Origin of the sequence: Acidovorax sp. SUPP3334 (assembly GCF_030159055.1) — a bacterium.
Taxonomy (GTDB): Bacteria; Pseudomonadota; Gammaproteobacteria; order Burkholderiales; family Burkholderiaceae_C; genus Paracidovorax.
On the sequence record NZ_BQXQ01000011.1, the window covers coordinates 1 to 111,226 of the forward strand.

The following is a 111,226-nucleotide window of genomic DNA, read 5'->3' on the forward strand; positions in this document are numbered from 1 at the left end:
GCAAGGAACGCACAGCATGGTTGCCTGCGTTCCTGAGCTACTACAACGCCAGGAGGCCCCACTCGGCCTTGGGCTACAGACCTCCAGCTTCCCGACTTGCCGGGTATAACCTATTGCAACTCGACAGCTAGCCCCGAACACCGCACTACCGTGGAAAGCCGCTCCTTCCCCGGCATCGCACGCATTGGTATCGTGAGAACCCGTGAGATCGATGCTGATGCGCCGGCCACTTCCGACCGCCAAGTCCGCCCCCGCCGGGACGGTGCCATGCACGCGGCGGAGCCCCTGGTCGCGCGCAATGCGTTGCCGGGCAGCGCCGCCGAAGCCGGGGCCCACTTGCGAGCGCCGCGGGCCCGTCTGCCACGGCATCTGCCGGACCTGAACGACACGCCGCCCCAATCGCCGGACCTGCCGGACCTGAACGACACGCCGGACTACTCCCCATCGTCAGCTGGGTCGTCCCAGACCTCGGATTCCGATGAAGAAGACTGGTTCAGCGATGGCGACGCGGCGCCCGACCCGCTCACGCTCCCCTTCGTGAACCATGCGGAACTCGGCATTCATGGCACGCCCCAGACCGCCCATGTCTTCGCATTGCTGGACATGCTGGACGCCCACCCGGAGCGGGAGCAGCAGGTGCTGCGCGCATCGGCCGACCTGCTCATGGAACTGGGGGCCCTGCCCGAATTGCGCGACGGGCTGGAGGACCGGGCCAGGGATGGGGCCTTGCATCCAGTCACGGCGGAGGCCATCTGGCAGTTGCAGGCTCTCCTGGTGCGCCTCGAAGACGACGACGATGTCGAGTCGGAAGACGAATCGGAAGACAACGAGCACGAAGAGCTCGCCCTGGACCTGCTGCGCCAGACCCGACCGCTGGGCTGGGAAATCGCCCGGTGGCTCGGCCAGGACCATTCGGATGCCGCAGCGTTGAGCACCTTCGATGACGAACCCCGGGCCCCCGCTTTCGCCCGCCTGCTGTCACGGCTGCGCGATGCCAGCCAAGATGGCCATGAAGACAGCGCATCCACGGCGCAGCGGGCGGAGCAGGTCGCCGCCGTCATCCATGCCGTGGCGGGCGATTCCGATCTGCGAGCGCAGGTCTACCTGATTGCGCAGACGGCCCTGGGCAGCTGCCGGGACAACGTCCTCGAAGGCTTTTCCAAGGTGCTGCTGGCCGTGAGCAACCACCAGATGGTGGCGGACATCCGCAGCGGTCGCGTGGATGCCGTGCAGTTCGACCGCTGGGCGGGGCAGCAATTTCGGCTGGCCTTGCTGGAGAGCGAAGTCACCCGGTTCATCCACCGCGAACTGCAGCGTCAGGACCTGGGGCCCTGGCCGAGACGCCAGTTGACGCGGGAGCCACTGGAGACCGTGATGCACGCCAAGCAGGCGCTGCGGGATCGGCTCGACCTGCCGCAAGGCACCGTGGCGAGCGTGCAGGCCGTGCAACTGAGCGTGCTGCGTGGAAATGACGTGAACGATCTGGAACACGCCGTGATGCAGCAGGCCCGCGACCCCGCCGCGTACGGTGACTTCCGCATGGGCCACACGACCTGGCGCGAAGGCATGAAGGCGCTGCACCCGCGCGCATTCGCGCAGCTCCAGCAGGCGCGCGACGACGATCCGTTTTTCGATGAAGACCTTCCCGCGCCCGCGGACTTGGAAGGGCAGGTCGAATACGCCATCCGCGCCCGGGCGGTCGAAGCGCGGTGGCGGTACGAGGAAGACCGCCTGCTGCGGCACCTGGCGGGCCTCGAAGCGCCAGTCCTCCCCGTGGAACCCGAGCCGGGCACGGCCTGAGCCGCTGCAGGCGGCCCATCCCGCTTCAGCCGGCGCCGCTGGGGTCCACCCGCCCCGGCACCGCCCACACCCGCCCGCCGCCGACGGCGAAGAACCGGCGCTCCGGTCCGGAGGTCATCGTCTGCCCTCCGGTGAACTCGCCGAACGCCGGCAGCACGGTGAGCTGCGGCCCCACCGCGAAGCAGGGCAGGCGCAGGGCGTCGCGCCCCCGCCCCCGCAGCACCACGGCGGGATGGACGTGGCCGGCGAGGACATGCAGCGCGCCATGCGCCTGCGGGTGGTGGCAGCAGGCGAACGGCCCGATGGGCCAGGGCTCGTTCACGATGGCGATGCCCAGACCCGCAGGCGGGTCGCCGGCATGGCTGTCGTGGTTGCCGCGCACCAAAACCACCTCCAGCGCGGCATGCATGGCGCGCCATGCCGCCAGGGCCGCCAACACGGCAGGCGACTGCGACTCGGCCGCGTGCAGAAAATCACCCAGCACCACGAGCTGCCGGGCATGGAGCAGCGCGATCTGCGCGGAAAGCCGGTCCAGGTTCTCGCGGGTGGTGCCCGATGGCACCGGCAGCCCCCGGGCACGGAAGGTGTCGGACTTGCCCAGGTGCAGGTCGGCGATGAACAACGTGCGCCCTGCCGGCCACCACAGGGCGCGGTCGGGCAGCAGATGCACCTCGGTGCCGGCCAGGTGGCAGACGGTGGCGCCCGCCGACAGGCGGGGCGGCTCCAGGGTGCGGCTCATGCGCCTGCCCCCGGGCGCGCCGTGGCGGGCGTTGTCTGGCACGGCCAGCGCATCGGAGTGGCAAGGCACGTGCGCAGGGTGATCGCGGCGGGAGGGCAGTAAAAACGGTGGACGTACGGCACGGGTCGGGATTGTCCCCGCTCACAGCCGGGGCAGCGGCCGGGAGGGCTTTCGCTCGCGCCGCCGCTTGGGAGCGCCCCCCGGCGCGGACTCGTCCGCCGAGGTGAGCGAAAAGTCGAGCGTGCGGCGCACCTCGGCCGCCGCGGCCTGCAGCGGATCGGCGGGCGTAGCGGGGGTGGCAGGGGTGGCAGGGGCGGCAGGCTCGGCCGGGGCTGCGGCCGCACCGGCCTTGGCGCGCTTGCGGGCGCGCAGCGGCGGATCGGGCGGCACCACGTCCTGCACGCGGGGCACGGCGGCGGCGGCCGCGCCGCGCGCATCGGCCGCGCTGTCCAGTTGCGCGAGCATGCGGGCGATGCGGTCGGCCAGATGCTCGTTGGTGAGCTTTTCGCGAAAGCGCTCCACCATGAGCGGAAAGGCGAAAGGGCTCGGCCGCAACAGCGGCCGCACCACCAGCTGCTGGCCCTGCATGCGGCGCAAGGCGGCCAGCAGCTGGGCAACGTCCAGCTCCTGGCTCAGCACCTCTTCGTCCGCCTGGCGCAGCAGCATGTTGGTGGTGTCGTATTTGCGAAAGACCTCGAAGAACAGTTGCGACGAGGCCTGCAGCTGGCGTGCGCTGCGGCGCTCGCCGGGGTGGCTCTGGAAGATCAGGCCCGACACGCGCGCGATCTCGCGAAAGCGCCGCCGCGCCATTTCGGTGGCGTTCAGGCTGGCGAGCACTTCGTGCAGCAGGGCATGGCGCTCGGGGTCGCCGTGGGGTGCCTCGGGCAGGGGGTGGCCTGCGGCATCGTCGGCCTCGGCCCGCGCGGCATTGGCGGTGTTGCGGATGACCAGGGCTTCGCTGGCGGGCACGCGCAGGCCGGAAGCGATCGCGCCGGGGGGCGGGTCCGTGGACGCTTCGGGGGCACCGGGCGCGGTGCGGGCTTGCGTGCTCAGCAGTTCGGGCAGCAGGGCCGCCCAGTCGCGTTCGGTGGCGCTGAGCAACTCCAGCCCGTAGTCGTTCACGGCGATGGAAAAGGTGCCTGCCTCGCCCTGCGCCGCGCGCCAGGCGAACAGGCTGGCCAGCCCGGTGTGGGCATGCCGCCCGGCAAAGGGGTACAGGAACAGATGCCAGCCTTCGCGGGTGTGCAGCGTTTCGGCCAGCAGCGTGCCGGGCGTGGGCAGGGCCGACCAGCGCTGCTGCACGTCGAGCAAGGGCCGCACGCTTTTCAGTTCGGGCGAGGCGTAGTCGCCTTGCGCCGCCAGCGCGAGCTGCCGCACCACGAAGTCGGCCAGCACGGTGGACAGCGGCATGCGCGAGCCCGCCCAGCGCGGCACGGTGGGGCGGCCGCGCGCGGCGCGGCGCACGTAGGCGGTCATGTCCTCGATCTTCACCATCTCCAGCACCTGGCCCGCGAAAACGAAGCAGTCGCCGGCCGACAGGCGCGAGAGAAAGCTCTCTTCCATGGTGCCCAGGCGCGCGCCGTGCAGCACCTGCACGGCCATGCTGGCATCGCTCACGATGGTGCCGATGTTGGAGCGGTGGCGGCGGGCCAGCCGCGCATCGGGCATGCGCCAGATGCCGTCCTCGTCCGGCACCACGCGCCGGTAGTCGGGGTACACGGCGAGCGAGGGGCCGCCCCGGTGCACGAAATCCAGGCACCACTGCCACACCTCGCGCGGCAGGTCGGCATAGGCGGCGGTGCGGCGCACCTCCGCGTAGAGCGCCTCGGGCTCGAAACCGCCGCCCAGCGCCACGGTGACGAGGTGCTGCACCAGCACGTCCACCGGGCGGCGCGGGCTGGCGCGCATCTCCACCTGCCCGGCGCGCACCGCGGCGCGTGCGGCGGCGGCCTCGACCAGCTCCAGGCTGTGCGTGGGCACGAGCGTGATGCGCGACGGCCGGCCCGGCGCATGCCCCGAGCGCCCGGCGCGCTGCAGCAGCCGCGCGATGCCCTTGGCCGAGCCGATCTGCAGAACGCGCTCCACGGGCAGAAAGTCCACGCCCAGGTCCAGGCTGGAGGTGCACACCACGGCGCGCAGGCGCCCTTCCTTGAGCCCGGCCTCGACCCATTCGCGCACGCCCCGGTCCAGCGATCCGTGGTGGATGGCCAGCTCGCCCGCCCAGTCGGGCCGTGCATCGAGGATGGCCTTGTACCAGACCTCGGCCTGCGAACGCACGTTGACGAAGACCAGCGTGGTGCGCGTGCCGGCCAGCTCGCGCACCACGGCGGGCAACATCGACAGCCCCAGGTGGCCGGCCCACGAAAAGCGTTCGGGGTGGTCCGGCAGCAGCGTGTCCACCACCAGGCGCTTGTCCACCCGGCCCTGCACCAGCACGCCCTCGCCAGCGCCGCCGTGCTCCGGTCCGGGCGGCTGTCCGAGCAAGGTCTGCATGGCCTCCGGCAGGTTGCCGAGCGTGGCCGACATGCCCCACACGCGCAGCGCGGGGTTCCAGCCCTGCAGACGGGCGATGGCCAGTTGCACCTGCACGCCGCGCTTGTTGCCCAGCAACTCGTGCCATTCGTCGGCCACCACCAGTTGCACGGACGACAGCACCTCGCGGGCATCGCCCCGCGCCAGCAGCAGCGACAGGCTCTCCGGCGTGGTCACCAGCACGGTGGGCAGCCGCCGCGACTGCGCGCTGCGCTCGCCACTGGCGGTGTCGCCGGTGCGGGCGCCCGCCGTCCAGCGCGCCACGCCGCCATGCACCGGCGCCAGCGCGTCGAGCGGGGCCTGCAGCGCCTTGAGCGTATCGGCCGCCAGCGCCCGCATCGGCGTGAGCCACAGCACCGTGAGCGGCGCGCTTGTGCCAGCGCGACCGCGCGAGGCGTTAGCTATATTTTTAATAGCAACACCCCCTAGTATTGATTGTGCTGGAGCATGATTTGGTTCAAAGCCTTTTGCCGACTCCGCCAAGGCCTGCAAGGCGCCCAGCCACACGGCATAGGTCTTGCCGGCGCCGGTGGTGGCGTGCAGCATCCCCGAGCGCCCTTCGGCCATGGCCTTCCACACCTGCTTCTGGAACGGGAACGGCTTCCATTCCCGCTGCGCGAACCAGTCGGCCACGGCGCGCTGTACGGTGGGGGGCTTCAGCGCCATCGCCCGCCTCCCCGCAGCAGCGGCCCCCACGAGGGCGTGGTGGCGGCAGCCATCGCACGGCCCGGGCGGGCGCGGCGCAGCTTCGGCGACAGGCGGGCCGCCCATGCGCTGCGCCCCCCGCGCACCGAGGCGCGCAGCGGCCTGCGGGGCCGGGGTGGCGCGCGCCGGAACGGGAGCGATGCCCAGCCCGTTCGCACCGCTTCCACCCAGCGCAGGCCGCGCAGATGGCCCGCCACGCAGCGCAAGGTCGCGGACAGCACGGAGGCTTTGTTCCGCAGCGCGCCGCTTCGGCGTGGCCGGGAAACCGCTGCGGGCCGCCGGGCCAGCATGCGGCCCCAGCCACGGCCCAGGAAAGCGGTCACGGCGCGGTGCTTTCCGGCCACGAACGGCATGGCGCGGCTCCGCCTCACGGGTCCGATCGCGGCAACAGCGCCGCGAGGGTGTCCACCGAATCGGCCTCTTCCACGGGTTTGTCCTCCCGCCAGCGCAGCATGCGCGGAAACCGCACCGCGATCCCGCTCTTGTGGCGCGAACTGCGCGCGATGCCTTCGAAACCCAGCTCGAACACCAGCGTCGGTCGCACGCTGCGCACGGGGCCGAAGGTTTCCACCGTGGTCTTGCGGATCACCGCATCGACCCGCGCCATCTCCGCATCGGTCAGGCCCGAATACGCCTTGGCGAACGGCACGAGCGAACGCCCTTGCGTGCCGGGCGGGCCGTCCCACACGGCGAAGGTGTAGTCGCTGTACAGGCTCGCGCGGCGTCCGTGGCCACGCTGTGCGTAGATCAGCACCGCGTCGATGCTCAAAGGGTCGATCTTCCACTTCCACCACGTGCCCACGTCCTTGGTGCGGCCCACGCCGTACTCGGCGTCGCGGGCCTTGAGCATCATGCCCTCCACCCCCAGCGAACGGGCCTGCTCGCGCTGCGTGGCGAGGTCTTCCCAGCGGTCGCCCTGCAGCACCGGGCTGCTCACCAGCGCCGGGTGCGACACGCGTGCGAGCAGTGCATCCAGCCGCTCCCGCCGCTCCCATTGGGGCCGGCGGCGCAGGTCTTCACCCCCTTCCTCCAGCAGATCGTAGGCCAGCAGCACGACCGGCAATTCGCGCAGCAGCTTCGGGCTCAGCGTCTTTCGGCCGATGCGCTTTTGCAGATCGGCGAACGGCCGCACATGGGCCACCGCATCGCCCTCGGCCGCGCGCCACACGACGATCTCGCCGTCCAGCACCGTTCCGTCGGGCAGCGCGTCGCCCAGGGCCTGCAATTCGGGAAAGCGGTCGCTCACCAATTCTTCGCCGCGCGACCAGATCCAGGTGGTGGCGCCATCGTTGCCCGCCCGCCGCACGATCTGCGCGCGGATGCCGTCCCACTTCCATTCCACGACCCATTGCCATGGCGGGCCGAGCACCTTGTCGAACTGCGATACCGGCAGCTGCAGCGGGTGCGCGAGAAAAAACGGATACGGGTGGCCCCGCACTTCGCCCCCGGCCGCGTCATCGCCCTCCTCGCCTTCTGCGGCGACCAGGCGCAGGTAATCGGCCTCGCCAGGGCGTGCGCCGATGTGCGTGTAGCCCATGAGCCGCTGGGCGATGCGCTTGGCGTCCACACCGCTGACCGCCGCCAGCGCCTGGGTGACCTGCAGCCGCGACACGCCCACGCGAAAGGCCCCGGTGATGAGCTTGAAATACACCAGCCGCTCCTGCACCGCCAGGCGTGCCCATTGCACGCGCAGGGTGCGGGCCAGATCCTCGGGCGGCATGCCGCGCAGGGGCAGCAGGTGCTGCTCCATCCAGTCGGCCAGGCCCAGGGCCTGCACCTCGGCCGGCGTGGGGAGCAGCAGCGAAATGGTTTCCGCCAAGTCGCCCACGGCCTCATAACTCTCATCGAACAGCCATTCGGGCAGGCCCGCCGCATCGCGCGCCAGGGCACGCAGCAGTTTGGTCGGCACCAGTTGGCGTGGCTTGCCGCCCGCCAGGAAATACACCGCCCAGGCGGCATCGGCCGGCTGCGCGGTCCGCAGATAGGCCTGCAGCGCCGCTTGCTTGGCGAGGTTGGAGGTGCTGGCGTCGAGCGCGCGGTACAGCGCGGCGAAGTCATTCATGGCAGGGCGGTGGGCGGAATGCGGGGCTGTGCGAAAGAGAGCGATTCGGAAGAAGGCGGGCCGGCATCAGCGGTGATGGCCTGAGCCGCAGCGGCGACCTCTCCAGGCCCTTCTCCGGCCAATTCGGGGGTTGCGTCGATCACCGGCGAGGCGTCTCCGCCCGGCGCTGCGATGGCGGCGGCGGCGGTGACGTTGCCGCCCTCCGATCCATCGGCCCCGCTGGCCTGGCCTGGCCCGGCCGCCGGGGCGGCAGTCTCCTGATCGTCCTCGTCACCGTATTCCGTGTGGAACGACTGCGCCTCCAGCCCTTGCTCGCACAGCCAGCGCACCAGCACGGCCACGCTCCCGTGCGTGACGAAGACGCGCTCCGCGCCCGTCGCGCCGATCGCGCGCTGCAGTCCCGGCCAATCCGCGTGGTCCGACATGACGAATCCGCGGTCCACGCCACGGCGCCTGCGCGTGCCGCGCAACTGCATCCAGCCGCTGGCGAAGGCATCCGCGTGGCGAGCGAAGCGGCGCATCCACGGCGTGCCCTGGGCCGACGGCGGCGCGATGACCAGCGCGGTCTTGAGCATCTGGGCGTCCACGCCCGGATCGGTCACGCGGAAGGTCGGCGGCAGGTCCACGCCCGCCGCGCGGTACACGGCATTGAGCGGCTCCACCGCACCATGCACCACGATCGGCCCGATGCTGCGGTCCACGCCATGCAGGATGCGCTGCGCCTTGCCGAAGGCATAGCACAGCAGCACGGAAGGCCGTCCCTGCTCCGCGTTGGCACGCCACCAGGCGTTGATGTCCGCGAACAGCACAGGCTGCGTGGGCCAGCGGTAGATGGGCAGGCCGAAGGTCGATTCGGTGATGAACGTGTCGCAACGCACCGGCTCGAACGGCGTGCAGGTGCCGTCGGCCTCGGTCTTGTAGTCGCCCGAGGCCACCCAGACCCGGCCGCCGTGCTCCAGCCGCACCTGGGCGGAGCCGAGCACATGGCCCGCCGGGTGCAGCGACAGGCGCACGCCGTGGTGTTCGATGGTTTCGCCGTAGGCCAGCGTCTGCAGCGCGATGTCGGCGCCGAGCCGGGCGCGCAGCACGCCTTCGCTGTCGGTGTGTGCCAGGTAGTGCCCATGCCCCACACGGGCGTGGTCCGAGTGGCCGTGGGTGATGAACGCGCGGTGGACCGGCCGCCACGGGTCGATGTAGAAGTCGCCCGCCGTGCAGTAAAGGCCTTCGGGGCGCGCGACGATCAGGTCCACGTCACCACGCGCCATGGCCGCAGTCGTTTGCAAAAGGGGAGAAGCGCCGACGAGCGACCTGTCTGACCCCGCCGCCCAATGCGCCGTACGTAGAAGGAGGTGCTGTGTGCGCTTGCATGCCGAATGCTAGCGCCCGGCCTTTCCCGTCCCAGGTGAGCAACGCCGCATGCCCCTGTCAGCCGACGCCTACCCAGAACGCCGGATGCCCGTGCATCGCCCTTTTCCGCCGTCCGCGCCTGAAGGGACAGCGGCACGAAAACCGATCGCCCATGAAAAAGCCGCCCGAAGGCGGCTCTGGCAGAAACGGAACGAGGGGCCAGCCCGTCGATCAGCGCTTCTGGCGGAACCTGCGCAGCGCAGCGATCTGCGCGGCCATCACGGCCAGTTCCGATTGCGCCTTGGCCAGGTCCAGATCGCTCTTGGCGTTCTTGACGGCCTCTTCGGCCGCGGCCTTGGCCTGGTTGGCCTTCTCGTCGTCCAGATCCTTGCCGCGCACGGCGGTATCGGACAGCACGGTCACGCGGTCGGGCTGCACTTCCAGGATGCCACCGGCCACGAAGACGAACTCTTCGCTGCCGTCGGCCATCTCGATGCGCACCGAACCGGGCTTGATCCGGGTGATCAGCGGGGTATGGCGGGCATAGATGCCCAGCTCACCGGCTTCTCCGGGCAGAGCGACGAACCGTGCCTCGCCGGAGAAGATGGACTCTTCGGCGCTGACGACATCGACGTGAATGGTGTTCATGGGGGTTCCTTCCAAAAGTCGGGAAAGCTGGGGGACCGGCAGCGGCACCGCCGGCTGGCGTGGGCGGATGCCGGTCAAGGCACCTTCCCACAACGCCAGGGCGCAGCGCAGCCGAGCCGCGCGCCGCCTTACGCGACCTTCTTGGCCTTTTCGAAGGCTTCGTCGATCGTGCCGACCATGTAGAACGCCTGCTCTGGCAGGTGATCGCACTCGCCGTTCACGATCATCTTGAAACCACGGATGGTTTCAGCCAGCGGGACGTACTTGCCAGGCGAACCCGTGAACACTTCGGCCACGTGGAAAGGCTGGGACAGGAACCGCTGAATCTTCCGGGCGCGGGCCACGGCCAGCTTGTCATCGGGAGCCAGTTCGTCCATGCCCAGAATGGCGATGATGTCGCGCAGTTCCTTGTAGCGCTGCAGCGTGCCTTGCACGGCGCGGGCCACGTTGTAGTGCTCTTCTCCCACCACGGCCGGCGACAGCTGGCGCGAGGTCGAATCCAGCGGGTCCACGGCGGGGTAGATGCCCAGCGACGCGATTTCACGCGACAGCGCCACGGTGGAGTCCAAGTGGGCGAAGGTGGTGGCTGGCGATGGATCGGTGTAATCGTCGGCAGGCACGTAAACGGCCTGGATCGAGGTGATCGAGCCGACCTTGGTGGACGTGATCCGCTCCTGCAGGCGGCCCATTTCCTCGGCCAGCGTCGGCTGGTAGCCCACGGCGGAAGGCATACGGCCCAGCAGTGCGGACACTTCGGTACCGGCCAGCGTGTAGCGGTAGATGTTGTCCACGAAGAACAGCACGTCGCGGCCTTCGTCGCGGAACGATTCGGCGATCGTCAGGCCGGTCAGGGCCACGCGCAGACGGTTGCCCGGGGGCTCGTTCATCTGGCCGTACACCATGGCGACCTTCGAGTCCTCGAGCTTCTCGAGGTTCACCACGCCGGAGTCGGCCATTTCGTGATAGAAGTCGTTCCCTTCGCGGGTCCGCTCGCCCACACCAGCGAACACCGACACGCCCGAGTGGGCCTTGGCGATGTTGTTGATGAGTTCCATCATGTTCACGGTCTTGCCCACGCCGGCACCACCGAACAGGCCCACCTTGCCGCCCTTGGCGAACGGGCACACCAGATCGATCACCTTGATGCCGGTTTCCAGCAGCTCCTGCGATGGCGACAGTTCGTCGTATGCAGGGGCCTTGCGGTGGATGGAGGCCGTCAACTCCTGGCTGACCGGGCCGCGTTCGTCGATGGGCGCACCCAGCACGTCCATGATTCGGCCCAGCGTCGCCTTGCCCACGGGCACGGTGATCGGGTTACCGGTGTTGCTCACCATGATGCCGCGGCGCAGGCCGTCCGACGAACCCAGCGCGATGGTGCGAACAATGCCGTCACCCAGCTGCTGCTGGACTTCCAGCGTCAGCGTGGAACCGTCGAGCTTCAGGGCGTCGTAAACCTTCGGCATCTGGTCGCGCGGGAACTCCACGTCCACCACGGCGCCGATACACTGAACAATCTTGCCTTGCACTTGAGCCATTTTTTGCTCCAAATAAATGTGGGTTGAGCTGTCTGTTTACACAGCAGCAGCGCCGGACACGATTTCCGAAAGTTCTTTCGTGATCGCTGCCTGACGCGTTTTGTTGTAGACCAGCTTCAACTCGCCGATGACGTTGCCTGCGTTGTCGGTGGCGGCCTTCATGGCCACCATGCGCGCGGACTGCTCGGAGGCCATGTTTTCAGCCACGGCCTGGTAGATCAGGGACTCGACGTAGCGCAAAAGCAGCTCGTCGATGACGCTCTGGGCATCGGGCTCGTAGATGTAGTCCCAACCGTGCTCGGTCTTCTCGGCCTCCATCTGCGCGGAAGACAGGGGGAGCAGACGCTCCACCACGGATTCCTGCCGCATGGTGTTGATGAACTTGGTGTACCCCAGGTACACCGCGTTGATCTTGCCTTCGGCATATGCGTCCAGCAGCACCTTCACGGGGCCGATCAGCTTGTCCAGATGCGGCGTGTCGCCCAGACCGGTGACGTGCGAAACCACCTTGGCACCGACGCGGTTCAGGAAACCCAGGCCTTTGTTGCCAATGGCCACGGCTTCCGTGGAAACGCCAGCGGATTGCAACTCGCGCAGCTTGGTGGTCACGGCACGCAACACGTTGGTGTTCATGCCGCCACACAGGCCCTTGTCGGTCGTCACCACGATGACACCGGCCGCCTTCGTATCGTTTTCCTTCATGAAAGGATGGACGTACTCGGGATTTGCCTTGCCCAGGTTGGCGGCGATGTTGCGGATCTTCTCGCTGTAAGGACGGGCTGCGCGCATCCGGTCCTGCGCCTTGCGCATCTTGGACGCGGCCACCATTTCCATGGCCTTGGTGATCTTCTTGGTGTTTTCCACCGATTTGATCTTGCCGCGTATTTCCTTGCCTGCTGCCATGATGATTCCTCGTTCGGTTTAGGCGAACGACTTCTTGAACGCGCCGATGGCAGCGGTCAATTCGGCCTCAGCATCCTTGTCCATGGCCTTGGCCTGCTCCAGCTTGGACAGCAGGGCGCCGTGGCTGGTCTTCAGGAACTGGTGCAGGCCGTGTTCGAAGTCGAGCACTTTCTTCACTTCGATGTCGTCCATGAAGCCCTTGTTCACCGCGAACAGCGTGGCACCCATCAGCGAGATGGGCAGCGGGCTGTACTGGGCTTGCTTGAGCAGTTCGGTCACGCGGGCACCGCGGTCCAGCTGCTTGCGGGTGGCTTCGTCCAGGTCGGAAGCGAACTGCGCGAACGCAGCCAATTCCCGGTACTGGGCCAGATCGGTACGGATACCGCCGGACAGGCTCTTGATGATCTTGGTCTGGGCTGCACCACCGACGCGCGACACCGAAATACCGGCGTTGATGGCGGGGCGGATACCTGCGTTGAACAGGTTGGTTTCCAGGAAGATCTGGCCGTCCGTGATCGAAATCACGTTGGTCGGAACGAAGGCGGACACGTCGCCGGCTTGCGTTTCGATGATGGGCAGCGCCGTCAGCGAACCGGTCTTGCCCTTGACTTCACCCTTGGTGAAGGCTTCGACGTAGTCGGCGTTCACGCGGGCTGCGCGTTCCAGCAGGCGGCTGTGGAGATAGAACACGTCGCCGGGATAGGCTTCGCGGCCTGGTGGGCGGCGCAGCAGCAGCGAAACCTGGCGGTAGGCCACAGCCTGCTTGGACAGGTCGTCATAGACGATCAGCGCGTCTTCGCCGCGGTCGCGGAAATATTCGCCCATCGTGCAACCGGAGTAGGCCGACACGTATTGCATGGCGGCGGATTCGGAAGCCGAAGCGGCCACGACGATCGTGTACTCCATCGCGCCGGCTTGCTCGAGAGCACGCACGACGTTCTTGATGGACGAAGCCTTCTGGCCGATCGCGACGTAGATACACGTCACGCCCTGGCCCTTCTGGGCAATGATGGCGTCGATCGCGACAGCGGTCTTGCCGGTCTGGCGGTCGCCGATGATCAGTTCGCGCTGGCCACGGCCCACGGGCACCATGGAGTCGATCGACTTCAGGCCGGTTTGAAGAGGCTGGTCCACCGATTTACGGGCGATCACGCCCGGAGCGACCTTTTCGATCACATCGGTGAGCTTGGCGTTGATCGGGCCCTTGCCGTCGATCGGCTGGCCCAGCGCGTTCACCACGCGGCCCACGAGTTCGGGGCCGACGGGCACTTCCAGAATGCGGCCCGTGCACTTCACGGTGTCGCCTTCGGAGATGTGCTCGTATTCACCCAGAATCACCGCGCCGACGGAGTCGCGCTCAAGGTTCAGCGCCAGGCCATAGGAAGGCGCACCCTCCTTGGTGGCGGGGAACTCCAGCATTTCGCCCTGCATCACGTCGGACAGGCCGTGCACGCGCACGATACCGTCGGACACGGACACCACGGTGCCCTGATTGCGGATGTCGCTGCTGGCTGCCAGCCCTTCGATGCGGCTCTTGATCAGTTCAGAAATTTCTGCGGGATTGAGTTGCATGACTCTTTCCTTCTTTCTTTGGTTAGCCGAGACCTCAATCCGCTTACGCAGTGAGGGCCGCTTTCATTTGTTCCAGACGGGCTTTGACGGAGGTGTCGAGCACCTCGTCTCCCACGACTACGCGAACGCCGCCGATCAGGGATTCGTCCACCTGTACCGAGACATTCAACTTGCGGCCGAAGCGCTTTTCGAGCACTGCGTCCAGACCGGACAACGCGGCGGCATCCAGCGGAAATGCACTGAAAACCACGGCATCGGAAGAACCGTTGCGCCGATTCACCAGCGTACGGAACTGGGCAGCCACCTCGGGAAGGGCATCCACTCGGCCGTTCTCGATGATGACGCGCAGAAAGTTGCGCGCTGCCTCGGGCAACGCGCTGCGAACCACGCCCGTGATGACGTCGAACACCTGTTCGGACGTCACCTTGGGGTTGTCCGCCAGTTGGCGCACTTGCGGATTGGCGGCAATCGCCGCCACTTCTTCCACCCAGGCCACGGTGCCGTTCAGGTCGGCACCCGGCTGGGACGCACTGGCCTTGAACAGGGCTTCCGCGTAAGGGCGGGCAATGGTGGCGAGTTCTGCCATGTTGCTTCGGCTCCTTACAGCTCGGTCTTCAGGCGGTTCAGCAGGTCGGCATGGACGCCAGCATCGACTTCCTTGCGGAGAATCTGCTCAGCACCCTTGACGGCCAGCGCAGCCACTTGCTCGCGCAGGGCTTCACGGGCCTGGATCGACTGCTGCTCGGCATCTGCACGGGCAGCGGCGACGATCTTGTTGCCTTCCTCGGTCGCACGGGCCTTGGCCTCGTCGATGATGGCCTGGGCGCGTCGCTCGGCATCCGCAATGCGCGATGCCGTTTCGTTGCGCGTCTGGGCCAGTTCCTTTTCGACGCGCTGGTTGACAGCGGTCAATTCGGTCTTGGCACGGTCGGCGGCAGCGAGGCCATCGGCGATTTTCTGGGCTCGTTCGTCCAGTGCCTTCGCGATCGGGGGCCACACGAACTTCATCGTGAACAGCACCAGAATCAGAAAGACGATGGCCTGAACGAACAGGGTCGCGTTGATACTCACGGCAACACCTTTCTAGTTGGGCGTTGAACGGAGCTTAGGCCAGGACGAAGGGGTTGGCGAAAGCGAACAGCAGCGCGATGGCCACGCCGATCAGGAATGCGGCGTCGATCAGACCGGCCAAGATGAACATCTTGGTTTGCAGTTCGTTGATCAGCTCAGGCTGGCGAGCAGACGCTTCGAGGTACTTGCCACCCATCAGTGCGATGCCGATCGAAGCGCCGATAGCGCCGAGACCCACGATCAGACCACAAGCCAGAGCGACGAGACCGAGAACGTTTTCCATGATGACTCCTAGGATGAAAAGAAAGGAAGGTTGATAAAGAAAGGGAAAGGATCAGTGAGCTTCATGCGCCTGGCCGAGATAGATCAGCGCAAGCATCATGAAAATGAAGGCCTGCAGGGTGATCACCAGGATGTGGAAGATCGCCCAGATCGAGCCTGCAATGATGTGCCCCAGGGGGAGCAACACACCGGAAAGCGACATGGCAGCAGCACCGCCCATCAGGGCAATCAGCATGAACACCAACTCACCAGCGTACATGTTGCCGAACAGCCGCATGCCATGCGACACGGTCTTGGCAATGTATTCAATGATCTGCATGAGCAGATTGACCACGCCCAGGATCAGGGCGAAGACGGGATTTTTGCTCGTGCCGAAAGGCGCGGTGACCAACTCGTGCGCCCAGCCGCCCAGGCCCTTGATCTTCACGCTGTAGTAAAGGCACAGCACCAGCACGGAGAACGACAGGCCGAGGGTCGTGGACAAATCGGCCGTGGGAACCACCCGCAGGTATGCATGTTGCGGGTCGTGGCCGGCGGCACCGTAGATCTGGGCCCAGATGGCGGGCAGCAGATCGACCGGCAGCATGTCCATGGCGTTCATCAGGAAGATCCAGACGAAGACGGTCAATGCCAGGGGGGCGATGAACTTGCGGCTTTCGGCGTTGTGGATGTTCGCCTTGGCCTGGTTGTCCACCATCTCGACCAGGATTTCCACCGCTGCCTGGAAACGACCCGGCACGCCGGAGGTCGCGGTGCGCGCAGCGCGCCAAAAAACAAAAAGTGCGATGAAACCGAGAACCAAACCCACGATCACGGAATCGAAGTTCACCACGGAGAAATCGACGATGGACTTCTGCTTGATGTTCTGGAGATGCTGCAAGTGGTGAACGATGTATTCACTGGCAGTCGGTGCATGCGCTTCTGCGGCCATCGGACAACTCTTCTATCAATATCAATCGGTTTTTCGGACACCGGGCCGCACCATGAGGGCGATCCAGTACGTTTTCATCGTCACTACCATGCCAGCCAGCAATGCCAGCCAACTCAGCCCCGGAACCAACCGGGGTACCGCCGCCAACATGGCCACGGTCATTGCAATCTTGACCAACTCCCACCCGAAAAGGCTCGCCATCGCACTCCCTGCGGAAGTTTGATGCCGGGCCACGCCACGGGCGAACAAGGCTGCAGGCAGCACAACCGCCAGCGCACCGTATCCGGTAGACCAGGCCACGTTCGGCTTGCCGGAGACCAGCCATGCCACCAGGGCCGCCAGCACTCCAACCAATGCCTGACCCCAGACGATCCGCCATACGGAGATACGCGGATGACGCTGGCGCCACTGCGCAGCCTCTTCGGCAGACAGGGGCTTGAAGTCAGAATCTTCAACCTCAGTTTCAGTGCCGGGAGCGTTTGTTTTCATTGAGGAATGACGCTCTCTTTACAGACCGAAACTTTCACAAAGCCCCTGATTATAAGTAAAAACCACTTTCATCCAGCAATGACCTCTTAGGTCGGTATGAAAGCGGGCGGGAGCCTGCTCCGTTGTGGTGACCCGCCGACGTGAGCTGCCCTATGGCGATGCACTTTTTCTGGTTGCCCACCGAGCGGCCAGACGCTATCAAAATAGCGTTCAATCCGCCACTTCCCTCGACCCTTGCCATGACACAGCCTCCTACTGAACTTCCTCCTGGCAGCGAAACGCCAGCCGATCCGCGCAGGGATTCCCTGATCGAGTACCCCTCTTCGTTTCCCATCAAAGTCATGGGCCAGAAAGCGGATGGGTTCGTTCATGCGGTGACGGAACTGGCACGCCAGTTCGACCCGACGTTCGACGCGTCCACCATCGAACTGCGCGACAGCCGTGCCGGCAATTACCTGGGCGTGACCATCACCATCACGGCCACCAGCCGCGAACAGCTCGACGATTTGTACCGCGCCCTGTCTTCGCATTCGATGGTCAAGGTAGTGCTTTAGGCCTGCCATGGAGATTCGCCACCTGGGCCTTGCGGATTACCTCGAGACGCTGCATGCCATGCAGGCGTTCACCGAACAGCGCACCCTGGAGACGCCCGACGCCCTGTGGATCTGCCAGCACGCCCCTCTCTACACACAGGGGCTGGCCGGCAAAGCCGATCACGTGCTTGCCCCCGGCGACACTCCCATCGTAGCCACCAACCGTGGCGGTCAGGTGACATTCCATGGCCCTGGCCAAGTCGTGGCGTACCCGCTGCTGGATTTGCAGCGTGCTGGCTATTTCGTCAAGGAATACGTTTACCGCATTGAAGAGGCCGTGATCCTGACACTGTTGCACTTCGGCGTCACAGGCCACCGGGTGGCCGGGGCGCCCGGCATCTACGTGCGCCTGGACGACCCGGGTAGCCACGCCCAATTGGCGCAGAGACCGCGCAAGACCGAAGGATCCCGAGTCGCGCACGCCGTGCCCGATTTTTCCGGGCTTGGAAAGATTGCGGCTCTGGGGATCAAGGTGTCTCGCCATCGGACCTACCACGGGCTGGCGCTCAACGTGGATATGGACTTGGAACCCTTCTCCCGCATCAACCCTTGCGGCTACCCAGGGTTGCAAACGGTGGACCTTTCTACAATCGGGGTCCACACCACCTGGGAAGAAGCCGCCGGAGTGCTGAGCAAGCAACTCGCCATCCGCCTGCCCCCCTGACCACTATCTGCCATGAGCACTCCTGAAGTCGTGCGCGAAGCGCAAACCACCGCTGCCTACAACCCGCTGGCCAAGCAGAAGGCTGCCGCCAAGCTGTCGCGCATCCCGATCAAGGTCGAGCAGGGCGAGGTGCTCAAGAAACCCGAATGGATCCGGGTGAAGGCGGGCAGCCCCACCACGCGCTTCTACGAGATCAAAGACATCCTGCGCGAGAACAAGCTGCATACGGTGTGCGAAGAGGCGAGCTGCCCCAACATCGGCGAGTGCTTCGGCAAGGGAACGGCCACATTCATGATCATGGGCGACAAGTGCACCCGCCGCTGTCCGTTCTGCGACGTGGGCCATGGACGCCCGGACCCGCTGGACCAGGACGAGCCGCTGAACCTGGCCAAGACCATTGCCCAGCTGCGCCTGAAGTACGTGGTAATCACCAGCGTGGACCGCGACGATCTGCGTGACGGTGGCAGCGGCCATTTCGTCGAGTGCATTCAGCACATCCGCGCGCTTTCGCCCACCACCCAGATCGAGATCCTGGTGCCCGATTTCCGCGGCCGCGACGATCGGGCGCTCGAGATTCTCAAGGCTGCGCCACCCGACGTGATGAATCACAACCTGGAGACCGCGCCCAGGCTTTACAAGGAAGCACGCCCCGGCAGCGATTACCAGTTCAGCCTGAACCTGCTCAAGAAATTCAAGGCATTGCACCCTGGCGTTCCGACCAAGAGCGGCATCATGGTCGGACTTGGCGAGACGGACGAAGAAATCCTCCAGGTGATGCGCGACATGCGCGAACACGACATCGACATGCTGACCATCGGCCAGTATCTGTCGCCCTCCAACAGCCATTTGCCGGTACGCCGCTACATGCACCCGGACACTTTCAAGATGTTCGAAGAAAAAGCCTACGAGATGGGCTTCAGCCACGCGGCCGTGGGCGCGATGGTGCGCTCCAGCTATCACGCGGACCAGCAAGCGCACGCCGCCGGCGTATAGGCAAACAACGCTTGAGGGCGTTTGCCCACGGCCCCCCCTTGCGCCCTGATTGCACCTGGTGGCGTAGCGCCTAATCCCTCAACGCACCCACGGTGAAGCCGATGCGTGTCACCTGCTCGTTGCTGAGGGCGAAAGTGCGCCCGCCATGCATTCGTGCGATGGCGTCCACGATGGCGAGGCCAAGTCCATGGTGCTGGTCGGATCCGTCCCGCGCTGAAGTGCCTCGATAAAAGCGCTCGAACAGCCTGTCCAGCGCCTGCGGCGCGATGGGCGGTCCTTCGTTTTCCACCGCGATTTCCGCGCTTTCGTCCCCGGAGCGAATGGCGATGACAATGACAATGGTGGAGTCTTTGGCGGCATAGCGGATGGCATTGCCCACCAGATTGGAAAGGGCCCGGCGCACCAATGGCACATCCAGCGCCACCGTCGCCTCACCAACGACGATGGCCCGCAGCCCCGCGTCTTCCAAAAGTGCTTCGTGGAACTCCAGCACGGCGCATGCCTGGTCCGACAGGCGGGCCTGCTGACGCGAGCGCAGAAACTCCCCCCGATCGGCTCGCGAAAGAAACAGCATGTCGGCAACGATGCCCGACATCCGGCGGATCTCCTCCAGGTTCGAAACCAGCAGCAGATGCATGTCTTCACAGGAACGGGGGCGCGCCAGCTCGACTTCCGTTGACGCGATGAGGTTCGCAAGCGGCGTCCGCAGCTCGTGGGCCACGTCTGCATTGAACGCCTTGGATTGCGAATACGCCTGCTCCAGCCGCGCCACGAGGGCATTGAATTGCGAGATCCAAGGACGAAGTTCTCGGTCGAATTCCAGCGCTTCGATCGGCACGCTGGGAACGTTCGGCGTGATGCGGGCCGTGCGCTCTGCCAATTGCTGCAAGGGCCGCAGACCCTGCCGCACGAGAAGCATCCCGGTCAAAGACACGAGCAGGGTGCCCAACACGACGGCCAGTGACAGTGTCCAACCCAACCGGCGCAGCAAACGCGCGTCCTGGGTCGTATCGAGTCCAATGCGCACGTCGACACGTCCACCTCCGCCTTTCAGTGCCTCTTGGTACTCATTCCACACCCAGCGTCCACCCTCGGCTGGTGCGGCATGGAAGACCATTCGCCCGTCTTGCTGGATGGACAGGCTCACATTGCTGTGCGACGACAGATAGTCTTCCAGCTTATGCCGCAGAGACAGGGTATCGCTGCCCGGACTGCGTTCGTTCAGCAGATGAAATGCCAACCGTGCCTGCTGCTCCAGCTCTTCCTGGGCCTTTTGTTGAAAGTTCCAGGCCGTCACGCCGTAAACAGCCGCGCAAAGGAGGCTCAGACCGATCAGTGTCTGCAACGCGAACCATAGCGACAGCCGGTGCTGCATCGATTGTGAAACCCGCTTCACGATGGTCCCCGGTCTTCCAGCACATAGCCCATGCCGCGCACGGTGTGCAGAAGCTTCCTCGCAAAAGGATCGTCCATCTTGCCTCGCAGGCGACGCACCGCCACTTCCACCACATTGGTTTCACTGTCGAAGTGCATGTCCCAGACTTGTTCCGCCAGGGTCGTCCGTGACAGCACGCGCCCCTGGCGCCGCATCAGCAGGGCGAGCAAGGCGAACTCTTTGGCAGTGAGGTCCAAACGTGCCCCCGCGCGCTGGCATTTGCGGGCCACCAGGTCGAGTTCCAGATCGGCCATTTTCAGCACGGTGTGTTCTTGCAATTGGCCTCTGCGCAGCAGCGCCTGTACCCGTGCCAGAAGTTCGGAAAAGGCAAACGGCTTGACCAGATAGTCATCGGCACCCTGCTGCAGGCCGCTCACTCGGTCCTCGACCTGATCACGGGCAGTGACCATCAAGACCGGAACGCCTTTGGACTGGCGGATGGCAGCCAGCACGCCGAAGCCATCCACCCCGGGGAGCATCACGTCAAGCAGGATCAGTGAGTAATCCCCTTGGGTTGCGAGGTATCGGCCCTGAATGCCGTCCCTTGCGATGTCCACGACATAGCCATTTTCTTCCAAGCCTTTTTTGACGTAGTCACCCAGCTTGGGTTCGTCTTCAATGACCAGTATGCGCATCGGCCCATCGTATCGCCGGGCCACACGGCGGGAGATTACGAATTTGTCATCTGGCCGTTTGGCAACTGGACGAATGATTTTCTACAGTGACTCCACGCCGACACAACGTCGGCTGCATCCCGACCCGGCGGTTCGGGGCGGATGCCAACCCACCCAGGAGATTGATCATGACCCGTTCCCCCGCTGTTTTTCTGCTTGCCGCGATGTCTGCCGCTCTGCTGCCTTTGGGCGCGTCGGCATCCAACACCATCCACAGCGCCCCGACCGAAAGCGGCTATACCGTCCATCCGCAGCACGCCGCTGAAGCGACGCCCCGAGCCCAGGTGCTTTCGGAACTGAACACCGCACGCAAGGACGGCACCCTGGTGGCCATGCAATGGGGCTTGGTGGCCCCCGCTCAGGAAGCCGCCAAAAGCACCATCACCCGCGAACAGGTGCGAGAGGAAGCAGCACGTGCCGCCAAAGGCAACCTGTTGCGCTACGGCGACCATTGAGCGCATCACAGCCTGATCCACTCCGAGCCTGCAGTCCTCGATTTCAGGACAGCAGGCAATGCCCGGCCCTGTGCCGGGCCCTTCCGGTTGATCGATATACTCACGCCCGATGCGCCGCTGGCTGATGCTCCTTTTGCTGTTTGCGATGCCTTTCCAGCTGAGCTGGGCGGCCGCGGCTGGCTATTGCCAGCACGAGAGCATGGCAGGCACTTCGCACTTCGGCCACCATGAGCACCAGCATGCAGCGGGGGCCGGCGCCTTGGTACAGGATACCGACGCCCCCTCGGACCCCCTGCCGGGCAGCCTGGACAACGATTGCCTGGCATGCCATGCCTGCTCCGCACAGCCCCTGGCCGATACAGCCAGCCTGTTCCCCACAGCTGGCCCGGCCGAAAGGCCGCACCTCCTCTCAGAGCCCTACCGGTCACATGTGGCCGGCGTGCCCACCCGCCCTGCCTGGCCCGCCTCCGCCTGATTCGGCGAGAGACCCCAGGCATGGCCTTCCTTTCTTGATCACAGCCCTTCGCTGAGAACTCTCGCCGAATTCGTCCGCCCGTTTTTTTGCACCCCAGGAGAATTCGATGCACAGGCATTTCGTGTCGCTGGCCGTCATGGCTTTAGCGGCATTCCCGGTCTTTTCACACAGCCAGACCGCCCCCTTTCCTTTCACCTCCACGGCGTCTGCACGCGCCGTCGAGGCCGCCGAGCCTTTGACCCTTGCCAGTGCCATTTCGCTGGCTTGGCAGAACAATCCCGACCTGTCCGCAGCGGCACGTGCCCGCGACGCGGCGGACGGAGCGATCCGGCAAGCGGGCGTGCGGCCCAATCCCGTGCTGGAAACCACGGTGGAAGACCTGCGGCAAGAGCGCCGCACGACCACTGTGCAGATCAGCCAGCCCATCGAACTGGGCGGCAAGCGCACGGCCCGGATCGCAGCGGCCGAGCGAGCGCGCGATCAGGCCGCAGCCGCCGTGCTGGCACGCCGTGCGGACATCCGCGCGGCGGTGATCACCGCCTTCTTCGAAGTGCTGGCCGCGCAGGAGCGTGTTCGCCTGGCCCAGGACTCTGTAGGCCTGGCGCAACGCGCGCTCCATGCAGCAGGCAATCGGGTCATCGCAGGCAAGGTTTCCCCCCTGGAAGAAACGAAGGCCAAGGTGGCTGAATCCAGCGCCCAGGTAGAGCGCCTGCAAGCCGAGGGCGCCTTGCGCATGGCAAAGCAACAGTTGGCTGCCCTGTGGGGCAATTCGAAACCCGTGTTCACACAGGTCGAGGGGCAGATCGACATGCTGCCCACTCCGCCCTCCCCATTGCAGATCGAACAACGGCTGTTCAACGCGCCGGCGTTGGTCCAGGCACGGCTGGAAATCGACCGGCGCAGCGCACTGACGGCGCTCGAGCAAGCCAAGCGGGTGCCCGATATCGCCGTCACGCTGGGCAGCAAGCGCAGCCCCGACGTGGGCGGCAATCAGTGGATCGTGGGCGTGTCTATTCCGCTGCCCATCTTCGACAACAACCAGGGCAACCTGTCCGAGGCCCTGAGCAAGGAAGACCAGGCACGCGACGAACTGCTATCTGCCGAACTGCGGACGGCATCCGAAGTGAACGGAGCGCTGGAAACCATGCACTCATCACGCCTGGAAGCTGAAACGCTGCAACGCGATGCCCTGCCCGGTGCCGAAAGTGCCTACCAAGCCGCTACCAAGGGGTTCGAGCTGGGTAAGTTCAGCTTTCTGGAAGCCCTGGACGCCCAACGCACACTGCTGCAGGTGCGCACCCAGACACTGCGCGCGCTGGCCGCCACGCATCGCGCCGCCAGCGAACTCGACCGCCTGCTGGGCCACGCTGGCGACGACGTGCCCCCTACCGTTTCCTCTGCCCGCTGAAAGCCCGCCATGAGCAATGCACCGAAAAAATCGTCCCCTTCCATGGGAAAGAAACAATGGTTTGTGGTGGGCGCCATCGTGGTCATCACGCTGATCGCCAGCGCATTGATCCTGCGAGGCAGCCCGGGAAAGGCCGGCGCCGCAACGGCCGAGGCCGGCGCCCATGCGTCTCACGGAGAACAAGAGGCGCAAGAATCCAATGACTCGCACGGATCTCACAGCGAGAAAAATACAGGAGAGGACGCCCATGCCGAAGAAGTGTCTGCAAAAGGCCCGCATGGCGGCCAGCTGTTCACCGAGGACGGGCTTGGCCTGGAAGCCAAGGTGTCGGAAGACGGAGGGAAGGCACACCTTGCGGTATGGCTCTCCGAGCAGGGCAAGCCTGCCAAGGCAGACCCTTCCAAAATTTCCGCCACCCTGACGCGACCGGGAGGCGAGCGAGAAACCCTGTCGTTTGTTGCCGATGGCGCGGGACTGAGAAGCGAGCAGGCCATCGAAGAGCCCCACGTCTTCGAGATCGCCTTATCGGTGCAAAAAGACTCCCGCACGCATGCCTTCACACTCCACCAGGAAGAAGGAAAAATTCCGTTGAACGAGGCGCAAGCGAGTGCCGCCGGCATTGCGATCGACACGGCAGCCCCCGCACGCATCCGCGCAGCGCTGCAATTGCCAGGTGAGATCAAGTTCAACGAAGACCGCACCGCGCACGTGGTGCCACGGCTGGCGGGCGTGGTGGAAAGCGTCTCGGCCCAATTGGGTCAGCAAGTTCGCAAAGGCCAGGTACTGGCGGTGCTGTCCAGCCCCGCACTGTCCGAGCAGCGCAGCGAACTGCAGACCGCGCAACGCCGGGCGGAACTGGCCAAGACCACCTACGAGCGCGAAAAGAAGCTGTGGGAAGAAAAGATATCTCCCGAGCAGGACTATCTGCAGGCGCAGCAGGCTCTGCGCGAAGCCCAGATCGCTGTCGCCAACGCGCAGCAAAAGCTCTCTGCCATCGGCGCCACCGCTTCATCGACAGCGTTGGGACGCTATGAACTGCGCGCACCGTTCGATGCCATGGTGGTCGAAAAGCACCTGTCGCTGGGCGAGTCGGTGAAGGAAGACGCCAACGTGTTCACTCTCTCCGATCTGTCGACCGTCTGGGTGGAAATCAGCGTGGCCGCACAGCATTTGCCGCTGGTGCGCATGGGTGAACGCGTCACGGTTCGTTCCACGGCCTTCGATGAGAAAGCGCAAGGAGAGGTCTCGTATGTCGGCGCGCTGATCGGTACGCAGACGCGCATGGCCACGGCGCGTGTGGCGGTGCCCAATCCCCAGAAGGTATGGCGTCCCGGGCTGTTCGTAGAGGTGGAACTCGTGTCTTCGGAGACTTCCGCGCCGGTCACTGTGCTCGCCGACGCGGTGCAGACCGTCGATGAGAAGACCGTGGTCTTCGTCAAGATAGACGGGGGCTTCATTCCCCAGGTGGTTCAACTGGGCCGCATGGACGGCCAGCGGGTCGAGGTCGTCAAAGGCCTGGCCGCAGGAACGGCCTACGCCGCTACCGGCAGCTTCGTCGTGAAATCGCAGCAGGGCAAGAGCTCCGCTACCCACACCCATTGATGGTGCCGCATGTTTGAACGCCTCATTCAATTCTCGATCGCGCAGCGCTGGCTCGTGATGCTGGCCGTGCTGGGCATGGCAGCCTTGGGCCTGTACAGCTACCAGAAGCTGCCCATCGATGCGGTCCCCGACATCACCAACGTGCAGGTGCAGATCAACACCTCAGCACCTGGCTACTCACCCCTGGAGGTAGAACAACGCGTGAGCTTCCCCGTGGAGACCGTCATGGCCGGCCTGCCGGGGCTGCAGCAGACCCGTTCGCTGTCGCGCTACGGCCTGTCGCAGGTGACGGTGATCTTCAAGGACGGCACCGATATCTACTTCGCGCGCCAACTGGTGAATGAACGCATCCAGTCGGCCCGCGGGCAGATGCCGGAGGGTGTCCATCCGGTCATCGGGCCCATATCGACAGGCCTGGGTGAAATCTACCTGTGGACCGTCGAGGCCAAGGAAGGCGCAAAGAAACCGGACGGCCAGCCTTACACCGCCACCGACCTTCGCGAGATTCAGGACTGGATCATCAAGCCGCAACTGCGCAACGTGTCCGGAGTGACCGAGATCAACTCGATCGGCGGATACGCCAAGGAGTACCAGATTGCGCCCAGCCCGGAAAAGCTGCTGGCGCATGGCCTCACGATGGGGGACCTAGTCACCGCGCTGGAACGCAACAACGCGAACGTGGGGGCGGGCTATATCGAACGCCGGGGAGAGCAGTACCTGATCCGCGCGCCTGGCCAAGTGCAATCGATGGAAGACCTGCGGAACGTCATTCTCGGCAATGCCGGCGGTGTGCCGCTGCGCGTTCGGGATGTGGCCGACGTCGGGATCGGCAAGGAGCTGCGCACGGGTGCCGCCACGGACAACGGGCGCGAGGTCGTACTGGGCACGGTCTTCATGCTGATCGGCGAGAACAGCCGCACGGTTTCACAGGCAGTGGACCTCAAGATGAAGGAAATCAACCGGACGCTGCCCGCTGGCGTTCATGCGGTGACGGTGTATGACCGAACGGTGCTGGTGGACAAGGCCATCGCGACGGTGAAGAAGAACCTCTTCGAAGGCGCCGTGCTAGTGATTGCGATCCTGTTCCTTTTTCTGGGAAACCTGCGCGCCGCGCTGATCACGGCAATGGTCATTCCTCTGTCGATGCTGTTCACCTTCACCGGCATGGTGAACCAGAAGGTCAGTGCCAACCTGATGAGCCTGGGGGCACTGGACTTCGGCATCATCATCGACGGCGCCGTGGTGATCGTGGAGAACTGCGTGCGCCGGCTGGCGCATGCCCAGCAGCACAAGGGGCGGCCGTTGACGCGGGCAGAGCGTTTTCAGGAGGTCTTCGCCGCATCGCAGGAGGCACGCCGGCCGCTCCTGTTCGGTCAGCTCATCATCATGATCGTGTACCTGCCGATCTTTGCGCTCACCGGCGTGGAGGGCAAGCTGTTCCATCCGATGGCGTTCACCGTCGTGATTGCGCTGGTCGGCGCCATGGTGCTCTCGGTCACGTTCATTCCCGCTGCGGTGGCGCTCTTCATCGGCAAGACGGTGAACGAGAAGGAAAACCGGCTCATGGGATGGGCACGCCGGGCCTATGCGCCGCTGCTGGACCGAGCCATGGGCGCCAAGCCCGTGGTCATCGCGCTGGCGGCAGCGGCCGTGCTGCTGTCCGGCCTGCTGGCGTCGCGCATGGGCACCGAGTTTGCGCCCAGCCTGGGCGAGGGCGACTTCGCCATGCAGGCGCTGCGCATTCCCGGCACCAGCCTGTCCCAATCGGTGGCGATGCAACAGCAGCTGGAGCGCGCATTGAAAGCGAAATTTCCCGAGATCGAGCGTGTCTTCGCCCGCACCGGCACGGCCGAGATCGCGTCGGACCCCATGCCGCCCAACATCTCGGACGCCTACATCATGCTCAAGCCGCAGGATGCCTGGCCTGCGCCAGCCAGATCGCGAGAGCAACTGCTGGCAGCGATTCAGGCAGAGGTCGAACAACTGCCGGGCAACAACTATGAGTTCTCCCAACCCATCCAGTTGCGGTTCAACGAACTCATCTCCGGTGTGCGCAGCGACGTCGCGGTGAAAATCTTCGGCGACGACATGGCCGTGCTCGACAAGACCGCGCAGGAAGTGGCCGAGGTGCTCAACCGGATCGACGGCGCTACCGAGGTCAAGGTGGAGCAGACGAGCGGCCTGCCGGTGCTGACGGTGAACATCGATCGCGCCAAGACCGCTCGCTACGGACTGAACGTGGGCGACGTGCAGGAAGCCATTTCCATCGCCGTTGGCGGGCGCGAGGCCGGCACCCTGTTCGAAGGCGATCGGCGTTTCGGCATTCTGGTGCGCCTGCCGGAGCACATCCGGACCGACCTGGAGGCCATTCAGCGCTTGCCCGTGGCCCTGCCGCGCAGCGAAGGGGCCGACGCCCGCCCCCGCTTCATTCCACTGAGCGAAGTGGCCACGCTGCAACTGGCGCCGGGCCCCAACCAGGTCAGCAGGGAGGACGGAAAACGCCGCATCGTCGTGAGCGCCAACGTGCGGGGCCGGGACCTGGGCTCGTTCGTGGCAGAAGCCGGGCAGGCCATGCAGGCCGTGCAGATTCCCGCAGGCTACTGGACCGCCTGGGGTGGGCAATACGAAAACCTGCAGTCGGCCACCCAACGCCTGCAAGTGGTCGTGCCCGTCGCGCTGCTGCTAGTGTTCACTCTGCTTTTCGCCATGTTCGGCAACGTGAAGGACGGGCTCATCGTCTTCACGGGCATTCCGTTCGCTCTCACGGGCGGCATCGTGGCGCTGTGGCTGCGCGATATTCCGATCTCGATCTCTGCGGCGGTCGGGTTCATCGCGCTTTCCGGCGTTGCCGTGCTGAACGGGTTGGTGATGATTTCGTTCATTCGTGGGCTGCGCGATGGCGGCATGCCACTGGACGCAGCCATTCGCGAAGGGGCCCTCACGCGGCTGCGCCCGGTGCTGATGACGGCGCTGGTGGCATCGCTGGGCTTCGTGCCGATGGCCATCGCCACCGGTACCGGCGCGGAGGTGCAGCGCCCGCTGGCGACCGTCGTGATCGGCGGCATCCTTTCGTCGACGGCGCTCACATTGCTGGTGCTGCCGCTGCTGTACCGCATCGCCCATCGCCGCAGGGCCGAAGAAACCGAAGAGTCCGGGCAGGACGGGCAGGACGGACACGCAGTCGCTCCGTCCCCATCCACTGTCTAGCCCCGGCGGCGCGCTGGTCTTCGAAAGAAGACGGGCGTGCGAAGCAGCCTTCCAGCGAGGAGGCTGCTGCTCGCCTCAGTTCACGGTGAGCTTTCCCGGGCCGGCGCTGGACGTCACTTTGGCCTTGACCGCCGAAGCGGCATCCAGCGCATAGCCGCCAGCGTAGGGAATGGCCCAGACCGCCGTCGCAAACCCGCACTGGCCGGCGAGGTCGAGCGGCGCGCCGTTGAGCAGCGAGCCGCTGTCGTGGATGGCACCGGTCTTGGAGGACGAGCCGGGGTTCTTCACTACGTCCGCACAGGTCTTTGTGCCGGACACGTCGAACACGTTGTTCTCGGAAAGAATCTGCGCCTTGTAACCCACGCCCACGCTGTAGTTGTGCTTGTAGGGCGCGTCCGTCTTGCTGCCCGCGTAGTAGTTGTTGTACACATGCACCTTGCCGTAGCGCACGCGGGGCGCGCGTTCCATGACTTGGCGGTACAGGTTGTGGTGGAAGGTCACGGTGAGATGGCCTTCCTCGTCCGTGCTGCTGTCCGAAGCTCCGACCAGATGGGTCTTGTCGTGCTGGTCGAAAATGTTGTTGGACACCGTGACGTAATCGCTGGCATGGATCACGTCCAGCGCGCCGTCATGGCATTGCTTGGGCTGCCCCTTCTCGACGGGGGCCTGATCATCGGTGATGGGAGCATCGGTGAATGTATTGTGATCCACCCAGATGCGCTGAGAGCTGTAGATCGTCATTGCATCGAAATCGGAATTCCAACGGCCTTCGCTGCTGCTCCAGACGGGCGCCAGATCGCATGGCGCCACGATGGTGAGGTTGCGCACGATCACGTTGGAAACCCGCTTCATAAAGATGGCGGCGTTGACGATCCTGGCGTCGCCCCCTGCACCGATGAGCGTGGTGTTGCTGGGAATCGTGATGAGATTGCGCGCGGCCTGGTCGGCGCGGCTGACGAACGGCCCTCCATTGTCCGCGGCGGCCATGTCGATGGTGCCGTACACCACGACGATTTTCGGATTCGTCCCGCCTGCGCTCAGCGCGGCACTCAATTGCGACGCTGAACTCACCTTGCTCAGGTACTGCCCGGTGGCGCCCGCACCGCCGGTGGTTCCTCCGCCCTGGCTCGCCCAGCCGTCCGGTGGTGCGGTGTCGCTGGTGTTGTCGGCATGGGCCGCACCGAAAAGTGCGGCGGCCAGGAAGGCGGCGATGGATCGTTGAATCAGCATGGAGTCCTTTGGGTAGAAGTGCGAAGAAGCCGCTGCCTGCCGGCCCTCAATTCACCAGCGTTGTGCCCACGACCTCTTTGGCGGCCTGCCATTGCAACATGGTGCGGCGCGAGGGCTGTAACCATTCAGCCCCGCCACTGTGGCAACGCACTGCCCCTGTCGACCCGGTCACGCCGAAGCCTTGAATGGTCCAGCGAACGCGGCAAAAAGATGCGGCTCTTACACCGCCAGCCGATACCCCACCCCGGTTTCTGTCAGCAGATAGCGTGGCTGTGCCGGATCGGCCTCCAGCTTCTGACGCAGGTGGCCCATGTAGATGCGCAGGTAATGGTTCTGGTCCGACCGCATCGGCCCCCACACCTCGCGCAACAACTGCCGCTGGGTGATCACCCGGCCGGCATTGGCCACCAGCACGGCCAGCATGCGGTACTCGGTCGGCGTCAGGTGGACCTCGGCAGCGCCGCGCCGCACCACACGGGCGGTCCGGTCCACCTCGATATCGCCGAAGCGGAAGACGGGCTCTTCGGCAGTGGGGATGAGCCCATTGCCGCCCGCGGCGCGCGGTCGGCGCAGGTTGGCGCGGACGCGGGCCAGCAGTTCGCCAGTGCCAAAGGGTTTGGTGAGATAGTCGTCGGCCCCGGCATCCAGGGCTGCGATCTTGTCGGCTTCGTCGGTGCGGGCCGACAACACGATGATGGGCACGGCCGACCAACCGCGCACATCGCGGATCAAACCCACGCCATCGCCGTCGGGCAGGCCCAGGTCGAGCACCAGCAGGTCGGGCTGGCGCGTACCTGCGGCAGACAACCCTTCCCGAAGCGTGGCGGCCTCGTGCACATGCCAGCCTTCGGCTTCGAGCGCGCTGCGCACGAAGCGCCGGATCTGCGGCTCATCCTCGATCACGATCACGGTGCGCGGGGCCAGGCTCATGGCGTTCCCGGCGTCCCGGGCTCCTGCGGTTCATCCAGGGGAAGGGGCGGCTCGTCCCGCCGTGGCAGGGTCACGGAGAACTCCGCGCCGCCGCGCTCTGCGCTGGCCGCGGTGATTTCACCGCCATGCGCCTGCACCACGGCCTTGCAAATGGCCAGCCCCAGCCCCACGCCAGGCGTTGCCGACTCCGATTGGCCGCGGGTGAATTTTTCGAACAACGTATTCTCCTGCCCGCGCAGCGCGACGGGCAGGCCAGGGCCATGATCGCGCACGACCAGCCGCAGCGCACTGGGAACGGCGGCAGCCGAAACCTCGATGGGTGGGGCGCCGTATTTGGCCGCGTTTTCCAGCAGATTGACCAACACGCGCTCGATCAGCACGGCATCGAACTCCACCAGTGGCAGGTCCGCGGGAATGTGCGTGATCACTGGCAGCTCCCCCAACGCCGGGCGCGCGGCCCGGATGGCCGTTCCGACCACCTCCTCCACCGATTGCCAGTCGCGCCGCAGGCTCACGCTGCCCCGGGCAATGCCACTTTCGAGGCGCGCCATGTCCAGCAGATTGCTCACCAACGCATGCAACTGGTGGGCCTGCGCCACGATGGCGCGGCCTGCTTCGGCCTGCCCCTCGGCCGGTTGGGTGGGCAACGACTCCGCCAGTGCGATCAGCGCCGTGAGCGGAGTGCGCACGTCGTGTGAAATGGCACCCAGCAGCGCATTGCGAAGGCGTTCGGACTCCATGTCCACCACGGCGCTCTGCGCAACATCCACGTAGTGCACGCGCTCCAGGGCGATGGCGATCTGCCGGGCCAGCGTATCGAGCTGCTGCGCCTGCTCGGGAATCAAGAGCCATCGAGGCTGAGCGGGCTCCAGCGCCAGCACACCCCGCACGCGCATGGGCGCGGTGAGCGGCACGTAGCGCCAGCTCTGCGCGGCCAGCGTGGCCGTGGCCAGCCCTGCGCTCTGCCCCTGGCGCAGCGTCCAGTCGGCGACGTTTGCGTCGAAGCCCGCCGGCAGCGAGTCCGGCAGTGCCAGGCGGTCGTTCTCATCCAACGCCAGCACCTGGGCACGCCCACCAAAGTGCTTTTGCACGGCGGCGGCACCAATCGCAGTGATCTGCTCCACCTGCAATGCGGCAGACAGTTCGCGCGCCAGATCGAACAGCGATTGCGCGCGGCGTTCCCGGCTGGCCGACACCCCTGCCGCAAAGCGCAGCCCGGCGGTGAGCTGCCCCACCAGCAGCCCCACCAGCAGCATGACGCCGAAGGTGACCAGGTACTGCACATCACTCACCGCGAACGACATGCGAGGCGAGACGAAGAAAAAATCGAACGCCAGCACGTTGACCAGTGCGGCCAGTGCCGCTGGCCCGCGGCCGAACCGCATCGCCACGCCCACCACGCCCAGCAGGTACAGCATGACGATGTTGGCCAGTTCAAACACACCGGACAGCAGATGGGTGAGCAGGGTGACGGCCACGCTCACCGCCAGCGACCACACGAAACCAGGCCAGCGGGCCGGCTGGCGCTCTCCGCTGTCGAGCGCGTCGTCACCCGCCCGGCGCCAGTCCGCCTGCGCGAGCCGCCGCGAACTGCTGGTGCGCCCGGCCTCCACGATGTCGAGCGCAGGTGCGGCTGCCGCCAGAGCCTGCGCCAGCGACGGCCTGAACCAGCCCCCACGCCACCAAGTGGCCTGCACCGTGCGGCCCACCACCAGCGTGGCGCAGTTGAGCCGGGATGCATGCTCGGCCAGCACCGGCGCGATCTCGCTGCCGGTCAGCACGGCGGTCTCCGCGCCCAGGGTTTCCGCCAACTGCAGCACGGCCAGCACGCGATCACGGCGCCGGGCATCCAGCCGCTGCAAACGGGGGGTTTCCACATACGCGGCATGCCACCGCACGTTGAGCTGGCCAGCCAGCCGCGCGGCGGTGCGCACCGTCTGAGCGGCCTCCTCGCTCGGGCCCACGCAGGCCAGCAAGGCGCCGGAAGTATTCCAGGCCTGCGGCACGCGGTCGCCAGCTGCGCCCGATTGCTCCACGCGCCAGCCCCGCACGTCGTCTTCGACATGCTCTGCCGTGCGCCGCAGGGCGATCTCGCGCAATGCGATCAGGTTGCCCTTGCGAAAAAAGTTCTGCGCCGCCCGTTCGGCCTGGTGCGGCAGATAGACCTTTCCGGCAGCCAGCCGAGCTGCCAGTTCGTCCGGCGTGGCATCGACCAGCACCACCTCGTCCGCCTCGTCCAGCACGGTGTCGGGCACGGTTTCGTGCACCCGCACGCCGGTGATGGCGCCCACGGTGCCGTTCAGGCTTTCCAGGTGCTGCACGTTCAGTGCGGTCCAGACCTCGATACCGGCGGCGAGCAACTCCTGCACATCCTGCCAGCGCTTGGCGTGGCGCGATCCAGGCGCGTTGGAGTGCGCCAGCTCGTCCACCAGCAACACGCCCGGCCAGCGCGCCAGGGCGCCATCGAGGTCGAACTCGGTGCGGGTGCGGCCCCGGTACTCCAGGCTGCGCGGCGGCAGCACGGGAAGGCCATCGACCAGTGCGGCGGTCTCGCTGCGGCCGTGGGTTTCCACCACGCCGATGAGCACGTCCCGCCCCGCTTTGCACTCGCGCTGTGCGGCGCTCAGCATCGACCACGTCTTGCCCACGCCCGCATTGGCGCCGAAATAGATGCGCAATTTGCCGCGCTGGATGCGCTCTTCTTCGGCGCGCATCTGGGCGATGAGTGCATCGGGGTCGGGGCGGGCGATGTCAGGCATGGGCAGAAAAGCGGATGGGCCCTATTGTGGCGGGCGCCAAACTGTTGGAGGTGCGCCTCGAGGCGTCAGTCACCGCGCCGCATCGAGGGCGAGGTTCAAGGCCAGCACGTTCACGCCCTGATCACCCAGCAGGCCGAGGAAAGGAGCATCGGTGTGCTGATCGATCAGCGCCTGCACGCGCTCCACGGGCCAGCCACGGGCCTTGGCCACGCGGGTGGCCTGATAGCGGGCCGCCGCAGGGCTGATGTGCGGATCGAGCCCGCTGGCCGAAGCGGTCACGAGGTCCACCGGGACAGGGGCCGTGTTGCCGGGATCGGCCTCTCGCAGCGCCTGCACCCGCGCGGTGACCGCTTCGGTGAGCGCGGGATTCAGCGGCCCCAGGTTCGAGCCGCCGGAGGCACTGGCGTTGTAGGGCATGGGCGCGGTGGCCGAGGGGCGGCCCCAGATGTGCTTGGGGTCGGTGAAGTTCTGCCCGATCAGCGACGAGCCCACGGCACGGTCTCCCTGGAACACCAGGCTGCCTGAAGCCTGCCGCGGGAATGCGGCCTGCGCCACGCCGGTGACGACGAGCGGATAGACGACGCCGGTGATCGCACTCAAAAGTACGAAGAGAGTCAGCGCGGGACGGAGGATCTTGGTCATGTCGATTCCTTGCAAGATTTACACGAGGCCCATGGCCACCAGCACCCAGTCGATGAGCTTGATGCCCACGAAAGGCACCACCAGCCCGCCCAGGCCATAGATCGCCAGGTTGCGGCGCAGCAGCGCAGCGGCGCCGACCGGGCGATAACGCACGCCTTTGAGCGCCAGCGGAATCAGGAACACGATCGCCAGTGCGTTGAACACCACCGCCGACAAGATGGCCGAGGAAGGGCTGGCCAGCTGCATCACGTTGAGCGCGGCCAGCTGCGGATAGGTCGAGACGAAGATCGCCGGAATGATGGCGAAGTACTTGGCGACATCGTTCGCGATGGAGAAGGTGGTGAGCGAGCCGCGCGTCATCAGCAAGGCCTTGCCCGTCTCCACCACCTCCAGCAGCTTGGTGGGATTGGAGTCCAGGTCCACCATGTTGCCGGCCTCCTTGGCGGCCTGCGTGCCGCTGCCCATCGCCACGGCCACATCGGCCTGGGCGAGTGCTGGCGCGTCGTTGGTGCCATCACCCGTCATCGCCACCAGACGGCCTTCTGCCTGGTACTGGCGGATGAGCGCCAGCTTGTCCTCGGGCGTGGCGTCCGCCAGAAAGTCGTCCACACCGGCCTCGGCAGCAATGGCTGCGGCCGTGAGCTTGTTGTCGCCCGTGATCATCACGGTCTTGATGCCCATGCGGCGCAACTCGGCAAAGCGCTCCTTGATGCCGGTCTTGACGATGTCCTTCAACTCGACGATGCCCAGCACCTGCGCGCCTTCAGCCACCGCCAGGGGTGTGCTGCCGCGCCGCGCCACATCGTCGGAGGCCCGCACCACCTCAGTGGGCACGCTTCCGCCCAGTGCCTGCACATGGCGCACCATGGCCTGAACCGCGCCCTTGCGCAGGGCCACCTCGGGGCCATTGGCCGCAGCGGGCAAGTCCACGCCGCTCATGCGCGTCTGCGCCGTGAACGGCACCAGGCGAACGCCAGGCGCAGCCGCCTCTTCGGGCACGCCGCCGCGGCGTGCCAGCTCGACGATGCTCCGGCCCTCGGGTGTCTCATCGGCGAGGGACGCCAGCATGGCGGCGCGCGCCAGACGCTCCTTGGCGATGCCCGGCGCGGGCAGAAAAGCGCTTGCCTGGCGGTTGCCGTGGGTGATGGTGCCGGTCTTGTCCAGCAGCAGAACGTCCACATCGCCGGCCGCCTCCACGGCACGGCCCGACGTCGCGATCACATTGGCCTGCATCATGCGGCTCATGCCCGCCACACCCACGGCGGACAGCAATCCGCCGATGGTGGTGGGAATCAGGCACACGAGCAGCGCCACCAGGGCGGTGAGCGACACGACGGTGCCTGTGCCGGACGCTCCCACGCTGAAGATCGAGAAAGGCAGCAGCGTCACGGTCACGATCAGGAACACGATGGTGAGCGCCACCAGCAAGATGGTGAGCGCCACCTCGTTGGGCGTCTTCTGGCGCTTGGCGGCCTCGACCATGCCGATCATGCGGTCCAGGAACGATTCGCCCGGGTTCACCGTCACGCGCACCACCAACCAGTCCGACAGCACCCGGGTGCCGCCCGTCACGGCGGAAAAATCTCCGCCCGACTCCCGCACCACGGGGGCCGACTCGCCGGTGATCGCGCTCTCATCCACCGAGGCGACACCTTCGATCACTTCGCCGTCCAGCGGAATGACGTCGCCCGCGTCCACCTGCACCACGTCGCCGCGGCGCAGGTTGGTGGCCTGTTCGGGCAGGAAGGTGGCACCGTGGCGCGGTTCGGTGAGCTTCTTGGCCCAGGTGTCCTTGCGCAAGCCCCTCAGCGACGCTGCCTGCGCCTTGCTGCGCCCTTCGGCCAGCGCTTCGGCGAAATTGGCGAACAGCACGGTGAACCACAGCCAGACGGCGATGGCCAGCACGAAGGCCGGGCGCATGCCCATGTCCTGGGGGGCCGTGAGCGCATGCAGCCAAAGCAGCGTGGTGAACAGGCTGCCGATGAACACGATGAACATCACCGGATTGCGCCACTGCACGCGGGGATCGAGCTTGGCGAACGACTGCCACAGCGCAGGCTTGACCAGCGCCGCATCGAACAGCGAAAGAGAGACGGAGGTTTTGGAAGTTGTCATGTCAGGGCCTCACTTCGCCCACAGCATCAGGTGTTCCACCACGGGGCCGAGGGCCAGGGAAGGAACGTAATTGAGCAGGCCCACCAGCAACACGGTGGCGATCAGCAGCACCACGAAGAGCGGGCCATGCGTGGGCAGGGTGCCGGGCGTGGGCGGCAGGCGCTTTTTCGCCGCGAGCGAGCCCGCGATGGCCAGCACCGGCACGATCACGCCGAAGCGCCCGAACCACATCGCCAGCGCCAGCAGTACGTTGTAGAACGGCGTGTTGGCGGACAGTCCCGCGAAGGCACTGCCGTTGTTGTTGCCGGCCGACGTGAGTGCGTAGAGGATCTCGGATAAGCCATGCGCGCCCGGGTTGGCGATACCCGCCTTGCCGGCCTCGGCGATCACCGCGACGGCCGCGCCCACCAGCACCAGGATCGGGGTGACGAGGATGGCTACCGAGGTGAGCTTCATCTCGCGCACCTCGATCTTCTTGCCCAGGTATTCCGGCGTGCGGCCGATCATCAGCCCGGCCATGAACACCGCCAGGATGGCGAAGACCAGCATGCCGTAAAGGCCGGTGCCGACGCCGCCGAAGACCACCTCGCCCAACTGCATCAGCACCATCGGCACCATGCCGCCGAGCGGCGTGAACGAGTCATGCATGGCGTTCACCGCTCCGCACGAAGCGGCGGTGGTGACGGCGGCGAACAACGCCGACGCGGTGATGCCGAAGCGCACCTCCTTGCCTTCCATGTTTCCGCCGGACTGCAGCGCCGTGGTCGCCTGGTCCACGCCCAGAGCGGCGATCAGCGGGTTGCCGGCCTGCTCGGCCGGGACGATCACCGCCACCGCCACGGCGAACATCACCGTCATCGCCGCCAATATCGCGATGCCCTGGCGCTGGTCGCCCACCACGCGGCCGAACGCGAAGCACAAGGCCGAAGGGATCAGGAAGATGGCCAGCATCTGCACGAAATTTGAAAGCGGCGTGGGGTTCTCGTAGGGATGGGCTGAATTGGCATTGAAGAAACCGCCGCCGTTCGTGCCCAGCATCTTGATCGCCTCCTGCGACGCCACCGGGCCCATGGCCAGCGTCTGCGTGGATGCGCTCGCAGCTTGCGTGACCGGATTGCCGGCCGCGTCTTTCTCGGGCTGTCCGTCGGCAGACAGCTTCGGCGCCTGGTAGGCCGTTGCCTCCAGAGTGGTGACGTCCTGGGACGGCGAGACATTCTGGATCACACCCTGCCCCACCAAAAACACGGCGATCACCAGAGAAATCGGCACCAGCACCCAGGTGGTGATGCGCACCATGTCGGCCCAGAAATTGCCCACCAGTCCTTGTCCGTCGGTGCGGCGCGCCGCAAAGCCGCGGGCCAGGGCAAAGGCTACGGCGATGCCCGTGGCCGCCGACAGGAAGTTCTGCACCGACAGCCCCAGCATCTGCGTGAGATAGCCCATGGTGCCCTCGCCCGCATAGCCCTGCCAGTTGGTGTTGGAGACGAAGCTCACCGCCGTATTGAAGGCCGAGTCGGGCGCCACGGCCGCCATGCCCTGCGGATTGAGCGGCAGCACGGCCTGCAGGCGCTGCAGGCCGTACAGGACGATGGCGCCGATGGCGTTGAAGGCCAGCAGCGCCAGCGCGTAGTGCCGCCAGTGCATGCTCTGGGCGGGCTGGACGCCCGACAGCCGATAAAGCGGCGATTCGGCACGGTGCATCCATGGCGGCAGCCGGCCATCGCAGATGGCGGCCAGCCACTTGCCCAGGGGCCATGCCAGCAGCATCAGAACGACAAGGAACAGGGCCAACAGGCCCCAGGCGGACATGTCCATGTCAGAACTCCTCGGCGCAGATCAGTGCGAACACCAGATACGCGAACAGAACCACGGCCACGATGGCGCCGAAGCCGTAAAGCACTTCGAGCCCGATCATCGCGAGGTCCCCTGAGGTCCGTCGAACCGGCCGAGCAGGACAACCGCCTCGGCGACTGCCACCCACAGCGCCACCAGCGCCGCGATCCACACGATGTCCATCTTTCACTCCTGCGTCAAAACGATGGAATCGATTCTCGGAAGGCCGCCGTAAAAAGGGTGCAGAGACTGGGACGCGGGGCGTAAAAGCGCCGTAAAAATGCGCAGCTCTCCCTTGCTGCGCCCCTCTCGCCGCTACCCGTTCTTTATGTGCAGCCGCGCGCTTTTGACGGCATTTTTATGCAGGCCTGCCTACGCTCTGCATTCCTTATTTGCACAGTGATCGCCATGATTCATTTCCGAATGCTCCCAGCCCCGCGAGCCCGTCCTTGGGCTGCCGCCTTGTTCGCGGCAGTGCCGCTGCTGGCGCAGGCTCAACTCACGGGCAATGTCGCCCTCACCTCCGACTACAAATTCCGAGGGCAGGACCAGGACATACTCCGGTCGGACCCATTTGCCAAGACCGGCGCGTTCAAACCGGCGATCCAGGGCGGCTTCGATGACGCCTTCGGCGACAGCGGCTGGTATGCCGGCAACTGGAATTCCAGCGTGAACTGGCTGCGCGGCAACAGCCTGGAGAGCGATTGGTACGGCGGCTACAAATGGAAGGCAGGCGCCATCGACCTCGACGCGGGCGCACTCGCCTACCTGTACCCGGGCAACGCCAGCGGCAACACCACCGAGCTTTATGGCAGCGCCACCTATGCCGATCCAGCGCTGGGCACCTTCGCGCTCAAGTACTCCCACACCGTGTCGGACGACTATTTCGGCCATGCCGGCGCCAAAGCGGGCTCGGGCCTGTCGGGCCGCAACACGGGATATTTGAATCTGGCCTACAACCGCGCGCTCTCCCCGCAGCTGACGCTCAAGGCCGCCTTGGGCTACACGCGCATGGCGGGCGACATCCGGCGCCAGGGCCTGCCAAGCTACCTGGATTACCAGATCGGCGCGGCATACGATTTCGGAAGCGGGCTGTCACTCACCGGCACCCTGCAAGGGGCGAACCGGCAGGCTGCCTATGGCGCTGCCACTGGCCCGGCGGCGGACGCGCCGCAGTACTCGCCCAACAAAGGCCGCTTCATCCTGACCCTCGCCAAGACCTTCTGAGCCGGTACCCGGTAGCCTGAGGCATCGGTGGAACCGTAACGAAGACTTTTGAATGAAAAGTGCCAACGCCGCCGTATTTAATGCACAGACAGCTATAAAAACAATAGCAAAACGATTATTTGGCCAACAACGCGGCGGGATCGTCCGAAGCCAACACGCCCTGCGCCCACTGGCCGAGCTTGCGCGTGTCGGCACGCAGCACTTCCTGCTTCACCGCCAGGATCTGCGCCGGGTGCATCGAAAAGCTGCGCAGGCCCAGGCCCAGCAGCAGCCGGGTCATGGAGACGTCACCTGCCGTCTCGCCGCAGACGCACACGCTCTTTCCCTGGCGTTCACCCTCGGCAATCACGTCAGCCACCAGTTTCAGCACCGCCGGATGCAGCGGGTCGTACAGATGGGCCACCGCCTCGTCGGCGCGGTCGATGGCCAGCGTGTACTGGATCAGGTCGTTGGTGCCGATCGAAAGAAAATCGAAGTACTTCAAGAAGCTGCGCACCATGAGCGCAGCCGCAGGCACTTCGATCATCGCGCCCAGCTGCACTGTCCCGTGCGCAACGCCGCGGGTATTCAACTCGGCGCGAGCCATCTCCACCTGCGCGAGCGTCTGGCGGATTTCGCTCACGTGCGCAAGCATCGGGAAAAGCAGGTTCACCGGCCCGTGCACGGCCGCGCGCAGCACAGCCCGCAGCTGCGTGCGGAACATGGCCGGGTCGGCCAGGCTCCAGCGGATGGCACGCAGGCCGAGCGCAGGGTTCAGGTAGCTGTCCTTGTAGCCTTTGTCGAGCGGCTTGTCCGCACCCACATCGATCGTGCGCAACGTGACGGGCAGCCCGTTCATGCCCTGCACCGCATCCCGGTAGGCTTGGTACTGCTCCTCTTCACCGGGCAGATTGCCGTTGCGCCCCATGAACATGAATTCGCTGCGGAACAGCCCCACGCCGGCGGCCCCGCCGCGCAGGGCCGCCGCCGCATCGGCAGGCTGCTCGATGTTGGCCAGCAGTTCGACCTTCTGCCCGTCCAGGGTGATCGCAGGCGTATGGCGCAGGCGGGACAGGCGCTCACGCTCCAGCGTGGTCTGCCGCTGCCGAAACCCGTATTCGGCCAGGATGATGGGCGAGGGGTCGACGATCATCACGCCGGCATCGCCATCGATGATGACCCAGTCGTCCTGCCGCACCAGTTGGCTGGCAGCGCGGGCGCCCACCACGGCAGGAATGTCCATGCTCCGCGCCACGATGGCGGTGTGCGAAGTCTTGCCGCCCACGTCGGTCACGAAGCCGGCGAACACACTCTTCTTGAACTGCAGCATGTCAGCCGGCGATAGGTCGTGCGCCACCAGAACCAGCGGCACGTCCACCGTGTCGTCCAGCAGCAGATCCTGCTGGTTGCTGCGGCGCGGACTGCAAGGCGGGGGCGCAACGGGATTGGCCACGCCTTTCATGTGCCGAAGAATGCGCTCCACCACCTGCTCCAGGTCGGCCTTGCGTTCGCGCAGGTACTCGTCCTCCATCTCGTCGAATTGGCGCGCGATGACTTCCAGTTGCGTGGTGAGAGCCCATTCGGCGTTGTACAGCCGTTCGGTGATCCAGTGCTTGACGCCGCTCACCAGGGCTTCATCCTGCAGCAGCATCATGTGAACGTCGAGCAAGGCCGCCAGCTCGTGCGGTGCGTCGTGGGGCATCTCGGCCTGCAGCCGCTGCAGCTCTTCCACCACGGCATTGCGCCCGTTGCGCACCCGTACGATTTCTGCACCGACCTGCTCCGGATCGATGAAATAGTGCGCCACGTCCACACGGCTTGATGCGACCAGCACCGCCCGCCCGATGGCGATGCCGCGTGCGACAGCGAGGCCGTGGACGGCGAAGGTCATCGCATTGCCTTGACTGGTTTCACCCCGGCACGCATCCGCACGGCGGCGGAGGCAGGGACGAGCCAGGCGATCCGCGCGGTGCGCATGTCACTCCCCTTCGCCGAATTTACCGTCGATGAGGGCACGCAGCGCATCCATCGCTTCCTGCTCCTGGGCGCCGCTCGTCTCCAGCTCGACCGTCGAACCCAGACCCGCGGCCAGCATCATCACGCCCATGATGCTTTTGGCATTGATGCGGCGCTCGCCCCGGGACAGCCAGACATCGCACGGAAAGCTGCCGGCCAGCTTGGTGAGCTTGGCGGATGCCCGGGCGTGCAGGCCCAGCTTATTGCTGATGGTGATGGTCGTCTTGATCATGGTGGGAACGTCGTATCTGGTTCTGCGGCGCTGCGATCGCCACTTGCATCACGCCTTGCGTGCCACCGACCACCGCGCGCGACACCAGCGCGTCCAGCGGCTCATGGCGGTAGCTCACCGTGCGCAGGAGCATGGGCAGGTTCACGCCGGTGACGAGCCTGGAATGCTCGCCATCCACGAGGCGCTGGGCCACGTTGCACGGCGTGGCACCGAACACGTCGGTCAGCACCAGCGTCGGTGAATCGCCATCATGCGCAGCCAGCAGGATGCGAGCGGTGGCCAGGGTTTCCTCGGGCGGCGTGTTGGGATGCACATCGAACGCGAGCACCTCTTCGCCGCAATCGGGAAAGACGTGGAGCGCGCACTCGCGAAGCGCATGGGCCAGCGGGGCGTGGGCAATGATGAGGATGCGCGTGCTCATGGGGCAATCAGGGAAACCGCATTATGGCGCCGCGTGCCGCAGCAATAGGCATGCGCCCGTCCAGGCGTCGGGACTGGCGAACTCGCTGGAATCGCCATCACGGCAACGCCAGGCCATCAAAGAACGTGTCCGCGACTGCAGGCCGCAGCATGTCCGTGTACACCACCGCGTGATACAGGCGCGCCTGCCGCCCCTCGATGCGCGCAAACCAGGCCGCTTGCGCGATCACCGGGCTGCCGTCTGCACGCCGGCCCTGGGCCTGCTGCCGTACCGACTGCGGGAGAGACAGTGCGCCCTTCGGCACGAAGGATGTGGCGGCAGCGTCCGCAAGTCCGGTCGCTGGTGCTTGCATGCGCGCCAACACCGCAGTGCGCCAATGCGCCAGGACCGCACCGGCTTGCGCGGGCTCTTCGATCACCATGTGCGATACAGCGAAGGTCGCTCCATCCGCCTCACAGCCGACCATGGCCAGCTCGGCCTCGATCCCACCCAGATCCACCGTGCGCGTGGCGTGGTCTGGTTTACAAGGCAGCAGAACCTTCAAATGGGCGCTTTCCAACGGCAGGCTGCGCCAATTCAAAGCCGGGCTGCAGCCACTCAGCGCCATGGACGAGCCGAGGATCAGCGCCGCCACAAGAGAGGTCGAAAAATGCATGCCGGCATTATCCGCAGTGCCGGAACCGGCTCGCAGTCACGGCAGTAGCACGTCCGGTCCAATAAGACCGCGCGAACTTTCGAAGTCCATTGCGCTCCATCAGCCCGCTGATCCGGACAGTTTGGCAAAATGGACGACCGGGCAAATCGCTCGGACACAGGTGGAAAGAACGCAATGGGCATCAAACATTGGTTGGGAGCTGCAGCTTTCGCGGCATTGGCTGGCGTGGGAGCCTTCGTGTTCTTGGGCGCCGGAACGGCGCAGGCACCGCAATCGACGTTCGTTCTGCTCGACGGCTCCCAAAAAACCACCGCCGATCTGCGCGGGCAGGTCACGCTGGTGAACTTCTGGGCCACCAGCTGCACGACCTGCGTGGCCGAGATGCCCGAGGTCGTTGCGACCTACCAGAAGTACCGCGCCCAAGGCTTCGACACCCTTGCCGTCGCCATGAGCTACGACCCACCCAGCTATGTCGTCAATTTTGCGGAAACACGCAAGCTGCCCTTCAAGGTCGCCATCGACAACACCGGCGCCATCGCCCAGGCTTGGGGCGACGTGAAACTCACTCCCTCGACCTTCATCGTCAACAAACGCGGCGAGATCGTGAAAACCTATGTCGGCGCACCGGACTTTCCCGAACTTCATCGACTGATCGAGCGGTTGCTGGCCGAGACCTGACGCCATCACAGGCCGTTTAACGCTCCGCTCACCGGCTGAGAAAGTAGATCGCCGGGCAGGCTCCCGCTACACTGATCGCTCCTTCGTTCCTAGCCAATGCCTGTGGACCAGCCTTCAGTGGCCCTGCTGACGCCCAGCCTTCCGGAAGAAATGGATGCCGTGCGCGACATCTTCCGGGAGTACGCCGACAGCCTGGGCATCGACCTGTATTTTCAGGACTTCGAGGCCGAACTGGCCAACCTGCCCGCGGACTATGCGCCTCCTCGAGGCCAGATCTTGCTGGCCGAAGTCGATGGCGCCATTGCCGGGTGCTGCGCATTGCGCCCTCTGGACAACGCGGACTACCCCAACGCCAGCGAAATGAAACGCCTGTATGTGCGCAAAGCGTTCCGCGGCTTCGGGTTGGGTCGGCAACTGGCCGAAGCCGTTCTGGACGCAGCGCGGCAAGCTGGATACGCCTGCGTGTTGCTCGATACGCTCGATGGCATGGAATCAGCTCGGGCGCTCTACGCCGACCTGGGCTTTGAGGAAGTCCCGCCCTACTATCACAACCCCATTGCAGGGTCGCATTACCTCAAGGCCGACATTCATTGAAACGGTGGGCCGACAAGCTCGCGCTGGCATCTTTTCATCAGTGAATGCCTCGTTGTCAATCACGACACCCGCCACCGTGGGCATCGCCATTTGAAGGCTGGAGCGCGCCCCGGACCCTCATCAATGCATGTGGAATTTCTGTCCGGGTTTGAAGCCACGGAGAGGGTTGCCGCCTGGACGGTCACACCCCTTCCGCGGTCAGGCGTTTTTCAGCCCTTGGCTTGCGCAAGCAGCGTTGCAGCGTCGCTGACTTCGAACTTGGCGGGGGCTTCGATGTTCAGGGATGCGACCTTGCCGTCCTTCACCAGCATGGAATATCGGTTGCTGCGCAGACCGAGTCCCTTTCCGTTCAGATCCAGCGTCAGGCCTGTTGCCTTGGCAAAAGCGGCATCTCCATCTGCCAGCATGCGGACCTTGCCTGCGGTCTTCTGATCGCGGGCCCAGACGCCCATCACGAATGCGTCATTCACGCTCAGGCACCAGATTTCATCCACCCCTGCCGCCTTGAAAGCATCGGCCTGCTCCACATAGCCAGGAACATGCTTGGCCGAACAGGTCGGCGTGAACGCACCAGGAACAGCAAACACGGCAATGGTCTTGCCTGCGGCGGCCTTGTCAACCGCCACGGGATTGGGGCCGAGGCTGCATCCGTCGCCTTCGACTTCGGAATATTCCATCAGGGTAACGGCGGGCAGGGTGTCACCGACTTTGATCATGCTGAGCTCCTAGGTTGGAAATGAAAGAACCTGCAGAAAGCAGGCCCCAAAAACAAAACGACCCAGTATTGTGGGTCGTTTCGAGCGGCTTTGCAGCCAAACAGCCTGAAGGGCTTACTGGTTCAATTAAACCAGCGCTGCCTTCTGGACCAAACGGGTAGCAACCCAGTTCTTGGTCTTGGAGATGGGGCGGCTTTCCGTGATCTCGATGGTGTCACCCAGCTTGTATTCGCCCTTTTCGTCATGGGCGTGGTACTTGCTGGATTTCGCCACGATCTTGCCGTAGAGCTCGTGCTTCACACGGCGCTCGACCAGCACGGTCACGGTCTTCGTACGCTTGTCGCTGACCACCTTGCCAATCAAGGTGCGCTTGAGGGATTTTTTAGCTTCCGTCATGTGGGCTCCTTACTTGGCGGCTTGCTTTTCAGCAAGAATGGTCTTGGCACGAGCGATATCCCGACGGGTGATACGCAGCGTATTGGTGTTGGCCAGTTGTTGCGTGGCCTTCTGCATGCGCAGACCGAAATGGGCCTTTTGCAAGGACTTGATTTCGGCTTCGATGCCAGCTTCGTCTTTTTGGCGCAGTTCAGCAGCTTTCGTCATTTCGATTCTCCTGATTTAAGCGCCAATTTGACGGGCCACGAACGTGGTGCGCAGCGGCAGCTTGGCAGCAGCCAGGCGGAACGCTTCACGGGCCAGTTCTTCAGGCACACCAACAATCTCGAACACCACCTTGCCGGGCTGAATTTCAGCCACGTAATACTCAGGGTTGCCCTTACCGTTACCCATCCGAACTTCGGCGGGCTTGGTGGAGATCGGCTTGTCAGGAAACACGCGAATCCAGATACGGCCGCCACGCTTCACGTGACGGGAGATCGCACGGCGTGCGGCCTCGATCTGGCGGGCCGTCAGACGGCCGCGATCAGTGCACTTCAGGCCGAAGTCGCCGAAGGCCACCGAGTTGCCACGGGTGGCAACGCCGGTGTTACGGCCCTTCTGCTCTTTGCGGTACTTGCGGCGAGCGGGTTGCAGCATTCTTTATTCTCCTTTGCCGTCCGCTGCTGTAGCGGGCGCGTCAACCTTGCGAACGCGCTTAACGGCGGTGTTATCGGCGCCACCGGCACCGGCGGGCTTGTCGCTGCCATCTGCAGGAGCCGCATTGGCACCCACAGGGCGGCGCGGTCCACGGCCTGCACCAGGACGGTCGCCACCAGGACGGCCATCACGACGCGGGCCACGGGGACGGCGCTCTTCTTCCGGACGCGGTGTTTCCACTGCGGGCAGATCGTTGCGGCCCAGGGTATCGCCCTTGTAGACCCAAACCTTGACGCCGATGACGCCATAGGTGGTCTTGGCTTCGGACGTGCCGTAGTCGATGTCGGCGCGCAGAGTGTGAAGTGGCACGCGACCTTCGCGATACCACTCGCAGCGAGCGATTTCGATACCGTTCAGACGGCCAGACGACATGATCTTGATGCCTTGGGCACCCAGACGCATGGCGTTTTGCATGGCGCGCTTCATGGCACGGCGGAACATGATCCGCTTTTCCAGCTGTTGGGTAATGCTGTCGGCGATCAGCTTGGCATCGATTTCGGGCTTGCGCACTTCTTCGATGTTCACTGCAACAGGCACGCCCAGGCGGGTCGCGAGTTCCTTCTTCAGGTTCTCGATGTCTTCGCCCTTCTTGCCGATCACCACGCCCGGACGTGCCGAGTAAATGGTGATACGGGCATTCTTGGCAGGACGCTCGATCAGGATGCGCGAGACGGCCGCATTCTTCAGCTTGGCCTTCAGGTACTCGCGAACCTTGATGTCTTCGGCCAGCATGCCAGCGAAGTCACGGTTGCTCGCGTACCAACGGCTGGCCCAATTGCGGCTGACCGCCAGGCGGAAGCCGGTAGGATGGATTTTCTGTCCCATAGTCTTCCTCGGGCCTTCAGTTGCCAACCGTCACGTACACATGGCACGTGGGCTTGCTGATGCGATTGCCGCGGCCTTTGGCGCGCGCGGTGAAACGCTTGAGCGTGGTGCCTTGCTCGACGTAGATGGTCTTGACCTTCAGTTCGTCGATATCGGCGCCGTCGTTGTGCTCAGCGTTGGCGATGGCGGACTCCAGAACCTTCTTGACGATGCCAGCAGCTTTTTTCTGCGTGAACGTCAGGATGTTCAGAGCCTGGTCGACCTTCTTGCCGCGGATCAGATCAGCGACCAGACGGCCCTTGTCGACCGACAGACGGACGCCCCGGAGGACTGCACGTGTTTCAGACATGGTCGTTCCTTACTTCTTCTGGACTTTCTTGTCCGCGGGGTGACCCTTGAAGGTGCGCGTCAGGGCGAATTCGCCCAGCTTGTGGCCCACCATCTGGTCGGTGACATACACCGGTACGTGTTGCTTGCCGTTGTGTACGGCGATGGTCAGACCGATGAAATCGGGCAGAACCATGGAGCGACGCGACCAGGTCTTGACTGGTTTCTTGTCCTTGGTAGCAACGGCCTTTTCGACCTTTGCCATCAAGTGGTGGTCAACAAACGGACCCTTTTTGAGAGAGCGAGTCATTTGTTATCCCTTACTTCTTGCGACGCGACACAATCATCACTTGTGTGCGCTTGTTGTTGCGGGTGCGATAACCCTTGGTCAGGTTGCCCCAAGGATCGACGGCATGGCGGCCTTCGCCGGTACGGCCTTCGCCACCACCGTGCGGGTGATCCACCGGGTTCATGGCAACGCCACGAACCGTTGGGCGAATACCCATCCAGCGCTTCACACCGGCCTTGCCGAGTTGACGCAGGCTGTGCTCTTCATTGGCGACTTCACCAATGGTTGCGCGGCATTCGATGTGGATCTTGCGGACTTCGCCAGAGCGCATACGCACTTGAGCGTACGTGCCTTCGCGAGCCAGCAGCGTTGCGGAAGCACCAGCCGAACGAGCGATCTGCGCACCAGCACCGGGCTTGAGCTCGATGCAGTGAATGGTCGAACCCACGGGAATGTTGCGAATCGGCAGCGTATTGCCTGCACGGATAGGCGCCTCGGAACCGCTCAAGAGCGTGCTGCCGACTTCCAGGCCACGGGGAGCGATGATGTAACGACGCTCGCCGTCGGCATAGCACACCAAAGCGATGTGGGCCGTACGGTTCGGATCGTATTCAATGCGCTCGACCTTCGCAGGGATACCGTCCTTGTTGCGGACGAAATCCACCACGCGGTAGTGGTGCTTGTGACCCCCGCCTTTATGGCGGGTGGTGATGTGACCGTTGTTGTTACGACCGGCCTTCTGGAACTGAGGCTCCAGCAGCGGTGCGTAAGCTTCACCCTTGTACAGGTGGTCACGGGTAACCTTCACCACGGCACGTTGGCCGGGCGAAGTAGGTTTCATTTTGATGACGGCCATGATTACGCGGCCTCCCCGGACAGGTTCAGCTCTTGACCTGGTTGCAGCGTGACATAAGCCTTGCGAACGTTGTCGCGGCGGCCCATAGTCTTGCCAAAACGCTTGGCCTTGCCTTTGGTGTTCACCACAGAAACGCCCTTGACCTCGACCTTGAACATCAATTCCACAGCGGCTTTGATTTCTGGCTTGGTTGCGTTCTGCAGCACCTTGAACGTCACTGCATTGGACTTCTCGGCAACCATGGTGGCCTTTTCGGACACGATGGGAGCGACCAGCACTTGCATCAGACGACCTTCGTCAAACTTGAGCGTGCTCATGCGAACATCTCCTTGAGTTTGTCGATCGCGCCCTTGGTGACGAGCACTTTCTTGTAGTGCACCAGCGACACGGGGTCTGCATAACGGGGTTCAACGATGAACACGTTCTTCAGATTGCGCGAGGCAAGGTACAGGTTTTCGTCGACTTCATCGGCAATCACCATCACCGATTGCAGGTTCATCGCCTTGAACTTGTCGGCGAGCACCTTGGTCTTGGGGCTTTCCAGCGTCAGCGAATCCACCACAGCCAGACGACCTTCGCGGGCCAGCTGCGAAAAGATAGCAGCCATGCCGGCGCGGTACATCTTCTTGTTGATCTTCTGCGTGAAGTTTTCCTCAGGCAGATTCGGGAAGATGCGGCCACCACCACGCCACAGCGGCGAGGAGGTCATACCAGCGCGAGCGCGGCCGGTGCCTTTTTGCTTGAATGGCTTCTTGGTGGAGTGCTTGACCTGCTCGCGGTCTTTTTGAGCACGGGTGCCCTGACGAGCATTGGCTTGGTAAGCCACCACGATCTGATGAACCAGATCTTCGTTGTATTCGCGACCGAACACGGTTTCGGGCGCATCGAACTTCGATGCAGCCTGGCCTTGGTCATTCAGGAGTTCGAGCTGCATTAGTTCGCTCCCTTGGAAGCTTTGGCCTTGACTGCAGGACGCACCGTCACGAACCCACCCTTGGAGCCCGGAATGGCGCCCTTGATCAAGAGCAGTTGACGCGCTTCGTCGATGCGGATGACATCGAGGTTTTGCGTGGTCTTGGTGACGTCGCCCAGATGGCCGGTCATGCGCTTACCGGGAAACACGCGACCGGGGTCTTGTGCCATACCGATGGAGCCAGGCACATTGTGCGAACGGCTGTTACCGTGCGATGCGCGCTGCGAAGCCATGTTGTGGCGCTTGATCGTGCCAGCGTAGCCCTTGCCGATCGACGTGCCTTGCACGTCCACCTTCTGGCCCACGGTGAACAGCGTCACTGGAACAGTGGAACCGGCGGCATATTGAGCGGCAACTTCAGCGGTCACGCGGAACTCGCAGATCACTTCGCCGGCTTCTACGCCAGCCTTTGCCAGATGGCCCGCTTCGGGCTTGGTCACACGCGACGCCTTGCGCGAACCGAACGTGACTTGCAGGGCCACGTAGCCATCGTTCTCTTGGGTTTTAACCTGGGTCACACGGTTGTTGGACACATCCACCACCGTAACGGGCACTGCGTCCCCGTCATCGGTGAACAGACGCATCATGCCCACCTTGCGGCCCAGCAACCCTTGGGAGTTGCTTTGACTCATTGATTTTCTCCAAAACTTTCACCGCCTCGACTTCAATTGGCCAAAGCGTTTGCACAACGTTTGCACCGCCGTGCGCGAAAGAAGGTTGATAAAACTTCGCCGCTCTTACGCAAGCGCAAAAAAGGCGAAGCCGCAAAGTATAACGCGGACTGCTTTTTCAAGCAAGTCCGCGTTATGTCTTGGCCCGCAGCAATCACTGCGGGCCTTCAGCCACAGAATTTATTGCAGCTTGATTTCGACGTCCACGCCAGCGGGGAGATCGAGCTTCATCAGAGCATCCACCGTCTTGTCCGTGGGGTCCACGATATCCATCAGGCGTTGGTGCGTGCGGATTTCAAGCTGGTCGCGGCTGGTCTTGTTAACGTGCGGCGAACGCAGGATGTCAAAACGCTTCATGCGCGTCGGCAGTGGCACGGGGCCCTTGACGATGGCGCCCGTGCGCTTGGCGGTGTCAACGATCTCGGCAGCGGACTGGTCGATCAGCTTGTAATCGAACGCCTTCAGGCGGATACGGATTTTTTGCTTGGACATGGCAAGTTCTTCCTTTATGCCTGAGGCTTAAGCGATGATCTTTGCCACGACGCCGGCGCCGACGGTACGACCGCCTTCACGGATGGCGAAGCGCAGGCCTTCTTCCATGGCGATGGGGTTGATCAGCTTGACGGTGATCGACACGTTGTCGCCTGGCATGACCATTTCCTTGTCGGCCGGCAGCTCGATGGCACCGGTCACGTCGGTCGTGCGGAAGTAGAACTGAGGACGGTAGTTGTTGAAGAAAGGCGTGTGGCGGCCACCTTCGTCCTTGGACAGCACATACACCTCGGCGGTGAAGTGCGTGTGCGGCTTGATGGAGCCGGGCTTGCACAGCACTTGGCCGCGCTCGACGTCTTCACGCTTGGTGCCGCGCAGCAGCAGGCCGACGTTGTCGCCAGCTTGGCCTTGGTCCAGCAGCTTGCGGAACATTTCCACGCCGGTGCAGGTGGTCTTTTGCGTGTCGCGGATACCGACGATTTCGATTTCTTCGCCGACCTTGATGATGCCGCGCTCGATACGACCGGTCACCACGGTACCGCGGCCGGAGATGGAGAACACGTCTTCCACAGGCATCAGGAATGCGCCGTCCACAGCGCGCTCTGGCGTTGGGATGTAGGTGTCCAGGGCATCAGCCAGCTTCATGATGGCTTCTTCGCCCAGCTTGCCCTTGTCGCCTTCCAGGGCGAGTTTCGCGGAGCCGCGCACGATGGGGGTGTCGTCGCCTGGGAAGTCGTACTTGTCCAGGAGTTCGCGCACTTCCATTTCGACGAGTTCCAGCAGCTCTTCGTCGTCCACCATGTCGCACTTGTTCAGGAACACGATGATGTAAGGCACGCCCACCTGGCGGGCCAGCAGGATGTGCTCGCGCGTCTGGGGCATCGGGCCGTCAGCGGCCGAGCACACCAGGATGGCACCGTCCATCTGGGCGGCACCGGTGATCATGTTCTTCACATAGTCAGCGTGGCCGGGGCAGTCCACGTGGGCGTAATGGCGGGCAGCCGTTTCGTATTCCACGTGAGCGGTGTTGATGGTGATGCCGCGGGCCTTTTCTTCAGGAGCCGCGTCGATTTCGTCGTACTTCTTGGCTTCGCCGCCGAACTTGGCGGACAGCACCGTGGCGATGGCTGCCGTCAGCGTCGTCTTGCCATGGTCCACGTGACCGATCGTGCCCACGTTTACGTGGGGCTTGGTACGTTCGAACTTACCTTTTGCCATTTTGAATCTCCAAAGAGCAATGCCTGTGTCAGGGTTTAACGTCTGCATTCGGTTGCTGATTCATCCCGCACAGGACAACAGGACGGCACCGGATCGCAGATTGCAAGAAACTTGCTACTATTTTTATAGCTATTGACGCTTATCACATAAGCACCAACAGCTTATTTCACTCAAATCAACCAGAAGGACTCGCGAACGAGTCACTCTTTGTTCAATTACTTGGTGCGCGCAGCCATGATGGCTTCCGACACGTTGCGAGGGGCTTCGCTGTAGTGCTTGAATTCCATCGTGTAGGTTGCACGGCCTTGCGTTGCAGAGCGCAGCGAGGTCGAGTAGCCGAACATTTCGGACAGTGGCACTTCTGCCTTGATGGCCTTGCCGCCACCCACCATGTCGTCCATGCCCTGCACCATGCCGCGGCGTGACGACAAGTCGCCCATCACCGTACCGGCGTAGTCTTCCGGGGTTTCCACTTCCACGGCCATCATGGGTTCGAGGATCACGGGGTTGGCCTTGCGGCAACCTTCCTTGAAACCGAAGATGGCGGCCATCTTGAACGCCAGTTCGTTAGAGTCCACATCGTGGTACGAACCGAAGTGCAGCGTGACCTTGACGTCCACCACCGGGTATCCCGCCAGCACACCTTGCGTCACGGCTTCGTTGATGCCCTTTTCCACCGCTGGGATGTACTCGCGAGGCACCACGCCGCCCTTGATCGCATCCACGAATTCGATGCCCTTGCCGGCTTCGTTCGGTTCGATCTTGAGGACGACGTGGCCGTACTGGCCCTTGCCACCGGACTGGCGAACGAATTTGCCTTCGGCCTCTTCCACCGTCTTGCGGATGGTTTCGCGGTAAGCCACTTGCGGCTTGCCCACGTTGGCTTCCACACCGAATTCGCGCTTCATGCGGTCCACGATGATTTCGAGGTGGAGTTCGCCCATGCCGCCAATGATGGTCTGGCCGGATTCTTCGTCGGTGCTCACGCGGAAGGAAGGATCTTCTGCAGCCAGACGGCCCAGTGCGATACCCATCTTTTCCTGGTCAGCCTTCGACTTTGGCTCCACAGCCTGGCGAATCACGGGCTCAGGGAACACCATGCGCTCCAGCGTCACGATGGCGGAGGGGTCGCACAGCGTTTCGCCGGTCGTCACGTCCTTCAGGCCCACGCAAGCGGCGATGTCGCCGGCACGGATTTCATCGACTTCTTCGCGGTTGTTGGCGTGCATCTGCACGATACGGCCGATGCGCTCTTTCTTGCCGCGCACGGGGTTGTACACCGTGTCGCCCTTGGAGAGAACGCCGGAGTACACACGCACGAACGTCAACTGGCCCACGAACGGGTCGGTCATCAGCTTGAAGGCCAGGGCAGAGAACTTTTCGGAGTCGTCCGCCTTGCGGCTCGTTGGCTGCTCGTCATCGTCAGTGCCGCCGACAGGGGGAATATCCACTGGCGAAGGCATGAGTTCGATCACGGCATCCAGCATGCGCTGAACACCCTTGTTCTTGAAGGCCGTGCCGCACAACATGGGCTGGATTTCGCAGGCGATGGCGCGCGTACGCAGGCCGTGGGTGATTTCCTCTTCGGACAGATCACCTTCTTCCAGGTACTTGTTCATCAGCTCTTCGGAAGCCTCGGCAGCTGCCTCGACCATCTTCTCGCGCCATTCCTTGGCTGTTTCCAGCAGGTCGGCGGGGATTTCCTCGAAGGTGAACTTCATGCCTTGCGAGGCTTCGTCCCAGATGATGGCCTTCATCTTGCGCAGATCGACCACGCCCGTGAAGTTTTCTTCGGCACCGATCGGGATCACGATCGGCACAGGGTTGGCCTTCAGGCGCAACTTCATCTGCTCGACGACCTTGAAGAAGTTGGCGCCGGTACGGTCCATCTTGTTCACGAACGCGAGACGGGGCACCTTGTACTTGTTCGCCTGGCGCCACACGGTTTCCGACTGGGGCTGCACGCCGCCCACAGCGCAGTACACCATGCAGGCACCGTCCAGCACGCGCATGGAACGCTCCACCTCAATGGTGAAGTCCACGTGGCCGGGGGTGTCGATGATGTTGATGCGGTGCTCTGCGAACGAACGGTCCATGCCGCTCCAAAAGCAGGTGGTGGCAGCCGACGTGATCGTGATGCCACGCTCTTGCTCTTGCTCCATCCAGTCCATGGTGGCTGCGCCGTCATGCACTTCACCGATCTTGTGATTCACACCGGTGTAGAAAAGAATCCGCTCGGTCGTCGTGGTCTTGCCAGCGTCGATGTGGGCCGAGATACCGATATTGCGGTAGCGCTCGATGGGGGTCTTGCGAGCCATGGTAAATCCTTGGTTGAACGTTGTGTTCGTTTGATGGGCCACCCGCTGTTGCGACGCAGCACCACAATTTGCCGGCGACCTGAATCAAGATAAGGCCGCAGGCAGAAAATGCCAGCGGCCTTACGTTCACACCGGAAAAAGCCTGAAGGCTTAGAAGCGGAAGTGGCTGAATGCCTTGTTGGCTTCGGCCATGCGGTGCACTTCGTCACGGCGCTTCATCGCGCCGCCACGGCCTTCGGTGGCTTCCAGAAGTTCGTTGGCCAAGCGTTGCGCCATCGACTTTTCGCCACGCTTGCGAGCGGCTTCCTTGATCCAGCGCATCGACAGCGCCAGACGGCGCACAGGGCGCACTTCCACAGGAACCTGGTAGTTCGCACCACCCACGCGGCGGGACTTCACTTCGACCATGGGCTTCACGTTGTTGATGGCAACGGTGAAGGCTTCCAGAGGGTCCTTGTCAGGATGCTTCTTTTCGATCAGTTCCAGAGCGCCGTAAATGATGCGCTCTGCCACTGCCTTTTTGCCGCCTTCCATGATCACGTTCATGAATTTGGACAGCTCTACATTGCCGAACTTTGGATCCGGCAGGATTTCACGTTTGGGGACTTCGCGACGACGTGGCATTTTTCACCTCTATCTTTGCTTCAGTTGGCATCTTTTCAGACACCGCGAGAGCCAATGAAGGACTCCCACTTACTCGACCCGCGCAGACAACCTGCGTTTGGGGCCACTACGCTGCATCACCGCGCCACGCGGGAACAGCACCGAAAATTCTTGTGCAACAGCGCAGGACTTACTTGGCCTTAGGCTTCTTGGCACCGTACTTGGAGCGCGCTTGCTTGCGGTCTTTAACGCCTTGCAAGTCGAGCGAACCGCGCACGATGTGGTAACGCACACCGGGCAAGTCCTTAACACGACCACCGCGAACCAGCACGACGCTGTGTTCTTGCAGGTTGTGGCCTTCGCCGCCGATGTAGGAAATGACTTCGAAACCGTTGGTCAGGCGAACCTTGGCGACCTTCCGCAGAGCGGAGTTAGGCTTCTTTGGCGTCGTGGTGTACACACGGGTGCACACGCCGCGGCGCTGGGGAGAGTTTTCCATCGCGGGGCTATTGGACTTGATCTTTTCGACCTCGCGCCCCTGACGGACCAGTTGATTGATGGTTGGCATGAATACGTCCCTAAACGTGAAATGCTTCGTGAAAAACGAAAACGTGAATCCCTTCGGAAATTCCGAAAAGCCTTCTAATGTAGCAGGTTGGCATGAACGGGGCAATCGCCGGGCCGTTCACCGGCCTGCCTCGCGTCACTTGATCCAAAGGCGCATGGCGTCCCACGCGCGACCAAAAATGCCCGCCTGCTCTACCGCTTCCAGCGCTACCAGCGGCACTTCGGCGATCGGCTGGTCGCCCAGCGACACCTTCAGCGTGCCGATCGACTGGCCCTTGGTGAAGGGGGCGACGAGCGGATCGGTGCGAACGATCTGGGTCGTGACCTTGCCGGCGCTGCCGGCTGGCACGGTGACCACGATGGCGTCCGGACGGCCGATCTTGATGGTGTTCTGCTTGCCTTTCCAGACCGCCGGCGTAGCGGCGGGCTGGCCGGCATCGAACAGCTTGACGGCGTCGAAAGCGGTGTAGCCCCAGTTCAGGAGCTTCTGGCTTTCGTTCGCGCGGGCGTTCTCGCTGGACGCACCCAAGACGATGGACAGCAAGCGGCGCTGGCCGACATTCGGGAAATCGCGTTTGGACGTGGCCACCAGGCAGTAGCCAGCAGCAGACGTGTGGCCGGTCTTGAGACCGTCCACCGTGGGATCGCGAAACAGCAGCGAATTGCGGTTCGTGCCGTTGGACGGTGGCGTGCCCGGGTAGGCGTAGTGCTTGGTCGCGTAGTAATGCATGTACTCCGGGAAGTCCTGCATCAGCCGGGTGGCCAGCACGCCCAGGTCGCGCGCGGTGGTGGTGTGCCCCGGCTCGGTCAATCCTTCGGGGTTCTTGTACGCGGTGTTCTTCATGCCCAGGGCCTTGGCCTGGTCGTTCATGAGCTTGACGAAGTTCTCGGCGGTGCCGCCCACGCCTTCGGCGAGCGCCATGGTGGCGTCGTTGCCGGACTGCACGATCATCCCTTTGATGAGGTCTTCCACCGGCACCTGCATCTTGGGATCGATGAACATGCGGGAGCCGGGCATCTTCCAGGCCAGCACGCTCACGGGCAGCTTCTGCTCCAGGGTGATCTTCTTGGCGCGCAGTGCGTCGAAGACCAGGTAGCCGGTCATGAGCTTGGTGAGGGAGGCCTGCTCCACCGGTGCGTCGATGTCCTTGGAGGCCAGCACCTGACCGGCCGTCACGTCGAGGAGCAGGTAATTGCGTGCGGCGATTTCCGGCGGCTGGGGGGCCTGCCCTTGCGCCCACAGGACGGCAGGAGCCAGCACGGCGGCAAGAACGAAAGAACGCAGCGTGGGCAGGAAGATCTTCATGGAAACAGGCATTCGGACAAGGAAACGGTGGAACGGGACGGCGTTTGCGACTGCGGCCGATCGCGCGCGGTGCGGTGCGGTGCGGTGCGGTGCGGTGCGGTGCGGTGCGGTGCGGTGCGGTAGAGGGAGCGATTGGGCGGCGGTCAGTTCCCCGCCAGCAGATGGCGGGACACCAAGTTTTTCAGGAGCGGCAATTGTCCGTGAAAGAAATGCCCGCCACCCGGTACGACTGTGACGGGGAGTATCTGCGGGCGCGCCCAGTCCATGACGGCCGCAAGCGGCACCGTGTCGTCCTGTTCGCCATGCACGATGAGCGTGCGGTCATGGGCGGGCTCCGGCACGGGCGCTACCGTGAAACGGCTGGCCGCGGTGCCGACGAGCACGACGCGCTCGATGTCGCGCTCACCCCAGAGCCGCGCGAGGGCATGGCTGGTGACGAAGGCACCGAACGAGAATCCGGCCAGGGCCAGCGGTCCGTCGGGTGCCGTCTGGCGCACCACCTCCAGAAAGTCCTCCAGCTCGCCCTGCCCCGCGTCGTGGGTGCCGGCGCTGGCGCCGACGCCGCGAAAATTGAAGCGCACCGCGGTCCATCCGCTTTGCACGAAGGCGCGCGCGAGGGTCTGCACCACCTTGTTGTCCATGGTGCCGCCGAAAAGGGGATGCGGATGGGCGATCACGGCCATGCCGCGCGACGAGGCGCCGTCGGGCACCTGGGCCGCATCGCGCGCCGCTTCGATGGCGCCGGCTGCACCGGCAAGGGTCAGGCGTTCAGTCTGGGCATTCACGTGGATTGCTATTCAATTGATAGCTGTCAGCGCATATAACACTAGGGCAGACAGCCAAAAAGGCTTAAAAAAAGAACCTGGAGCGATCAGCGGCCGAGTTCCGGCGGAGTCAGCAGCCGCTCGACGACCTGGCCGTTCTTGAGGTGCGACTCCACGATTTCGTCGATGTCGCTGCCGTCCACGAAGGTGTACCAGGTGCCCTCGGGATAGACCACGGCGACGGGGCCGCCCGCGCAGCGGTCCAGGCAACCGGCCTTGTTCACCCGGACCTTGCCGGGGCCGGAAAGGCCCGCGGCCTTGACCTGGGACTTGCACCGGTCGAACGCAGCCTGCGCACCATGGTGGGCGCAGCTGTCTTCCCCGTTGGTACGGTCGTTCAGGCAAAAGAAGATGTGTCGGGCGTAGTAGCCAGGCTGCGCGGCTGGCGGCGTGGGGGTGTCGGTCATGCGGGCATTTTAGGAGCCGTTGCGCGGCGGCGTGTCGCTGTACGCCGCCTCGCGGTCGCGCCGGGCCACGCGCTGTACGACGTAAACCAGCGTCACATAGGGCCAGAGCCAGCCCAGCCACTGGCCCAATCCATAAAAGCGGATGAAGCGGCCCTGCTCCCAGGCCTGCAGGGTGTCGGCGAAATAGGCGCTCGTGGGCGCCTGGTTGAGGATATTGAGCTGCAGCATCAGCAACAGCAGCAACACCGCCGCGCTGGCACGGCGCGGCAAGCCCACCAGCATCAGCGCAACGGCCATGCCGGCCCACACGCCCACGCGGGCCGGGGTGCCGAGCCACTCCCACGCATGGGCGGGGCCGTAGCTGAGCGCGGAGGACAGCGCGGTCACCGAGACGCCCGCCACGACGGTGGCGAGCGAGAACGCCACGCGGCGGCCGATGTGGCGGATCACGCAGTAGCCCAGCAGGCAGGGCACCAGCAGGCCCAGCATCACGGCGAGCAGTTCGGCGCTGGGCGATAGGGCCTCCAAGGGCGTTTCGCGCATTGGCAACCAATCGAGGAAAGGCGTGTCGGCCAGCAAGTCTTCCAGGGCGATTTCGAGCCGCTCCCACATCTGGCCCAGCCCGAAGGGCACTGCCGCCGGGAACAGCAGCGCCACCGGCCAGAGCGCCAGCAGCGCCAGCGCTCCGCTGGCGTCGGGCACGAACCAGCGCGCCCGCAGCCGGCTCCATCGGGCCAGCGCGCCCAGGCGTTCGAGCAGCGTGGCCAGCAGCGCTCCGGTCAACGTGCCCAGCGCATTGAGCACCAGATCCATGTTGGAGGGCACGCGCCGGGGCAGGTAGATCTGCAGGAACTCCATCAGCATCGACAGCAGCCCGCCGGCCAGCGCCGCGAGCGGCACCGCGCCCCGTGGCCAGCCTGTGCGCAGCATGGCCAGCGCCAGCAGGAAGCCGAACGGCGCGTAGCCCACGATGTTGATGTTGACGTCGAACCAGGTCCAGTACGGCGGCGGAATGCGCGCCGTCAGGAACACCCAGGGCGAGATGCCCTGCTCGCGCCAGCCGTCGAAAGGAAACAGGCTGGCAAAGACCACCAGGGCCGCGTAGATCAGCGCCAGGGGCCAGGCGGATGTCTTGTGCACGTCGATGGGGCGCGCGGCCAGCGCTCGATGAATGATTAAAAGGGTTTGACGACGACCAGCACCACCGCTGCCACGAGCAACAGTACCGGCACTTCGTTGAACCAGCGGAACCACCGGTGGCTGCGCCGGCTTTGCCCGTTGGCGAGCTTGCGCAGCAATATGCCGCAGGCGTGGTGATAGCCCACCGCGAGCACCACCACCATGAGCTTGGCATGCATCCAGCCGTTGCCCGGCCCGCGGCCGATGCCATAGCCCAGATAGAGCCAGAGCCCGAGCGCGATGGCCGGCACGGCAAGGACGGTGGTGAAGCGCAGCAGCTTCCTTGCCATGGTCAGCAGCCGGTCTCGCTCGGCGGCCGAGCCCGGAGCCACCATGGCCAGATTGACGAAGATCCGAGGCAGGTAGAACAGTCCGGCGAACCAGCTGGCCACGAAGACGATGTGAAAGGCTTTGACCCAGAGCATGGCCGCAGTGTACGTGCCGGGCGGCCCTCGAAAAGGCACCTGGTGCGGAAAGAACACACACCCGCCAGGGCCCGCGCGGCGGCATGACTTTTTGTCCCAGGGCATGGCGCGCGCATTTCCCGGGACAGGCCGCGCGGCAATGTGGCGCACAATTTCGCGATGCATCTGCCCAGCCCCACCCCTTTCCCCCAGAACCGGCCGCGCCGCCTGCGCCGCGATGCCTTCACCCGCAACCTCGTGCGCGAGCATGCCGTCACGCCGCACGACTTTATCTATCCCGTGTTCGTGCACGAAGGCCAGGGCCGCAGCGAGGCGATCGCCTCCATGCCGGGCGTCGAGCGCCTGAGCCTCGATCTGCTGCTGCCCGTGGCCGAAGACTGCGTGAAACTGGGCATCCCGGTGCTGGCGCTGTTCCCGGCGATCGACCCGGCCCTCAAGGCACCCGACGGCAAGGAAGCGCTGAACCCCGAAGGTTTGATCCCCCGCGTGGTGCGCGCACTGAAGAAGGAATTCCCTGCGCTGGGCGTGATGACCGACGTGGCGCTGGACCCCTACACGAGCCACGGCCAGGACGGCGTGCTCGATGCCACCGGCTACATCATCAACGACGAAACGGTGGAGATCCTCACCGGCCAGGCGCTCACGCATGCCGAGGCGGGCGTGGACATCGTGGCACCCAGCGACATGATGGACGGGCGCATCGGCGCGATCCGCGAGGCGCTGGAGGTGCAAGGCCACATCCACACCCGCATCATGGCCTACAGCGCCAAGTACGCCAGCGCCTTCTACGGCCCGTTCCGCGATGCGGTGGGCACGCGCGGTGCCCTGGGCAAGGCCGACAAGAACGCCTACCAGATGGACCCGGGCAACACCGACGAGGCGCTGCGCGAGGTGGCGATGGACATCGCCGAGGGCGCCGACATGGTGATGGTCAAGCCCGGCATGCCGTACCTGGACGTGGTGCGCCGCGTGAAGGACCAGTTCCGCGTGCCCACGTTCGCCTACCAGGTGAGCGGTGAATACGCGATGCTCAAGGCGGCGGCCGCCAACGGCTGGCTGGACCACGACGCGGTGATGATGGAAAGCCTGCTGGCCTTCAAGCGCGCCGGGGCCGATGGCGTGCTGACGTATTTCGCCCGCGAGGCAGCCCGGCTGCTGCGAAAGTAACCCGTGCCGCCCTTGGCGCCCGCCTGCCCTGCGGTGCGGGCGCCGACCTTCTCCGCCCTGCCCCAGCCTCCATGCGCATCTTTCACATCCACCAGGGCAACGCCACCGAGCTGGCCGCCCTGCCCTCCCAGCCCCCGGCCGCGGGCTTTTACTGGATTTCGTGCACGCGGGCGGCCTTTGGCGAGCAGTTGGGCCTGGTGCAGGCCGCGCTGCAGGCGACCACCGGATTGCAACTGGTGGACCTGCATGTGTCCGACCTTCTGAACGCGCAGTTGCCATCGCACTACGACTACACCTCGCAGTACGACCTGCTGGTGTTTCGCCGGCTCGCGGCCACCGGCCACGGGGCGGCACCATCCAGTTCGCCGCCAGCGCCCACACACACCGCCGCTCCCTCCGCTCCCGCAGCGCCGCCGGAGCGCATGAGCGGCCCACCCGTCCTGCGCCGCATCGACACCAGCCCCGTGGGGTTCGCCGTGTTCGATCAGGTGCTGCTGTCGGTGCACCCGTCCGATTGCGCGGTGCGCGATGCCTATGCGTCGCGGCTGCTGGCTGCAGCGCGGGGCGATGCGCGGGGCGATGCCCAACGGGACCCGCGACCGGGCTCCTCGTCCTTGGGGCGCCTGCCCACCTCGCCCGCCGATCTGATGATGCGCGTGGTCAACCTCATCGTGGACGGCTACCTGGACCTGCGCCGTGAGCTGAGCCGCCAGCTCGACCACTGGCAGGCCGAGTTGCTCAAGCCCCGGGCGCGCTTCGCCAACTGGAGCGCGCTGCTGGAGGCGCGGCTTGCACTGCACCAGCTCGACGAGATCTGCGAGGACCAGAACACCGCCGTGCAGGACTGGATCGACGCGGTGGAAACCTGGCCCGAGCCGGAAACCCCGGTGCTGCAGCGGGAACTGGACCTGCTCAAGGTCCGCAGCCGCGACGTGCTGGAGCACATCGAGCGCGTGGTGCACCACGTGCGCCGATTGGAGCAGAGCACCGAAACCGCAGTGCAGATGCATTTCAGCGTGCAGAGCAATCGCACCAACGACATCATGCGCACGCTGACGGCGCTGACCGCCGTCTTTTTGCCGCTGAACCTCATCGCGGGCATCTTCGGCATGAACTTCGAATTCATTCCCCTGGTGCACAAGCAGGACGGCTTTTGGTGGGCGATGGGATCGATGACCGTCATCGCCGTCGGGCTGATCGCACTCTTTTGGCGCAAGCGCTACCTGGCCCGCACCGGCCAGCATTGACGCCCTGCGGGGCGCCGATAGAATCGCGCCCCCCGCTCCAACCCGCGCCGCCCGGCTTGCCGGCGTTTCTCCCATGGCCCACATCCTCGTCGATCAGCTCGTCAAGACGTACCGCATCGCCGAGCGCGCGCCGGGGCTGGGAGGCGCGCTGCGCGGCCTGCTGCACCGGCGCACGCGCACGGTGGCAGCCCTGTCGGGCGTGTCGTTCACGCTGGAGCGCGGCGAATTGCTGGGTTTCATCGGACCGAACGGCGCGGGCAAATCGACCACCATCAAGATTCTCTCCGGCATCCTGCGGCCCGACGGCGGGCGCGTGGAGATCGATGGCCGCCACCCCAGCGACGACCGCGAGCGCCACGTCGCGCGCATCGGCGTGGTGTTCGGCCAGCGCACCCAGCTGTGGTGGGATCTGCCGGTGGGAGAGGGGTTCGATCTGCTGCGCGACATCTACCGCGTGGACGAGCGGCGCTACCGACGCGCTCGCGACGAACTGGTGTCGCTGCTGTCGCTGCAAGGCGTGCTGGCCCAGCCCGTGCGCCAGCTCTCGCTGGGCCAGCGCATGCGCGCCGAGATCGCAGCGGCGCTGCTGCATGAACCGGACATCCTGTTTCTCGACGAACCGACCATCGGCCTGGATGCGCCGTCCAAGCTCGCGGTGCGGGACTTCGTGCGCCGCGCCAACCGCGAGCGCGGCACCACCGTGCTGCTCACCACCCACGACATGCACGACATCGAGGCGCTGGCCGGGCGCGTGATCGTGATCGGCCATGGCCGCGTGCTGGCCGACAGCCCCGTCGAAGCCCTGCGCGCCCAGGTGATGGCCGAGCGGCGCCTGGTGGTGGACTTCGTTCTCGACGCGCCCCTGCTGGCGCCGCAGCCTGGCGTTTCCGTCCATGCCCGCGAAGGCCGCACCCTGGTGCTGGGGTTCGATCCGGCGGTCACCACGGCGCCGGCACTCATCGCGCAACTGGTGGCCGCGCACGGCGTGCAGGACCTTCGGCTGGAAGGCCTGGCCATCGAAGAAGTCATCGCGCGCTTCTATGCCCTGCACGGGGCGGCCGAGGCATGAGGCCCCCGCTCGCCCTGCGCCCCTATAGCGCGGCCTTCGTCTCGCGCTTTCTGCAGATGCTGCAGTACCGCACGGCGGCGCTGGCGGGCTTCGGCACGCAGTGCTGGTGGGGCGGCATCAAGGTGATGGTGCTGGCCGCGTTCTACGGCGGTGCCGGCGCCTCGGGGGCGCCCATGCCGCTGCAGCAGGCCATCACCTATACGTGGCTGGCGCAGGGGCTGCTGGCGCTTTTGCCGTGGTCGGGCGACCCCGAGGTGGCCCAGGCCGTGCGCACCGGCGCCGTCGCGTACGACCGCCTTCGGCCGGTGGATGCCTACGGGCTGTGGTTCGCGCGCAGCGCGGGCTGGATCGCGGCGCGGGTGTTGCCGCGGCTGGCACTGATGGCGGCCTTCGCCGCGCTGCTGCTGCCCCTGCTGGGCTGGCGCGAATGGGCCTGGCAACCCCCGGCAGACTCGGCCGCAGCGCTGGCAGCCGCCGTTTCGGCGGCACTCGCGCTGCTGCTGTCCACCGCGCTCGTGATGCTGCTGAACGTGGCCACGACCGCGGCGCTGAACGAGCGCGGCATCAATGCGCTCGCCGTGCCGGCCGTGGTGGTGCTGTCGGGCAACCTTTTGCCGCTCACGCTGCTGCCCGATGCCTGGCAGTGGGCACTCGTCGCTCAGCCCCTGGCGGGGCTGCTGGACATTCCGACGCGCCTGTACTTCGGGCGATGGGCCGGCGCGCAGGCCGCGGCGGGTTTGGCCCTGCAGGTTTTCTGGATCGCCGTGCTGGTGGCGCTGGGCCGCCTGGCGATGCAGCGCACCTTGCGCCACCTCGAAATCCAGGGCGGCTGAGATGGGATCGTTCGCACTCTTCGTCCGGCTGGCTGGCGCATCGCTGCACGCGCAGGCGCGCTACCCGGCGTCGGCCTTGTTGATGACCGTGGGGCAGTTTCTCGCCACCGGCATCGAAGTGATCGCGGTGTGGGCGCTGTTTCACCGCTTCGGCAGCGTGCAGGGCTGGAGCCTGGGCGAAGTGGCGCTGTTCTACGGCCTGGTGAACTGCATGTTCGCCGTGGCAGACGCGCTGGGACGCGGTTTCGACGTGCTGGGCACCGAGTTCTTGCGCACCGGCGCGTTCGACCGGCTCCTGCTGCGCCCCCGGCCGCTGGCGCTGCAGCTCATGGGGCACGACCTGCGCCTGAGCCGGCTGGGCCGGCTGCTGCAGGGCCTGGCCGTGCTGGCGTTCGCGACCGCGCAGGCACCGATCGATTGGACCTCGGCCACCGTGGCGCTGGCCGCCTGGGCCGTGGCGGGCGGGGTGGCGTTGTTCCTGGGCATTCTGGTGCTGCAGGGCACGCTGGCGTTCTGGACCGTCGAGAGCCTGGAGATCGCCAACGTACTCACTTACGGCGGGGTGCAGGCCGCGCAATACCCGCTGGCACTGTACGCGCGGTGGTTTCGCCGCCTGCTGACGTTCGCCGTGCCGCTGGCCTGCGTGGCGTATTACCCGGGCCTGGCGATCCTCTCCCACCCCGACCCGCTGGGCGCGCCCGGCTGGCTGGGCTGGGTGTCGCCGCTGGCGGGCTTCGCCTTTCTGGGCGCCGCCTTCGGGGCCTGGCGGCTGGGCCTGCGCCGCTACGCATCGACCGGCAGTTGAGCCGAACCGCAAACACGACACGGCAAATAGCGACTTGACAATGTTTGTCTAGACAATTATTGTTGCGGCCATGATCGACGTCCGCAAAACACCTGTCTCCGGCCTGTCCCCCTCCCCCGTGACCGTGGCGGGCATTCCTTTTCTGGTGGAAGAAAGCATCGGCTACCAGATGCGCCGCATCGTCTGCATCGTCGCCAGCGAGATCGAGCGCCGCATGGAACCCCTGGGCCTGACCGACGCGCAATGGAAGCCGCTGCTGCGCCTGTACCTGAACCACGAAAACACCGTCGCGGGCCTGGCGCGCCTGTGCCAGCTCGACGCCGGCGGCATGACGCGCCTGCTGGACCGGCTGGAGGCCAAGGGCCTGTGCACCCGGACGCGCTCGGTGGAGGACCGCCGGGTCGTGCACATCGAACTCACCCCCGAAGGTCACGCGGCGGCCGCGCAGATTCCCGACATCCTGGGCGGCGTGCAGCAGATCTGCGCCCAGGGCTTTCAGCCGGCGGAGTACCGCCAGTTGCAGGACTTCCTGCAGCGCATCCACGGCAACCTGCAAGCGCTAGGCGCTGCGGCCGACACGGGCACACCCAGTCTTTCCTGAGAGTCAGCAAGCCATGAACGTCACTTTCGACAGCCCCTCGCACGCTCCGGCCGACACGGCCCTGCCCGGCGCCGCACCGGCCGCCGAACCCTCCTCCAGCAGCCCCCTGCGCGGCGCGCTGCAGTACTTCGCCACGCTGGCCATCGCGCTGCTGGCGCTGCCGGGCCTGACGGCCTGCGCCGACATGTCCGGCATCGCGCCGCACGCGCAGATGCACGATGCCGCATCGCTCGGCCTGGCAGCCCCTGCCGGCAGCGCGGGCGCCGCGCAGAAAGCCTTCGCCGAAGCCACGCTGCCCACCGACTGGTGGCTGGGCTTCGGCGACAGCCAGCTGGACGCGCTCATCGACCGCGCACTGGCCACCAACCCCAACCTGAAGGCGACCGAGGCGCGCATCGCCCGCGCCCAGGCGTTCATCGAGACCGCGCGCGCCGCCGACGGCCCGCAGCTCAACGGCAGCCTGGACGTGACCCGCCAGCTCTACAGCGCCAACGGCCCGTACCCACCGCCGCTGGCCGGCAGCGTGCTCAACAGCGGAACGGGGCGCCTCACCGGCAGCTGGGAGATCGATTTCTTCGGCAAGAACCGCGCGGCGCTCGAATCCGCCCTGGGCAGCGCCAACGCCGCGCAGGCCGATGCCCAAGCCGCACGCCTGCTGCTGGCCAGCAACGTGGCCCGCAGCTACTTCCAGCTGGCGCGCCTGAAGGCCCAACTCGGTGTGGCCGAACGCACGCTGGCCCAGCGCAACGAAACGCTGCGCCTGGTGCGCGACCGGGTGGATGCAGGCCTGGATACGCAACTGGAGCGGCGCCAGAGCGAGGGCGGCCTGCCCGAGGCGCGCCAGCAGATCGAGGCGATCCAGGAGCAGATCGCGCTGACCCGCAATGCCCTGGGTGCGTTGGTTGGACAGCCCAATGCCGCGCTTGCCATTGATTTTCCTGCGCTGAACGCTATTCATTCGATAGCAATCCCCGCCGCCTTGCCGGCCGATCTGCTGGGCCGTCGGCCGGACGTGGCCGCCGCGCGCTGGCGCGTGGAGGCCGCCACCCAGGACGTGGCGGTGGCCAAGGCGCAGTTCTATCCCAACGTGAACCTGACCGCGTTCCTCGGCCTGTCGTCCATCGGGCTGGACCATTTCGCCCAGGCGGGCAGCAAGGAATGGGGCATCGGCCCGGCGATCCGCCTGCCGATCTTCGATTCGGGCCGCCTGCGCGCCAACCTGCGCGGCAAGGCCGCCGATGTGGATGCAGCGGTCGAGAGCTATAACGCCGCGCTGATCGACGCCGTGCATGACGCGGCCGACCAGTTGGCCTCGTCCCGCTCGATCGAACGCCAGCAGGCCGAGCAGCGCAACGCGCAGGAGGCCGCCGAGGCCGCCTACGACATCGCCCGCCAGCGCTATCAGGCGGGCCTGGGCAACTACCTGAACGTGCTCACCGCCGAGACCGCCGTGCTCGCGCAGCGCCGCCAGGCCGTGGACCTGGAAGCCCGCCGCCTGGACACGCAGGTCGCGCTCATCCGCGCACTCGGCGGGGGCTATGCAGCCCCCCTGCCCGGCACTGGCGCTGGCACTGGCACCGGTACAGGCGGTACCGGCACGGTCGCCACGGCGCCTGCCGGCACCACGGCCGCCTCCAACACGGCGCATTGAGCCGTTCTCCCATTCATTCAGACCGCAACGCATTTCCGACGCGAGGAGCCTTTTCCATGAACGCACCGCAAACCCCCGACACTCCCGATACCCCCGCAGATCCAGGCGCCGCCAAGGGGCGCCGCCGCAAGGCCCTGATCTCGCTCGCCGCCGTCGTCGTGCTGGCCGGCGGCGCCTGGGGCGTGTACGACTGGCTGGTGGCCAGCCACTACGAAGACACGGACAACGCCTACGTGCAGGGCAACGTGATCCAGATCACGCCGCAGACGGGCGGCACCGTCATGTCCATCCTGGCGGACGACACCGACTTCGTGAAGGCCGGCGCGCCGCTCGTCAAGCTCGATCCGGCCGATGCCGCCGTCGCGCTGGAGCAGGCCGAAGCGGGCCTGGCGCAGGCCGTTCGCCAGGCGCGCACGCTGTACTCCAACAACGGCTCGCTCACCGCCCAGATCAACCTGCGCCAGGCCGATGTGGCCAAGGCCCGTTCCGACATCGCACGCGCCACCGACGACCTGCGGCGGCGCCAGGCGCTGGCGGGCAACGGCGCGGTTTCCAAGGAAGAGCTGAACCACGCGCAGAACCAGCTCGACTCGGCGCGCACCGCGCTCGCGGCCGCCGAAGCCGGCGTGGTGTCGGCGCGCGAGCAGCTCGCCAGCAACCAGTCGCTCACCCAGGGCATTGCCGTGGACCAGAACCCCAACGTGCTGGCCGCCGCCGGCAAGGTGCGCGAGGCCTACCTGGCCGCACGCCGCACCGACCTGCCCGCCCCCGTGGACGGCTATGTGGCCCGCCGCACCGTGCAACTGGGCCAGCGCGTGGCCGCCGGCACGCCGCTCATGACCGTGGTGCCGCTCAACCAGGTGTGGGTGGACGCGAACTTCAAGGAAAACCAGCTGCGCAACCTGCGCCTGGGCCAGCCCGCCAGGCTCACGGCCGACCTGTACGGCAAGAAGGTGGAATACACCGGCACCATCGCCGGCATGGGCGTGGGCACGGGCTCGGCCTTCGCGCTGCTGCCGGCCCAGAACGCCACCGGCAACTGGATCAAGGTGGTGCAGCGCGTTCCCGTGCGCATCGCGCTGGACGCCGAACAGCTGCGCGCCCACCCGTTGCGCGTGGGCCTGTCGATGGACGTGACGGTGGACACGCAGGACCGCAGCGGCCATCTGCTGGCCGACGCGCCCCGCACCCAGGCCGTGGCCCAGACCGCCGTGTACCAGGACCTGGACAAGGGCGCGGAAGCCGATGTGGCCCGAATCATCACGGCCAATGCCGGCCCGGGCTACAAATCCGCCCTGGCCGCGGCGCCGGCGCGGCAGGCCGGTGGCGCACAGGTGGCGATGGCGCCTGCCGCCACTGCGTCGCATTGAATTGAGCTGACCTGAGTTGACCTGACCTGGCCCCCCTGCCCGGCCCCAGGCACCGAGCCCCTCCCGAGACAGACCCGCTCCGCATTGCCGGAGCGGGCCAGCCGTAGAACCACTCCCACAAAACGCTGAACCATGTCTTCCGCCACCACTTCTCCGCCCCTGGCACCGCCGCCCCTGGAAGGCAGCGCGCGCATGTGGGGCACGCTGGCCCTGTCGGCCGCGACGTTCATGAACGTGCTGGACACGTCGATCGCCAACGTGTCCCTGCCCGCCATCGCGGGCGACCTGGGCGTGAGCCCCACGCAGGGCACCTGGGTCATCACCAGCTTCGCGGTGGCCAACGCCATCGCGGTGCCGCTGACGGGCTGGCTGTCGCAGCGCTTCGGGCAGGTGCGCCTGTTCGTGGCCAGCGTGACGCTGTTCGTGCTCGCCTCGCTGCTGTGCGGCATCGCGCCCAACATGGCCACGCTGATCGCCTTCCGCGCGCTGCAGGGCTTCGTGGCGGGGCCGATGATTCCGCTGTCGCAGTCGCTATTGCTGTCGAGCTACCCCAAGGCGCTGGCCGGGCTGGCGATGGCCATGTGGTCGATGACCACGCTCATCGCGCCGGTGATGGGGCCGCTGCTGGGCGGCTGGATCACCGACAACATGAGCTGGCCGTGGATCTTCTACATCAACGTGCCGGTCGGGATCATGGCCGTGCTGGTCACGTGGAGCATCTTCCACAAGCGCGAATCCGAGCGGCGCGCGCTGCCCATCGACTCCATCGGCCTCGCGCTGCTGGTGATCTGGGTGGCGGCCATGCAGGTGATGCTGGACATCGGCAAGGAGCACGACTGGTTCGCATCGCCCTGGGTGGTGGCCTGCGCCGCGGTGGCCGTGGTGGGCTTCATCGCCTTCATGATCTGGGAGCGCGGCGAGCCGCACCCGGTGGTGGACCTCACGCTGTTCCGCATCCGCAACTTCTGGGCCGGCGCGCTGGCCACGTCGGTGGGCTACGGCCTGTTCTTCGGCAACGTGGTGCTGCTGCCGCTGTGGCTGCAGCAGTACATGGGCTACACCGCCACGCAGGCCGGCGAGGTGCTGGCACCCGTGGGCCTGCTGGCGCTGGTGCTCTCGCCCGTGGTGGGCAAGAACATCGCCAAGGTGGACCCCCGGCGCTTCGCCACCTTCGCGTTCCTGGTGTTCGCGCTGGTGCTGTGGATGCGCTCGCGTTTCAACACCCAGGCCGACCTGACGACCATCATGGTGCCCACGATCATCCAGGGGATCGCCATGGCGTTCTTCTTCATCCCGCTGGTGACGATCACGCTGTCGGAGATCGCCCCCGCGCGCATCCCGTCGGCCTCGGGGCTGTCCAACTTCATGCGCATCACGGCCGGGGCCATCGGCACATCGGTCTCGACCACGCTCTGGGAGCGGCGCGCCACGCTGCACCACGCCCAGCTCACCGAGGGGCTGCAGCAGGGCTCCGGCGTCGTCACGCAGACGCTGCAAGGCCTGCAGGCCAGCGGCCTCACGCCCGAGCAGGCACTGGGCCAGGTGGAGCGGCTCGTCAACCAGCAGGCGTTCATGCTGGCGGCCAACGACATCTTCTACGCCTCGGCGATCCTGTTCATGCTGCTGATTCCGCTGGTGTGGCTGGCCCACCCCATCAAGGCGAGCGCGGGAAGCGCCGATGCGGCAGCGGGCGCGCACTGAAATCCGATTGCTATAAATAACATAGCAATACCCCTTAGTGGATATTGCGCTGGAGGCCTATTTGACCAATAGTGCCTTGTCGCAAGGGGGAAAGCCTCCGATCACCCGGGACGGAAAACGCCGCGCCCGCCGCGCAGCGGCGCGGTCCGCTCAGGTCGCGACGGCGATCGGCATCTCCTGGCCCGCATGCCAGCGCGCCTGCAGCCACGCGGCGAACCCCTCCGGCGCGCGCGCGATGCGACGGGCGCTGGTGATCACCCGCGGATCGCGCACCCACGCCACGGTCGCGTGCTGGGCGATCAGCGCTTTGACCAGCCGCACGTCTTCGTGCGCCATCAGTGCGGCAAAGCCGCCGGCACGGCGATAGGCCGCGGAGGAGAGGCCGAGATTTGCCCCGTGGATGTGCCGGTGGCCGTTGCGGTCCTGGTAGTGCGAGGCGAAGGCCTCGGCCACATGGAGCGGATGCTCGTGCCAGTCCTCGACGCCGATGGTGCCGCAGACCGCATCGCTGGCGCAGGCCAGTTGCGCGGTGATCCAGTGCGACCGAGCTGGTGCCGCCGAGCTGCCACACGTCGATGCGCATGTCTTCATCGCACCAGCCTCCCACCGGCTGCAGCGCCAGCGCCTGCCGCGCCGCGGCGTGGATGCCGTCGCCATCGGCGTGCGCATCGGCCACGGGCGCGCGCCAGTGGCACATCGCCAGATGGCCGCCCCGCTGCAGGTGGGCAGGCACCTGCGCCAGGAACCGTGCGAAATCCGTCGGCGGCAGGTAATAGGCGAGTTCGGCCACCACGATGAGGTCGCTGGGCGCATCGGGCCAGTGGTGCGGAAAGGTCCACCGGCGCAGCACCACGTTGTCCACGCCATCCAGCGTGGCCGCCGCGCGGTCCAGCGCGGCGGGGCTCGCGTCGCAGGCGATCAGGCGGTCGCAGCGCGCGGCCAGCGCCAGGGTGTTGCCGCCAACCGAACAGCCGGGCTCGAAGCCCTGCGCGTACCGGGCGCGGGCAAGCGCGGCCAGCAGCAGGTCGCGCTTGCGGCGCTCGTACCAGCGCGCATGCACGCCCCAGGGGTCGGCGCTGCGCGCGTGGAGCCGTTCGAAGTGGCCGGCATCGGCGATGGGCGTCGCCATGTCAGGCCATCACCCATTCGCAGCGGCCGCTCCAGGCGCGCAGGGCCGAGGGCTGCAGCACGCCACCTTGCCATCCGGCTGGATCTGGCTCTGGAACGCCTGCAAGGCCCTGGCCTTGGTGCGCAGCAGGCCGGCATCCACCGCGATGCACTGCAGCGCCCGCTGCCGCAGCGGCTGCGCCAAGGCCCAGGCCGGTACGGCATCGAACAGCACATCGACGCTGGCGGTGTCCGCCATGCCCACGGCCTCCCAGCCCTCGCGCGTGACGGTCACGCCAGGATGGCGCATGGACACCGCGACGAGGCGCGCACCGCCGTCGGCACCGCGCACGGTGACCAACGCGGCACTGGCACCGCCCGCGCCGGAACACCAGCTTTTTCGCCCGGTCACGGTCGTCAGGCGGCCATCGGCCTCCGCCGTGAGCTGCAGCCCTGCGCCAGCCGGCCCTTCCGACGCCCACAGGCCCCACAGGCCCTCCAGCGGATCGACCGCCTGGCGCAGCGCGGCGGCTTCGCTGGCGCCCAGAATTTCCTGGGCGATGCCGAGCGCGTCGAGGTGGGATTCGAAGAGTTTGCCGACGACCACATCGTCGCCGGCCACCCGTGCGAGCCAGCGAAAGCGCGCAGCGGTCGAAGACGACGGCGGCGATGGGTCGGATTGAAAGGCATGGACCTGCTCCAGCGCGCGGCGCGCGGCGGCACCGGCGGGGGAGCCAAGTTCGGGAATGGAGTCACGGCGCATGCCCGCCAAGCTACGGGCGCGGGTTCTAACGCTGTGTGGGACTCAAGCCTCACGGAACTGCGAGACACCGGCCTCTGCAAAGGGCTTACCGGGGGCCGGGCCGGGTGCTGCGCAGGCGCGCGGGGTTCGCCGAAACCCCGCGCGAACGGCGTCGTTCAGCCGATGTGCTTGGCGAAGAATGCCAGCGTGCGCTCGCGTGCCAGCGTGGCCGAGGCTTCGTCGTAGGAGCCGCGCTGGTCGCAGTTGAAGCCATGGTCGGCGTCGTACACATGCACCTCCACTTCGGGGTGCGCGCGGCCGAACGCCTGCACGCTGTCGAGCGGGATGAAATGGTCGCGGTCGCCGAAGTGCGCCAGCACCGGGACCTTGGGCGTGCGCGCGCTTTCCTCGGTGGTGGTCATGCCGCCGCCGTAGTAGCAGACCGCGGCCGACAGGCCGTTCAGCGCGCACGCGGCACGCCACGTGAGCAGGCCGCCCCAGCAAAACCCCACGATGCCGACCTTGCCGCCGCTGGCCTGGGCCGCATGGTCGATGGCGGCCTGGATGTCGGGCAGCACGCCTGCGCCGGGCAACGCCTCGACCCCGGTCTTGAGGGCCATGCCGTCCTGCATGTCCTGCGCGCTGTAGCCCAGCTCGACCCCGGGCTGTACCCGTGCGAACGTGGCAGGCGCAACGGCCAGATAGCCCCGTGCGGCGAGCCGGTCCGCCACGGCGCGGATGTGCGAGTTCACGCCGAAGATCTCCTGCAGCACGACCACGGCGCCGCGCACGGGGCCTTCTGGTTGCGCGACCCAGGCGGGCACCTTGAAACCGTCGGCCGATGTGATGTCCACGAAATTGCCCATGATGTTGAGACTCCTTTGTCGGATGAATGGAAAGCGAGGGGAGGGATGGAAAAAAGACGCGCCGGCCGGGTGGTCGCCCGGGCCTGCGGGATGCTGTAATGCGAGACCTTTCGCCAACGGTGCATTCTTGCAGGAGACGGCAATTGAACAAAGTGGTACTTGTGACCGGTGGTAGCCGGGGCATCGGCGCAGCGACCGCGCGGCTGGCCGCGCGCCAGGGCTGGGCGGTGGCGGTGAACTACGCCCGCGATGCGCAGGCGGCCGACGCCGTGGTGCAGGCCATCCGCGAGGCAGCCGGCCAGGCCATCGCCGTGCAGGCCGACGTGGCGAAGGAAGACGAGGTCGTCGCCCTGTTCGAGGCGGTCGATGCCCGCCTCGGACCGCTCGGCGCGCTGGTGAACAACGCAGGCGTGGTCGATGTGCCCGCACGGGTGGACCAGATGAGCGCCGAGCGCCTTCGCCGCATGTTCGACATCAACGTGGTGGGCAGCTTCGTCTGCGCGCGCGAGGCCGTGCGGCGCATGAGCACCCGCCGCGGCGGCGCGGGCGGCAGCATCGTCAACGTGTCCAGCGCCGCGGCGCGCCTGGGCGCGGCCGGGCAATACGTGGACTACGCGGCGTCCAAGGGCGCCCTGGACGTGCTCACGCTCGGCCTGGCGCGGGAAGTGGCCGCCGAGGGCATCCGCGTGAATGCGGTGCGGCCCGGCCTCATCGACACCGACATCCACGCCAGCGGCGGCCTGCCCGACCGCGTGCGCGACCTGGCGCACCAGGTGCCCATGGGCCGCGGCGGCACGGCCGAGGAGGTGGCCGAGGCCATCGTCTGGCTGATGTCGGACGCGGCCAGCTACACCACCCTGTCCCTGCTCGACGTCTCCGGAGGCCGCTGATGGACCTGAAACCGCTCATCACGCTGCTCGCCATCGTGAACCCGCTGGCCATCGTGCCGTTCTTCATCCACTACACCGACGGGTTTTCGCAGCGCCAGCGCCGCCGCACCATCCAGGTGGCGGCCTTCAGCGCGTTCTGCGTGATCGCGGCCTGCGCGCTGCTCGGCCTGCAGATCCTGGAGTTCTTCAACATCTCGCTGCAGAGCTTCCAGGTGGGCGGGGGCATGCTGCTGCTCATCAGCGCGATGAACATGCTCAACGCCCAGCCGGCCGAGGCCAAACCCCACACGCATGAGCTGGAAGAAGGCGCGGAAAAGGCCGCGCAGGGCGACAGCATCGCCGTGGTTCCGCTCACCATACCGCTGCTGACCGGGCCGGCCAGCATGTCCACCGTGGTGATCTATGCCGACCGGGCGCAGACCTTCTGGCAGCACCTGGCGCTGGTGGGCTACGGCGTGGTCATCGCCGGCGCCACGGCGCTTTGCTTCGCGCTGGCCGACCCCATCGCGCGCGTGCTGGGCAAGACCGGCATCAACGTGATGACGCGGCTCATGGGACTGATCCTCGCGGCGCTGGCGGTGGAGGTGATGGCCGAAGGGCTGGGCAAGCTGTTCCCCGTGCTGGTCGCACGCTGAAAGTACGCCATGGCCACCGCCCACGCCCGGTTGCTGCTGCTGGAGGACGACCCCGCCATCGCGCGCACGGTGGCCTACGCGCTCGAAAGGGAGGGCCTGTCCATCGTGCACAGCCTGCTGCTCAGGGACGCGCGCGAACAGCTGCGCGCCCGGCCCTTCGACCTGCTGGTGCTCGATGTGGGGCTGCCCGACGGCAATGGGCTCGACCTGCTGCGCGACCTGCGCCGCGACCCGGCGCACCAGGCCACGCCCGTGCTCATGCTGAGCGCGCACGGCGAAGAGCTCGACCGCGTGCTGGGCCTGGAACTGGGCGCCGACGACTACCTGCCCAAACCCTTCAGCCCGCGCGAGCTGGCCGCCCGCGTGAAGGCCCTGCTGCGCCGCGCGGCGGCACCGGCCCCGCTGGCTGCGGCAGCGCCGCCGCAGGGCCCGTTCCATGACGATGCCGCCGGCCAGCGCGTGAGCCTGCACGGGCGGCACCTGCCGCTCACGCGGCGCGAATACCGGCTGCTGGCCTGCCTGCTGCGCGGCGCCGGCCGCATCCAGTCGCGCGAATCGCTGCTCGCCAATGCCTGGGGCGACGACAGCGAAAGCACGGACCGCACGGTGGACACGCACATCAAGACGCTGCGCGCCAAGCTGCGCGAGGCGGACCCCGCCCGTGAATACATCAGCACGCACCGGGGCATGGGCTACTGCCTGGAGTCATGAGCGCGCTTTCACCACACGCCGCCCGGTCCAAGATGGCAGGGGCCTGAGCCATGCGCCTGGGCATTCGCCTGCTGTTCGCGTTCTTCCTGATCAACGGCATCGCGGCGTTCTTCGTGCTGCGCGTTTTCACCGCCGAGATCAAGCCCAGCGTGCGCGAGGTGATGGAAGACATGATGGTGGACACCGCCAACATCCTGGCCGAACTGGCCAGCGACGACCTCGCGGCGGGCCGCCTGGGCGCCACGGCACCGGGCGCGCCGGAGAGCCCCTTCGCGCAGCACGTTCGCCAGTACGCGAGCCGCCCGGTCGATGCGGGCATCTGGGGCTTTTCCAAGCAGACGCTCGACTTCCGCATCTACGTGACCGATGCCGCCGGCCGGGTGGTGTTCGACTCCGAACGCCGCGCCGTGGGCGAGGACTATTCGGGCTGGCGCGACGTGGCGCGCACCCTGCGGGGCGAGTACGGCGCCCGCGCCACGCGCGAGGTGCAGGGAGACGACACCAGCGGCGTGATGTACGTGGCCGCGCCCATCCTGGTGGACGGGCCGGGCGGCCGCACGATCGGCGGCGTGCTCACCGTGGCCAAGCCGACGCGGTCGGTGCAGCGGTTCATCGACCGTGCGGAACGCAAGGTGCTGCGGGGCGGCCTGCTGCTGCTGGCCCTGTCCGCCCTGGTCGGCGTGGCCGTCACGGTGTGGACCGTGTGGCACGTGCGCCGCCTGCGCGACTACGCCCTGAGCGTGCAGGGACCGGCCGACGGCGGGCTGAACACCGCTCAACCCCTGGCCGTGCCGAAGGTGCCCGGCGAACTGGGCGACCTGGCCCGGGCCATGGACCGCATGCGCGTGCGGCTGGAAGGGCACGACTACATCGAAGGCTACGTGCGCGCCCTCACGCATGAGCTCAAGAGCCCCGTGGCCGCCATCCGCGGTGCGGGCGAGCTGCTGCAGGACGACCTGCCCCCGGCCGACCGCGCCCAGTTCGCCACCCAGGTCGTGGAGCAGAGCGAGCGGCTGCAGCGCCTCATCGACCGGCTGCTGGAGCTGAGCCAGCTGGAGCAGCGCCAGCGCGCAGACGGCGCCGCCGCCACATCGCTGCAGGGCTGCGCCATCCAGGCCGTGCGCCAGGCACAGGCCCGCGCCAGCCAGCGCACCATCGATCTGGTGCTCGCGGGCGAGGGCGCGAGCGGCCCGTGGGAGGCCGAACTGGTGACCGTGGCCATCACCAACCTGATCGACAACGCCATCGACTTCGCACCGGCCGGCAGCACGGTGCGCGTGGAGCTGCAAGGCCCGGCGGTGGCCGTGCAGGACGCGGGCCCGGGCGTGCCGGACTATGCGCTGCCGCGGCTGGGCGAGCGCTTTTTCACCACCGCGCGGCCGGGGGGCGAGCGCAGCGGCTCCGGGCTGGGCCTGGCCATCGTGCGGCGGGTCATGGCGCTGCACAGCGGGACGATGGCGGTGCGCAACACGCAGCCCGGCCTGCGGGTCGAGCTCGACTTTTCGCCCTCCTGACGCCTGGCGCAACGGGCGCCGCCTCTGCCGCCCACGGCGAGCGGCGATGCACTTCACCGTGCGCTCACAAACTTCATTTCCGGCTCACGCCGCCTCACCACACTGCGCTCCACATTCACTGGCGGAGAGACCCTTGAAACACCCCCTGTTCACCAAACTGGCCGCGCTCGCGGCCATCACCCTGCTCCTGCTGTTCGGCCTGGGACTCATCGAAGACGTGGTGCGCGACCGCCAGCGCTACCGCACCATCACGGCCGATGGCGTGGCCAGCAGCCTGGCGGGCTCCCAGACCCTGCTGGGCCCCATGATCCACAGCGCCTGCGTGGAAAGCTGGGATGCCGTGACGGGCACCGGCAACGACCGCACCACGGTCGAGAAGCGGCGCGAGTTCGTGCTCACCGCCATGCCCGACCTTCTGCAACTGCGCGCCGGCACGGCCATGGAGGAACGCTCGCGGGGCGTCCACAAAGTCAATACCTACACGTTGAAGGCCCACCTCGTGGCCGAATGGGGGTCGTTGGCCAGCCTGCGGCCCGACACCACGGTGCAGGGCTCTCGCATGCAGTGCGGCGCCCCCGTGCTGATGATGGCCGTGGGCGATGCGCGCGGCATCCGGGCCGCGCACCTGACCGTCGCGGGCCAGGTGCTGGCACTCAAGCCCGGCACGTTCCACGCGGCCTATCCCCGCGGATTGCACGCACCCTTGCCCGAAGCCCTGGTGCAGCGGCGCGACAGCGATCCGGCCCCCTTCAAGGCCGAGATGGATCTGGAACTGGTCGGCACCGAGAGCGTGGCCATCGTGCCGCTCGGCGGGCAGACGCAGGTGCAGATGGAGGGCAGCTGGCCCCACCCTTCCTTCGCCGGCCGATTCCTGCCGTCGGAGCGCACCGTGACCGACAATGGCTTTTCCGCGCTGTGGCGCCTCTCGTCGCTGGCCAGCACGGCGCAGCAGGACGTGGCGGCGTCCCGCCCCGTGTGCGACACGGCGGCGGCCGACCGCGCAAGCTACGAGGCCCAGGCCAGCGACAGCCGCGGCTGCACCGACAGCTTCACCGTGGCGTTCGTCGACCCCGTCAACCCTTATTCCCTGAGCGACCGGGCCACCAAATACGGCGTGCTCTTCATCGCGCTGACGTTCGTCGCAGTGGGCCTTTTCGAGCTGATGAAGCGGCTGCGGGTGCATCCGGTGCAGTACCTGCTGGTGGGCAGCGCGCTGTGCAGCTTCTTCCTGCTGCTGGTGAGCCTGTCCGAGCATTTGCCCTTCGGCGTTTCCTATGCGGTGGCGGCCAGCGCCTGCGTGATGCTGCTGGCCTATTACGCCAGCCACATGTTGGGTGGCCTGCGCCTCGGCCTGCCGTTCGGTGCGGGCATCGGGCTGCTGTACGGCCTGCTCTATCTGCTGCTGCAACTGGAGCAGACGGCCCTGGCCGTGGGCTCGATCGCACTGTTCCTGGTGCTGGGTGCCGTGATGGTGCTCACGCGCAAGGTGAACTGGTACGGCCTGACACCCCAGCGCACCACGCCACCCGCCATGTCCGCTGCAACCGCCCGCACGGAGGCTGCATGATGGCATCCACCTCCTGGCACACCGAGGCCCCCGGCCCCTGCAACCAGCCCCCGGCGTCGCCGACACTGCCCGTGCCAGCCGACACGGGCCTGTCGATGGCCGAGGCGCAGCGCCTGCAGCGCTACCACGACCGGTTGCTGTGCGCCATCGCGGCACGCGACCGTGCAGCGTTGCGCGAGGCCAAGCAGGGAATATTGCAAGCCGCCTACTGGCCCGCCGCGGCGAACACCGGCTCCCCGGCATGGCGCCGGGCCGTGCGGACGCTGTCATGGCAGATGGCGGCCCTGCTGCTGCCGCGCGGGCGCCACTGACAGCGGGCAGTGCGCGGACAGCCCCGGGGCAAAAAAGCGTTCAGGCGGCGACCGCCTCGCGCACCGGGGGCCGTGCAGCCCCTGGCGCCACTGCGGCTTCGTCGCCCGAGCAAGCACCGCCGCAGCCCTGCATGGCATGCGTGGGCAATGCGCCCGGCGCATGCACGGTGCCGGTGGCAGGGTCGAAGCCGACGCGGCGCAAGTGCAGGGCCAGCGCGGCGTCCATGGTCTGCGTGTGCTGTGGAAACCACAGGGCCAGCTCCGCGGCCATGCGGCGCAGCACCGGCAGCTCGCCCGCTTCGGCCTGCGCCGTGCCTTCGCGCAGCACCTGCAGCACGACCTTGTGCTGCAGGCTATGGCAGTTGCCTGAGGCGAACCGGGTGGAAGCCATCCAGGCGTCCTCGCGGGCGAAGTGATCTGCGGTGTGGTCCACCAGCGCCCGCCACGCGCCGAGCAGTTGCGCGTCGGCGGCGGCCTCCACGGCGCCCAGCAGTTCCACGAACTCCTGGTGGGTTTCATCCATGAGGGGGAGGTCGAGGGCGAGGCCCTCGGACCATTGCAGTGCAGCCCTTTCCAAGTCCTTGCAGTCCAGTGGAAGGCCAGCTTAAGAGGCCCTGCAGCATCGGGCTTTGACGCAGGTCAGAGCGGCTGCGGTGAGGCCCGCTGCCGACATAATGCACCGATGACCCAGCCGCCCTCCCCCCGTTCTGCTGCCACCGCAACGCCGTCGCACGAAGCGGCGCGGGTCGCGGCGCTCAAGGCGCTGGAGGTGATGGATTCGGCGCCCGAGCCGACCTTCGACGACCTGGTCTGGCTCGCCAGCCAGTTTTGCGAAGCCCCCATCGCGCTGGTGTCGCTGGTGGACGAAAACCGCCAGTGGTTCAAGGCCAGCTGCGGACTGCTGGCGCCGCAAACGCCGCGCGAATTCGCGTTCTGCGCCCATGCGCTGGCGTCCACCGACATCCTGGAAGTACCCAACGCGCTGGCGGACTCCCGGTTTGCCAACAATCCGCTGGTGCTCGGAGAACCGCACATCCGCTTTTATGCCGGGGCCCCGCTGGTGGGGCGCGCCGGCCACATCTACGGCACCCTGTGCGTCATCGACCAAAAGCCCCGCCGGCTGTCCGACCGGCAGCGGGATGCGCTTGGGCGGCTGTCCCGGCAGGTCGTCAGCCAGCTCGAAGCGCGGCAGGACCGGCGCGAAGCACAGGTCCAGGCCAGCACCTTGAGCCGGCTGCTCGAAGCCATGCCCGATGCGGTCGTATCGTACGGCCCGGATGGCCTGCTGGGGGAGTTCAACCACGCTGCCAGGGCCTGGCACGGCACCGACCCCCGTTCGCTGCCTGCTGCCGAATGGGCGGAGCATTTCGATCTGTTCGATGCCTCGGGCAACCAGTTGCTGGCCGCCGAACACATTCCGCTTCTGGCGGCCTGGCGGGGCGAAAACGTGCGCGGCTTCGAACTGGTCATCAAAGCCAGTGGCCAGCTGCCCCGTACAGTGCTTTGCAACGCCTCGCCGCTGGTCCAAGGAGACGGCACCCCGATGGGCGCGGTGTGCGTGATGCACGACGTGACGGCGCTGCGCACGGCCACGCGCGCAGCCGCGATCGCAGCCCAGCGGTTTTCGGGCGCCTTCGTTGCCGCCACGCACGGGATCGCCCTCGTCTCGCCCACGGGCCGCTGGGTCGAGGTCAACGATGCGCTCTGCAGCATGCTGGGTTACACGCGGGAAGAACTGCTTCACATCGACGTGCGACAGCTCACCCACCCGGACGATCTCACCTCGCACCGCAGCCACGTCGATCGGCTGTTGCGCAAGGAAGCGCAGAACTACCAGCTGAGCAAGCGCTACCTGCGAAAGGACGGCGCAACGGTGTGGGCCCACCTGGCGGTCTCTCTGGTGCGCGACGAACTCGGCCAGCCCCTGCACTTCGTGGCACAGATCCAGAACGTCACCGAGCAGCGCAAGCTGGAGCAACAGATGGCGCTCGGGTCAGCGCGGCTGGAGCGGGCGCTGGCGGGGGCGCAGCTCGGCCTTTGGGAGCTGGACATCGCGCAGATGACGCTGCAGGTGGACGCCCGCGGAGCGGCCATGCTGGGTTTCGGCGATGCCGATGTCATCAAGACCGTGCCGCAATGGAATGCCGTGCTTCACCCCCACGACCAGGCCGTCAACGTGGACGCCTTTCGCCGCCATCTCCGCGGCGAGACGGACATCTACGAAAACGAGTTCAGGGTGCAGGCCCCCGGCGGGCACTGGATCTGGCTGTTTTCGCGGGGCAAGGTCATAAAGCGCAGTGCCGCGGGCGATCCGGCCACGCTCATCGGCACCTTCATGGATGTCACGCAGCGCAAGAACGACGAAGAGGCTTTGGCCCGCGCTGCGATGCTGCTGAGGCAGTCGGGCGCGATGGCACGTGTCGGCGGCTGGACGCTCGATGTCGCCTCGGGCGAGGCCGCGTGGACGGACGAGGTTTACCGCATCCACGACCTGGAGCCGCAAGGCTCGCCCGACCTTGCCCAGGCGCTCGCCTTCTACACCGAAACCTCACGCCCTCTCATCACCTCGGCCGTGGAGCGATGCATCAGCGACGGCACGCCGTGGGATCTGGAGCTGGAACTGTTGTCCGCCAAAGGGCGACACCTCTGGGTCCGCGCCCAGGGCGAGCCGGTCTATCAGGACGGCGAGATCGTGCGCCTGAGCGGCGCCTTCCAGGACATCACGGAGAGAAAGCAGTCGCAACTGCAGTTGCAGCGCCTCAATGCGACCTTGGCGGAGCTGTCCTATACGGATGCGCTCACCGGGCTGGGTAACCGCCGCCTGTTCGACGAGGCACTCGGCGTCGAATGGAGCCGGGCGCGCCGGCAGGCGTCGTGCATGTCGCTGCTGATGATCGACATCGACCATTTCAAGCACTACAACGATGTGCACGGCCACCCTGCAGGCGATGAATGCCTGCGGCAGGTAGGCGCCGTATTGCAGGGCACCTTGTTTCGGGCCCATGAGAAACCGATGCGCTACGGGGGCGAGGAATTCGTGGTCCTGCTGCCCGACACCACGGGCGATGAAGCCCAGATCGTGGCCCAGCGGGTGCTGGCGGCGTTCGAGCAAGCCGCCATTGCCCATGGGGCCTCGCCTCTCGGGCCGAACGTGACGTTGAGTGTGGGCGTGGCGGCGCTGCGGCCCGGCCCCGACATGCACGAGCGGGACCTGGTATGCCGTGCGGACCAGGCGCTGTACCAAGCCAAGAGCGCCGGACGCGCCCGGTTCGTTTTCTGGAGCGAATGAACGGCTGCTGCGAGCCGTTGGGGTACCGCCCGCACCATGAAAAAAGGGCTCCGCAATGCGGAGCCCTCTTGGCTGGCTGGCGATTCCCGCGCTCTGTAGAGCGCAAGAATCGCCGTTGAGCCTTATTACTGGTTGTACACGCGCTTCAGGTCGGCAACGCACTTGTCCTTCACGTCGCCAGTCGCGGCATCGCAGCGCTCCTTGGCAGCCTTGTATTCGGCTTCGCGCTTTTCCTCGGCAGCGTCCTTCTTCACTTCCGCGACCTTGGCATCCTTCTTGGCCATGTTGTCCGAAGGCTTGGCCTGGGCGCGTGCCACCTTGGCGTCTTCCTTGGCCTTCACGTGGGCGGCCTTGGCATCCTTCACGCAGACGTCCTTGGCATTGCCTTGCTGGTCATCGCACTTTTCCTTGGCGACGTCGTAGGCAGCGTCGGCGCGGGCTTCGTTCACCTTGTAGGTGGCCTTGTCGCTGGGCTTGTACTGGGCTTCGAGTTCGGCCTTGGCGACCTTCTCGGCGCCCTTGGCTTCCTTCATGCAGACGTCCTTGGCGTTGGCCGTCATGCTGTCGCACTTTTGCTTGTTCGTCTTGTAGTCGGCAGAGATGCGGTCCTTGGCGGCGCTGTGCTCTTCCTTGGTCATGGCCATGCCGCTGGTTGCGAGAAGGCCGGCAGCCACCAGGGCCAGAAGATTGCGTGTGTGTTTCATGGTTTTATCCTCAATGTCTGTAAGGGGGGTGCGGACGCCTGCGGACCGATGGGTTCGACGGGCTGACACCGCTGGTTTTGGGGGTCGGGATTCGTGAAGGATTACTGGTCGAAGCGGAAGTCGGGGTGGCGGTCTTGCCAGGACTTCAATTCCTTCTCGGCAGCGTCCTTGGCCAGGCCTTGGCGCTCTTGCAGCTTGCCCAGGAACTGGTCGCGCTTGCCGGCGATGACGTCCAGGTCGTCGTCGGTCACCTTGCCCCACTGTTCCTTGATCTTGCCGGTGAATTGTTTCCAGTTGCCTTTGACGGTGTCTTCATTCATGGCACAGGTCCTCTTGGTTATTCGCTTCAGCCCTCCACTCCGAGACGGTTTGGAAACCTAGCTGGATGCGATGGACGAACTGTAGAAGTGCCCCAAAAACTCAGGCGTAGTCATCCGGGGACAGCGTGCGTCAGCCCAGGCCTACGGTGTGCATGGTCAAAAAAAAGAGGCGTGCATGGCACGCCTCTTCGGAGTATGGGAAAGCGCTCTTCAATGCGCCAGATGCAGCCCGCATTCGCGGTTGTCCTCGCCCTTGGTGGGGTCCACGTAATCGAAATTGTTGGGCAGGCCGTGGGCCGTGAGGTATTCGTACAGATCCTTGGAAGACCAGTGCAGCAGCGGCGCCACCTTGATCAGGCCATCGGGGTTGAGGCTCACCGGGTCCATCTGCGCGCGCACGGCCGTGTCGGTGGCGCGCAGTGCGGTGAACCAGACCTGCGGCGCCGTCTCGCGCAAGGCCCGGGCGAAGGGCTCGAGCTTGACCTCTTCGGTGAACGCAGCGTGGCGCGGATCGTCCAGCGCCGGCACCGGACCTTCTATGGCCTCGCGATGGGCGCGCGAGCGGCGCGGCAGGTAGATCGACAGGTTCAGGCCGAGCTGCCGGGTCACCTCATCGGCGAACTGGTAGGTCGCCTCGGTGTTGTAGCCGTTGTCCATCCACACCACCGGCACGTCGGGCTTCGCCCGCGTGACCATGTGCAGGATCACGGCTTCGAACGGCCGGAAGTTGGTGGTGACGATGGTGGGGCGGGCGAGGCCCACGGCCCAGTCCACGAGGCCCTGGGCGTTCTTGCCGAGTTCGGCGTTGATTTTTGCAAGGTCGATGCTGCTCATTCGGTGCTCCAACAGGACCAGGCGCGAGCGGCCCGGTGGGACGGGCGATTGTGCCTTTTGCGCCGCAGGGCCGCAGCCTGGAGGCATCCCGCCCCTGCGGCCCGGCGGGGAACCGGTGAAGCGGGCCGCGAAAAATCAGTGCAGCCGCTCGCGATAAATGAACAATCCGCCATTTATATCTGCTGCAATGGAATTGCACTTAGAGTAAGTACAGTAACTTGCAGGCCATGTGATCAGCTGCTCAGATGACTCTGATCCCGGCGTCTGCCAGCATCTGCTGTAAGTGCGGGCTTTAACCGCATCGGAGCTCGAGCCATGAGCGTGGCATAGCTCTCCGCTTCAAGGTCAGCCGTAATCTCATGACATAGACGATCTATCTCTTTATCAACGAAGGTAAGGGTGCTCAAAACAAGGTGCTTAAGGTTTTGCCAAGATCGGGGCTGCAACAGCTCAACACCAACAGCGAGGGCTAAAACCTTTTCAACTTTGTGAGGATGTGTTCCATCGTTCAGAACCGCTCCGACATGGGCTTGCAAAGCTGAATTCTCATCATGGACAACGTGCTTGTTCCTCTCCAATCTAAGTTCTTCATAGACGGTCATCCCGTTTGGCTCATTTGCCAATATGACCGAAGCGTCAAGCTGATAGGCTCTTCTTGATTCGTTTTTGCCAAAACACTTGAAGCATCGCGTGAGCGCAGCGACATACAGCCCTTCACGTGCGGTGTCTGGGCCATCTAGAAGGACGTTGATATCCTCAAGGTACTGGTTGGCGCGCACAAGATCAGACTGGTGAAGGATGAGGTCTGCAAGCATTTTTGCTTTAGAACCTCCAACGCTGACCAGCGACACTGCGTTGGGAATGCCGTTGAGTTCGATCCCTGAAGACGTTTGATGCAGTTCCATATCCACCTTTCTCAAAACAGTCCGGCCGGCTCGGCCATACGATCCCAACTGTAGATCACCAACTAACCGCGCTCGGCCCGGTTGACCCCGCCAGCCAAGCGCAGATGTGCGGCTGAGAGGTTTTCTTCGATGCGCAGTGGTTTGATGGCCAGCTTAGTCGTGGCGGCGCCCAAGGTCTGGCCAGTGACCTTGCCTCCGAAGCTCTGCTGCTGGAGGTAGAAGAGTCGGGCGGCGCGCTGGACGTCGGCGACGTGTCTCGGGGCAGGTTTCCTTAAGCCACTTGAACACCTGCCTGCTGGTGTGACCTGCCCCCTTTAGACGTAGCAATGTCGAGTTAGCGATTCCAAGGTTGAGCGCATGCGCAAACTTATCGTTAGGGTAGAGGCGCGACTCGCCAAATACTCGCGCAAGGATCAGCTGCAGTTGCTCGTCTGATTCTCGGGGCGGCTTCAATTACATCCATTGCAAGCCGATTGGAGCACCCCGTTTCAGCCCATTCCCCTGCGTTCCCCAAAATCCCAATTTTTGCGCCGTTGTTGTTGGGTTAGCTCAACTCCTTTCACACCGCAATGCCGCAGTACGGCAAAAATACAACAATAAGAATCATTCCCATTCTCTTTTTATAATCGGCGCTCCATGCCGCACCCCGCCTCGCTTCCTCCGCCGCCCGAGCCCCTGCTCGCCGCCCTGGTGAAGCACTACGAGGACCTGGTCGGTTCGCTGCGCCACCGCTTCGGCGAGGAGTGCTTTCCGCGCGAGATCGTGAACGATCTGTGCGTGCGTCTGCTGGAGCGTCCGGTGCCGGGCGAGATCGCCAACCCGCTGGCCTTCCTGCGCAGCGTGGCGCGCGACCTGGCCATCGACCGCCACCGCGCACAAGCCCGCCGGCGCGAGGCGCCGCACCCGCACCCAGACTTGGAGCCGGATTCGGAACCGGCCGCCTCCCTGCAACCCGCCTTGCTGCTCTCGCCGCCCGAACTGGCCCTGGCGGCCCGGCAGCGCCAGCGCGCGCTGCTGGCGGCCATCGAGCAATTGCCGCAGGCCAGCCGGGAGGCGTTCATCCTCACCAAGCTCTACGGCATGCCGCAGGACGAGGCCGCTCGGCGCATGGGCATCTCGCGCGGGATGGTAGCGCGGCACCTGGCGCGTGCCCTGCGCGGCGTGGAGCCCGTGCTGATCGAAGGCGCAGGCCATGCCGCCGGCTGAACCGGCCGGCCCCGGCGCCAGACCCACGCGCGGCTCCGGGCGGCGCGCCCATCTGCCCATCGACGAGGCCCTGGCCCCGTTCGCCGAGCTGCTGCGCCAGCAATTGCCCACGCCCGAGGACATCGAACAAGCCGCCGCCCTGCGCCGCGAACGCCGACGGCCCGGGACGAAGGCCCGCACCACCGGCGCGGCCACCGCCCTCGCCGTCGCCGCGCTGGCCGCCGTGCTGTGGGCCGATCCGGTGCTGCACCGCAAAACGCTGGCCACCGCCGTGGGAGAACGGCTGGCCTTGCCTTTGCCCGATGGCAGCACCGTGCAACTGAACAGCGGCGCGCAAGTCGAGGTGGCCCTGCACCTGCGCTCGCGCCGCCTCTCGCTGGAGCGCGGCGAGGCCGCCTTCGAAGTGGCGCACGCGCCCTGGCGTGCCGCCGCACCATGGCTGCAGCGCCCGTTCACCGTGCAGGCGGGCAATGTGGCGGTGCAGGACATCGGCACGGTGTTCAACATCCGCCGCGACCTGGGCCCGGCCAAAGGGCATGGCACCGACATCACCGTGCAGCAGGGCAGCGTGCGGGTGCACGGGCCGGCGGGATCGCACCCCGTGGTGCTGCACGCTGGCCAGGCGCTGCACACGCGCGCCGACGCCGCCCTGCCCGGGCCGGTACCGGCCGAAGCCGGCTCGGCGACCGCGTGGCAGACCGGGCGGCTGCCGCTCGACGCCACGCCGCTGGCCGATGCCGTGGCCGAAATGCAGCGCCACCGGCGCGCGCCCATCGTGCTGGCCGACCCGCACGCTGCGGCGCTGCGCATCTCGGGCCAGTTCGATCTCGATCGCCTGGACCAGCTCATCGACCTGCTGCCCCGGCTGGCGCCTGTGCGGGTGGACCGGCTGCCGGACGGCACCGTCGTGATCGCATCACGCCCCGCACATCAAAAACCATAGCAAAACACCGCCGTCTTTATTGCGCTGGAGGCCTTTTCGACCATTGAGACGCCAGGCACCACGGTACGGCACGGCAGCCGGCCAGGGCTGCGGCGGCGTCGCCCGCAGCCACGCCGCCCGCCCGGCTTTTTTGGCGGCACGGGGTGTACAAACCCGCCCGCCGGATCGGCTTACAGGGTGGCGGGCGCCATGGCCCGCGCTTTTTTTCTGTTTTTGCTTTCCCTGTTCCACCGACCCTTTCCCCAGGAGCCTCCCATGCCGATCCCTCAACACCGCCGCCCGCCACATCGCGCCCGCTGGGCCGCGCTGGCCGCCGCGCTGTGCATCGCCGCCACCGCCGCCCAGGCCCAGCCCGTCGCGGTGGACCTGCCCGCCCAGCCGCTGGCGCAGTCGCTGAACGCCCTGGCGCGCCAGAGCGGTGTGCAGATCGTGTTCGTCACCGACATCGCCCAGGGCCGGCAGGCGCCTGCGGTGCGGGGCACGCTGGAGGTGCGCGATGCGCTGCAGCGCCTGGTCGCCGGCACCGGGCTGGTGGTGCGCGCGCAGGATGCCCGCACCTTCACGGTGGAGCGCGCGGGCGCCGCGCCGGCCGGCAGCCCTTCGGGCGCTGCGGGCGCCGCGGCCGGCGCCACCATGGGCGAGGTGCGCGTGCAGGCGGCGCGCGGTGAAGACACGGCCTACAACGCGGCGTCTTCCGCCAGCGGCACCAAGACCGAAGCGCCGCTGCGCGACGTGCCGCAGACCATCGACGTGGTGCCGCAGCAGGTGATCCGCGACCAGGCCGCCACTTCGATGCAGGACACCCTGCGCAACGTCGCGGGCGTGGGCCTGTCGCACGGCGACGGACAGCGCGACCAGGTCAGCATCCGCGGCTTCACCAGCATCGGCGACCAGTTCGTGGACGGCTTTCGCGACGATGCGCTGTATTTCCGCGACCTGTCCAACATCGAGCGCGTGGAGGTGGTGAAGGGCCCCGCCGCCGTGCTGTACGGGCGCGGCTCGTCCGGCGGCCTGGTCAACCGCGTGACGAAAAAGCCCGGCACCGATGTCTCCGACATCGCCCTGAGCGTGGGCAGCTGGGCCGACAAGCGCGCCGAGTTCGACGTGGGCCGCGCGCCCGCTGGCAGCGACTGGTCCTGGCGCGTGACCGGGGCCGCCGAAGATGCCAACAGCTACCGCAGCCAGCAGTTTCTGGAACGCCAGGCCATTGCTCCGTCGGTGCTTTGGAAGCCCGATGGCGCGACCTCGCTCCTGCTTCAGGCCGACTACCTGCGCGACAAGCGCGTGACCGACTTCGGCATTCCCGCCTACCAGGGCCGCCCGGTCAACGTGCCCGCAGGCACCTACTTCGGCTCGGCCAACGCGCGCGATGCGGACACGTCCGAATCCACCGTCAGCTCGTTCACCGCCACGTTCAGCCACCGCTTTTCCGACACGCTGCGCGTGCGCAACGCCCTGCGCTACTACCACTACGACCTGGACCGCCAGAACACCCTGCCCGCAGGCACCACGAACGAAGCGGCGGGCACCGTGGCGCTCACGCGCTCGGGCGTGGACCGGCGCGAGCGCGGCGTGTTCAACCAGACCGAGCTGATCCAGAACCTGCGCACCGGCAGCATCGCGCACGAGGTGCTCTACGGCCTGGAGCTGGGCCAGCAGAACAAGGATGCGATCTCGTTTGCCGGCGGCACGCTGGGCAACGTGAACCTGTGGAACCCGGTGCTGCCGGTCGCGCCGCTCAACGGCGGCGGGGCCGTTTCGGCCAGCGCGCTCAACCGCTACCTGACGCGTGCGCTCTACGTGCAGGACCAGATCACGCTGTCGCCCGAATGGAAGGTGCTGGCCGGCCTGCGCTACGACCGCTTCGGCCAGGAGACCGACAACCGCCTGGCGGGCCAGAGCGACTTCGAGCGCACGGACACCACCTGGAGCCCGCGCGCGGGCCTGGTGTGGCAGCCCACGGCGGCGCAGTCGTACTACGTGTCGGTGAGCCGCTCCTACCAGCCGTCTGCCGAGATGTTCGCCCTGTCGGCCACCAACACCGCCATCAAGCCCGAGCAGACGACCAATTACGAAGTCGGCGCCAAGCTCGACCTGATGGACGGCCGCGCCACGGCCACGGCCTCGCTGTTCCAGTTGGAGCGCACCGACATCAAGACCACCAACCCGGCGCAACCCACGCAGCTGATCCCCATCGGCACGCAGCGCACGCGCGGGCTGGAACTGTCGCTGGCGGGCGAACTGACCACGGGTCTGCAGGCCACGCTGAGCTACGCGCTGCTGGACACGCGCATCACCCGCTCCACGGCCACCGACGCCGGCCAGGCGGTGCAGGGCAAGCGCGCCACCATCACGCCGCGCAACGCGTTCTCGGCCTGGCTCACGCAGCGCCTGGGCGACGACTGGAGCGTGGGCGGCGGCATCAACTACGTGGGCGACCGCTTCGCCAACCCGGGCAACACGGTGACTCTGCCGTCCTACGTGGTGGTGGACGCCATGGCGCAATACCGCATCGGCAAGGCGACCACGGTGCAGCTGAACCTGCGCAATCTGTTCGACCGCAACTACATCGTCTCGGCCCACGGAACGAGCACCAACCTGAACCTGCCGGGCGCGCCTCGCAATGCGACGGTGACGCTGCGGCACAGCTTCTGACAGGGGCCATCGGCGGTTAAAGGATCAGTCCGGCCAGGAAAACCTCCCGAATCAGTCAATCGGTTTTTATCGAACATTCCTTCCTGTGGAACAATCCGGCCCGACGCGCAAAGAGCGGCGGGTTTTTGCGCAGAAATCACACAGGAAGAGAAACAATGTCGCTTGCTTATTGGTTCCGGGAGGGACCTGCAGAGCCCATCGAGGATGGGCGGATTCAATATGGACCGGGGAAGGGGTTGCCCAAGCGGGTGTTCAAGGGGTTGAACAATTCACAGAAACTCGTCGAGAAGATCGCCACCATCGACCCGATGCGCAAGAAGATCATCCTGATCCAGCCTGGGGAGAAAGCCCTGTACGCCTCGGGCCTGCGGGAACGGGGCGTCGATGGGTACCTGTATCTGTTCGCCCATGGGACCGCAATCAGCCTTCAAGGAGCGAAGATTGCAGAAATCACGGGTGTAATCCGCCAAAGCGGTATTTGGCACGGCCAGCCCATCCTGATCGATGCCTGCAATGCCGGGGCCTCGCCCGACGGCGTCGCCAGCACCCTGGCCAGGGCCCTGGGCACCCATGTCACCGCGCCCACCACGACTACTTGGAACCAGCCTCTCGGCGGCGCGGCCATCGGCCAGGGCGCCTTCGAGAAACTGCCCGGCGTGCTGGAGCGGCTGGCCATCCCCAACTTCCTGCGCCCGGGGCAATGGCGCACCTGGGGGCCGGACGGCCAACCCATCGCCACCACGCGCACCTCGCCGCGCGATGGCGGCGAACCTGTCAAGAGCCCACTGGCGCATGAACTGCTGAGGAAACGATGATGATGCTGCGCTGGTGGAAACGCATAGGCTACGGCTTTCAACTGCTTCTGATCTTCTCGCTCCTGATCGGCACATACACCGCATGGTGGTGGATCGACAGCGCGCGCACCTGCGAGACGCAGGAAGAATACAACCTTCGCGGCATCTGCCTCATGCGGATACAGGAGCGCGCCGAGCAGGGCGACAACGCTGCGGAATGGGCCTATGGCGATTACTTCATGTCCGAGAACAGGCAGCAGGAGGCTATTGCCTGGCACCTGAAGGCCATGCAAGGTGCCCGAAGCGGGTTGAGCCTTCGCGGCAATATGGAAGCCTATTGTGACCGCGTTCCAGGCTTCGAGGCCCGTACTGTCGAGGCCATCATGCTGCGCGTCGTACAGAACAGCCCCGACGCGCACCTGCGCCTTCTGCAACTTTATGCCTACCCCGGCTGCGGCGCCTTCGACCTAGACAAGGCCAGCGCGCAGATTCCCCTGCTGACGCAGTGCGCGCATCTCTCCATAGATCACTATCTGCGCACTGCCGAGGAAAAGCATTACCGCGTGCCTCCTGCCACCCGTGCGGCCATCCGTTCGAATATGGCCCTCTGCGAAAAGGAACTGGCAGGACAGATTCCCCCAGACACGACCGTGCAGGAGTTCATGCCAGTACGGCGAGAGGACGTGGATGCCCTGTCGCGCCGCCTCGCCGCGCTGGAACCCTGAGATGCCCGTTCCGAAGGCCACAGCGCCTATGGCATGGTGGAAGCGCATCGGCTGCGGTTTCCAACTGCTCTTGATCTTTTCGCTCCTGATCGGCACCTACACCGCATGGTGGTGGATCGACAGCGCTCGCTGCGACAAGCAGGACGAGTATTCCTATCACGGCATCTGCCTCATGCGGATACAGGAGCGCGCCGAGCAGGGCGACAACGCCGCGCAATGGGCCTATGGCGCCTACCTCGAAACGGAACGCCGAGAGCAGGAAGCGCGCGCCTGGCAACTCCAGGCCATGCACGGCGCCCGCGTAGGACTGGCTTTGCGCGGCGAAATGATCGGGTACTGCGACCGCATCCCCGGCTTCGAGGCGCGCAACGTGGAGGCCGTCATGCTGCGCGTCGCGCAGAACAGCCCCGACGCGCATCTGCGCCTGCTGCACCTCTATACCACCCCCCGCTCCCGTTGCAGCGCCTTCGACCTCGACAAGGCGGGTGCGCAGATTCCCCTGCTGACGCAGTGCGCGCACTTTGGCATTGCCGACTACCTCGAACAGGCCGCCAGTGCGCATCACCGCGTTCCGCCTGCCACCCGTGCGGCCATCCGCTCGAACATGGCTCTCTGCGAAAAGGAACTGGCAGGACAGGCGCCCCCGGATACGACTGCGCAGGAATTTATGCCGGTACGGCGAGAGGACGTGGATGCCCTGTCTCGCCGCCTCGCGGCGCTGGAACCCTAAGATGCACCGTCCGAAGGCCGAGGCGCCCATGGCATGGTGGAGGCGCATCGGCTGCGGCTTTCAACTGCTCTTGATCTTCTTGCTCCTGATCGGCACCTACACCGCATGGTGGTGGATCGACAGCGCTCGCACCTGCGAGACGCAGGACCAGTACACCCTTCGCGGCATCTGCCTCATGCGGATACAGGAGCGCGCCGAGCAGGGCGACAACGCCGCGCAATGGACGTATGGCGCCTACCTAGAAACCGAAGGTAAACAGCAGGAATCTCGCGCCTGGCACCTCCAGGCCATGCACAGCGCCCGCGTAGGACTGGCTTTGCGCGGTGAAATGATCGGGTACTGCGACCGCATCCCCGGCTTCGAGGCGCGCAACGTGGAGGCCGTCATGCTGCGCGTCGCGCAGAACAGCCCCGACGCGCATCTGCGCCTGCTGCACCTCTACACCACCCCCCGCTTCCTTTGCAGCGCCTTCGACCTCGACAAGGCCGCCGCGCAAATTCCCCTGCTGACTCAGTGCGCGCACTTTGGCATTGCCGACTACCTCGAACTCGCCGCCAGCGAGCATTACCGCGTGCCACTTGCCACCCGCGCAGCCATCCGCTCGAACATGGCCCTCTGCGAAAAGGAACTGGCAGACCCACCTCCCCTAGGCACCACCGTCCGCGAGTTCATGCCGGTACGGCGAGAGGACCTGGATGCCCTGTCGCGCCGCCTCGCAGCTCTGGAACCCTGATATGTCCATTTCGAAGCCCACGGCTTCCGTGGCATGGTGGAAACGCATCGGCTGCGGCTTTCAACTGCTTCTGATCTTTTCGCTCCTGATCGGCACCTACACCGCGTGGTGGTGGATCGACAGCGCTCGCTGCGACAAGCAGGACGAGTATTCCTATCACGGCATCTGCCTCATGCGGATACAGGAGCGCGCCGAGCAGGGCGACAACGCCGCGCAATGGGCCTATGGCGCCTACCTCGAAACGGAACGTCGGGAGCCGGAGGCGCGTGTCTGGCAAATCAGGGCCATGCATGGCGTCCGCGACGGTCTGGATATGCGCGGCGAAATGATCGGCTACTGTGATCGCATCCCCGGATTCGAGGCGCGCACCGTCGAGAGCATCATGCTGCGCGTCGTGCAAACCAGCCCCGACGCGCACCTGACCCTGCTTCAACTCTATACCTACCCTGGCTGCAGCGCCCTGGACCTCGACAAGGCAAGCGCGCAAATTCCCCTGCTGACACAGTGCGCGCATCTTTCCATCGAGCACTATCTGCGCACGGCTTCGGAAAAGCATTACCGCGTGCCGCTTGCCACCCGCGCAGCCATCCGCTCGAACATATCCCTCTGCGAAAAGGAGCTGGCAGACCCGCCACCACTGGGCACCACTGTCCGCGAGTTCATGCCTGTGCGGCGACAGAGCCTGGATGCGCTGTCGCGCCGCCTCGCCGCGCTGGAACCCTGAGATATGCCCATTCCGAAGGTCAGGGCGCCCATGGCATGGTGGAAACGCATCGGCTGCGGTTTCCAACTGTTTCTGATCTTTTCGCTCCTGATCGGCACCTACACCGCGTGGTGGTGGATCGACAGCGCGCGCACCTGTGAGACGCAGGACGAATACAACCTTCGGGGCATCTGCCTCATGCGGATACAGGAGCGTGCCGAGCAGGGCGACAACGCCGCGCAGTGGGCCTACGGTAACTACCTTGAAACACAACTCAAGGAATCAGAGGGTCGCGCCTGGCAACTCCGGGCCATGCACGGCGCCAGAATCGGTGCCGATTTGCGCGACCACATGATCGGCTACTGTGATCGCATGCAGGGTTTCCAGGCGAGCACCGTCGAGACCATCATGCTGCGCGTGGCGCCGAACAGCCCAGATGCTCACCTGCGCCTGTTCCAGCTCTACACCTATCCAGGTTGCGGAGCATTCGACCTCGACAAAGCCAGCGCGCAGATTCCTCTGCTGACGCAGTGCGCGCACTTGGCCATCGCACGCTATCTGGGCATCGCCGCGGAAAAGCGTTACCGCATATCACCATCCACCCGGCTGGCCATTCGTTCCAACATGACCCTCTGCGAAAAGGAACTGGCAGGACAAACGCCACCGGACACGACCGTGCAGGAAATCCTTGCAGTGCGGAAAGAGGATTTAGATGCCCTCTCGCGCAGCCTCGCCGCGCTGGAACCCTGAGATGCCCATTCCGAAGCCCACGGCTTCCGTGGCATGGTGGAAACGCATCGGTTGCGGTTTTCAACTGCTCTTGATCTTCTCGCTCCTGATCGGCACCTACACCGCCTGGTGGTGGATCGACAGCGCTCGCACCTGCGAGATTCAGGACCAGTACACCCTTCGCGGCATCTGCCTCATGCGGATACAGGAACGCGCCGAGCAAGGCGACAACGCCGCGCAATGGACGTATGGCGCCTACCTCGAAACCGAAGGTAAACAGCAGGAATCCCGCGCATGGCACCTCCAGGCCATGCATGGCGCCCAAGTAGGGCTGGCTTTGCGGGGCGAAATGAAAGCCTATTGCGACCGCATTCCTGGCTTCGAGGCGCGCACCGTCGAGGGCATCATGTTGCGCGTCCTACCGAACAGCCCCGATGCGCATCTGCGCCTGTTCCAGCTCTACACCTATCCCGGCTGCGGCGCATTCGACCTCGATAAAGCCAGCGCGCAGATTCCCCTGCTGACACAGTGCGCGCATCTTTCCATCGATCACTATCTGCGCACTGCCGAGGAAAAGCATTACCGCGTACCTCCTGCCACCCGTGCGGCCATCCGCTTGAATATGGCGCTCTGCGAAAAGGAACTGGCAGGACAGATTCCCCCGGACACGACCGTGCAGGAGTTCATGCCGGTGCGGCGACAGAGCCTGGATGCCCTGTCGCGCCGCCTCGCCGCGCTGGAACCCTGACCGCCCCTTACCGCCCCATCTGCTCCAGCCACGCCGCGATGTCCTGCGCGGCCTGGGCCGTGGCGTCGGCGAGTGCGCGGGTGCCGCCGGGCGCATCGGCCGTGGCGGCGGGGCGCTGGACCAGGAAGACGCGCTGGGCCAGCAGCTTTTCGCCGGTGGGGGTGGATTCGGCGATGGACACGCGCAGCCGCACCAGTCCCACGCTGGTGGCGGGGGCGCTGAAGACGTGGCTGAACTCTTCGATCTCCAGGCGCAGCACGGCAGGCAGGGCACCGCCTTCCAGGATCTGGGCGGCGCCTTCATCGCCCGTCAGCACGGCGCGGCGCAAGCCGAGCTGGTCGCGCACGGCCTTTTGCACGAGTTGCGCAGGCGGCTGGCTCCAGCGGGCCTGGTTGTAGGGGCGCAGGCGGCGCGCGTCGTCATAGGCCAGGCGGTACAGCACGGCGGTGCTGCCTTCGACCGGGCCGGTGGTGGTCACGTCGGCCATGGCCAGGGGCGGCAGCGGCGCGCGGCGGTCCGAAGGCGCCGTCTCCATGAGGCCGGGGCCGAAGTCGTACACCTCGGCGCGAACGGGGGGCGCGGGCAGCGCCGAGCAGCCGGCCAGCGCAGCGGCGAGCAATAGGCCAAAAACGGCCCCAGCACAATGAATACGCCGGCAGTTAGCTATCATTTTCATAGTATTCATGGCAGGCGCTCTCAGGGTTTGACGAGGACAGGCGCCTCGAAGCCGGGCTCGCCCGGCCCGCCGGCCGCCGTGCCCGATCCGTAGATGAGCGACTGCGGGTTGTCGCTGATGGTGCTGGCGGTGCGGCCCAGGCGGCGCACGGCGCGCGAGGTTTCGTCCGCCGCGTGGTTCAGGCGCGGCAGCGTGACGCGGCCGAAGCGGTCGGCGGCGGTGGCCAGCGACTTGGAGCCCTCGGCGATCTGGTCGATGGGCCCGCCCTCGGCGCTCAGCTGCTTGACGGCCGTGCCGACCTCATTGGCGGCGGCGGAGGCGCTGTTGCCGGCTTCGCGCAGCGCCTGCAGCGTTTGGCGTGCATCGCTGGCGACGCCGGGCACGGCGGCCAGCGCGGGGTCGAGCCGCTGCACGACGGTGGTGTCCAGCCGCTTCATGAGCGCGCTGGCGTTGCCGGCGGCCTGGGCCAGGTTGTCGATGGCGTTGGCGATGCGTTTCTGGTTGTCGTCGCTCAGCAGGTCGTTGATGCGGCTGGTGGCCTCTTCCACCTGCGACAGGATGGCGGGGCCCTGCTCGGCCAACTGGCCGAAGGGCGAGGTCTTGAGGGGCAGCCGCGGCAGGCCGCTCGGGCCCTTGGGCATGGGCGGCTCGGGCTGCTGGCCGTCGTCCAGCAGCACGTGGGCCAGGCCCGTCACGCCCTGGTAGCCCAGCACGGCGAAGGTGGCCGGCGTGATCGGCGCCTGATCGCTCACCGCGATGCGGATCAGCACGTTGCCGGCCACGTCGGGGTCGAAGCCGATGCGCACCACCTTGCCCACCGCCACGCCCTTGTAGCGCACGGCGGCCTGCGGCTGCAGTCCGCCCACGCTCTGCTTGCTGGACAGTTCGTACAACTGGTAGCTGGTGTTGTCGCGGGTGAGCCAAAGGCCCAGGCCGGCCAGCAAGGCCGCCACGACGACCACGAAAATGCCCGCTGCGAGGGCATGGGACTTGTTTTCCATCAGGCGTCCTTGGTCGGGGGCGAAACCGGTGCGGGTGCCATCGCGCGCCGGCCGCGTTCGCCGAGAAAAAAGTGTTGAATGAACGGATGCTCGAACTGCACGACCTCTTGCGGCGGGCCGGAGACGATGACTTTCTTTTCGGCCAGCACGACCACGCGGGTGCTGAGCGCGAAGAGCGTGTCCAGATCGTGCGTGACCATCACCACGGTCAGGCCCAGGGCGGCATGCAGCTGGCGCAGCAGTTCGCAGAAATCGTCGGAACTGTTGGGGTCGAGCCCCGCGGTGGGTTCGTCCAGCAGCAGCAGGGGCGGGTCCATGATGAGCGCGCGCGCCAGGGCCACGCGCTTGATCATGCCGCCCGAGAGGTCGGCGGGCATGCGCATGGCGTGCTCGGGCTGGAGGCCCACCATCTGCAGCTTGACCATGGCCGCGTCGCACACCAGGTTGCCCGGCAGGGTGCCCTGCTCGCGCAGCGCGAAGGCCACGTTGTCCAGTACGTTGAAGGCGGAGAACAGCGCGCCCTGCTGGAACAGCATGCCCACGCGGCTGGCGGCGCCGGCGCGGCCCATCTCCGCGGCAGGGCGGCCCAGGACGGTCACCTCGCCCTTGGCCGGGCGGGTGAGGCCCAGCATCTGGCGCAAGAGCACCGTCTTGCCGGTGCCCGAGCCGCCCACCAGCGTCAGCATTTCGCCGCGGCGCACGGTGAGGTCGAGGTTCTCGTGGACCGCGAAGGCCTCCTTGCCCTTGCCGAACACGGTGGACAGGCCCTTGATCTCGACCACCGGCGGCGCGTCGGCGGGCGGGGCCACGGGCGGAGTGGACTCGGCCGGGGCGGAAAGGTGAGAGGTGTCCATGCCGCGTCAGATTCCGAGGTTCTTGAACGCGATGGCGAACAGCGCATCCACGATGATCACCATGGTGATGGAGGTCACCACCGAAGCGGTCGTGCCCTCGCCCAGGCTCTGGGTGTTGGGCTTGACGCGCAAGCCCCAGTGGCAGCCGATGAGCGCGATGGACACGCCGAACACCACCGACTTGGCCACCGCCATCACCAGATTGGGGAAGCTCACCGCGTTGGGCAGCGCCTGCACGAAATACGCGGGCGATACGCCCAGCGCCAGGTCGGCCGCGAGCATGCCGCCCGCCAGCGCGCACAGCGTGGTCCACACCGCGATCAGCGGCATGGCCACGGCCAGCGCCACGGCGCGCGGCATGACGAGGCGAAAGCCGTGCGCAATGCCCATGACGCGCATGGCGTCGAGCTCTTCGGTCACGCGCATCACGCCGATCTGCGCGGTGATGGCCGAGCCCGAGCGGCCCGCCACGAGAATGGCGGCGAGCATGGGCCCCAGCTCGCGGATCAGCGAAATGCCCAGGATGTTGACGATGAACGATTCGGCCCCGAACTGCCGCAGCTGCAACGACATCAGGTAGGCCAGCACCACGCCGATGAGAAAGCCCACGATGGCCGTGATGGGCATGGCCGTGGCGCCCATGCGGTACAGGTGGCCGGACACGTCGCGCCAGGGGGCGCGGCGCGGAGAGCGCGCGGCATGGAACAGGTCGATGAACAGTTGCCCCACCAGCTCCAGCAGGTGGCGCATGTGCGAGACGGCATGCAGCACCTGCACGCCCAGCCGGTCCACCTGTTCGGAAAAACGCCAGGGCGCATCGGGCGGGCGGGTGGTACTGAAATCGGCCACGCGCTGCAGCATGTCGCGCTGGCCGTCGTCGAGCGCCAGCCGGTCGGGCCAGGCCCGGCCCCAGTGGTTCCACAGCAATTGGGCCCCCACGTGGTCCAGCCACTGCAGGCTGCGCAGGTCCCAGCCGTCGGAGGCAGCGCCCGCGCCCGTTTCGGCCAACTGGGCCGACAGCGCGCGCCAGTGGCGCCGCTTGCCCAGTTCGGCCGCACCCCAGCGGCCGTGCAACACCACGCAAGGGCCCTCGGGCGTGTCGTCTCGGGTGATGCGGGGCTGGCTGTCTTCAGTCATGGAGGGCGGAGTGGGAAGCTGTGCATGGTAGCGGAGCGGCTGGGCCCGCCCGCGTCAGCGCAAGGCGCGTCCACGCGCAGGGCATGGACGGCGTGAATTATGATCAAAAGAGCCTCCAGCACAATCGACACCAGGGGATATAGCTATAAAAATAATAGCAATCGGCTGTTTCCCTATCGACAGCCCCCCTGGGCTACGCACAATGGCCGGGCACTGCCGCAATGCCCTCACAGCCTCCATGAGCGACACCACTTTCGACTACATCATCATCGGCGGCGGCACGGCCGGCGCCCTGCTGTGCAATCGCCTGAGCGCCGGCGGCCGCCACCGCGTGCTGCTCATCGAAGCCGGCCGCAAGGACGACTACCACTGGATCCACATCCCGGTCGGCTACCTGTACTGCATCGGCAACCCGCGCACCGACTGGCTGTACCACACCGAGCCGGATGCGGGCCTGAACGGCCGCAGCCTGCGCTACCCGCGCGGCAAGACGCTGGGCGGCTGCAGCAGCATCAACGGCATGATCTACATGCGCGGCCAGGCCCGCGACTACGACCAGTGGGCCGACATCACGGGCGATGCCAGCTGGCGCTGGGACAACACCCTGCCCTACTTTCGCCGCCACGAAGACCACTGGCGCCTGGACAAGCCCGACACCGCCAGCGAGGCCTTCAAGCGACTGCACGGCAGCAAGACCACCGGCGGCTCGGGCGAATGGCGCGTGGAAAAGCAGCGCCTGCGCTGGGACGTGCTGGACGCCTTCGCCCAGGCCGCGCAGCAGGCGGGCATTCCCGCCACCGACGACTTCAATGGCGGCGACAACGAAGGCGTGGGCTATTTCGAGGTCAACCAGAAGGCCGGCTGGCGCTGGAACACCGCCAAGGCCTTCCTGCGCCCCACCTGCTACGGGCGGCCCAATTTCGAGATGTGGACCGCCGCGCAGGCCACCAAGCTGCTGATCGACCCCCAGCCCGACGGCTCGCGCCGCTGCACCGGCGTGCAGGTGTGGACCGGCGAGGAGATGGTCACCGCCCGCGCCACGCGCGAGGTGATCCTGAGCGCGGGCGCCGTCAATTCGCCGCAACTGCTGCAGTTGTCGGGCATCGGTCCGGCGGCGCTGCTGCGAGAGCACGGTATCGACGTGGTGCACGACCTGCCCGGCGTGGGCGCCAACCTGCAGGACCACCTGCAGATCCGCGCGGTGTTCAAGGTGAACGGCGTTCCCACCCTCAACATGCTGGCCGGCAGCTGGCTGGGCAAGGCGAAGATCGGGCTCGAATACGCCCTCAAGCGCAGCGGGCCCATGAGCATGGCGCCCTCGCAACTGGGCGCCTTCACGCGCAGCTCGCCCGACCAGGCCCACCCCAACCTCGAATACCACGTGCAGCCGCTGTCGCTGGAGGCGTTCGGCGAGCCGCTGCACGCCTTTCCGGCGTTCACGGCCAGCGTGTGCAACCTGAACCCCACCAGCCGGGGCACGGTGCGCATCAAGAGCCCCGACTTCCGCGCTGCGCCGGCCATCGCGCCCAACTACCTGAGCACGCCCGAGGACCGCCAGGTCGCCGCCGACAGCCTGCGCGTGACGCGCCGCATCGTCGCCCAGCCGGCGCTTGCGCCCTATCGGCCCGAAGAATGGAAGCCCGGCGCGCAGTTCGAAACCGACGAGGACCTGGCGCGGCTGGCCGGCGACATCGCCACCACCATCTTCCACCCCGTGGGCACGACGCGCATGGGCCGCGACGGCGATCCGATGGCGGTGCTGGATTCGCAACTGCGCGTGCGCGGCATCGACGGCCTGCGCGTGGTGGATGCGGGCGCCATGCCCACCATCACCAGCGGCAACACCAACTCGCCCACGCTGATGCTGGCCGAGAAGGCCGCCGAATGGATCCGGCAGGCGGCGCGGGCCGAGGCGCCGGGGGCCGAAGCGGTGGCCGCAGCCACGCGCTGAGCGCCTTGCGGCGCTCCAGGGGACGCGCTCATCCACGCTCCAAATCGGCCAGCGGCTCGCGCTGCTGATGCGCCGTCTTCGCCCAGACCGCCCCCACCGCCGCAGCCGAGCCTGCCAGCCACAGCGCGGAAGACGCCGTCTGCAGCCGCACGGCCTGGCCGGCATCGCGGCCCGACACATGAACGGCCGCCGCGCTCAAGCCGGCAGCGGCCAGATTGGCGATGCCGCTCACGCCCTGCAGCAACCCCGTGGCTGCATGGGTGGTTGCCGTGCCCACGGCGCCGAGCGCCATCGCCGCGCCGCTCGCGGCCCAGGCACCGGCGGAGCCGTAAGCGATCGCGCGCTGCACCGGCCCCAGCGTGAAGGGAGCGGCGGCGCTCAAAACGCCCGCCGCCACGGCGAACCCATTCGCCCCGGTGGTCCAGGCGCGATACGGCACATTGCCGACTTCGCCCACCATGCCGGCACTCGCCCAGAGGCTGCCGCTGACCGCGGCCGTGACCTGCGCGGCGCGGGGCACCGCCGCCAGCCGGGCCGATGCCAGGGACACGGCAGCGGCGGCGGCATCCGCCACCGGAGCGCTCCACGCGGACACGGTGCGCAGGGCGCTAAAGGACGATCCGGACACGACGCCAGCCAACAAGGGCGCGGACGCATCGACAGCCGCCGCATCTTCCCGGACGTCCTCCGATTCCGCCGGTGGCGCCTGCGGCGCGGACACCGCAGCCGCCGGCATGGCGGGCCGGGGCGACTCGGCGCCCGACACGCCCAGCGCCCCGGGTGCCGACACCGAGCGGGGCAGCAGCGCAGCGCGGGGCGGCAAGGCCGTGCTCCCCGAAGGGATCGGCGCCCCGCTGCGGGCCTGCAGCCCTGCGGGGCAAGACACCGTTCGGCGCAGCTCAGGGTGCGGGTGGGCCGGCTGCGCGCGCGGTGCGGACGATGCAAGCGGTGCCGCAGGAGCGGAGACGGTGCGGCGAAGGGAAAGGTCGGTCATGGGTAAGGGCTCGGCAAAGGATGCAAAAGAGTCCGCCGATTGAAGCCTGGCCCGTGTAAAAACCGCGGAAAAAACCATGGCGGCCATGGCTGGCGCTTCGCCCAGTCTGCAGGCGCTTCGCCACGCCGGCCAAACGGCACCCCGCCCACGGCCCCGAAGCCCCACAACGGTGTGCGGGAAACCACCAATGCACCATCAGAGTGCAGTCGTTACAGTTCACCCACTCGAAAACGCGTCCGTCGCGTCGAACGAGGGGACCGAGGAGACATCTCGAAGTCGAACAAAAACCAATCCGAGCATCCCCCAATAAGATGCCTTTTCATAAAGCGCCGGCAACCCCGGCGCTTTTTTCTTGCCTGAGCGCGTTCCGTCCCGCTCTGGTCCAGATGGCAGCGCTGCCTGACAGACGGGCGGAAATTCCACTGCGATACCCCTGAGACAATCGATTGCATGGAATGGATCATTGTTTCTCTGGCGTCGCTGCTGGCCGGCTTCGTGGACGCCATCGTCGGGGGCGGCGGCCTCATTTTGGTGCCTGCACTGTTCGCGACTTTCCCCAATGCGCCGCCCGCCACGCTGCTGGGAACGAACAAAAGCGCCTCCATCTGGGGCACCGGCATCGCCACCTGGCAGTACAGCCGCCGCGTGCAGATGCGCTGGCAGGCGATGCTGCCGGCGGCGGCAGCGGGCTTCGTCGGCGCGTTCGCGGGCGCCTGGACGGTGACGGTGGTGTCGGCGGATTCGCTGCGCAAGCTGCTGCCGCTGATCCTGCTGGCCGTGCTGCTGTACACCCTCGCGCGCAAGGACCTGGGGCGGCACCATACGCCACGCTTCGAGGGAAAGATCGAAACGCAGCTGGCCTGCGTGATCGGGCTCACGGTGGGGTTCTACGACGGCTTCTTCGGGCCGGGCACGGGCAGCTTCTTCGTCTTTCTGTTCGTGCGGCTGCTGGGCTACGACTTCCTGAACGCCTCGGTCTCGGCCAAGCTGCTGAATCTGGCCACCAACGTCGCGGCCATCATCCTCTTCGCGGCGAAGGGCCACGTGTGGTGGCATTTCGCGGTGCCGCTGGCGGTGGCGAACGTGGTGGGCAGCGTCATCGGCACGCACATGGCGCTCAAGCACGGCACGGGCTTCGTGCGCGGCATCTTCATCGTGGTGGTGAGCTCGCTCATCCTGAAGACGGGCTACGACGCGTTCCTGCGCTGAAAAACCCGGGGCACGCAGGCCCGGTTTTTGCCGTCCGGATCAGGGTTTGCGGGTGTGCATGACCCCATGCACGCCTTTTATAATGTGTCCATCCCGTGACTGCCCGCTCCGCAGGCGGCCCCACTGGTCGCTGGTTCCGGCTTCGCTAACCGCCAAGCCGGATTTTTTGTACCTGAAACCACCCTGCGCAGGAACAACAGAGATGAAGATTTTCAAGACGATCGCCACCGTGGCCGCACTGTGTGCCGCCTTTTCCGTGCAGGCCCGCACGCTGGAGGCCGTCAAGAAGGACGGCAAGATCATCATCGCGACCGAGGGCCAGTTCGCCCCCTTCAACTACTTCCAGGGCACGCAGCTCACCGGCTTCGAGATCGAAGTGGCCAACCTGGTCGCCAGGAAGATGGGCCTGAAGGTCGAATGGAAGACGCTGGGCTTCGACGCCCTGCTGACCGGCCTGTCGCAAGACCGCTGGGACGCCGTCATCGCCTCGCACGGCGTGACCGAAGAGCGCTCCAAGGCCGTCACCTTCGCCACGCCCCACTACTGCTCGGGCGGCATGATCATCGCCATGGACCCCAAGATCCGCACCGCCAAGGACCTGACCGGCAAGATCGTCGCCGTGCAGACCGGCACCAGCTACCTGGAGAACGTGCAGAAGGTCGCCGGCATCAAGGAAATGAAGAACTTCCCCACCGACGTCGATGCGCGCAGCGCCCTCACCTCCAAGCGCGTCGATGCCTGGGTGACCGACAAGTTCGTGGCCAAGGAAGTGGTCGCCAAGAACCCCAAGGCCGGTCTGAAGCTGGGCGACATGCTCTTCATCGAGAAGATCGCCCCCGCCGTCTCCAAGGGCAACACCGGCCTGGCCGACGCCTGGAACAAGGCGTTCGCCGAAGTGCTGGCCGATGGCAGCTACGCCGCCGTGTCCCAGAAGTACTTCAACGAAGACGTCCGCTGCGCCCCATAAACGGCGGCTCCGGCTTCGGACCGTTTTCGTTTCACTGCCTCCATGCTCAATGCTCTGTGGCCACAGCACTGGACCCGCCAGCACCGCAGCAATGCGACGCTGGTCTCCGCCCTGCTGCTGATGGTGTTGGCGCTGGCCCTTCTGGGCCAGCTTCTTTCCTTTCTGCCTGACCCGATCGGACCGAACGCGCAGGCGTTCTCCGAGGGTGCGCGCACCACGCTGTGGCTCACCCTGGTGAGCGGCAGCGTGGGACTGGTGCTGGGCACCAGCGCCGCGCTGGCCCGCACCGCGCGCTGGATCGCCCTGCGCTGGGTGGCCGGGTTCTACATCTGGGTCATCCGCGGCACGCCACTGCTGGTGCAGATCCTCTTCGTGTACTTCGCGCTGCCGGTGCTGGTGCCGGGGCTGAACCTGCCCGACTTCGCCGCCGCCGTGGTGGCGCTGGGCCTGAACGTGGGCGCCTACAACGCGGAAGCCGTGCGCGCCGGGCTGCTGGCCGTGCCGCGCGGCCAGACCGAGGCGGCGCGGGCGCTGGGGCTGTCGCGCCTGCACGTGTTCTTCGACGTGGTGTTTCCGCAGGCGTTCAAGATCTCGCTGCCGCCGCTGGTGAGCAACTTCGTGGCACTGCTCAAGGACTCTTCCCTGGCCTACGCCATCGGCGTGGTGGAGCTGACCAACGTGGGCAACCGCATCCAGTCGGCGACCTTCCAGCCCATCGCGACGCTGTCCACCGTGGCCATCACGTACCTGCTGCTGACCACGCTGGTCACGCAGATCTCCAATGCCGTCGAGTACCGCTTCGACGTGGAAGGACGGGCGCAATGAGCCAGGCCACGCCCTACATCGTCGCCGACTGCGTTTGCAAGTCGTTCGGCGCGCACCAGGTGCTCAAGGAGGTGTCCACCGCCTTCAACACCGGCGAAGTGACGGTCATCATCGGCGCTTCGGGCTCGGGCAAGAGCACGCTGCTGCGGGCCATCAACCGCCTGGAGCCGCACGACAGCGGCCGCATCACCATCGGCGGCACCGAGGTGACCGACGACCCGCGCACGCTGCAAAAGCAGCGCAGCGAGGTCGGCATGGTGTTTCAGCAGTTCAACCTGTTCGGCCACATGAGCGTGCTGGACAACGTGACGCTGGCCCCCCGCCGCATCCACCGCACGCCGCGCGCCAAGGCCAACGAACAGGCCATGGCGCTGCTGCGGCGCGTGGGCATGCAGGACCATGCGCACAAGTACCCGTGGCAGCTGTCGGGCGGGCAGCAGCAGCGCGTGGCGATTGCCCGCGCGCTGGCCATGGCGCCCAAGGTGATGCTGTTCGACGAGCCCACCTCCGCCCTTGACCCCGAGATGGTGCAAGAGGTGCTGGACGTCATGCGCGAGCTGGCCCGTGGCGGCATGACCATGATCGTGGTAACGCACGAGATGGGCTTTGCCCGCGAGGTGGCCGACCGCGTGATGTTCTTCGACCAGGGCCGCATCGCGCACGACGCGCCGCCGGCCGAGTTCTTCGGCAATCCCGCCAGCGACCGCATCCGCGCATTCATCGGCCGCATGGGGGCGTGAAAGGCAAAAAGGAAAGGCTGCGGGCCGAGCCCCCGGCTTTCCTTTCATCGATCACCTCCGCCGCCATCACCGCTCTCCGTCTCTTCCTGCCCCGCGCGCTTCAGGTGTGCGGGCCCCGGCACCATGAAACCTGAACGCCTGGGCCTGTTGGCCCTGCTGGCCGTGACCCTGGTCTGGGGCACGACCTTTCCCTCCATGAAGCTGCTGTCGGCGCACCTTGATGCGTTGCAGCTCATCTGGCTGCGCTTTGCCATCGCCCTGCTGGTGCTCGGCCCGCTGTGGCGCGGCATGCGGGCGCCCGAGCGGCTTTGGGGCCTGGGCCTGGGCGTCGTGCTTTTCCTGGCGTTCTGGCTGCAGATCGAAGGGCTGGCGCGCACCAGCAGCAACCGCAATGCGTTCGTCACGGGCCTGAACGTGCTGGTGGTGCCGCTGCTGGCCATGGCCGTGCTGGGCCGGCGCTACGGCTGGCGGCTTTGGGCCGCCTGCGTGCTCGCGCTGGCCGGCATGGCGCTGATGTTCCACGAGAACGAGCCCTGGAACCTGGGCGATACGCTCACCTTCGCCAGCACGCTGTTCTATGCCATCTACATCCTGGCGCTGGAAGAGTGCGCGCGCCGCACGGCCGCGCAGCCGGTGCGCGCCACCCGCATGGCGGCCGCGCAGGCCACGGCCATGCTGGCTGCGTCCAGCGTGCTGATCGCGGTGCGCCATGGTGGCCTGGGCAGCACCTGGGCATCGCTCGCCACGCTGCCCGCTGCGTCGTGGGTGGCCCTGCTGTACCTCGGCCTGCTGGCCAGCGTGGTCGTGGTGACGCTGCAGGCCTGGGGCCAGCAGCGCGTGGACGCGATGCGCAGCGCCATCGTCTTCGGGCTGGAGCCGGTGTTCGCGGCGATCACGGCGTGGGTGCTGATCGACGAACGGATGGGCGTGGCCGGCATGGCCGGCGCGGCGCTGATCGTAGGGGCGCTGATCTTCAGCCAGTGGCAGCCCGCACGGCGCGCAGCAGGCCCGGGTGGATCAACGCCGGCGGGCTGAGCGGGCCCGGGGGCCGGCCTGGGTCAAGGCTCGATCAGCGGCACGTCCGCCGCACGCAGCGGTGTGCCGATGGGCGCGGAGGCCAGCCCCTTGCGCACCGCGGCCATGTCCTGCTCGTTCGGATAGTCGCCCTGCAGCCAGTAGTCGAACACGCGCCGCGCGATGGGCGCGGCATGCGCCGCGCCGAAGCCGGCGTTCTCCACGATCACCGCCAGCGCCAGGCGCGGGTTCTCGGCCGGGGCGAAGGCGGCGAACAGCGAGTGGTCGCGCTGGTGGTCCTCCAGCGCCTTGGCGTTGTACTTCACGTTCTGCCCCAGGCTCACCGCCTGCGCCGTGCCGGTCTTGCCGGCCGAGGTGTAGGGTGCGCCCGCGAACACACGCGTGCCGGTGCCGCCCTTGTTCACCGCGACGAGCGCGTTGCGCACGATCTCCACGTTTCTGGGTGAAAAACCCAGGTCCTGCCCGGGAGGCTGCTGCACCTCGGTGATCTGGCCCGTCACCGTGTCCTTGATGGCCTTGATGAGGTGCGGCCGGTAGCGCGTGCCGCCGTTGGCCAGCGTGGCCTCGGCCAGCGCCAGTTGCAGCATGGTGAAGTTGTTGTAGCCCTGGCCGATGCCCAGCGACACCGTCTCGCCCGAATACCAGCGCCGGGTTTCGGGACGCTTGTAGGTGTTGCGCTTCCATTCGGTGCTGGGCAGCACGCCGCGCACCTCGCCGTTGATGTCGATGCCGGTGGCCTGCCCGAAGCCGAGCGGCTTCATGAAGTCGTGGATGGTGTCCACGCCCATGTCCACGGCCAGCGAATAGAAATACGTGTTGCTGGAGAACTGGATGGCGCGGTGCATGTCCACGCCGCCCAGCCCGCCCTCGTGGCTGCGGAAGGTGTGGCCGCCGTAGGTGTAGAAGCCCGGGTCGTTGTACACCTGCGTGGGCGAGCGCTTGTTCAGCTGCAGCGCCCCCAGCGCCATGAAAGGCTTGTAGGTCGAGCCCGGCGGATACGTGCCGCGCAGCGCGCGGTTGAGCAGCGGCTTGTCGATCGATTCGTTGAGCGCCTGCCAGTTCTCGCTGTCGATGCCCTCCACGAACAGGTTGGGATCGAACGTGGGCTTGCTCACCAGCGCGACGACTTCGCCGTTGCGGGGGTCGATGGCCACGAGCGCGCCGCGCCGGTCGCCGAACATGTCCTCGATCATCTTTTGCAGCTTGATGTCGATGGACAGCATCACCGTGTTGCCGGGCGTGGCCGGATGGCTGGCCAGGCGCCGCACCGCGTGACCGCCGGCCGAGGTCTCCATGCGCTCCACGCCGGTCAGGCCGTGCAACGTGCTCTCGAAGCCCTGCTCCACGCCCAGCTTGCCGATGTGGTCGGTGCCCCGGTAGTTGGCGGCGTCTTCCGAGTCGTCGATGCGCTCCTTCTCGCGCTGGTTGATGCGGCCGATGTAGCCGATCGCATGGCTGCCCACTTCGCCCATGGGATAGCTTCGAAACAGCCGCGCCTTGATGTCCACGCCGGGAAAGCGGTATCGCTGCGCCGTGAAGCGCGCCACTTCCTGATCGGACAGGCGCGTGCGGATGGGCAGCGATTCGAAGTTGCGCGACTCGTCCATCAGCCGCTTGAAACGGCGGCGGTCGCGCGGGTGGATGTCCAGCACCTTGGACAGCTCGTCGATGGTGCCGTCCAGCGACTCCACCTTGGACGGCGTGATCTCCAGCGTATAGGCCGAATAGTTGGTGGCCAGCACCACGCCGTTGCGGTCCATGATGAGCCCGCGGTTCGGAACGATGGGCACCACGGCCGTGCGGTTGCTCTCGGCCTGTTCGGCCAGGTCGTCGTGGCGCACGACCTGCAGATACACCAGCCGCGCCACGACCAGGCACAGCGCCATCAGCACCACCAGCGCCACCACGAACACACGGGTGCGGAAACGCGAGGCATCGGCTTCGGTGTTGCGCAGTTCGGTCATGTCGGCAAAGAAACGGTCAGGTCGAAGGGCTGGCGGACATCCACGCTCACAGCGGGCGGTTCTCGTCGCGGTCGGGCGGGCGGCGCTGCGGCGCCAGCAGTATCCAACTGGCGAGCGGCCATAGCAAGGCCTCCAGGCCGGGCGCCACCAGCCCCTCGAACCCGGGAAGAATGCCGCCCGACACGATGCGGATCAGCAGCTCGATCGCATGCGCGGCGATGAACAGCGGAAGCACCTGCAGCGCCTGCGACAGCACGCTGAACCACAACAGGCGGCGATGGATGTACAGGGCACCATAAATCAGCGCGCAGTAGGCCAAGGCGTGCTGGCCGAGCAGGGCCGTCTGGTACACGTCCATGCACAAGCCCATGGCAAACGCCACGCCCATGCCCACGCGCTGCGGCTGGTGCACGCCCCAGAACACCAGCAGCACCATGACGAGGTCGGGCGTCCACACCACGCGCCCGAGCGGCAGCATGTTGAACGCCAGCGCCACCAGCAGGCTGGCGACGATGAAAAGGGGGCTGACCGGCAGCAGCAGTTGCTGCCCGCGGGGCATGATCATGCGGGCCTCCTGCAGCGGCGGGGCGGCATCGCAGCCAGGGCGATCCGCTGGCGGCGGAAGGAGCGGATCATCGGCGCGCTCCCTTGCGGGCCGGGGCCACCGGCGCGGGCGCCGGGCGCTCGGGCAGGTCGGCCGTCAACGGCTTGAGCACCATCACGTGGCGGGCACCGTTGACCTGCGCCAGCGGCGCGCAATAGATGCGCGCGAAGGCCGAATCGGCGCGCCGCTCAACCCGCACCACGCGGGCCACAGGCAGGCCAGGCGGGTACAGGCCGTCCACGCCGCTGGTGGTGAGCAGGTCGTTCTCCTGCACGTCGGCATTGCCGGGCATGAAGCGCAGCTCCATCCCGCCGCCGTGCGCGATCACCGGGTCGCCATAGGCCACGCTGCGTGCGCCCGTGCGCAGGTTCATCACGGGAATGGCCTGATCGCGGTCGATGAGCAGGGTGACCTCGCTCAGGAAAGGGTGCACGCGCGTCACCTGGCCGAGCATGCCGGACTCGTCCATCACCGGCGCGCCGAGTTCCACGCCGGCCGACTGTCCGCGATCGATCATCACGCGGCGGGTGTAGGGGTCGGCGGCGTCGTAGATCACCTGCGCGGCCTGCGCTGGCGTGGTCAGCCGCTCGCGCAGTTCCAGCAGTTTGCGCAGCCGCGCGTTCTCCTGCAAAAGCTGTTCGGCCTGGTTGGCGCGCTGCGACATCTGCGCCATGTTGCGCCGGGCGGTGTCGGCGTCGGCCTGGGCCACCTGCAGCGACTGGAAGTAACCCGCGCCGTGCGCGGCGAACTCCACCGGCTGCAGCATGGCCCACTGCAGGGGATACAGCGCCACGGCCACGGCCTTGCGCAGCGGATCGGTCACCTGGAACCGCGCGTCCGCCACCATCAGGAAAAGCGCCAGCGCGCTATAGAGGGCCAGGCGCGAACGCGGCGAGGGCCCTTGCTTGAAGAAGGACGGTGCGGACCGATCGAGCGTACCGAGAGGCATGGGGAGGCTGACCCGTCAATCAGGCGAAGTGCCGCGCCGCGTCAAGGAAGCAGAGAAAGAAGAACGAGAAGCAGCAGGCTGCCGATGCCGTAGGGCCTGCCCAGCGGACGGCACGCACGCAGGCGGCCATGCCCGGCGGGGCAAACGGTTGGCGGCCAGCGGTTCATCCATGTCTTCTCCCCGCCCCGGCTTCGCGCCAGGGGCCAGCCGTGTCACTCGCTCGTGAAGATGCTGCCCTGGCGGTCCATGCGCTCCAGCGCAATGCCGCACCCGCGCACGACGCAGGTCAGGGGGTCTTCGGCCACCAGCACCGGGAGGCCCGTTTCTTCGGCCAGCAGGCGGTCCAGGTCGCGCAGCAGGGCGCCGCCGCCGGTGAGCATCATGCCGCGCTCGGCGATGTCGGCCCCCAGTTCGGGAGGCGTCTGCTCCAGCGCGTTCTTGACGGCCGAAACGATCTGGTTCAAGGGGTCCGTCAGCGCTTCCAGCACTTCGTTGCTGGAGATGGTGAAGCTGCGCGGCACGCCCTCGCTGAGGTTGCGGCCCTTGACTTCCATCTCGCGCACTTCGGAGCCGGGGAAGGCCGAGCCGATGTTCTTCTTGATGGCTTCGGCCGTGGGCTCGCCGATCAGCATGCCGTAGTTGCGGCGGATGTAGCTGATGATGGCTTCGTCGAACTTGTCGCCACCCACGCGGACGCTGCCCTTGTAGACCATGCCGCCCAGCGAGATGACGCCCACTTCGGTGGTGCCGCCGCCGATGTCCACGACCATCGAGCCGGAGGCTTCGGAAACCGGCAGTCCGGCGCCGATGCCGGCGGCCATGGGCTCTTCGATCAGGTACACCGCCGTGGCGCCCGCGGCCTCGGCCGCGTCCTTGATGGCACGGCGTTCGACCTGGGTGGAGCCGCAGGGCACGCAGATGATGATGCGGGGGCTGGGGGTGAGCAGGGTGCGGGGATGCACCATCTTGATGAACTGCTTGATCATCTGCTCGGTGATCACGAAGTCCGCGATCACCCCGTCCTTCATCGGACGGATGGCTTCGATGTTGCCGGGCACCTTGCCCAGCATGGCCTTGGCTTCGCGGCCTACGGCCTGGATGACTTTCTTTCCGTGGGGACCGCCTTCGTGGCGGATGGCAACGACCGAGGGTTCATCGAGCACGATGCCCTTGTCGCGGGCAAAAATCAGGGTGTTGGCAGTGCCAAGGTCAATGGCAAGGTCGGTGGAGAAGTACCGACGGAAAGCTCCGAACATTCAAAAATCCTCTCAGGCACGGCATGCACGTCGGCCTGCCATCGCCGGGTGATATTAGGGGGTGTTTATTGGATTTTTTCGCACAATGACCGGCGGTTGGGAGGGTATTGCGGCAAAGCCGGGATAATACCGCATCCCCTGTGAATAACTCCCTCCGGCATGGCCCGGAATTCAGCTTTACATCCGGTTTCCCACCCCTCTTCCCCTATGGCACTGACACCCCAGGACATCGGCCGCATCGCCAATCTGGCACGGCTCGAATTGAGTTCGGACGACAGTGAGCGCATGCTCACGCAGATCAACGGTTTCTTCGGCATCGTCGAGAAGATGCGGGCTGTGGATACTACCGGCATCGCACCCCTCGCGCACCCGGTCGCCGCCGTCCAGGCCGTGCAGTTGCGGCTGCGCGAAGACATCGCCAGCGAACCCGATCAGCGCGAAGCCAACCAGCGCAGTGCGCCAGCCGTCGAAAACGGCTTGTTCCTCGTGCCCAAGGTGATCGAATAAGGGCGCCCCGATGACAACGAACTCCACCACCGCATTGCACGACCTGGGCGTGGCCGCACTGGCCACCGAGCTGCGAGAGCGCCGCGTCTCCGCCGTCGAAGCCGCCCGCCACTTCCTGGACCGTGCTGCCGCCCATCAGAACCTGGGCGCCTATGTCGCCGTGAACGAAGAAGCCACGCTGGCCCAGGCCCGCGCGCAGGATGCCGCCATCGCGGCCGGCACGGCCGGCCCGCTGGCCGGCGTGCCCATCGCCCACAAGGACATCTTCGTCACGCGCGACTTCCCCAGCACGGCCGGCTCCAAGATGCTGGCCGGCTACCAGTCGCCCTTCGACGCCACCGTGGTCGGCCAACTGGCCCGGGCCGGCGCCGTCACGCTGGGCAAGCTCAATTGCGATGAGTTCGCCATGGGCTCGGCCAACGAGAACTCCGCCGTCGCCCCCGTCGGCTTCGATGCCCCCGCGCCGGTGCGCAACCCCTGGGATGCCGCGCGCGTGCCGGGCGGCTCTTCGGGCGGCAGCGCCGTGGCAGTGGCCGCGCGCCTGGCACCAGCCGCCACCGGCACCGACACCGGCGGCTCCATCCGCCAGCCCGCATCGTTTTGCGGCATCACGGGCATCAAACCCACCTATGGCCGGGCTTCGCGCTACGGGATGATCGCCTTCGCTTCCAGCCTGGACCAGGCCGGCCCCATGGCCCGCTCGGCCGAGGACTGCGCCCTGCTGCTGTCGGCCATCTGCGGACCGGACCTGGACCGCGACTCCACATCGCTCGACCTGCCGGCAGAGGATTTCAGCCGCCAGTTGAACGACAGCATCGACGGCCTGCGCATCGGCGTTCCCGCCGAGTTCTTCGGCGAGGGCCTCGCCCCCGGCGTGCGCGCCGCAGTGGATGCCGCGCTTCAGGAATACGAAAAGCTCGGCGCCAAGCTGGTGCCCATCAGCCTGCCGCGCACCGAGTTGTCGATCCCCGTGTATTACGTGATCGCACCGGCAGAGGCCTCGTCCAACCTGTCGCGGTTCGACGGCGTGAAATTCGGCCACCGCGCCAGCGACTACACCGATCTGGTGGACATGTACAAGAAGACGCGGGCCGAAGGCTTCGGCGACGAGGTGAAGCGCCGCATCATGATCGGCACCTATGTGCTGTCGCACGGCTACTACGACGCCTATTACCTGCAGGCGCAAAAAATCCGCCGCATGATCGCCGACGATTTCCAGAATGCCTTC

At 66.2% G+C, this 111,226-nt stretch carries 112 protein-coding genes and 2 pseudogenes (1 of these 114 cut by a window edge); 47 read left to right on the forward strand and 67 right to left on the reverse strand.

From position 1 onward, the window contains the following. Together AVHM3334_RS07960 and AVHM3334_RS07965 are read left to right on the forward strand one after the other, a co-directional pair. On the forward strand, positions 1-131 hold a 131-nt coding region (locus tag AVHM3334_RS07960), incomplete at its 5' end, for an integrase core domain-containing protein (RefSeq protein WP_284411383.1). A gap of 19 nt (positions 132-150) precedes the next feature. Then, complete coding sequence (locus AVHM3334_RS07965; protein ID WP_284411180.1) at positions 151-1,800, forward strand: NEL-type E3 ubiquitin ligase domain-containing protein; 1,650 nt, start codon at positions 151-153, stop codon at positions 1,798-1,800. 25 nt (positions 1,801-1,825) lie between these two features. On the opposite strand, the gene pdeM is transcribed toward AVHM3334_RS07965, so the two are convergent. The 14 genes from pdeM to AVHM3334_RS08035 all read right to left on the reverse strand — a co-directional run bounded on the left by pdeM (position 1,826) and on the right by AVHM3334_RS08035 (position 16,616). Continuing rightward, positions 1,826-2,539 carry a ligase-associated DNA damage response endonuclease PdeM gene (gene pdeM / locus AVHM3334_RS07970; protein ID WP_284411384.1) on the reverse strand — a complete coding sequence of 238 codons (714 nt, stop codon included), beginning with the start codon at positions 2,537-2,539 and terminating at the stop codon, positions 1,826-1,828. 141 nt (positions 2,540-2,680) lie between these two features. Further along, positions 2,681-5,737, reverse strand: a complete 3,057-nt coding sequence (locus AVHM3334_RS07975; RefSeq protein ID WP_284411182.1) for a ligase-associated DNA damage response DEXH box helicase — start codon at positions 5,735-5,737, stop codon at positions 2,681-2,683. Continuing rightward, positions 5,728-6,129, reverse strand: coding sequence for a hypothetical protein (locus AVHM3334_RS07980; RefSeq protein ID WP_284411183.1), 402 nt, complete (start codon positions 6,127-6,129; stop codon positions 5,728-5,730). Before AVHM3334_RS07980 ends, AVHM3334_RS07975 begins: the two co-directional genes overlap by 10 nt. Before the next feature lie 14 nt (positions 6,130-6,143). After that, positions 6,144-7,838, reverse strand: a complete 1,695-nt coding sequence (locus AVHM3334_RS07985; RefSeq protein ID WP_284411184.1) for an ATP-dependent DNA ligase — start codon at positions 7,836-7,838, stop codon at positions 6,144-6,146. Next, positions 7,835-9,103 (reverse strand): ligase-associated DNA damage response exonuclease, encoded by a 1,269-nt coding sequence (locus AVHM3334_RS07990; RefSeq protein ID WP_284411186.1) that lies wholly within the window; start codon positions 9,101-9,103, stop codon positions 7,835-7,837. Before AVHM3334_RS07990 ends, AVHM3334_RS07985 begins: the two co-directional genes overlap by 4 nt. Before the next feature lie 313 nt (positions 9,104-9,416). Continuing rightward, a complete protein-coding gene (locus tag AVHM3334_RS07995) occupies positions 9,417-9,833 on the reverse strand; it encodes a F0F1 ATP synthase subunit epsilon (RefSeq protein ID WP_284411188.1) in 417 nt (138 codons plus the stop codon). A 128-nt stretch (positions 9,834-9,961) separates the two neighbouring features. Next, entirely contained in the window at positions 9,962-11,368 is a 1,407-nt protein-coding gene (gene atpD, locus AVHM3334_RS08000) for a F0F1 ATP synthase subunit beta (protein ID WP_284411190.1), read from the reverse strand. Between the two features lie 36 nt (positions 11,369-11,404). Beyond that, positions 11,405-12,271, reverse strand: coding sequence for a F0F1 ATP synthase subunit gamma (atpG, locus tag AVHM3334_RS08005; protein WP_284411192.1), 867 nt, complete (start codon positions 12,269-12,271; stop codon positions 11,405-11,407). Positions 12,272-12,289: 18 nt separating this feature from the next. Further along, a complete protein-coding gene (gene atpA / locus AVHM3334_RS08010; protein ID WP_284411194.1) occupies positions 12,290-13,843 on the reverse strand; it encodes a F0F1 ATP synthase subunit alpha in 1,554 nt (517 codons plus the stop codon). A gap of 43 nt (positions 13,844-13,886) precedes the next feature. Next, entirely contained in the window at positions 13,887-14,429 is a 543-nt protein-coding gene (locus tag AVHM3334_RS08015; RefSeq protein ID WP_284411196.1) for a F0F1 ATP synthase subunit delta, read from the reverse strand. 14 nt (positions 14,430-14,443) lie between these two features. After that, positions 14,444-14,914, reverse strand: a complete 471-nt coding sequence (locus AVHM3334_RS08020) for a F0F1 ATP synthase subunit B (protein WP_284411198.1) — start codon at positions 14,912-14,914, stop codon at positions 14,444-14,446. 34 nt (positions 14,915-14,948) lie between these two features. Further along, positions 14,949-15,197 (reverse strand): F0F1 ATP synthase subunit C, encoded by a 249-nt coding sequence (gene atpE, locus AVHM3334_RS08025; RefSeq protein ID WP_092745139.1) that lies wholly within the window; start codon positions 15,195-15,197, stop codon positions 14,949-14,951. A 51-nt stretch (positions 15,198-15,248) separates the two neighbouring features. Continuing rightward, positions 15,249-16,127 (reverse strand): F0F1 ATP synthase subunit A, encoded by an 879-nt coding sequence (atpB, locus tag AVHM3334_RS08030; RefSeq protein WP_284411200.1) that lies wholly within the window; start codon positions 16,125-16,127, stop codon positions 15,249-15,251. A 21-nt stretch (positions 16,128-16,148) separates the two neighbouring features. Then, a complete protein-coding gene (locus tag AVHM3334_RS08035; RefSeq protein WP_284411202.1) occupies positions 16,149-16,616 on the reverse strand; it encodes an ATP synthase subunit I in 468 nt (155 codons plus the stop codon). 239 nt (positions 16,617-16,855) lie between these two features. Here AVHM3334_RS08035 and AVHM3334_RS08040 point away from each other — a divergent pair, with 239 nt between their 5' ends. Genes AVHM3334_RS08040 through lipA form a run of 3 tightly spaced genes read left to right on the forward strand, consistent with a single transcriptional unit; the run spans position 16,856 to position 18,866 of the window. Next, positions 16,856-17,170, forward strand: a complete 315-nt coding sequence (locus tag AVHM3334_RS08040) for a YbeD family protein (RefSeq protein ID WP_284411204.1) — start codon at positions 16,856-16,858, stop codon at positions 17,168-17,170. Positions 17,171-17,177: 7 nt separating this feature from the next. Continuing rightward, positions 17,178-17,873: a lipoyl(octanoyl) transferase LipB gene (gene lipB / locus AVHM3334_RS08045; RefSeq protein WP_284411206.1), complete on the forward strand. Its 696-nt coding sequence runs from the start codon at positions 17,178-17,180 to the stop codon at positions 17,871-17,873. Between the two features lie 12 nt (positions 17,874-17,885). After that, on the forward strand, positions 17,886-18,866 hold the full coding sequence (gene lipA, locus AVHM3334_RS08050; RefSeq protein ID WP_284411207.1) for a lipoyl synthase: 981 nt from the start codon (positions 17,886-17,888) through the stop codon (positions 18,864-18,866). A 70-nt stretch (positions 18,867-18,936) separates the two neighbouring features. Here the strand turns inward: lipA and AVHM3334_RS08055 are convergent, their stop codons facing one another. Together AVHM3334_RS08055 and AVHM3334_RS08060 are read right to left on the reverse strand one after the other, a co-directional pair. Further along, positions 18,937-20,262: a heavy metal sensor histidine kinase gene (locus AVHM3334_RS08055; RefSeq protein ID WP_284411209.1), complete on the reverse strand. Its 1,326-nt coding sequence runs from the start codon at positions 20,260-20,262 to the stop codon at positions 18,937-18,939. Next, positions 20,259-20,936: a heavy metal response regulator transcription factor gene (locus tag AVHM3334_RS08060; protein ID WP_284411211.1), complete on the reverse strand. Its 678-nt coding sequence runs from the start codon at positions 20,934-20,936 to the stop codon at positions 20,259-20,261. The genes AVHM3334_RS08055 and AVHM3334_RS08060 overlap by 4 nt, the downstream gene beginning before the upstream one ends. 167 nt (positions 20,937-21,103) lie before the next feature. Between AVHM3334_RS08060 and AVHM3334_RS08065 the strand changes: the two genes are divergently transcribed. The 5 genes from AVHM3334_RS08065 to AVHM3334_RS08085 all read left to right on the forward strand — a co-directional run bounded on the left by AVHM3334_RS08065 (position 21,104) and on the right by AVHM3334_RS08085 (position 28,122). After that, positions 21,104-21,430, forward strand: a complete 327-nt coding sequence (locus AVHM3334_RS08065; RefSeq protein WP_284411213.1) for a DUF4148 domain-containing protein — start codon at positions 21,104-21,106, stop codon at positions 21,428-21,430. Between the two features lie 109 nt (positions 21,431-21,539). Then, positions 21,540-21,905, forward strand: coding sequence for a cation efflux protein, CzcI family (gene czcI / locus AVHM3334_RS08070; RefSeq protein WP_349816613.1), 366 nt, complete (start codon positions 21,540-21,542; stop codon positions 21,903-21,905). Positions 21,906-22,011: 106 nt separating this feature from the next. Next, positions 22,012-23,313 (forward strand): TolC family protein, encoded by a 1,302-nt coding sequence (locus AVHM3334_RS08075; protein ID WP_284411216.1) that lies wholly within the window; start codon positions 22,012-22,014, stop codon positions 23,311-23,313. Between the two features lie 42 nt (positions 23,314-23,355). Beyond that, the gene (locus AVHM3334_RS08080) at positions 23,356-24,915 is read left to right on the forward strand and encodes an efflux RND transporter periplasmic adaptor subunit (protein ID WP_284411218.1); all 1,560 of its coding nucleotides are present in this window, start codon (positions 23,356-23,358) and stop codon (positions 24,913-24,915) included. 9 nt (positions 24,916-24,924) lie between these two features. Next, positions 24,925-28,122, forward strand: a complete 3,198-nt coding sequence (locus AVHM3334_RS08085) for a CusA/CzcA family heavy metal efflux RND transporter (protein WP_284411220.1) — start codon at positions 24,925-24,927, stop codon at positions 28,120-28,122. A 75-nt stretch (positions 28,123-28,197) separates the two neighbouring features. Here the strand turns inward: AVHM3334_RS08085 and AVHM3334_RS08090 are convergent, their stop codons facing one another. The 7 genes from AVHM3334_RS08090 to kdpF all read right to left on the reverse strand — a co-directional run bounded on the left by AVHM3334_RS08090 (position 28,198) and on the right by kdpF (position 37,713). Beyond that, the gene (locus AVHM3334_RS08090; RefSeq protein ID WP_284411222.1) at positions 28,198-29,352 is read right to left on the reverse strand and encodes a pectate lyase family protein; all 1,155 of its coding nucleotides are present in this window, start codon (positions 29,350-29,352) and stop codon (positions 28,198-28,200) included. 219 nt (positions 29,353-29,571) lie between these two features. Then, positions 29,572-30,282 carry a two-component system response regulator KdpE gene (gene kdpE / locus AVHM3334_RS08095; RefSeq protein WP_284411224.1) on the reverse strand — a complete coding sequence of 237 codons (711 nt, stop codon included), beginning with the start codon at positions 30,280-30,282 and terminating at the stop codon, positions 29,572-29,574. Continuing rightward, the gene (locus AVHM3334_RS08100) at positions 30,279-33,041 is read right to left on the reverse strand and encodes a DUF4118 domain-containing protein (protein WP_284411226.1); all 2,763 of its coding nucleotides are present in this window, start codon (positions 33,039-33,041) and stop codon (positions 30,279-30,281) included. The genes kdpE and AVHM3334_RS08100 overlap by 4 nt, the downstream gene beginning before the upstream one ends. Positions 33,042-33,110: 69 nt before the next feature. After that, entirely contained in the window at positions 33,111-33,683 is a 573-nt protein-coding gene (kdpC, locus tag AVHM3334_RS08105) for a potassium-transporting ATPase subunit KdpC (protein WP_284411227.1), read from the reverse strand. Positions 33,684-33,701: 18 nt separating this feature from the next. Beyond that, the gene (gene kdpB, locus AVHM3334_RS08110) at positions 33,702-35,798 is read right to left on the reverse strand and encodes a potassium-transporting ATPase subunit KdpB (RefSeq protein WP_284411229.1); all 2,097 of its coding nucleotides are present in this window, start codon (positions 35,796-35,798) and stop codon (positions 33,702-33,704) included. A 9-nt stretch (positions 35,799-35,807) separates the two neighbouring features. Then, positions 35,808-37,613 carry a potassium-transporting ATPase subunit KdpA gene (gene kdpA / locus AVHM3334_RS08115; RefSeq protein ID WP_284411231.1) on the reverse strand — a complete coding sequence of 602 codons (1,806 nt, stop codon included), beginning with the start codon at positions 37,611-37,613 and terminating at the stop codon, positions 35,808-35,810. 1 nt (position 37,614) lies between these two features. Next, a complete protein-coding gene (kdpF, locus tag AVHM3334_RS08120; protein ID WP_092745120.1) occupies positions 37,615-37,713 on the reverse strand; it encodes a K(+)-transporting ATPase subunit F in 99 nt (32 codons plus the stop codon). A 341-nt stretch (positions 37,714-38,054) separates the two neighbouring features. Between kdpF and AVHM3334_RS08125 the strand changes: the two genes are divergently transcribed. After that, on the forward strand, positions 38,055-38,858 hold the full coding sequence (locus AVHM3334_RS08125) for a TorF family putative porin (protein ID WP_284411234.1): 804 nt from the start codon (positions 38,055-38,057) through the stop codon (positions 38,856-38,858). A 115-nt stretch (positions 38,859-38,973) separates the two neighbouring features. Here the strand turns inward: AVHM3334_RS08125 and ptsP are convergent, their stop codons facing one another. From ptsP to AVHM3334_RS08145, 4 genes are all read right to left on the reverse strand, one after another. After that, positions 38,974-40,728, reverse strand: coding sequence for a phosphoenolpyruvate--protein phosphotransferase (ptsP, locus tag AVHM3334_RS08130; protein WP_284411236.1), 1,755 nt, complete (start codon positions 40,726-40,728; stop codon positions 38,974-38,976). A gap of 87 nt (positions 40,729-40,815) precedes the next feature. Continuing rightward, a complete protein-coding gene (locus tag AVHM3334_RS08135) occupies positions 40,816-41,085 on the reverse strand; it encodes an HPr family phosphocarrier protein (protein ID WP_284411237.1) in 270 nt (89 codons plus the stop codon). Next, on the reverse strand, positions 41,054-41,506 hold the full coding sequence (locus AVHM3334_RS08140) for a PTS sugar transporter subunit IIA (protein ID WP_092745116.1): 453 nt from the start codon (positions 41,504-41,506) through the stop codon (positions 41,054-41,056). Before AVHM3334_RS08140 ends, AVHM3334_RS08135 begins: the two co-directional genes overlap by 32 nt. A 97-nt stretch (positions 41,507-41,603) precedes the next feature. Beyond that, positions 41,604-42,161, reverse strand: coding sequence for a hypothetical protein (locus AVHM3334_RS08145; protein ID WP_284411238.1), 558 nt, complete (start codon positions 42,159-42,161; stop codon positions 41,604-41,606). A gap of 174 nt (positions 42,162-42,335) precedes the next feature. Between AVHM3334_RS08145 and AVHM3334_RS08150 the strand changes: the two genes are divergently transcribed. Then, positions 42,336-42,839, forward strand: a complete 504-nt coding sequence (locus AVHM3334_RS08150) for a TlpA disulfide reductase family protein (protein WP_284411239.1) — start codon at positions 42,336-42,338, stop codon at positions 42,837-42,839. Positions 42,840-42,941: 102 nt separating this feature from the next. Further along, entirely contained in the window at positions 42,942-43,433 is a 492-nt protein-coding gene (locus tag AVHM3334_RS08155; RefSeq protein WP_284411241.1) for a GNAT family N-acetyltransferase, read from the forward strand. Positions 43,434-43,642: 209 nt separating this feature from the next. Here the strand turns inward: AVHM3334_RS08155 and AVHM3334_RS08160 are convergent, their stop codons facing one another. The 21 genes from AVHM3334_RS08160 to AVHM3334_RS08260 form a co-directional block, all read right to left on the reverse strand. Further along, positions 43,643-44,149 carry a peroxiredoxin gene (locus AVHM3334_RS08160; RefSeq protein ID WP_284411243.1) on the reverse strand — a complete coding sequence of 169 codons (507 nt, stop codon included), beginning with the start codon at positions 44,147-44,149 and terminating at the stop codon, positions 43,643-43,645. A 126-nt stretch (positions 44,150-44,275) separates the two neighbouring features. After that, positions 44,276-44,545 carry a 30S ribosomal protein S17 gene (rpsQ, locus tag AVHM3334_RS08165; RefSeq protein ID WP_092745113.1) on the reverse strand — a complete coding sequence of 90 codons (270 nt, stop codon included), beginning with the start codon at positions 44,543-44,545 and terminating at the stop codon, positions 44,276-44,278. Between the two features lie 9 nt (positions 44,546-44,554). Further along, positions 44,555-44,752, reverse strand: coding sequence for a 50S ribosomal protein L29 (gene rpmC, locus AVHM3334_RS08170; RefSeq protein WP_092745112.1), 198 nt, complete (start codon positions 44,750-44,752; stop codon positions 44,555-44,557). 15 nt (positions 44,753-44,767) lie between these two features. Continuing rightward, a complete protein-coding gene (gene rplP / locus AVHM3334_RS08175; RefSeq protein WP_056662458.1) occupies positions 44,768-45,184 on the reverse strand; it encodes a 50S ribosomal protein L16 in 417 nt (138 codons plus the stop codon). Positions 45,185-45,187: 3 nt separating this feature from the next. Beyond that, positions 45,188-46,069 (reverse strand): 30S ribosomal protein S3, encoded by an 882-nt coding sequence (rpsC, locus tag AVHM3334_RS08180; protein WP_284411246.1) that lies wholly within the window; start codon positions 46,067-46,069, stop codon positions 45,188-45,190. A gap of 16 nt (positions 46,070-46,085) precedes the next feature. After that, the gene (rplV, locus tag AVHM3334_RS08185) at positions 46,086-46,418 is read right to left on the reverse strand and encodes a 50S ribosomal protein L22 (protein WP_005796970.1); all 333 of its coding nucleotides are present in this window, start codon (positions 46,416-46,418) and stop codon (positions 46,086-46,088) included. Between the two features lie 9 nt (positions 46,419-46,427). Then, entirely contained in the window at positions 46,428-46,706 is a 279-nt protein-coding gene (gene rpsS, locus AVHM3334_RS08190; protein ID WP_092745110.1) for a 30S ribosomal protein S19, read from the reverse strand. A 10-nt stretch (positions 46,707-46,716) separates the two neighbouring features. Beyond that, positions 46,717-47,541, reverse strand: coding sequence for a 50S ribosomal protein L2 (gene rplB, locus AVHM3334_RS08195; RefSeq protein ID WP_092745109.1), 825 nt, complete (start codon positions 47,539-47,541; stop codon positions 46,717-46,719). A gap of 2 nt (positions 47,542-47,543) precedes the next feature. Further along, complete coding sequence (rplW, locus tag AVHM3334_RS08200) at positions 47,544-47,858, reverse strand: 50S ribosomal protein L23 (RefSeq protein WP_092745108.1); 315 nt, start codon at positions 47,856-47,858, stop codon at positions 47,544-47,546. Further along, the gene (gene rplD / locus AVHM3334_RS08205; protein WP_092745107.1) at positions 47,855-48,475 is read right to left on the reverse strand and encodes a 50S ribosomal protein L4; all 621 of its coding nucleotides are present in this window, start codon (positions 48,473-48,475) and stop codon (positions 47,855-47,857) included. Before rplD ends, rplW begins: the two co-directional genes overlap by 4 nt. Beyond that, positions 48,475-49,146 carry a 50S ribosomal protein L3 gene (gene rplC / locus AVHM3334_RS08210; RefSeq protein ID WP_092745106.1) on the reverse strand — a complete coding sequence of 224 codons (672 nt, stop codon included), beginning with the start codon at positions 49,144-49,146 and terminating at the stop codon, positions 48,475-48,477. Before rplC ends, rplD begins: the two co-directional genes overlap by 1 nt. Positions 49,147-49,365: 219 nt before the next feature. Next, positions 49,366-49,677 carry a 30S ribosomal protein S10 gene (rpsJ, locus tag AVHM3334_RS08215; RefSeq protein ID WP_005796953.1) on the reverse strand — a complete coding sequence of 104 codons (312 nt, stop codon included), beginning with the start codon at positions 49,675-49,677 and terminating at the stop codon, positions 49,366-49,368. Between the two features lie 27 nt (positions 49,678-49,704). Then, positions 49,705-50,895, reverse strand: coding sequence for an elongation factor Tu (gene tuf, locus AVHM3334_RS08220; RefSeq protein ID WP_092745834.1), 1,191 nt, complete (start codon positions 50,893-50,895; stop codon positions 49,705-49,707). 215 nt (positions 50,896-51,110) lie between these two features. Next, complete coding sequence (gene fusA, locus AVHM3334_RS08225; RefSeq protein ID WP_284411253.1) at positions 51,111-53,213, reverse strand: elongation factor G; 2,103 nt, start codon at positions 53,211-53,213, stop codon at positions 51,111-51,113. A gap of 150 nt (positions 53,214-53,363) precedes the next feature. Continuing rightward, the gene (gene rpsG, locus AVHM3334_RS08230; protein ID WP_056668881.1) at positions 53,364-53,837 is read right to left on the reverse strand and encodes a 30S ribosomal protein S7; all 474 of its coding nucleotides are present in this window, start codon (positions 53,835-53,837) and stop codon (positions 53,364-53,366) included. A gap of 169 nt (positions 53,838-54,006) precedes the next feature. After that, the gene (rpsL, locus tag AVHM3334_RS08235; RefSeq protein WP_284411255.1) at positions 54,007-54,384 is read right to left on the reverse strand and encodes a 30S ribosomal protein S12; all 378 of its coding nucleotides are present in this window, start codon (positions 54,382-54,384) and stop codon (positions 54,007-54,009) included. 135 nt (positions 54,385-54,519) lie between these two features. Next, complete coding sequence (locus AVHM3334_RS08240; RefSeq protein ID WP_502869880.1) at positions 54,520-55,689, reverse strand: D-alanyl-D-alanine carboxypeptidase family protein; 1,170 nt, start codon at positions 55,687-55,689, stop codon at positions 54,520-54,522. 143 nt (positions 55,690-55,832) lie between these two features. Further along, entirely contained in the window at positions 55,833-56,474 is a 642-nt protein-coding gene (locus AVHM3334_RS08245; RefSeq protein ID WP_284411259.1) for an alpha/beta hydrolase, read from the reverse strand. Between the two features lie 86 nt (positions 56,475-56,560). Further along, a complete protein-coding gene (locus AVHM3334_RS08250; protein ID WP_284406699.1) occupies positions 56,561-56,920 on the reverse strand; it encodes a (2Fe-2S) ferredoxin domain-containing protein in 360 nt (119 codons plus the stop codon). A gap of 9 nt (positions 56,921-56,929) precedes the next feature. Further along, a complete protein-coding gene (locus AVHM3334_RS08255; RefSeq protein WP_284411261.1) occupies positions 56,930-58,060 on the reverse strand; it encodes a VanZ family protein in 1,131 nt (376 codons plus the stop codon). A gap of 35 nt (positions 58,061-58,095) precedes the next feature. Continuing rightward, entirely contained in the window at positions 58,096-58,524 is a 429-nt protein-coding gene (locus tag AVHM3334_RS08260) for a CopD family protein (RefSeq protein ID WP_284411263.1), read from the reverse strand. A 159-nt stretch (positions 58,525-58,683) separates the two neighbouring features. Here AVHM3334_RS08260 and hemB point away from each other — a divergent pair, with 159 nt between their 5' ends. The 9 genes from hemB (at position 58,684) to AVHM3334_RS08305 (ending at position 68,968) form a co-directional block, all read left to right on the forward strand. Next, on the forward strand, positions 58,684-59,691 hold the full coding sequence (gene hemB / locus AVHM3334_RS08265) for a porphobilinogen synthase (protein WP_284411265.1): 1,008 nt from the start codon (positions 58,684-58,686) through the stop codon (positions 59,689-59,691). A 71-nt stretch (positions 59,692-59,762) separates the two neighbouring features. Next, positions 59,763-60,938, forward strand: a complete 1,176-nt coding sequence (locus tag AVHM3334_RS08270; RefSeq protein WP_284411267.1) for a magnesium transporter CorA family protein — start codon at positions 59,763-59,765, stop codon at positions 60,936-60,938. Positions 60,939-61,011: 73 nt separating this feature from the next. Continuing rightward, entirely contained in the window at positions 61,012-62,007 is a 996-nt protein-coding gene (locus AVHM3334_RS08275) for an ABC transporter ATP-binding protein (protein ID WP_284411268.1), read from the forward strand. Beyond that, entirely contained in the window at positions 62,004-62,840 is an 837-nt protein-coding gene (locus tag AVHM3334_RS08280; RefSeq protein ID WP_284411270.1) for an ABC transporter permease, read from the forward strand. Before AVHM3334_RS08275 ends, AVHM3334_RS08280 begins: the two co-directional genes overlap by 4 nt. 1 nt (position 62,841) lies before the next feature. Then, entirely contained in the window at positions 62,842-63,645 is an 804-nt protein-coding gene (locus tag AVHM3334_RS08285) for an ABC transporter permease (RefSeq protein ID WP_284411272.1), read from the forward strand. Between the two features lie 70 nt (positions 63,646-63,715). Further along, on the forward strand, positions 63,716-64,246 hold the full coding sequence (locus AVHM3334_RS08290; protein ID WP_284411274.1) for a MarR family winged helix-turn-helix transcriptional regulator: 531 nt from the start codon (positions 63,716-63,718) through the stop codon (positions 64,244-64,246). A 13-nt stretch (positions 64,247-64,259) separates the two neighbouring features. Continuing rightward, positions 64,260-65,897, forward strand: a complete 1,638-nt coding sequence (locus AVHM3334_RS08295) for an efflux transporter outer membrane subunit (RefSeq protein ID WP_284411276.1) — start codon at positions 64,260-64,262, stop codon at positions 65,895-65,897. A 56-nt stretch (positions 65,898-65,953) separates the two neighbouring features. Next, the gene (locus AVHM3334_RS08300; protein WP_284411278.1) at positions 65,954-67,267 is read left to right on the forward strand and encodes an HlyD family secretion protein; all 1,314 of its coding nucleotides are present in this window, start codon (positions 65,954-65,956) and stop codon (positions 67,265-67,267) included. A gap of 132 nt (positions 67,268-67,399) precedes the next feature. Then, positions 67,400-68,968: a DHA2 family efflux MFS transporter permease subunit gene (locus AVHM3334_RS08305; RefSeq protein WP_284411280.1), complete on the forward strand. Its 1,569-nt coding sequence runs from the start codon at positions 67,400-67,402 to the stop codon at positions 68,966-68,968. Positions 68,969-69,118: 150 nt separating this feature from the next. Here the strand turns inward: AVHM3334_RS08305 and AVHM3334_RS08310 are convergent, their stop codons facing one another. The 4 genes and pseudogenes from AVHM3334_RS08310 to AVHM3334_RS08320 all read right to left on the reverse strand — a co-directional run bounded on the left by AVHM3334_RS08310 (position 69,119) and on the right by AVHM3334_RS08320 (position 71,683). Then, positions 69,119-69,559: a glycosyltransferase family 2 protein gene (locus tag AVHM3334_RS08310; protein ID WP_284411282.1), complete on the reverse strand. Its 441-nt coding sequence runs from the start codon at positions 69,557-69,559 to the stop codon at positions 69,119-69,121. 118 nt (positions 69,560-69,677) lie between these two features. Beyond that, positions 69,678-70,097: pseudogene (locus AVHM3334_RS23875) on the reverse strand (class I SAM-dependent methyltransferase); the annotation flags it as partial. Positions 70,098-70,106: 9 nt separating this feature from the next. Then, positions 70,107-70,838 (reverse strand): acyl-CoA dehydrogenase family protein, encoded by a 732-nt coding sequence (locus AVHM3334_RS08315; protein WP_284411284.1) that lies wholly within the window; start codon positions 70,836-70,838, stop codon positions 70,107-70,109. A 155-nt stretch (positions 70,839-70,993) separates the two neighbouring features. Beyond that, positions 70,994-71,683 carry a dienelactone hydrolase family protein gene (locus AVHM3334_RS08320; protein WP_284411286.1) on the reverse strand — a complete coding sequence of 230 codons (690 nt, stop codon included), beginning with the start codon at positions 71,681-71,683 and terminating at the stop codon, positions 70,994-70,996. 143 nt (positions 71,684-71,826) lie between these two features. Between AVHM3334_RS08320 and AVHM3334_RS08325 the strand changes: the two genes are divergently transcribed. The 6 genes from AVHM3334_RS08325 (at position 71,827) to AVHM3334_RS08350 (ending at position 77,311) form a co-directional block, all read left to right on the forward strand. Beyond that, positions 71,827-72,573 carry an SDR family oxidoreductase gene (locus tag AVHM3334_RS08325; RefSeq protein ID WP_284411288.1) on the forward strand — a complete coding sequence of 249 codons (747 nt, stop codon included), beginning with the start codon at positions 71,827-71,829 and terminating at the stop codon, positions 72,571-72,573. Further along, entirely contained in the window at positions 72,573-73,208 is a 636-nt protein-coding gene (locus AVHM3334_RS08330) for a MarC family protein (RefSeq protein ID WP_272565846.1), read from the forward strand. The genes AVHM3334_RS08325 and AVHM3334_RS08330 overlap by 1 nt, the downstream gene beginning before the upstream one ends. Before the next feature lie 9 nt (positions 73,209-73,217). Continuing rightward, a complete protein-coding gene (locus AVHM3334_RS08335) occupies positions 73,218-73,919 on the forward strand; it encodes a winged helix-turn-helix domain-containing protein (protein WP_284411289.1) in 702 nt (233 codons plus the stop codon). Between the two features lie 50 nt (positions 73,920-73,969). Then, positions 73,970-75,433, forward strand: a complete 1,464-nt coding sequence (gene creC / locus AVHM3334_RS08340) for a two-component system sensor histidine kinase CreC (RefSeq protein ID WP_284411290.1) — start codon at positions 73,970-73,972, stop codon at positions 75,431-75,433. Positions 75,434-75,566: 133 nt separating this feature from the next. Next, positions 75,567-77,000: a cell envelope integrity protein CreD gene (gene creD / locus AVHM3334_RS08345; protein ID WP_284411292.1), complete on the forward strand. Its 1,434-nt coding sequence runs from the start codon at positions 75,567-75,569 to the stop codon at positions 76,998-77,000. Further along, positions 76,997-77,311 (forward strand): hypothetical protein, encoded by a 315-nt coding sequence (locus AVHM3334_RS08350; protein WP_284411294.1) that lies wholly within the window; start codon positions 76,997-76,999, stop codon positions 77,309-77,311. Before creD ends, AVHM3334_RS08350 begins: the two co-directional genes overlap by 4 nt. 40 nt (positions 77,312-77,351) lie before the next feature. On the opposite strand, the gene AVHM3334_RS08355 is transcribed toward AVHM3334_RS08350, so the two are convergent. Beyond that, positions 77,352-77,888 carry a hemerythrin domain-containing protein gene (locus AVHM3334_RS08355; RefSeq protein ID WP_284411296.1) on the reverse strand — a complete coding sequence of 179 codons (537 nt, stop codon included), beginning with the start codon at positions 77,886-77,888 and terminating at the stop codon, positions 77,352-77,354. Between the two features lie 105 nt (positions 77,889-77,993). Here AVHM3334_RS08355 and AVHM3334_RS08360 point away from each other — a divergent pair, with 105 nt between their 5' ends. Continuing rightward, positions 77,994-80,600 carry a PAS domain S-box protein gene (locus tag AVHM3334_RS08360; RefSeq protein ID WP_284411298.1) on the forward strand — a complete coding sequence of 869 codons (2,607 nt, stop codon included), beginning with the start codon at positions 77,994-77,996 and terminating at the stop codon, positions 80,598-80,600. Between the two features lie 125 nt (positions 80,601-80,725). On the opposite strand, the gene AVHM3334_RS08365 is transcribed toward AVHM3334_RS08360, so the two are convergent. The 5 genes and pseudogenes from AVHM3334_RS08365 to AVHM3334_RS23880 all read right to left on the reverse strand — a co-directional run. Further along, a complete protein-coding gene (locus tag AVHM3334_RS08365; protein WP_284411300.1) occupies positions 80,726-81,304 on the reverse strand; it encodes a hypothetical protein in 579 nt (192 codons plus the stop codon). A gap of 101 nt (positions 81,305-81,405) precedes the next feature. Further along, complete coding sequence (locus AVHM3334_RS08370) at positions 81,406-81,624, reverse strand: CsbD family protein (RefSeq protein WP_284411302.1); 219 nt, start codon at positions 81,622-81,624, stop codon at positions 81,406-81,408. A gap of 210 nt (positions 81,625-81,834) precedes the next feature. Beyond that, on the reverse strand, positions 81,835-82,458 hold the full coding sequence (locus tag AVHM3334_RS08375) for a phosphoadenosine phosphosulfate reductase domain-containing protein (protein WP_284411304.1): 624 nt from the start codon (positions 82,456-82,458) through the stop codon (positions 81,835-81,837). Between the two features lie 233 nt (positions 82,459-82,691). Next, complete coding sequence (locus AVHM3334_RS08380) at positions 82,692-83,363, reverse strand: hypothetical protein (protein ID WP_284411306.1); 672 nt, start codon at positions 83,361-83,363, stop codon at positions 82,692-82,694. Between the two features lie 86 nt (positions 83,364-83,449). Next, positions 83,450-83,663 (reverse strand): annotated as a pseudogene (locus tag AVHM3334_RS23880) (DNA adenine methylase); the annotation flags it as partial. Between the two features lie 336 nt (positions 83,664-83,999). Here AVHM3334_RS23880 and AVHM3334_RS08385 point away from each other — a divergent pair. The 10 genes from AVHM3334_RS08385 (at position 84,000) to AVHM3334_RS08430 (ending at position 93,329) form a co-directional block, all read left to right on the forward strand. Then, on the forward strand, positions 84,000-84,569 hold the full coding sequence (locus tag AVHM3334_RS08385) for an RNA polymerase sigma factor (RefSeq protein ID WP_284411308.1): 570 nt from the start codon (positions 84,000-84,002) through the stop codon (positions 84,567-84,569). Continuing rightward, positions 84,556-85,512, forward strand: coding sequence for a FecR family protein (locus tag AVHM3334_RS08390; protein ID WP_284411311.1), 957 nt, complete (start codon positions 84,556-84,558; stop codon positions 85,510-85,512). Before AVHM3334_RS08385 ends, AVHM3334_RS08390 begins: the two co-directional genes overlap by 14 nt. A 255-nt stretch (positions 85,513-85,767) precedes the next feature. Beyond that, the gene (locus AVHM3334_RS08395) at positions 85,768-88,167 is read left to right on the forward strand and encodes a TonB-dependent siderophore receptor (RefSeq protein WP_284411313.1); all 2,400 of its coding nucleotides are present in this window, start codon (positions 85,768-85,770) and stop codon (positions 88,165-88,167) included. A 155-nt stretch (positions 88,168-88,322) separates the two neighbouring features. Next, positions 88,323-88,982: a DUF8616 domain-containing protein gene (locus tag AVHM3334_RS08400; RefSeq protein WP_284411315.1), complete on the forward strand. Its 660-nt coding sequence runs from the start codon at positions 88,323-88,325 to the stop codon at positions 88,980-88,982. Next, the gene (locus AVHM3334_RS08405) at positions 88,979-89,686 is read left to right on the forward strand and encodes a hypothetical protein (protein WP_284411317.1); all 708 of its coding nucleotides are present in this window, start codon (positions 88,979-88,981) and stop codon (positions 89,684-89,686) included. The genes AVHM3334_RS08400 and AVHM3334_RS08405 overlap by 4 nt, the downstream gene beginning before the upstream one ends. A gap of 28 nt (positions 89,687-89,714) precedes the next feature. After that, on the forward strand, positions 89,715-90,416 hold the full coding sequence (locus AVHM3334_RS08410; RefSeq protein ID WP_284411318.1) for a hypothetical protein: 702 nt from the start codon (positions 89,715-89,717) through the stop codon (positions 90,414-90,416). 1 nt (position 90,417) lies between these two features. Further along, positions 90,418-91,149, forward strand: a complete 732-nt coding sequence (locus AVHM3334_RS08415; protein ID WP_284411320.1) for a hypothetical protein — start codon at positions 90,418-90,420, stop codon at positions 91,147-91,149. Between the two features lies 1 nt (position 91,150). Continuing rightward, positions 91,151-91,873 carry a hypothetical protein gene (locus tag AVHM3334_RS08420; RefSeq protein ID WP_284411322.1) on the forward strand — a complete coding sequence of 241 codons (723 nt, stop codon included), beginning with the start codon at positions 91,151-91,153 and terminating at the stop codon, positions 91,871-91,873. A gap of 30 nt (positions 91,874-91,903) precedes the next feature. Beyond that, a complete protein-coding gene (locus AVHM3334_RS08425) occupies positions 91,904-92,602 on the forward strand; it encodes a hypothetical protein (protein ID WP_284411324.1) in 699 nt (232 codons plus the stop codon). Then, on the forward strand, positions 92,565-93,329 hold the full coding sequence (locus tag AVHM3334_RS08430) for a hypothetical protein (RefSeq protein WP_284411326.1): 765 nt from the start codon (positions 92,565-92,567) through the stop codon (positions 93,327-93,329). Before AVHM3334_RS08425 ends, AVHM3334_RS08430 begins: the two co-directional genes overlap by 38 nt. Positions 93,330-93,336: 7 nt before the next feature. Here AVHM3334_RS08430 and AVHM3334_RS08435 read toward each other — a convergent pair whose 3' ends face one another. Genes AVHM3334_RS08435 through AVHM3334_RS08450 form a run of 4 tightly spaced genes read right to left on the reverse strand, consistent with a single transcriptional unit; the run spans position 93,337 to position 96,997 of the window. After that, entirely contained in the window at positions 93,337-94,014 is a 678-nt protein-coding gene (locus tag AVHM3334_RS08435) for an ABC-type transport auxiliary lipoprotein family protein (protein WP_284411328.1), read from the reverse strand. An 11-nt stretch (positions 94,015-94,025) separates the two neighbouring features. Then, complete coding sequence (locus tag AVHM3334_RS08440; RefSeq protein WP_284411330.1) at positions 94,026-95,006, reverse strand: MlaD family protein; 981 nt, start codon at positions 95,004-95,006, stop codon at positions 94,026-94,028. Next, on the reverse strand, positions 95,006-95,860 hold the full coding sequence (locus AVHM3334_RS08445; RefSeq protein ID WP_284411332.1) for an ABC transporter ATP-binding protein: 855 nt from the start codon (positions 95,858-95,860) through the stop codon (positions 95,006-95,008). The genes AVHM3334_RS08440 and AVHM3334_RS08445 overlap by 1 nt, the downstream gene beginning before the upstream one ends. 6 nt (positions 95,861-95,866) lie before the next feature. Then, entirely contained in the window at positions 95,867-96,997 is a 1,131-nt protein-coding gene (locus AVHM3334_RS08450) for an MlaE family ABC transporter permease (protein WP_284411334.1), read from the reverse strand. A gap of 238 nt (positions 96,998-97,235) precedes the next feature. Here AVHM3334_RS08450 and AVHM3334_RS08455 point away from each other — a divergent pair, with 238 nt between their 5' ends. After that, positions 97,236-98,948: a GMC family oxidoreductase gene (locus tag AVHM3334_RS08455; RefSeq protein WP_284411336.1), complete on the forward strand. Its 1,713-nt coding sequence runs from the start codon at positions 97,236-97,238 to the stop codon at positions 98,946-98,948. 28 nt (positions 98,949-98,976) lie between these two features. Here AVHM3334_RS08455 and AVHM3334_RS08460 read toward each other — a convergent pair whose 3' ends face one another. Beyond that, positions 98,977-99,942 (reverse strand): hypothetical protein, encoded by a 966-nt coding sequence (locus tag AVHM3334_RS08460; RefSeq protein WP_284411338.1) that lies wholly within the window; start codon positions 99,940-99,942, stop codon positions 98,977-98,979. Between the two features lie 450 nt (positions 99,943-100,392). On the opposite strand from AVHM3334_RS08460, the gene AVHM3334_RS08465 reads away from it, so the two are divergent. The 5 genes from AVHM3334_RS08465 to AVHM3334_RS08485 all read left to right on the forward strand — a co-directional run bounded on the left by AVHM3334_RS08465 (position 100,393) and on the right by AVHM3334_RS08485 (position 104,718). Then, a complete protein-coding gene (locus AVHM3334_RS08465; protein WP_284411340.1) occupies positions 100,393-101,151 on the forward strand; it encodes a sulfite exporter TauE/SafE family protein in 759 nt (252 codons plus the stop codon). Between the two features lie 202 nt (positions 101,152-101,353). Continuing rightward, the gene (locus tag AVHM3334_RS08470) at positions 101,354-102,118 is read left to right on the forward strand and encodes an ABC transporter substrate-binding protein (RefSeq protein WP_284411342.1); all 765 of its coding nucleotides are present in this window, start codon (positions 101,354-101,356) and stop codon (positions 102,116-102,118) included. Positions 102,119-102,160: 42 nt separating this feature from the next. Continuing rightward, positions 102,161-102,943 (forward strand): amino acid ABC transporter permease, encoded by a 783-nt coding sequence (locus tag AVHM3334_RS08475; RefSeq protein WP_284411344.1) that lies wholly within the window; start codon positions 102,161-102,163, stop codon positions 102,941-102,943. Continuing rightward, a complete protein-coding gene (locus tag AVHM3334_RS08480; RefSeq protein ID WP_284411346.1) occupies positions 102,940-103,683 on the forward strand; it encodes an amino acid ABC transporter ATP-binding protein in 744 nt (247 codons plus the stop codon). The genes AVHM3334_RS08475 and AVHM3334_RS08480 overlap by 4 nt, the downstream gene beginning before the upstream one ends. Positions 103,684-103,806: 123 nt before the next feature. Continuing rightward, positions 103,807-104,718, forward strand: a complete 912-nt coding sequence (locus tag AVHM3334_RS08485; RefSeq protein WP_284411348.1) for a DMT family transporter — start codon at positions 103,807-103,809, stop codon at positions 104,716-104,718. A 23-nt stretch (positions 104,719-104,741) separates the two neighbouring features. Here AVHM3334_RS08485 and mrdA read toward each other — a convergent pair whose 3' ends face one another. The 4 genes from mrdA to AVHM3334_RS08505 form a co-directional block, all read right to left on the reverse strand. Next, positions 104,742-106,682, reverse strand: a complete 1,941-nt coding sequence (gene mrdA / locus AVHM3334_RS08490) for a penicillin-binding protein 2 (protein WP_284411350.1) — start codon at positions 106,680-106,682, stop codon at positions 104,742-104,744. A 46-nt stretch (positions 106,683-106,728) separates the two neighbouring features. Beyond that, on the reverse strand, positions 106,729-107,247 hold the full coding sequence (gene mreD, locus AVHM3334_RS08495; RefSeq protein WP_284411352.1) for a rod shape-determining protein MreD: 519 nt from the start codon (positions 107,245-107,247) through the stop codon (positions 106,729-106,731). A gap of 67 nt (positions 107,248-107,314) precedes the next feature. Then, positions 107,315-108,235 (reverse strand): rod shape-determining protein MreC, encoded by a 921-nt coding sequence (gene mreC / locus AVHM3334_RS08500; RefSeq protein ID WP_284411354.1) that lies wholly within the window; start codon positions 108,233-108,235, stop codon positions 107,315-107,317. 212 nt (positions 108,236-108,447) lie between these two features. Next, positions 108,448-109,491: a rod shape-determining protein gene (locus AVHM3334_RS08505; protein ID WP_092745880.1), complete on the reverse strand. Its 1,044-nt coding sequence runs from the start codon at positions 109,489-109,491 to the stop codon at positions 108,448-108,450. 207 nt (positions 109,492-109,698) lie between these two features. On the opposite strand from AVHM3334_RS08505, the gene gatC reads away from it, so the two are divergent. Continuing rightward, positions 109,699-109,998 carry an Asp-tRNA(Asn)/Glu-tRNA(Gln) amidotransferase subunit GatC gene (gatC, locus tag AVHM3334_RS08510; protein WP_284411356.1) on the forward strand — a complete coding sequence of 100 codons (300 nt, stop codon included), beginning with the start codon at positions 109,699-109,701 and terminating at the stop codon, positions 109,996-109,998. A 10-nt stretch (positions 109,999-110,008) separates the two neighbouring features. Continuing rightward, positions 110,009-111,226, forward strand: the 5' portion of a protein-coding gene (gatA, locus tag AVHM3334_RS08515; protein ID WP_284411358.1) for an Asp-tRNA(Asn)/Glu-tRNA(Gln) amidotransferase subunit GatA. 282 nt of this gene lie beyond the right edge of the window; 1,218 of the gene's 1,500 nt are visible here — the first part of the coding sequence; its start codon is at positions 110,009-110,011; its stop codon lies beyond the right edge, outside the window.

Bases quoted from the DNA above. Each gene is read 5' to 3' on its own strand.
- AVHM3334_RS08415 (WP_284411320.1), top strand. From the start codon at position 90,418: ATGCACCGTCCGAAGGCCGAGGCGCCCATGGCATGGTGGAGGCGCATC.
- AVHM3334_RS08295 (WP_284411276.1), top strand. From the start codon at position 64,260: ATGAACGTCACTTTCGACAGCCCCTCGCACGCTCCGGCCGACACGGCC.
- AVHM3334_RS08465 (WP_284411340.1), top strand. From the start codon at position 100,393: ATGGAATGGATCATTGTTTCTCTGGCGTCGCTGCTGGCCGGCTTCGTG.
- AVHM3334_RS08365 (WP_284411300.1), bottom strand. From the start codon at position 81,304: ATGAAACACACACGCAATCTTCTGGCCCTGGTGGCTGCCGGCCTTCTC.
- rplD (WP_092745107.1), bottom strand. From the start codon at position 48,475: ATGCAGCTCGAACTCCTGAATGACCAAGGCCAGGCTGCATCGAAGTTC.
- kdpA (WP_284411231.1), bottom strand. From the start codon at position 37,613: ATGGACATGTCCGCCTGGGGCCTGTTGGCCCTGTTCCTTGTCGTTCTG.
- atpE (WP_092745139.1), bottom strand. From the start codon at position 15,197: ATGGAAAACGTTCTCGGTCTCGTCGCTCTGGCTTGTGGTCTGATCGTG.
- AVHM3334_RS08440 (WP_284411330.1), bottom strand. From the start codon at position 95,006: ATGGAAAACAAGTCCCATGCCCTCGCAGCGGGCATTTTCGTGGTCGTC.
- AVHM3334_RS08260 (WP_284411263.1), bottom strand. From the start codon at position 58,524: ATGCTCTGGGTCAAAGCCTTTCACATCGTCTTCGTGGCCAGCTGGTTC.
- creC (WP_284411290.1), top strand. From the start codon at position 73,970: ATGCGCCTGGGCATTCGCCTGCTGTTCGCGTTCTTCCTGATCAACGGC.
- AVHM3334_RS07985 (WP_284411184.1), bottom strand. From the start codon at position 7,838: ATGAATGACTTCGCCGCGCTGTACCGCGCGCTCGACGCCAGCACCTCC.
- AVHM3334_RS08150 (WP_284411239.1), top strand. From the start codon at position 42,336: ATGGGCATCAAACATTGGTTGGGAGCTGCAGCTTTCGCGGCATTGGCT.
- AVHM3334_RS08320 (WP_284411286.1), bottom strand. From the start codon at position 71,683: ATGGGCAATTTCGTGGACATCACATCGGCCGACGGTTTCAAGGTGCCC.
- AVHM3334_RS08015 (WP_284411196.1), bottom strand. From the start codon at position 14,429: ATGGCAGAACTCGCCACCATTGCCCGCCCTTACGCGGAAGCCCTGTTC.
- AVHM3334_RS08335 (WP_284411289.1), top strand. From the start codon at position 73,218: ATGGCCACCGCCCACGCCCGGTTGCTGCTGCTGGAGGACGACCCCGCC.
- AVHM3334_RS08485 (WP_284411348.1), top strand. From the start codon at position 103,807: ATGAAACCTGAACGCCTGGGCCTGTTGGCCCTGCTGGCCGTGACCCTG.
- AVHM3334_RS08425 (WP_284411324.1), top strand. From the start codon at position 91,904: ATGGCATGGTGGAAACGCATCGGCTGCGGTTTCCAACTGTTTCTGATC.
- AVHM3334_RS08290 (WP_284411274.1), top strand. From the start codon at position 63,716: ATGATCGACGTCCGCAAAACACCTGTCTCCGGCCTGTCCCCCTCCCCC.
- AVHM3334_RS08305 (WP_284411280.1), top strand. From the start codon at position 67,400: ATGTCTTCCGCCACCACTTCTCCGCCCCTGGCACCGCCGCCCCTGGAA.
- AVHM3334_RS08505 (WP_092745880.1), bottom strand. From the start codon at position 109,491: ATGTTCGGAGCTTTCCGTCGGTACTTCTCCACCGACCTTGCCATTGAC.
- rplP (WP_056662458.1), bottom strand. From the start codon at position 45,184: ATGCTGCAACCCGCTCGCCGCAAGTACCGCAAAGAGCAGAAGGGCCGT.
- AVHM3334_RS08480 (WP_284411346.1), top strand. From the start codon at position 102,940: ATGAGCCAGGCCACGCCCTACATCGTCGCCGACTGCGTTTGCAAGTCG.
- AVHM3334_RS08330 (WP_272565846.1), top strand. From the start codon at position 72,573: ATGGACCTGAAACCGCTCATCACGCTGCTCGCCATCGTGAACCCGCTG.
- rplV (WP_005796970.1), bottom strand. From the start codon at position 46,418: ATGTCTGAAACACGTGCAGTCCTCCGGGGCGTCCGTCTGTCGGTCGAC.
- AVHM3334_RS08065 (WP_284411213.1), top strand. From the start codon at position 21,104: ATGACCCGTTCCCCCGCTGTTTTTCTGCTTGCCGCGATGTCTGCCGCT.
- AVHM3334_RS08430 (WP_284411326.1), top strand. From the start codon at position 92,565: ATGCCCTCTCGCGCAGCCTCGCCGCGCTGGAACCCTGAGATGCCCATT.
- rplW (WP_092745108.1), bottom strand. From the start codon at position 47,858: ATGAGCACGCTCAAGTTTGACGAAGGTCGTCTGATGCAAGTGCTGGTC.
- AVHM3334_RS08375 (WP_284411304.1), bottom strand. From the start codon at position 82,458: ATGAGCAGCATCGACCTTGCAAAAATCAACGCCGAACTCGGCAAGAAC.
- AVHM3334_RS08385 (WP_284411308.1), top strand. From the start codon at position 84,000: ATGCCGCACCCCGCCTCGCTTCCTCCGCCGCCCGAGCCCCTGCTCGCC.
- AVHM3334_RS08315 (WP_284411284.1), bottom strand. From the start codon at position 70,838: ATGCGCCGTGACTCCATTCCCGAACTTGGCTCCCCCGCCGGTGCCGCC.
- pdeM (WP_284411384.1), bottom strand. From the start codon at position 2,539: ATGAGCCGCACCCTGGAGCCGCCCCGCCTGTCGGCGGGCGCCACCGTC.
- AVHM3334_RS07980 (WP_284411183.1), bottom strand. From the start codon at position 6,129: ATGCCGTTCGTGGCCGGAAAGCACCGCGCCGTGACCGCTTTCCTGGGC.
- rpsC (WP_284411246.1), bottom strand. From the start codon at position 46,069: ATGGGACAGAAAATCCATCCTACCGGCTTCCGCCTGGCGGTCAGCCGC.
- tuf (WP_092745834.1), bottom strand. From the start codon at position 50,895: ATGGCAAAAGGTAAGTTCGAACGTACCAAGCCCCACGTAAACGTGGGC.
- mreD (WP_284411352.1), bottom strand. From the start codon at position 107,247: ATGATCATGCCCCGCGGGCAGCAACTGCTGCTGCCGGTCAGCCCCCTT.
- AVHM3334_RS08250 (WP_284406699.1), bottom strand. From the start codon at position 56,920: ATGACCGACACCCCCACGCCGCCAGCCGCGCAGCCTGGCTACTACGCC.
- atpB (WP_284411200.1), bottom strand. From the start codon at position 16,127: ATGGCCGCAGAAGCGCATGCACCGACTGCCAGTGAATACATCGTTCAC.
- rpsL (WP_284411255.1), bottom strand. From the start codon at position 54,384: ATGCCAACCATCAATCAACTGGTCCGTCAGGGGCGCGAGGTCGAAAAG.
- AVHM3334_RS07995 (WP_284411188.1), bottom strand. From the start codon at position 9,833: ATGAACACCATTCACGTCGATGTCGTCAGCGCCGAAGAGTCCATCTTC.
- AVHM3334_RS08400 (WP_284411315.1), top strand. From the start codon at position 88,323: ATGTCGCTTGCTTATTGGTTCCGGGAGGGACCTGCAGAGCCCATCGAG.
- AVHM3334_RS08280 (WP_284411270.1), top strand. From the start codon at position 62,004: ATGAGGCCCCCGCTCGCCCTGCGCCCCTATAGCGCGGCCTTCGTCTCG.
- AVHM3334_RS08395 (WP_284411313.1), top strand. From the start codon at position 85,768: ATGCCGATCCCTCAACACCGCCGCCCGCCACATCGCGCCCGCTGGGCC.
- rplC (WP_092745106.1), bottom strand. From the start codon at position 49,146: ATGAGTCAAAGCAACTCCCAAGGGTTGCTGGGCCGCAAGGTGGGCATG.
- AVHM3334_RS08310 (WP_284411282.1), bottom strand. From the start codon at position 69,559: ATGAAGACATGCGCATCGACGTGTGGCAGCTCGGCGGCACCAGCTCGG.
- AVHM3334_RS08360 (WP_284411298.1), top strand. From the start codon at position 77,994: ATGACCCAGCCGCCCTCCCCCCGTTCTGCTGCCACCGCAACGCCGTCG.
- AVHM3334_RS08450 (WP_284411334.1), bottom strand. From the start codon at position 96,997: ATGACTGAAGACAGCCAGCCCCGCATCACCCGAGACGACACGCCCGAG.
- AVHM3334_RS08405 (WP_284411317.1), top strand. From the start codon at position 88,979: ATGATGATGCTGCGCTGGTGGAAACGCATAGGCTACGGCTTTCAACTG.
- rpmC (WP_092745112.1), bottom strand. From the start codon at position 44,752: ATGACGAAAGCTGCTGAACTGCGCCAAAAAGACGAAGCTGGCATCGAA.
- AVHM3334_RS08300 (WP_284411278.1), top strand. From the start codon at position 65,954: ATGAACGCACCGCAAACCCCCGACACTCCCGATACCCCCGCAGATCCA.
- lipB (WP_284411206.1), top strand. From the start codon at position 17,178: ATGGAGATTCGCCACCTGGGCCTTGCGGATTACCTCGAGACGCTGCAT.
- AVHM3334_RS08140 (WP_092745116.1), bottom strand. From the start codon at position 41,506: ATGAGCACGCGCATCCTCATCATTGCCCACGCCCCGCTGGCCCATGCG.
- AVHM3334_RS08100 (WP_284411226.1), bottom strand. From the start codon at position 33,041: ATGCCTGACATCGCCCGCCCCGACCCCGATGCACTCATCGCCCAGATG.
- kdpB (WP_284411229.1), bottom strand. From the start codon at position 35,798: ATGACAACTTCCAAAACCTCCGTCTCTCTTTCGCTGTTCGATGCGGCG.
- AVHM3334_RS08350 (WP_284411294.1), top strand. From the start codon at position 76,997: ATGATGGCATCCACCTCCTGGCACACCGAGGCCCCCGGCCCCTGCAAC.
- AVHM3334_RS08270 (WP_284411267.1), top strand. From the start codon at position 59,763: ATGCGCATCTTTCACATCCACCAGGGCAACGCCACCGAGCTGGCCGCC.
- AVHM3334_RS08475 (WP_284411344.1), top strand. From the start codon at position 102,161: ATGCTCAATGCTCTGTGGCCACAGCACTGGACCCGCCAGCACCGCAGC.
- AVHM3334_RS08275 (WP_284411268.1), top strand. From the start codon at position 61,012: ATGGCCCACATCCTCGTCGATCAGCTCGTCAAGACGTACCGCATCGCC.
- AVHM3334_RS08145 (WP_284411238.1), bottom strand. From the start codon at position 42,161: ATGCATTTTTCGACCTCTCTTGTGGCGGCGCTGATCCTCGGCTCGTCC.
- AVHM3334_RS08445 (WP_284411332.1), bottom strand. From the start codon at position 95,860: ATGGACACCTCTCACCTTTCCGCCCCGGCCGAGTCCACTCCGCCCGTG.
- AVHM3334_RS08160 (WP_284411243.1), bottom strand. From the start codon at position 44,149: ATGATCAAAGTCGGTGACACCCTGCCCGCCGTTACCCTGATGGAATAT.
- AVHM3334_RS08240 (WP_502869880.1), bottom strand. From the start codon at position 55,689: ATGAAGATCTTCCTGCCCACGCTGCGTTCTTTCGTTCTTGCCGCCGTG.
- hemB (WP_284411265.1), top strand. From the start codon at position 58,684: ATGCATCTGCCCAGCCCCACCCCTTTCCCCCAGAACCGGCCGCGCCGC.
- ptsP (WP_284411236.1), bottom strand. From the start codon at position 40,728: ATGACCTTCGCCGTCCACGGCCTCGCTGTCGCACGCGGCATCGCCATC.
- czcI (WP_349816613.1), top strand. From the start codon at position 21,540: ATGCGCCGCTGGCTGATGCTCCTTTTGCTGTTTGCGATGCCTTTCCAG.
- AVHM3334_RS08455 (WP_284411336.1), top strand. From the start codon at position 97,236: ATGAGCGACACCACTTTCGACTACATCATCATCGGCGGCGGCACGGCC.
- fusA (WP_284411253.1), bottom strand. From the start codon at position 53,213: ATGGCTCGCAAGACCCCCATCGAGCGCTACCGCAATATCGGTATCTCG.
- AVHM3334_RS08435 (WP_284411328.1), bottom strand. From the start codon at position 94,014: ATGAATACTATGAAAATGATAGCTAACTGCCGGCGTATTCATTGTGCT.
- AVHM3334_RS08090 (WP_284411222.1), bottom strand. From the start codon at position 29,352: ATGCTGATTCAACGATCCATCGCCGCCTTCCTGGCCGCCGCACTTTTC.
- AVHM3334_RS08035 (WP_284411202.1), bottom strand. From the start codon at position 16,616: ATGAAAACAAACGCTCCCGGCACTGAAACTGAGGTTGAAGATTCTGAC.
- AVHM3334_RS08370 (WP_284411302.1), bottom strand. From the start codon at position 81,624: ATGAATGAAGACACCGTCAAAGGCAACTGGAAACAATTCACCGGCAAG.
- AVHM3334_RS07975 (WP_284411182.1), bottom strand. From the start codon at position 5,737: ATGGCGCTGAAGCCCCCCACCGTACAGCGCGCCGTGGCCGACTGGTTC.
- AVHM3334_RS08060 (WP_284411211.1), bottom strand. From the start codon at position 20,936: ATGCGCATACTGGTCATTGAAGACGAACCCAAGCTGGGTGACTACGTC.
- AVHM3334_RS08380 (WP_284411306.1), bottom strand. From the start codon at position 83,363: ATGGAACTGCATCAAACGTCTTCAGGGATCGAACTCAACGGCATTCCC.
- kdpE (WP_284411224.1), bottom strand. From the start codon at position 30,282: ATGAGCCTGGCCCCGCGCACCGTGATCGTGATCGAGGATGAGCCGCAG.
- atpG (WP_284411192.1), bottom strand. From the start codon at position 12,271: ATGGCAGCAGGCAAGGAAATACGCGGCAAGATCAAATCGGTGGAAAAC.
- AVHM3334_RS08420 (WP_284411322.1), top strand. From the start codon at position 91,151: ATGTCCATTTCGAAGCCCACGGCTTCCGTGGCATGGTGGAAACGCATC.
- AVHM3334_RS08125 (WP_284411234.1), top strand. From the start codon at position 38,055: ATGCTCCCAGCCCCGCGAGCCCGTCCTTGGGCTGCCGCCTTGTTCGCG.
- AVHM3334_RS07990 (WP_284411186.1), bottom strand. From the start codon at position 9,103: ATGGCGCGTGGTGACGTGGACCTGATCGTCGCGCGCCCCGAAGGCCTT.
- AVHM3334_RS08460 (WP_284411338.1), bottom strand. From the start codon at position 99,942: ATGACCGACCTTTCCCTTCGCCGCACCGTCTCCGCTCCTGCGGCACCG.
- AVHM3334_RS08085 (WP_284411220.1), top strand. From the start codon at position 24,925: ATGTTTGAACGCCTCATTCAATTCTCGATCGCGCAGCGCTGGCTCGTG.
- rpsQ (WP_092745113.1), bottom strand. From the start codon at position 44,545: ATGACGGAAGCTAAAAAATCCCTCAAGCGCACCTTGATTGGCAAGGTG.
- AVHM3334_RS08080 (WP_284411218.1), top strand. From the start codon at position 23,356: ATGGGAAAGAAACAATGGTTTGTGGTGGGCGCCATCGTGGTCATCACG.
- rplB (WP_092745109.1), bottom strand. From the start codon at position 47,541: ATGGCCGTCATCAAAATGAAACCTACTTCGCCCGGCCAACGTGCCGTG.
- AVHM3334_RS08135 (WP_284411237.1), bottom strand. From the start codon at position 41,085: ATGATCAAGACGACCATCACCATCAGCAATAAGCTGGGCCTGCACGCC.
- AVHM3334_RS08285 (WP_284411272.1), top strand. From the start codon at position 62,842: ATGGGATCGTTCGCACTCTTCGTCCGGCTGGCTGGCGCATCGCTGCAC.
- AVHM3334_RS08410 (WP_284411318.1), top strand. From the start codon at position 89,715: ATGGCATGGTGGAAGCGCATCGGCTGCGGTTTCCAACTGCTCTTGATC.
- rpsS (WP_092745110.1), bottom strand. From the start codon at position 46,706: ATGACTCGCTCTCTCAAAAAGGGTCCGTTTGTTGACCACCACTTGATG.
- mreC (WP_284411354.1), bottom strand. From the start codon at position 108,235: ATGCCTCTCGGTACGCTCGATCGGTCCGCACCGTCCTTCTTCAAGCAA.
- mrdA (WP_284411350.1), bottom strand. From the start codon at position 106,682: ATGACCGAACTGCGCAACACCGAAGCCGATGCCTCGCGTTTCCGCACC.
- lipA (WP_284411207.1), top strand. From the start codon at position 17,886: ATGAGCACTCCTGAAGTCGTGCGCGAAGCGCAAACCACCGCTGCCTAC.
- kdpC (WP_284411227.1), bottom strand. From the start codon at position 33,683: ATGACCAAGATCCTCCGTCCCGCGCTGACTCTCTTCGTACTTTTGAGT.
- atpD (WP_284411190.1), bottom strand. From the start codon at position 11,368: ATGGCTCAAGTGCAAGGCAAGATTGTTCAGTGTATCGGCGCCGTGGTG.
- kdpF (WP_092745120.1), bottom strand. From the start codon at position 37,713: ATGATCGGGCTCGAAGTGCTTTACGGCTTCGGCGCCATCGTGGCCGTG.
- AVHM3334_RS08040 (WP_284411204.1), top strand. From the start codon at position 16,856: ATGACACAGCCTCCTACTGAACTTCCTCCTGGCAGCGAAACGCCAGCC.
- AVHM3334_RS08470 (WP_284411342.1), top strand. From the start codon at position 101,354: ATGAAGATTTTCAAGACGATCGCCACCGTGGCCGCACTGTGTGCCGCC.
- rpsJ (WP_005796953.1), bottom strand. From the start codon at position 49,677: ATGTCCAAGCAAAAAATCCGTATCCGCCTGAAGGCGTTCGATTACAAG.
- AVHM3334_RS08075 (WP_284411216.1), top strand. From the start codon at position 22,012: ATGCACAGGCATTTCGTGTCGCTGGCCGTCATGGCTTTAGCGGCATTC.
- gatC (WP_284411356.1), top strand. From the start codon at position 109,699: ATGGCACTGACACCCCAGGACATCGGCCGCATCGCCAATCTGGCACGG.
- atpA (WP_284411194.1), bottom strand. From the start codon at position 13,843: ATGCAACTCAATCCCGCAGAAATTTCTGAACTGATCAAGAGCCGCATC.
- AVHM3334_RS08390 (WP_284411311.1), top strand. From the start codon at position 84,556: ATGCCGCCGGCTGAACCGGCCGGCCCCGGCGCCAGACCCACGCGCGGC.
- rpsG (WP_056668881.1), bottom strand. From the start codon at position 53,837: ATGCCACGTCGTCGCGAAGTCCCCAAACGTGAAATCCTGCCGGATCCA.